Origin of the sequence: Rhodococcus sp. NPDC006774 (assembly GCF_040636045.1) — a bacterium.
Taxonomy (GTDB): domain Bacteria; phylum Actinomycetota; class Actinomycetes; order Mycobacteriales; family Mycobacteriaceae; genus Rhodococcoides.
Window position 1 is genome coordinate 170,920 of sequence record NZ_JBEYIW010000004.1, and the last position, 112,577, is coordinate 283,496.

Below are 112,577 nucleotides of genomic sequence, written 5' to 3' on the forward strand. Positions count from 1 at the left end.
TTCGGCGTGAAACTAATCCAATCACAGTTGTGAAACAAAAATCGGTGCCAGGCTTTCTGTCAAACTCTCGATGAAACTTTCAAGTCGTCAATTAGTCCTCCAACTTTAACGAGCAGCACCACACACAATGGATACAAACTCAAAGCTGTTGCGGCAACGACGTAGATCTGCAGTTCTTTAAAACGGACAGCGTCACCTCCATCCACCGTAAAAAAGCCTACAACTGCAATAAACCACGCCAGCGCTGCAACTAGCGCGAACGCCAGGGCGGATAGAAACAGAACTACACCGATCAGTCCCGCGATCATCTCGAATGAATCCACCAGGATGGCCAAGTTGCCCAACACGATCACCAGCGCCAGGATAAACACTGTCCATCGGGTCCAGCCAGTCCAGGTTTCGGGCTGAACTATGCTTGCGACGCCGATTGACCAAAGGCTGTCAAACCATTCGCTGACGCCTAAACTGTCATAGGCCGCCGATGACACCTCCGGCATTCGAGAAAGCGTTATCCAGAAAACAGCTATGTAGGCTTGCGCCAGCGCGAAGAGAGACAACAGAACGGAGAACTTGGCTCTGCTCACCCGCAGTACTGATTCAACCCAGTCCCAGCTTGCGAGACCGTGCCGATAAGCAGCCCGAGCAAAGTCCGCGTACGCGTAGACCGCGATCACGGTGAGTACCATTACGACAAAACCAACCGGAGCTCCGAGCGCAAGCAGCAGGCGGGCGAAGAGAGACTCGGGGTCGGGGACGAGCGGATCGACCTCCTGAGCAGACACATCTCGCAGACCCAGGCCGTAGGCCATCCACTCCCCTTGGTTGAGCGACACACTCCACGGCACCATCGACTGCGCCTATTGGAGACGATTTCGAGCTACCTCATTAGGTTCCAGCCCAAGCACGATCGACGGAAAGCAGTCTGCTTCAAGATTCGGGGCTGGTCAAGATTGTCAGTCAGATGAACGACCCCAGCTCGCGCTACTTCTGGTCGAGGCTGGTCGCTGGCTAACCACGAAAGGCACAGCAGGCTCTCTGTGTGGCCATAACTGGTTCGTGCGAGCAGGTGCGAGGACTAACACCGTCCACGAGCTGTAGCGCCGAGACACCGCAGCGATGGCTCACCTCAACGCGTGCCAGCGGTCGGGCGTGAACCAGGGGATATCGAGCTGATACTCGGCATCGAGCGCTTTGAGGAGCCCGCGCGCGTCGCTCCCCTCGAGGTAGCCGCTCTCGGGGAGCTCGACCTTGTTCCGAGGATTGGCGACGGCGTCCGCGAGAATCCCCTTCTCGAACCTCACCGCGACTGACTGATCACATTCCATGTACTTGCTGGTCCGCGGATCGTAGTCGACCTCGACCACGTCCAAACCGATGATCATCCGCGGAACCGTCGCGACCATCGAAAGCACAAGATCGCCCACGCGCATCCTGTCGTGGACCGTCCAGTAATCCCCGCTGTCGTACCCGGTGTACATATCCGCAAGAGCCTTGCCGTACGGCGTGCCGAAGCAGATGTGCAGCTTGTGTCGTGATGCAAGTTTCGGGAGTGGTCGCAGGAGTGAGGGCACCGGCATCGACAACTTTTCCATGATCCGAGTCTGCCAGGACGCCCGAGATTGAGTCTCGCTGCTGCGCGCAATCGGTTGAGCGCCAGTACCCTTGCGCACTCCGACGGCTCTGTCGCCAAGGAATGAACACGAGGCAGGCGGCTTGAGCCAGCTCCGGGACTCGCTCGCCTGATTCTCGAATCATCGCCGCCCCGCAGAGTCCTACTACGGTCGGGGCTAGTCCTAAGGCACGATCCGATCCAGCAGTCCGTAGATCACGGGTAGAGGCCGGGACTCATCCCGATGCTGACAAGATTTCAGCGGCATCCCGGCCCAGCCCTCGAACGGGACGAAGCTCATCTCGCCGCAGATGGGGCACTGCGCGATCGACATCGGCTCACCTCTGCAGAGGCCCGTTCCCGAGATGGCGATCCCCACCACGTCGCGGAACCACAGCCACGGCAGCTTTCGCATGACTTCCCACTCGGCTCGATGTGCGAATCGATACCCTGGGGTGAGATACCAACTGCGCCAGTCGGAGAGAGCGCTCCTCCACGTAACGGGATCAAGTGCTGGCGTACTACCCACCGCGATCCTCCAATCAGTGTTTGTGCCCGCTTTCGGATCTGGGTCGGAAGTCCGCCGCCGGGTCGGCCATCGCAAAGATTCCGCTCGTCGGAGCACTCTCTCGCGCGTGCCGCCACTGGTAAGCAAAAGGTGGACCCTCTCCTCGCTGGCGCGAGCGTAGAGAGTGAAGTGGGTCGACGAATCCGGGGTGTACAGGTGGTGGAATCCGATCGCGGACAGATACTCACTCCACTTTCGGATATCTGGATTCGTCATCGGCGGGCCATCTATCGAGCCTTCACCCGCCGGCAGGATGTTTGGTGTAGGTGCTAGCCGCCTCTCCCTCTCCGCTTCCGCACACTTCTCGAAGTATTCCCACCTTGGTATGCCTCCACCGAGCTCATCTGGGCTTTCCGAGGGCTGTAGGTCTGCGCGGACGAGCCTGTCCACCGCGTCGTAGCCATCTAGAAATGAGAAGTGTTCGCGGTCGTCCATAACTCACGCTCCAGCGTCTATGAATAGTTGCTTTCGTCTTTATATTACTCGGAACCGTATTATCATGGGCAGCAGAAGGCATTCTGGCATTCATTGAAAACGGAGCACTTTCGCACCACAATTTATCTACTTTCTGCTTTCGCTCAAATAAATCTGGTGATCGGCGTCCATGCCACGCCCCTGACGCACGCCAGGCGTATTTCCGGTTCTATCGAACGAAAAGGAGTGCATCGCGAGCACTTCGAGGCCGCCGACTGCGTACAGTCTTGAGCCATGCCGCTACCCCCGTCCGCTCGAGCGAGGCTCGCAGAGCCGCTGAACTCGCCCTGGCGACTGGGCCGCCGATTCCGGACTACGAACACGCTCCCGATCGCAGCCCGACCATGGCAGCAGTACGCGGACGACATTGCCTCCGAAATCGTTCACCTCGACGGGCTGTTACCACCCGGCGACGACTACGTCCAGATCCGCGATTGGGTGACCGAGTTCTGTTCGCGTAGACATCGCATCGTCTCGCTACTCCTCACACTCGAACCGTTCGACCGCTTCTCGGCGGCGAGAGCTGACGCAGTTGTTTCGCTTCTGGATCAGGCATCGCAGCGAGTCTCGACGGCGATAGCTTCGGATGCCGAGCTCGCAGCTCCCTCAACCGCATTGGCGAGATCTGCAAGCTGGTGGGCTCGAACAGTTTCGACCAAGGAGACCTCCACGTTGGCGCTAGCGTTCGGGCTCACCGAGACGCCCGTTGACAGCACTGGAGAGTTTCGGGCCGACTGGGTCTTCGAGCACTACGCCTATAGAACAGTTGACCTTTGGCAAGTGATCACACCACACCTGAGGTCGCTCGGGGTCGGCGGAGTCACCGATCCGCTGGCGGCAGTCACGATCATTGGTTTGATTCTCGACAGCGAGGATCCCCCGACGTCGTACATTGCCTGCGACATGTTCATTCGACGCTACGCTGCGTCTGATCCGTCGATTGCGAAAAGTGCACGAGCCCACCTCGATCGACACGAGTCCGCGATGAGCCGGGCACGCCGGAGCGCGAACGAAGCGATTGCTCGCGCGCACGAGGCGTCCGCGGACAACCACGCTGAAAGCAAAGCGCTCGCGCTCGCGGAGGCCTACAAGCGCATTACCGAGGGCCCACTCCGTCAATTCCTCTGGGTAATGCAGGTTTTGACTACTTCGGAGTGGGAGTCACCTCCCACGCTTACGCCACTGCGTCAACGGCTGATTGCGGGAGGAGGCGTGCTGGCGTCCTTCGCCGACGCGCTGATCCTGCCTGGTCTCCGGAATAGTGAGGCGCACGAGACGCTGGTCTGGGACGGCTACCGCGAACACTTCCTCACTGAGGACGGAGAGCTCCCACCCGCGCGAGTAGCGTACGCGCTCGCACTCTCGTATTCATTGGTCAACGGCTCTGAGGCTGGCCTCACCGCGGTTCGAAGCTTAGAAATTCGCGGTGTCGCCTCACGTCTCCCGTCCGATGCTGAGGCTGACCGCCTGCCGGCATGGCGTCGCGTACATGCATTCTTCGGCACGAATAATCTCCGACTCGTTGCGTCACAACTCAACACTCGCAACGCTGTTCTCACCGTGCGAGCACTGACAGAGACCGACATCAACCCGTGCTTCCAGGCTCTTGTCGCCACGCGCCGACTCCTCCCGAAGATCGAGTCGTTCACAGTGGCGGTCGTCGGCGAGCTAGAACCGAAAGTCGTCGTCTCCGCGGCTGCGATCGACTCAGCGATGCCTTCGTGGGAGCTCGCGGTCAGCTCATTCGGTCAGATCCCTCTCGCCACATTTCTGCCAATGAACTACGACGCACGTATCCGAACTGAATCCGACAGTCTCGCTACTCGCTCGGTCGCGTGGATCGCGGTGGATGACGTTCTCGGAACCTTCGACGAGACGCCACCGAACTGGGACAGTGCAACTCGAAGAATGCTCGATGCGCGACTCGCAGTCGTCGCCCTCGCGATGTCGAGAATCTCTGACAGGGTCGCTTCCCAGGGACCAAGGCTACGAAGTGTTGCCGAATCCATCAGCTCGCTCAGGCAATGGGTCGTCGACGAGAGTCCGGAGCGATACGAGTCGGCCGAACGACAGCCGTCGATGCTTCGGCTTCGCAAACAGTGGGCTTCTTGGGGACCGGTTCCAAGACTTCCGCTGGTAGCTCCGGTCGCCCACCCCGGCACCCCCGAACCGCTTATCGAGTTCAAGAGTCCACCGGCGACGCTCGACTACATCTCGATCTGATCTGAAGCCGTCGCCGTAACATCATCCGCTCTCCGCGCGCGAGCTCGGCGAACAGACACCGCCCGCTCGGTCTCGCCGTCGTGCCGACTGCGATGGCGGTTCGACTGCCCATCGAGAGACGATGCGACCACCTCGAAGCGCTGGAACTGCGAACCGGGCCAGCCTAATCGAGCTCACGTACTCAGTCTCAGGACCGATTGCCGAGACACGGCCAGGAGACCTCGGGACTTGCCAACGCTGCGACACCTCCACGGTTCTGGACTGGCGAGGAACCGAAAGAATCGACCTCGTGAATAACTGGCGCTGACTTCGACGAACCCAACAAGGCCGATCTGTCAAAACGGAGTCTCTACCCGAAACTGATTCGGTGACATCATCGAGTCGGTTCAATAGTTCGCCGAGGCTTACCCGCAGAGCGGTCACGGTTCCAGCACGCAAGACTCTCTCCGTGTTCTCACATGCCCGGGCGAGCTCAACTCGCACTGCCGGGTGTAAGACAGAGCCGCTATCGCCCTGCCAACGCAGGATCGAGCCGACGGCCTGGAAGTGTCGAAGGCCTGTCAACGGAGAGTCGATGTTACGAGCGAGCGGCACGTCGCGCTCAGCCAAGGCCATCATGGAAAATAGGCGGAGAACGAACTCACGCATTTCCTCGACATCCGCGCCCAAGCAGCACCAGATCGTAGAGCAAATTTCGCTCGTTATCCACTTCCCCGATTCCTGACACATACGAAAAAAGTAGCAAATGTAGCGAAATTTCGCTGTCGCTAATAGATATTAGCGACTATCGTAGCTAATACGTATCGAGAGCTTTTATCGAATCGACATTGGAGCGGAATGAAGGTTTCCAAGATCAAAGTTACACAGGAAGATATCGACGCTCTCATCGAAGAAGATCCTGAGCAGCAACGGGCTCGAAGTTTCGCCCAACCTGTAAAGCTGAACCCTGACCGAGAAGTCGGGCTGCTCGAGCTGATACACGGTCAATTGGAGCCCGCGCCCTGGAAAATCACCAAAGTTGAGCTGCTTCCGTCCGCGAGCCGGGTCAACGGTGCATTCCAGCGCGGCAACGTAGTCCTGATCTGGGATGAAGTATCGGAAGGCTTCTACTTTGGAGAATTGCTAGCCGCATATCCGTCACCGTTCGACGACTCGGAGTCTTCTACATGTGTAGTACTCGCTGACCATTTCGGCACTTTTCGGAGAACCTTCGACAATGAATGCATGGTGGCGGTGTGGTTGCCCTACCGCTCAGAGCAAACCAGAAGCGGAATCCGAATGCCACTGGACCACTTGCACTACTACGCGGTCGAGCCTTTCGATGCGCTTCAATACCTCTACGCCGTCATATTCCACATCTGGTGTGACGCCCCGTATCAGAAAATCCGAAGGTGGCTCTAGCGCAAAGCCACTTAACCCGAGCCCCCGACTGAGACCAGCCAAGACACTGGGCCAGACGTCGGGATCCACCCCTTGTTTCCGATGTGAGCGTTAGGGACGCAGACAGCATCGTGAGCGGAGCGGGCCTGACCCAGCAGAATCTGGACTATGGCCCCGGGGTGAAGCAGGAACGCTGAGCAAGCAGCTCGACGGGAGACACAGACATCGCCCGCGAAGCGCCTCTCCGGACCAGACATCCGAATCGAGAATGCTCAGCGAACTTGAATTCAGGACTGCACTGCCGACTGACGCGGGAAGTAGATCCTATGCACAGTCACGGTTTGGACGATATCGAGAGCATTTGTGCTACTCGCAGCCGAGCGAACAGACTGGCGATCGTCGAAGATACTCAAGTACGACTAATTCCGGCGGGCGAGCGGTTGCTGGCCTCTGCAGAACGACTTCGATACGATCAAGGTATGGCCACGTACAGCCAACGCGCAGTGAAGGACGCACTCGCCAGACTTGCGAATTGTGCGGAGAACCCTTTCATCGAGTGGACCCCGACTCCGCTCCCGTCCTATCGAGACGGAACTGAACGGTACGAGACTTCGGCACGCGGCGAAGCCGGGGTCGGTACTGACTCGCGTGCGGCAATCACTTGCATCAGATGCGGGCACCCCTACGCGGCTCCTATCCCGAGCGATACAAAGGCAACGTCTCAGGAGTAATCATGCAGCTCACATCGACGCAGAACTGACCGGCGTCAACTCACGCGGGACTTGAAGCTAGCGATGTACTCGTGTCGTTGGTGGTCTTCTTGCCCGGTAAAGCCCTTGAACTCCCCCAAACGGTAAGAAACACCGATCTTGGTCTGCTGGATGTCGACGACGAAGTCACGCGACAGATTGGCGATCCGCCGCTCGAGCGCAGGCGCGCCCGTGACTTCTGGCGCGAGGTCCAACAGCTTTGCCGCAGAAACGAATCCGTCGGCAGCACTGAGCTCTCGGTAGATCGCGTCATGGATGGTCTCCGGCGTATTTTCAGCAATCTCGCGTTTCGCACCTGTCTGCTCGAACGCAGCGATGATCGACTTTCCGATCGCAGTCGCGACCGGCGGAGGAAACGCGTTCCCGATCTGGCGGTACTGCGCAGTCTTGAGTCCCGCGAACTTCCACTCGCCGCCTTTCCAGCCCTGCAGCTTCGCCACCATCGGTATCGTGAGCTTGGGCGGGACCTCGGACGGGTGGGGCGCATTCTCGGCGGGTGGCTCGTTCGCAATTCCCATGCCGCTGACGCCGAGCTCCAACCATGCTCGCTTGGCTCGGGTCGGTCCTAAGTCCGCTCCCCCGTGCTTCTTGCTCCCGCCAACTAAGGTCGGCGCGATGTCGTTCGCGAGCCTCACCCAATCGTCGACATGCTTCCAACCCGCCTCGCCCATGAGACTCTTCAGCTCCGAGCCGACGGTCTTTCGGGTCGCAGTTGTCTTCGGCCAGTGGAAGTACTGGGAATCCTCAGGCCGGAGAGCGACCAGCACGAACCTCGGCCGCAGCTGCGCAACGCCGAAGTTCGAGGCTTGAAGCAACCGCCACTCTGCGACGTATCCAAACTCGGTCAGCCGATCAAGGATCCTCTGCCGGTACGCGGCGAACCGAGGAGCAGACAATCCACGGACGTTCTCCAGCATGAGTGCGCGCGGCTTCATCAGGCCGGCCGTCTCCACCGCCCAGGCGAACAGATCCCTCTCGTCGGAGGCACCGAGCTGCTTCCCTGCAGTCGAAAAAGGAGGGCAAGGCACACCCCCAGCGAGAAGGTCGACACCGTCGTAGTCTGTCGGCTTCCAGACTGCGGAGGACGCGACGTCCCCCTCCGCGACATCCCAGTCTCGGTTGCTTCGCAGCGTCTCGCAGGCGTGACGATCAAGCTCGACAGCAAGCTCGTGATCGAAGCCAGCCTTCTCGAGGCCGAGAGCTTGACCACCGGCGCCAGCACAGATCTCGACCACCCTGAAATCGGCCTTGCGCTTGGTCTTCTTCGCTGGCATCCGTTCATCCTTCCCTACGTCGATCCGAGTCCATAATACCGCCTGCGATCGAACGTATGTTTGATCAGACGGTGGCGTCCTTACCCGATTGAACTCTCGCAATCACGTTGCCGGACGTTGCCGGACGTCGCCTGGCACTTGACAAGCTGTCGACCGGCAGATCTACTTGTGCTCAATCTGGTGCCGAACGGTGCCGAGTTCAGAGATCGGAGCCACAGTGAGTACAGGTGAAGTCCGTCGGTCCTCAGGAGTTCTCGTCGCCGAGTTCATCGCCAAGCAAGGCGAGGGCGGCAAGTTCACGAAGCTCCAGATGAATGAAGCAGTTCCGAACTACTCACAGACGGACCGCCGGATGCGCGACCTTCGTCAACTCGGATGGGTGATCGACAACTACAAGGTGAATCCGACACTGAAACCAGATGAGTACCTGGTGCAGAAAATCGGGGTGAGGATCGACCTCGGCGAGAAGCCACTGAAGCCGCTCCGAAAGAGCGTCGGAGGAGCCAAGCGTCGTCGCATCCTTGAACGCGACGGCCAGATGTGCGTCGTCTGCGGAGTGCCGGCCGGTCAACCGTTCCCCGACGTACCGGAGCGTCGCGCAATCCTCACAATCGGACACATCATCCCCTTCGCACGGGGAGGCACTGACGACGAGAGCAATCTCCGCGCAGAATGTCAGCGGTGTGGTGACGAGTCCCGAGACAACACCGTTGATCCTCCAACACCGGAATTCGTTCTGACCCGTGCAAGAAACGTGGGCGGACGCAAGGAGAAGGAGCGCCTCGCGAAGTGGATGCTCGCCGGTCGAAAGAGTCCCGACGACACCGAACTGGTCTTTCTCGATTGGTGTCGTCTCCCGCACGCAGACCGGCTTCGCGTGATGCAGGAGTTCTCACTCCAGGTCCTCTCTACCGACGACAAGTAGAGCCAGGCGCCCGTCACCAGTTCTGACCACCCGAACGGAAGAAGTAACTTGACCACTCCAGACGCATTCGCCGAACCAGACGCCGAACTCGACGAAGTCGCGGAAGCGATTCTCGCTCTCGATCCCGACGGCTCCCGCTGGGCCGAGGTCGTCCGTCACACGTACGACATGATCTACAACGGAGCCGAGACCGGTCGCTTTCACTGGCTCCAGCTGATGAAGACCGAAAAAACCCACTTCGGGACGCTTTTCGAGATCAACGCACAACGCGAGTTCGAGTTCGACGGCGGCGACGCAACCGACTTCAGAATCGCGGGCCACGAGGTCGACGCGAAGTGGAGCCAGAAGGAGGGAGCCTGGATGCTCCCGCCGGAGGTATTCGGACGACTGGCTCTTGTCGCGACCGGCAACGACGAAGAGGCAGTCTTTTCTCTCGGACTGATTCGCGTAACGGCCGATTATCGGAGCGTGGGCGCGAATCGAGACCAGAAATCGAGCCTCAATGCTCTCGGGAGAAGGTCTGTGCGCTGGCTCTGGAAAAACGCGCCGATCCCGGCGAATATCCTTCTTCAGCTCGATCGGAAGGAAGTGGATGCGATCTTCGCGTCGAAGCACGGCACGCAGCGGACGAACCAGCTCTTCCGCCTCGCCGAAGGCCAGCTGGTCCATCGAGGAGCGGTGCGGACTGTCGCGATGCAGTTGGACGATCAGCGACGGGTCCGAGCGAACGGCGGTGCCCGCGGCGCACTCGCATCGGAGGGCTTCGTCATCCTCAACGGATTCTGGGTCGGACAACGTGCAATCGCCGCCGACCTCGGACTCCCGATACCCGGAGCCAAGGAATACGTCTCTGCGCGAGTCGTACCGAGCGAACGCGGTCAGGGGGCCAATATTCTCGGCGGATACTGGCGAAGGGCGGAGCCTGGTGAAGCGATCACTGTCTCAGCACCCGTTCTGACTAAGGACGATCTCTAAGCGACAGCGAATCTCCAGTTACGCGGCCCATTTCAGTCGAATAGACTTCGATCATGGCCGAATCTGCAGCGGAACCGACCTGGTTCACCGATGTGAACGGAGTCCGCCTCGGCGTACAACCGATCAAGAATGACCGGGGCACCTTCGTACGGCTTCTACTTCCGGATCGCCGTGAGGAAAAATTGCTCGACGCAGAAGATGCCGCCCGACTGATTGAGATGCTCCAGAGAGGAATCGCGTTCTCCGAAATCACCGGCGCGCATTCGTTTCGCGTAGACCCTGACGAAATCTGACGAGCGATCGGGAGCTGGGCGCCGGTTCAGCTCATCGCACCGAGTCGCCGCACCAGCTTCGCATCCGTCTGGAACACGCCCACTTCGGATGAGGGGATCAGATACACCGCTGCACTAGCACGACTTCACTCAGTTCTTGCTCGCCTCCCCACATTGCCCAATAGCTCATTCGCTATCTCCCTCAGCGGGATTCAGATCACGCGGAGTACTGCGCTCCAAACGCGAGTTCACGGTTTCGATCGTCATTTCTAAGATGACGCCGACTTCCTCGACATCGAGCAGAATACTCACCGACCCCCACGACAACACGATGTCGCGGCCCCAGGCGAACTCCACCACCTCGGGAAACTCATCCTCCCCCAGTAACTCCACTGCGGTACCCGGCCTTATCTCATCGCTGCCCGGTCCGAGAATGAGTCGCGCCATCAGCTTGCCTGCCTAGCCTGCGCCGCTGCCCATGCGTGCACCTCGGACCAGTCGTACCGGACATGCTTGCCGAGGCGGAGCCAAGGCGGACCGGACCTTTTACAACGCCAGCCCTCCAGTGTCGCCTTCGCAATTCTCAGATAGTCCGAGACCTCTTGCGTGGTCGCAAGACCAAATCTTCGTCCTTGAGAATGGGCAGCACAGCCCTCACAGAACGCCGTCCCGTTTTCAGAGGAATGCTCCGCTTGCAGTGAGGCCGTCGACGCCGCAATGCCGTTGTGAGACTGAGCGGACGTCGGTGAACCTGTTCCGTCGTTCCCCATCAGAAGGCACCGCCTCTTGATGTCCTCTGCGACTGCGCGAGAAGCCATTCCTGAATATCGGCTGCCCGATAACAGACACGTCGACCCATTTTGAAAGACAGCGGACCCTCGTCACGTGACCTCCAGTACCTCAGTGTCCCCTCAGCTATCCCAAGGCGATCCGCAACCTGCCCTGTCGTCAAGAATTCGTCCACGTTCTCGCACCCCTCTTTTAGCTTCTGGCGGGAGATATTCTCCCGCTTCAAGCTAGACACTTGCACAGCGAAACGTCCCGCGCAAGCTTGAGAAGCGAAAATAGTATGCTTCTGATGCTAGAGTCAGGCTATGGAGGACCCCCTACTGGCTGAGAACATCTTCGGTGAGCGTGTTCGCATGGCACGGCTCGAACGAGGGTGGTCTCAGACCGACCTGGCCAAAGCGATGAAGCCCCACGGAGTGCTGACAAACATGTCAGCGGTCGCGAAGCTAGAGAATAGAACCGTCAAACCGCCACGTGCGATTCGACTAGCTGAGGCAGTCGCCCTGTCTCAGGTTCTCGACATTCCGCTAGAAGCGATGGTCGAGGATCCGAGATTCTCAGTGGCAAATCACATCGACTCGCTGAACACCCGGTTTGAAGAGCTTGCGATCGCTGTCGAAGCCTTGACGAAAGAGATGTTGGAGAGCGCCGATACGGCCTCACACGCCGACGATCTGACGACCGGACAACGAGCAGTAGCTCGAATGACGGCAGCGATGCGAGACACTGCCCGCAAGGCGTCTTCGCTTTTCACCGAAGCAAGCAAAGAACTGAACGGCATTGCTGGGATAGCCGAAGATTGAACCGACAACGCAGAAACCGTCGAGCTGGAGTCGAGGACCGATGGCACCGTGCTGATGGATCCGAGTCAGCCAACTACGGGGTGGGCAAGCGTTGGCGCGCGAGGTACGTCGACGATCGCTCAAAAGAGCACACCCGCGCGTTCAGCCGTAAGACAGATGCGAAGCGTTGGCTCGATGAGGTCGTCACGACCCAAGTCACCGGAACCTATATCGACCCGGCGCTCGGTTCTGAGCTCTTCGAGACGGTTGCAGAGAAGTGGTTCTCGACCAAGGCGACCCGCAAGCCGAAGACGGTGACCGGGTATCGCTCACTCCTCGACACGCACGTCCTCCGTCGATGGAGCGGAGTCCGTCTCGCCGATATCAACCACGAAGATGTCCAGGACTGGGTCAATAGCCTCAGCGCTGCAGGCGCGGGCTTTCGCCACCGCGATCGTGCACTGTCGCCCTCGCGCGCGATCCAGGCGTACCAGATTCTGAACCAGGTGCTGAAGTACGCGATACGGTCGCGTCGGCTCGCGAGCAATCCGGCTGCCGACGTGGACCTGCCGAGGAAATCGGAGACGAGGAAGCGCTTCCTCACGCACCGCCAGGTCCATCAATTGGCCTCCAAGACAGAGCGATTCGAGACTCTCACACTGGTTCTCGCGTACTGCGGACTCCGGTTCGGTGAAGCTGCAGGCTTGGAGGTGGGCGACTTAGACCTGCCTGCTGCGCGAATCCGCATCCGTCAGTCCGCAACTGCGGTGACCGGGAGAGGGATCGTTGTGGGGACGACGAAGAATCACACTGCACGCTCAGTGCCGGTGCCGGCATTTCTCGTCGACATGCTCACCGGGCACATCGACGGCTCAGCGCCTGGCGACCTCGTCTTCCCGAGTCGGAAAGGTGGGCATCTCCCACTCGGTGAGTACCGGTGGGCGTTCGACAAAGGTGCCGCAGCGATCGGAATCGATGACCTGATCCCGCACGAACTCCGACACACCGCAGCATCGCTCGCGATCCAGTCCGGCGCAAATGTGAAAGTTGTCCAGAAGATGCTCGGCCACAAGTCCGCGACCCTCACTTTTGACCTGTACGGGCATCTCTACCCTGACGATCTCGACAGCGTCGCGAACGCGCTAGACGCAATCGGTCGACAGTTCCTCAGATCCACTACAGACAGGCCGAGGTGAATCAGCCACCAAACAGACCAGAAGCAGCTATGTATCGATCAGTCGAAGGGTTCAGTCTCCAAACGGCTTCCGCCGTCACCGGTCTTTTCGCTCCGCAATTGGAACGGCTTCACGCTGACCTGGATCGAGCCGAAGGAACTTCCCCAGCGCGGTTAGTAAATCGCCGTTCAGCACTGCTGGGCCTGCCTCCACGGCCTCAATGATGCCCTTGACCTGTTCCGGAGACAGTTCTCCGAGCGTGTGCTGCAGCGCATCGAGGCTGTCCCGGTCCACGATGTTGGCATTGGATACAAGCTTCATCTGCTCGTCGCTGAACGCACGAGCCGCGAGCGCAGCGAGGTAGCGCGCCTGCGCTTCCGCGCTGCTCATATCTGCGCGATACACGCGCTCGGCGGCCGCCAACTCTCGCTCAGAGTCCGCCACCGACGCCTGAACCACGATGGACTCGCTCGCCGCTGCTTTTTCTGCTCTCCGTGCCGCCTTCTTTGCGCGTCGCGCCTCGACTCTGGGCCGACCCTTCTCCTCCCACAACCGCTTGGCGTGGGGCGCTGCCATTTCGACTAGCAGCCTCATCATGTCCGCGATCAGCTCGGCCTGCGCTGCCCGCTTACGCGCTTCCTCTTCGCGCTCACGGGCTAGCTGCTGCGAGAACTCCTCGTCATGCACATAGCCCTCGGCGTGCACGTAGATCGTCTCGTGCACGTACACCGTCTCCTGGACCACTTCCGGTTCTGGCTGTTTAGACTGCTCACCGCCACCCCCGAGCTTGTCGGTGCGCTCTCCCTCGCCGGTCGTCCGGGCTCGCTTGCTCGTTCCTTCTCTGTGATCGGCGGCCTGTGTTGTCGGAGCGTGCTTCGGTGTGCCGGGCCTGCCGTTCTCCTCGTTGTCCACGCTCGGTCTTGCTTGTCCCGTTGCCCGGTTCCTCCCCCCGATCGGGCTTGTCAGCCTTCTGGTCCGGAATGAATCTGGCATTACCCTTGAGTTTGCCGTCACTGTCGAAGAGGTTCGGATGAAGCCCGCCCTCTTTCTTCTTGCCGGGAGTCAGATCATCGTCGTCCCAGTCCAAAAAGCCAGGAAGTCTAGGCACGCGAGACCTCAGGCGTGAAGGCATGCAGTGTTGTCAGCGCCGCGATCAACACGTAGTGAGTCATGGTCACGACCCTACTAGCGGTGACCGACCCACTTTCGAAAATGGTCTACACCCGCGGCTAGCCGGGCGGCTCGAATTCTCACGGTGCTCCACCGCCGAAGATTACTTTTGGCTGATAGAGCGGCACAGTGGCAGCACGCGGCGAGGGGACAGCAACCTCGCATCAAGACCGCGAACACGACGGCTGCGCACAAGCAGGCGGTAAGATTCGACTATGGAAGATCGACGTCGCGAGAGCGTAGTTGAACTCGGCTCGCTCACTGGATCTACTGAAAAGTACTTTCACTCAGTCAATCCCGACTCGGACCTGATTGTCACCGAGGCCGGCATACGCCGCTGGAAGGTTACCGCGTACGTCGATCAGAACGCGAAGGGCTGGGACGCGAGGCTCGCTCGCGGCGAGGTCCGAGTCCCTTCACGACCGGCCGTTTTCCGCCCACTCGCGATCGAGCTCCCCCACGGATTGACCTCGGAGAGTCTTCTCGACGATCTTCGCGGCGACCACTAGCCTGGCGGGGCGTTACGCGGAGCAGGCGGGATTCGACCCGACCCCATACTGGCGGATCACGGCACGGCCTGGCTCGGTGACCGCAAAGTCCCTCAGCAGGAGTCGAATTACCAACTCCGTGATCCAGCTCTGAGCCGAGTCGGTTAGATCAACCCGCGCCGCGATGTTGCTGTCCGGTTCCATGCCAGGTTTGACGCGAGTAGTAGCAGATCGGTTCCACTCACTGCTGCGCGGCGGAGCAGATGCCGGGTCTGACCAGCGATACGAAACTGATGTTCCTCTATGAGGACTTAACCAAGCATCTCAGTTACTCTCGCCGTCTCCGATTCGTTCGGGAGAGGCTTCTTATTCGTCCACTTCCAGCGACCAGCTCGGACCGCGGCGTAAGTGGTGGCCTGCCGGTCGGTAAGCGGTCGCAGCGCGGATTTTCCTACTAGCTTCGTAGGGACCCAGTCGATTCCGTCAGACACAGCAATCATCGCGGGTGAAACCCCCTCCCACCCACACCGACGTGCCGCATCTTCGACAGCCCCTTCCGTGGTCGCCGCGAAGGAGGGCAGCGAGTCAGCAACAGAAAAGTGGCCGGAAGTCTCCCAAACTGCGTACAACGCTCACTCCCTGTGGCTATGCGATCGAAGTCTCGGCGACATCGCAGACAAATCGATGTGTTCAAACTATGGCCCTACCGTCTCGCACCGAGCATAGACACCTTCTGCACGCACGCGGATCACACCAAGCTGATCTCCCCACTCAAGATCGACAGTGTCGCCGCCGCGCTTGATAGAGCCGCGTCAACGTTCGTCAGACCCACTGCGGACTATCTGCGGACCACTTCTGATGCGACTGGTCCAAGCGAGAGATTCCAAGCCGCTGACCTGGACCTGAACAGTGCCCCCAGTCGGACTCGAACCGACACTGTGCGGATTTTAAGTCCGCTGCCTCTGCCAATTGGGCTATAGGGGCCACCGCTGGAGTCGCGCTCCGGTGGTGACGATCATATCGGTCTGCTACTGGGCCGGGATGACCGGCGGGACGAACTCGAAGGTCATGCCGAGGAGCCACACGAGCAGCAGCACCACCGGGAAGTGAAAGATGAACTGCAGGAACGTGAATCCGATCAGATCTCGCGCTCGCAGACCCAGAACCGCCAGCAGGGGCAGCATGAAGAACGGGTTGATCAGGTTCGGCAGAGCCTCGGCCACGTTGTAGATCTGGACGGTCCAGCCGAGGTTCATCTGCACGTCGGTCGCCGACTGCATCACGTACGGCGCTTCGACGAGCCACTTGCCACCACCGGAGGGAACGAAGAGTCCGAGTACGACGGTGTAGATCGCGATGACCACCGCGAAGCCTCCACCGGATCCGATCTCGGTGAAGAAGGTCGCCAGATGCTCGGAGATCGTGATACCTCCCCGGCCCTCCGCTTCGGTGAGCATGGCCGCCATCGCGGCGTAGAGCGGAAACTGCACCAAGATCCCTGCAGTGGCGGGGACCGCCTTGCTGACCGAATCGAGGAACCGCCGCGGGGTGCCGTGCAGCACGAGACCGAGCATCAGGAACACCAAGAGATAGCCGTTGAGACTGCTGACCACCGACAGCACCGGCAGCGTCAAGAGCTGGGAGACAAGCCATCCCAGCGTCATCGCGCCCACGAAGAGGGGAAGAATTCGGCTGTACTCGAGCCACTCCCCTGGTCGACTGCGCGGAGCAGGCTCGGTCACGGTGTCGTCCAGGTTGACGTTCATGTCCTCGGCCGTTTTGATCGCCGCGCCCTTGGGTGCCGAGAAGTGCGCGATGGCCACGGTGAGGACGATGATGATCACGCACATCAGCAACGACTGCCACGTGAAGATGGTGGTTCCGAAGTCGAGTACACCCGTCACCGAAAGCAGCGTCGCCGGAAGTGAACTGGCCGTCGCCTGCAGCTGAGCAGCCGAAGACGACATTCCGAGTGCCCACACGGCTCCGAGTCCCATGAATGCTGCCGCCCCGAGTGCTCGGTAGTCCGTCCGCAGATCGTCACGTCGCGCGATGGCTCGGGCCAGTAGACCGGCGAACACCAGGCTCAGTCCCCAGTTCAGGAAGGACACCGAGCAGGACAGCAGCGCCACGAAACTGACTGCGCTACTGGAACTCTTGGGCACCTGCGCCAATCGGGTGATCAATCTGGCGACCGGTGGAGATGTGGCCACGACGTAGCCGGTGAGAACGACCATCGCCATCTGCAGCGTGAAGGCGGTCAGGTCCCAGAAGCCGTTACCGAACGCGTCGACCACATTCTGCGGAGACGAACCGTTGGCGAAGGCAGCGACAGCAACGACCACCACACCGACGAGCGCGAAGATGTAGGCGTCGGGAAACCACTTCTCGGTTCCCCTGGCGAGCATCTGCGCGACGCGCGCCAAACCTTTCTCGGCCGGCGCCTGGTCGGCCGGTATCTGCTCGGCGGGTGACGTCATCGGTGGTCCTCACCTCGAAGGGAGCCGTGACGTGGGCCACAGCGCCTGTAAGGCTTCACCGAATCACGCAGCGATGCAACCTACATCGCCGCAGGCCGCATCTGCAGAAATGCAGATCAAATCTTGATCGACATCGCGATTCCGTCGAGAATGTCGTGCTCACTGACCGTCAACGAGCTGACGGCACCGCGTCGCTCGAACTCCTCGGCCAATACGCTGCAGACAATTGCACCGCCGCCGATCACATCGACCCGACCGGGATGCATGGGCCCCAACGCGCTTCGCTGCGTGTGGGTCATCCCGATCAGTCGCTCGCACACCTCGAAGAGCTGATCGAACGGCACTCGCGAGAGATGCACCGCGTCGGCGTCGTACTCGGGTAGTTCCTTGGCGATGGCCGCGATGGTCGTCATCGTGCCGGCCACCCCCACCCAGCTCGACGCGTCGCCGATCGACACTTCCTCGAATGCCTCCGCCAACTTCTCGCGGGCGTACTCACGCGCACCGTTGATCTCGTCGACGGTGGGCGGGTCGCTGTGCAAGAAGCGCTCGGTCAGCCGCACACACCCGATGTTGGCGGAGAACGCAGACTTCACGCCCTTCGCATCGCCGAGCACCAGTTCGGTGGAGCCGCCGCCCAGATCGACAACGACGAAAGGCCCTGCGGCAGCGTCGAGTTCACCGACTGCGCCGGCGAAGGACAACCGAGCCTCTTCGTCTCCGGTGATCACCTCGGCCTCGGCCCCGGGGATGACTTTGCCGAGTACCTCGCGCACCATCGAGAAGAAGTCCTCCCGATTGGACGCGTCACGAGTAGCCGACGTCGCGACCATCCGCACCGCGGTGGCCCCGGTCTTGCGAATGATTTCCGCGTACTCCACCAATGCCACCCGGGTGCGCTCGATCGCCTCGGGCACGAATGCGCCAGTCGCGTCGACGCCCTGCCCGAGCCTCACCACTCGCATCTCGCGCGCGACGTCCGCCAGGGACTTACCGTTGTTGTCGGCGACGAGCAGGCGGATCGAGTTGGTGCCGCAATCGATTGCTGCAACCCTGGTCATGATTTCTCCGCACGTAGTTCTTCGATGGTCGGCCAATCGGCCGGAATAGCCTTGCCGCGCAACGAGTTCTCGGCTGCCAACGCAACCGACTCGTCACCCAGCGGGTTGACGCCGGGGCCCTTGGCCAACGAATGCGCGATGAGCACGTGCAGGCACTTGACACGATCGGGCATGCCGCCGCCCGTGAAATCCGTTCCGAGAGATTCGATCTCGTCACGCTCGGCCAGATACGACCGATGGGCGCGCAGGTATGCCGCGGCCAACTCGGGATCGGTACCGAGACGTTCGGTCATCTCCCGCATCACGCCGGCCGATTCCTGCCGACTGGCCTCGGCCGTCAGCCGCGGATCCGTCAGATAGAACAGGGTGGGAAAAGGCGTGCCGTCGGGCAGCTTCGGGGCGGTTTTGACCACACCCGGCCTGCCGTCCGGAGATCGATATGCGATCGCGAGTACACCACGCGGTTCACGTCCGAGCTGCGATGCGACCGCATCGAGATCTTCCTGCGAGACTGCCGAGGAATTCACCCGACCGGTCCTCCTTCTGGTTCTGGCACCGGCGGCGCGGCCGGTGCGGGTTCTGGCTGTACGAGAGGCATCGGTGCGGACGTCGGCTCCGCGGGCTCGTCCGATCCCTGCGGCTGGACCGCGGTGTTCCACAACTCGGTGTACCACGGTCCCGTCGGGGTCTTGTCCACTGCGAGGTCCTCGGAGCTCGGCGAGTAGTCGCCGGGCAACTGCACCTGATACGGCGTCTCCCCCGGCATGACGAACCGCAGACGTTCGCGAGCGTCGGCCGCAATGCGGGACGGCTCGTCGAGTTGAGACTTCTGAACCTGCAGGCGGCTCACGTCGTTCTCCAACGCTTGCCGCTCGGCCAGCACGGATTCGAGCTCACTGCGTTGCGAGAAGTACGTGCGCAGCGGCACCGCCAGCGTCAACGCCAGCGCACACACCACAACACCGAGAATGACAGCTCGCCCGGTGGACAGCCCGAAGAACGTCCGCTCGGGCATCTTTGGCCGTCGAACACCGACGCGCCGGGGAGCAGCCTTGCCGCCGACCACCGCGTCGCGCACCTGCTCGGAGGTTTCCGGCGGGGTGGCCTGCCGACCGGAGGCGTTCTCGTCGCGAGAGACGCCCCCGGCCTTGGACCGACCCGAAGAGGAGGCCCGGCCGCGGGGTCGGGGATCACGTCCACCTGGACTGGTCCCTGACCTGCCGCGCCGTGCCATCATTCACTCTCCACTTCGTGCCATACGTGCCTGTTCGCTATCCCTCGTAATTGAACCGGGGGAAAGACAACTCGCCGGCGTAACGCGCCGCATCACCCAGAGCTTCTTCGATACGAAGCAACTGGTTGTACTTGGCAACGCGCTCGCTTCGAGCCGGAGCACCGGTCTTGATCTGGCCGCTGCCGACGGCAACTGCCAGGTCAGCGATGGTGGTGTCCTCGGTCTCGCCGGACCGGTGGCTCATCATCGTCTTGTAGCCGTTGCGGTGCGCCAGATCCACGGCATCGAGGGTCTCGGTGAGCGTGCCGATCTGATTGACCTTGACCAGCAGCGCGTTGGCCGCACCCTTGACGATGCCGTCTTCGAGACGCTCGGGGTTGGTGACGAAGAGATCGTCGCCGACGATCTGCACCTTGTCGCCGATGGCCTCGGTGAGCGCAACCCAGCCGTCCCAGTCGTTCTCGTCGAGCGGATCCTCGATGGAGACCAGCGGGTAGGCGTCGACGAGCTCGCCGTAGAACGCCGACATCTGCTCGGCGGACTTGGTCTCACGCTCGAAGGCGTAGCCGGTGCCTGCGGTGTAGAACTCGGTGGCCGCCACGTCGAGAGCGAGGGCGACGTCCTGACCCGGCTTGAGACCGGTCTTGCCGATGGCCTCGAGGATGAGGTCGAGAGCAGCCTTGGTGCCTGCGAGGTCGGGAGCGAAGCCGCCCTCGTCGCCGAGGCCGGTGCCCAGGCCCTTGGCCTTGAGCACGGACTTGAGTGCGTGGTAGACCTCCGCACCCCAGCGCAGCGATTCCTTGAAGGTGGGTGCGCCGATGGGGGCGATCATGAATTCCTGCACGTCGACGCCACTGTCTGCGTGCGCGCCACCGTTGATGATGTTCATCATCGGAACGGGGAGGATGTGCGCGTTGGGGCCGCCGAGGTAGCGGAAGAGTTCGAGTCCGGTGGACTCGGCAGCGGACTTCGCGACCGCGAGCGAGACACCGAGCAGTGCGTTCGCGCCGAGGCGAGACTTGTCGGGCGTTCCGTCCAGATCCAGCAGGGCCTGGTCGACGGTGCGCTGCTCGATGGCGTCCAGACCGATGACGGCCGGCGCGATCTCGTCCAGCACGGCATTGACGGCCTTCTCGACACCCTTGCCGCCGTAGCGGTCTCCGCCGTCACGAAGCTCGACAGCTTCGTGCTCACCGGTGGATGCACCGGAGGGAACGGCGGCGCGACTCAGCGTCCCGTCGTCCAATGCGACCTCGACCTCGATCGTGGGGTTGCCACGAGAATCGAGGATTTCGCGCGCTCCGACCTGCTCAATGATGGCCACGAATGCTTCTCCTATAAACGGGTACCGACGGACTGTGCCGGGTGCAAGACTAGCCGCTCCCCTGCACTGCCCGCGATGCATGGAGGTCCTACGGCCTGGTGCCCACCGAGTACGCGGCCGCACGATCGCGCACATCCCGCAGGTACTGACCCGACAGGTTGTAGGCCATCAACGCCGTCTCCCAGCCCTGCGCGGTCCGCAGATCACCGCCGCGCGCACACAGGTATCGCGCCGCGGTCAGCGCCGCGTCGTCGATGTTGTCGGGATCGGCGACGCCATCGCCGTTGGCGTCGACGCCCCATTTCTTCCACGTCTCGGGAATGAACTGCATGGGGCCCATGGCCCGATCGAACTCGGTGTCACCGTCCATGACGCCGCCGTCGGTGTCCGGAATCTCGGCGACGCCCGGTCCGCCGTCGAGGGGGATTCCGCGAATCGGCGGTGCGACGAGACCGTCGGGCTGAACCGACGAACCCTGGTACGTGCCGTGTCGACTCTCGATATAGCCGATGCCGGCGAGGGTCGTCCACGCGATTCCGCAATCGGCATCCGTCTCGGTCATGATCGCCGCTGCGTGCCCGTACGACGCCAACGCGGTCACCGAGATGCCGAGCGCGTCGGTTTGCGGTTCGGCCCAGGCGAGCAACAGATCGGCCGTCCGCCCGGGCGCGTTGAAGTCGATGGCCGGCACTTCGGTGCCGGGCCCGGGCGGGATGCCTTCGGGAATCTCGCGCTCGGGCTCGCCGGTACCGCACGCGGTCAACGCGAGAAGGACCGACGCTGTGGCGAGCACGCAGATACGGGAGATCACCACTCCATCCTGCACACGCAAGGTAATAGAAAGCTAAAGACCGAGATAACCCCTGGTCAACGCGTATTCGGCCTGGATTGCAGGGTGTATGTTCTGGTCAGTCCTCACGCATGAGGGTCGCCTACCCTTTGCGAGGGAAGGCGTACCAATGTTCGACGCACCGCAGGAGCCTGATTCATGCCACTTCTCGCCGCCGCTGGTTCGGCGCCGTCGATCGCCACCCAGATGTTCGGCAGTGGCTTGATCGGCCTGCGCGAGGGGCTCGAGACCGGCATCGTCGTGATGATCCTCGTCGCGTTCCTCGTCAAGGCCGATCGCCGCGACGCGCTCAAGTGGGTCTGGCTCGGAGTCGGCCTTGCCGTCGCCATGGTGGCCGCCATCTTCTTCGTGATCCACTACGGCACGTCCACTGTCACCGGGCTGACCGCCGAAATCATCGCCGGAGCCGCATCGCTCGTTGCTGTAGTGATTGTGACGGCGATGGTGCTCTGGATGCGCACCGCCGCGAAGAACATCTCCGGCGAGTTGCGCGCGAACATGGAGAAGGCGCTGACCGTCGGCCCCGCGGCAGTACTGGCGCTGGCGTTCTTCGCCGTCGGCCGCGAAGGCGTCGAGACCGCGTTGCTCATGGTCGGCTACGCCGAGAACACCAACGGCAGCCTCTGGCCACTGCTCGGACTGCTGCTCGGCATCGTCGTCGCTGCCGTGCTGACGGTGTTCCTGTACTTCGGTGCCGTCCGCATCAACTTCGCGGTGTTCTTCAAGTACACCGGCATCTTCCTCATCGTGGTCGCCGCCGGAATCCTCGCCTACGGCATCCGCGCACTGCAGATCGGCGGCATCCTGCCCGGCGGCGGTGCCGTCGCCTTCGACATCACCGCACACTTCGACGCCTCGAGCTGGTACGGCACCGTGCTCGCAGGCATCTTCAACTTCCGGCCCGAACCCACTGTGTTCCAAGCGATCGCGTGGGTGCTCTACATCGTGGTCGTCCTCTACCTCTTCCTCCGCCCGGTTCGCGTTCCCGCGACTCCCGAGCCTGCTCTGCAATCCTCCTGAAAGGCACCACCACCATGCGCCGTACCACCTACGCTCTGGCCGCCGTTGCGGTTCTGCCGATGGCTCTGGCCGGATGCACCGAGAAGTCCTCCACCGAAGCCGCGTCGGGCGACATCACCGTCACCGCGACCGACTCCTCCTGCGACGTCGGCGCTTCCGAGGGCACCACCGGAAACTCGACGTTCCAGATCACCAACAACGGCACCAAGGTCACCGAGTTCTACGTCTACGGCGAGGGTGACCGCGTCATGGGTGAGGTGGAGAACATCGGACCCGGCCTCACGCGTCAGCTCATCGTCGCCCTGCCCGACCCCGGCACGTACCAAACCGCCTGCAAGGCAGGCATGGTGGGCGACGGCATCCGCGCCGACTACGTCGTCACCGGCGACTCGGTGCGCACCACGGACGAGGACGGACTCCTCGCCGAGGCCGCAGCCGGCTACAAGCGTTACGTCGTCAGCCAGATCGACGCACTGCAGGACACCACGACGTCGTTCGTCACCGCCGTCAAGAGCGGAGACGTCGTGGCGGCCAAGGCTCAATTCCCCATTGCGCGTAGCTACTACGAGCGCATCGAGCCCGTCGCCGAGAGCTTCCCGGACGACCTCGATCCGCGGATCGACCTGCGCGAGCCCGACGTGGAGCCCGGAGCCGAATGGACCGGCTTCCACCGCATCGAGAAGGACCTGTGGACACAGGGTCTTCAGCCCGACACGAACGCGATGGCCGATCAGCTCGAGGCCGACATCACCGAACTCGCCGACAAGATCAAGGCCGACGACTTCACCATCGACCCGATCCAGGTGGCAGGCGGCGCACAGGGACTGCTCGACGAGGTCGCCAAGACCAAGATCAGCGGCGAAGAAGACTTCTTCTCGCACACCGACCTGTGGGACTTCCAGGCCAACGTCGACGGCTCGCAGGCCGCCATCGCCGCCGTCCGACCCATCCTCGACGAGCGCAACGCCGAACTGGGCACCGCCATCGACGCGCGCTTCGAAGAACTGGACGCAGAACTCGCCAAGTATCGCAGCGGCGACGGCTTCGTCTTCTACGACACCGTGACCGAACCTCAGCGCCAGGAACTTTCGAACAAGATCGATGCATTGTCCGCCGAAGTGAGCCAGGTGCAGGGTGTCGTTGCAGGACAATAAGACCGGGCAGTTCTCCCGACGGCGCCTCTTCGGTGCCGTCGGGACCGGTGCTGCGCTCGTCGGAGTCGGGGCAATCGCGGGACATGCGACGGCCTCCGGTGCCGAGGTGCCCACCTCGGATGTCGTCGAATTCCGCGGCGACCATCAGGCCGGAATCGTCACGCCGGCGCAGGATCGTATGCACTTTGTCGCCTTCGACGTCACCACCGACTCTCGCGACGAATTCGTTGCGCTGCTGAAGAAGTGGACCCTGATGGCCGAACGCCTCACCAAGGGTGAGGAGACGTTCGACGGCGGGGCGGTCGACGGCGGTCAGTACAACCCGCCCACCGACACGGGCGAAGCGCTCGGTCTGACGGCGTCGTCGCTGACGTTGACCATCGGTTTCGGGCCGAGCCTGTTCGATCGCTTCGACCTGGCATCGAAAAGGCCTGCGTCACTTGCCGATCTACAGCACTTCCCTGCCGACAACCTCGATCCCGCACGCTCCGGCGGAGACCTGTGCATCCAGGCCTGCGCCGACGACCCACAGGTTGCCGTCCACGCGATCCGCAACCTCGCCCGTGTCGGCTTCGGCACCGTGTCGGTCAAGTGGTCGCAACTCGGTTTCGGTCGAACCTCGTCCACCTCGACCACCCAGGCAACGCCGCGAAACCTGTTCGGCTTCAAGGACGGAACGGCGAACCTCAAGGCCGAGGACCCGTCGTTGCTGGACGACAACGTGTGGGTCTCTGCTGACGACGATCAGGAATGGATGGCAGGCGGCTCCTACCTCGTGGCCCGTCGAATCCGCATGCTCATCGAATCCTGGGACCGCACGACTTTGAAAGAACAGGAGCGAGTGATCGGGCGCAGCAAGGGAACCGGCGCGCCACTCGGCCAGAAGGACGAATTCGACGCACTCGACTTCGAATCTCAAGGCCCCGAGGGCACCTTCATCGACAAGACCGCGCACGTGCGCCTGGCGTCGAAGGAGAACCTCGGTGGCGTCCAGATCCTGCGTCGGGGATACAACTTCACCGACGGATCCGACGGCTTCGGCCACCTCGACGCCGGACTGTTCTTCATCGCTTACTGCCGCGACCCACTGACCCAATTCGTGCCGATGCAACTGGCGCTCTCCCGCAAGGACGCGTTGAACGAATACATCCAACACGTGGGATCGGCGGTCTTCGCCTGCCCACCCGGCGTCGAGGAATCCGAATACTGGGGTTCGACGCTGTTCGAGTAGGCCGGTCCCCGCGGGCCAACCCCGTCCGCGTCCGCCCCACCCGTCCGCGTCCGCCCCACCCGTCCGCGTCGGCCCCACCCGTCCGCGTCGGCCCCACCCGTCCGCGTCGGCCCCACCCGTCCGCGTCGGCCCCACCCGTCCGCGGCCGCCCCACCCCGTCCGCGTCAATGGACCCTTGCATACGTCTGACCGCTGCGATGGTTCATTGACGCAGCTGCAGAGTTTGCGTGAATGGCGCACTGCATACGTCTGAGCGGTGCAATGGTCCATTGACGCGTTCGGGTGGAGCAGGACTAGCCCCGCAGACCCCAGTGCTCGATCCAGTCGAGTGCGGACATCTCCCCCGGCGCGATGCCGGCGTTGCGTGCCGACGCCTCGGCGTTGCGGATCAGGGACGCGAAATCCAATACCCGACGCCTCAGCAGGTCCTCGGCACTGTCTCCACCGTGCGAGTGATCGACCCCGATGTGTACGACGCGTAGGCCGTCGGGAATCAACTCGTCGGGCAGGCCTGCTTTGGTGGCCCGTCCGATCACTTTCTGCGTCAGTGCGAGTGACGGCTGAGACAGGGCGATTCCGTCGACACAGGATCCGCGTGCCTTCTCTGCTGCCTTCTTCTCTTCCCAGGCTCGCTCTTGTTCGGCGATGTCGATGGGGCCGTTGCCCGTTCGACCGAGGTGCGGGCTGCGGTGGGTGAGCTTGGCGACGAGTCCTGCGGCGACGTCGTCGACATCGAACGCGTTCTCGGCTGCGTCCTCAGCGATTCTGGAATGGAAGAGCACCTGCAGCAACAGGTCTCCGAGTTCTTCGCGCAGATCCACCAGGTTGCCCGCGGCGATGGCGTCGAGTAGCTCGTACGTTTCTTCGAGGAGGTAACCGCGCAACGACTCGTGGGTCTGCTGCGCTTCCCATCCGCCGAGGGTGCGCAGCCGATCCATCAGCCGGACTGCCGCGATGAGGTCGTCACCGGGAAGCTTCTCCGCGGCGATGACCCGCTCTCCGTGGGCGATCCGTTCCTGGACGTCGGGGTTGGCGGGGTCGGTGCTCACCAGCACTGCGTCGACGGCGTCGGGCGCAGCGGTTCCCGAGAACAGCCACCGCACTCGCACCGGCACTTCTTCGGTGAATTGCACTGCACCGCCGAGAAATTCCACAGCATCCACCGGAACCTGTGTGGGTCGAACAGGGTCGAGCAGAACTACCGTCACCGCTACACCCCCACTGTTTGCTCCAACAACACCGACCGAGATGGCTTCCCGTCCAAGGATAGGATGAGATCGGCGATGAACTGCACCAATTCGACGTCGCGCACGCGCGCCGCCCCCACACCGCCGCCTTCGACACGCGGCAGCGGCAACTGCACCACTCCGGTGGTGGCCCGGTACGCAGCGCTCGGGTAGAGCCGCTTGAGGCGGATCTGCTTGGAATCGGGTAGGTCCATCGGAGCCAGCTTCACCTGTGTTCCGGCAACATTGACGTCCGTCAGGCCGTATTCCTTGGCGATCAGACGCAGCTTGGCGATGGAGACCAGTCGACCGACCTCCTCGGGCAGCGGGCCGTACCGGTCGACGAGTTCTTCGATGACCGCGTCGATGCCCTCGGAATCGGCTGCGGCAGCGAGCTTTCGATAGCCCTCGAGGCGCAACCGATCGCTGGTGACGTAGTCGGGTGGGATGTTGGCGTCGACGGGGAGGTCGATGCGCACTTCCTTGGGGGCCTCGTCGGTGGTGATGGGCTTTCCGTCGGCGGCCGCGCGGTACGCCTCGACCGCTTCACCGACGAGCCGCACGTACAGGTCGAATCCGACGCCTGCGACGTGGCCGGACTGCTCCGCGCCCAGAACGTTTCCGGCACCACGGATTTCGAGGTCCTTCATCGCCACGGCCATACCGGCACCGAGGTCGGAGTTCTGCGAGATGGTCGCCAGCCGGTCGTAGGCGGTCTCGGTGAGCGGCTTCTCCGGCGGGTACAGGAAGTAGGCGTAGCCACGTTCACGGCTGCGGCCGACGCGACCGCGGAGCTGGTGCAGCTGGGACAGGCCGAGCGAATCGGACCGCTCGACGATCAGCGTGTTGGCGTTGGAGATGTCGAGGCCGGTCTCGATGATGGTGGTACACACCAGCACGTCGGTCTCGCGCTGCCAGAATCCCTGCACAGTGCGCTCGAGTGTCTCCTCGTTCATCTGCCCGTGTGCCGTCGCCACCCTGGCCTCGGGCACCAGATCGCGAATCTTCTTGGCAGCCTTGTCGATCGAGCTGACTCGGTTGTGCACGAAGAACACCTGGCCGTCGCGCAGTAGTTCACGCCGGACGGCCGCGGCGACCTGCTTGTCGTTGTACGCACCCACGTAGGTGAGCACCGGGTGCCGCTCCTCGGGCGGTGTGAGGATGGTCGACATCTCACGGATTCCGGCGAGGCTCATCTCGAGCGTTCGCGGAATCGGAGTCGCCGACATCGTCAGGACGTCGACGTGGGTGCGGAGCGACTTGATGTGCTCCTTGTGCTCGACGCCGAAGCGCTGCTCCTCGTCGACGATGACCAACCCGAGGTCCTTCCAGGCGACACCGGTCTGCAGCAACCGGTGCGTACCGACGACGATGTCGACCGTCCCGTCGGCCAGCCCGGCCATGACCTCCTTGGACTCGGAGCCATGAGTGAAGCGGGAGAGCCCCTTGACGGTCACCGGGAACGACGTCATCCGCGCGGTGAAGGTCTGCAGATGCTGTTGCGCCAGAAGCGTTGTCGGCACCAGCACGGCGACCTGCTTGCCGTCCTGCACCGCCTTGAACGCGGCGCGAACCGCGATCTCGGTCTTGCCGTAGCCGACGTCACCGAGAATGACGCGGTCCATCGGAACCGCCTTCTCCATGTCGGCCTTGACGTCGGTGATGGCCGTCATCTGGTCGACCGTCTCGGTGAAGCCGAACGCATCTTCCATTTCGAGCTGCCACGGGGTGTCGGGCCCGAAGGCGTGACCGGGAGCGGCCTGGCGAGCGGCGTACAGCTGCACCAGCTCGCCGGCGATCTCGCGAACTGCCTTGCGCGCCTTGCGTTTGGTGTTGGCCCAGTCGGATCCGCCGAGCTTGCTCAGAGACGGCAGCTCACCACCGACGTAACGCGAGAGCTGATCGAGCGAGTCCATCGGGACGAAGAGCCGGTCTCCGGGATGGCCCCTCTTGCTGGGTGCGTACTCGACGACGAGATATTCGCGTCTGGCGCCGCCGATGGTGCGCTCGACCATCTCGACGAATCGACCGATGCCGTGCTGATCGTGGACGACGCTGTCGCCGGCGACGAGGGCGAGCGGATCGACCTGGTTGCGACGCTTCGCCGGGAGCTTGCGTCCCTCGCCCGCTGCGGCCACGCGGTTGCCGGTCAGATCGCTCTCGGTGACGACCACAAGTTTCGCGTCGGGAAACACAAGACCGTCGTGCAACGATCCGCACAGGACGTTCACGACGTCGGCGACCGGGACCGCACCGGAGTCGAGATGTGCCGCAGGCACTTCGGCCTCGGCGAGGCGTTCGATGATGCGGGTGGCAGTACCTGCGCCCGCGACGGAGATGACCGCACGACCACCGGTGGCGATATGGGCTCGCAGGGTGGCGAACAGCGCCGTCAGTGCTTCCTCGGACCCACGGACCTCCGGGACCGAATCGACAGCGAGTTCGACTTCTTCGCCGTTGCCGGAGGCGAGCGGGCTGATGGTCCACCACGGACGGCCGTGAACCTGCGCGGACTCGCGAACCTGTCGAAGCGAACGGTAGGCCGAGGCACCGAGATCCAGTGACGCACCTTCGAGACTGGAGGTGTCGAGGGTGGAGGTATCGAGGGGCGCAGCTCCGCCGATCGATGCTGCCGTCCAGGATGCTTCGAGGAACTCCTGGCCCGTGCGCACCAGATCTGTTGCGCGCGTGCGGATCCGCTCGGGGTCGCAGAGCAATACGTGCGTTCCTGCGGGGAGAGTATCGGCGAGCAACTGCAATTCGCCCGGCTGCAGCAGCGGCAGCAACGCCTCCATGCCCTCCACCGGGACACCGGCGGACAGCTTGTCGAGCATCTCGACCAACGCGGTGTCGCCGGCATTGTCGGCTGCGAGAACAGCGGCGCGGTCGCGAACTTCCTGCGTGAGAAGCAGTTCGCGGCACGGCGGCGCGATGACGAGATCGACCTCGTGATCGGGCAGCGAACGCTGATCGGAGACCGCGAACGCGCGGAGCTCGGTGATCTCGTCGCCCCAGAATTCCACACGCACCGGGTGATCCGCCGTCGGCGAGAAGAGGTCGAGGATGCCGCCGCGGACGGCGAACTCACCGCGCTTGCCGACCATGTCCACGCGCAGGTAGCCGAACTCGACGAGTCGGTGGATCAGGCCGTCGAAGTCGATGTCCAGACCGACCTTGAGGGTCACGGGTTCGATCTCGCCGAGACCGGGTGCCATCGGCTGCACCAGCGAGCGGACGGTGGTGACGATGACGCGCAGAGGATCGCCGTAATCGGTGTCGCCGGGACGAGCCAGCCGGCGGAGTACGTCCAGTCGCTTGCCGACGGTGTCTGCGCTCGGTGAGAGTCGCTCGTGCGGAAGCGTCTCCCACGACGGGAACATCACCACTCCGCCGCCGAGAATCTGGCGGAGTTCGTCGGTGAGATCGTCCGCTTCACGCCCGGTGGCGGTGACGATCAACAGCTGAGTGTGCTGGGCGATCGCGGCGGCGACGAACGGGCGAACCGAGTGCGGCCCGATCAGCGTGTGCTCGGCGGTTCCGATCGCATCGGCGACGGCCACCATGGACGAATCCGTCAGCGCAACGCTGGCCAGACCCGAGAGTTGCAGCGCCGCGTCGGGAACGATCGGGGCCGGCCCGGATGGAGAAACGGCGGGCAGGGAATCGGAAGACAACAGCAATGCTCCTACAAGCGTGTCGAGACGACGGCTGCTTACGCACAGTCCTCTGCGAGTCTATGGGAGCACACCGACAGCCCGGCGGGCGGGAGACGGCGGGCTCGTCGACGGCAAGGCCCCGGCTCTATCCCGACGCCTCACATGCCGTCAACGGCGAGTATCCGGACCGACTGCGCGACGACATCGCAGACTTCGTGATGCGGTACCGGTAGTTACGGTCCGAAGCGGATGACTCGACGCGCCGCGAACTCGCGGAAGTAGTCGAGCTTGTTGGCGGGAACCAACGCCGGCAGCAGGTAGTACCAGAGGCGCTCCATGCGCGAGGGCAGTTCCTCGGTGGTGGAGGTGGCAACCGCGACCATGTGCACGCCGGTGAGGATCTCGAGCACGAGCGATCCGATGGTGCGCGAATCCGAGTTGGGGTCGATGTCGCCCTGCGCGATCGCCTTGGCGGCGAGCCTGTCGAACGACTCGCTCCACCCGGCCATGACATTGCCCTCGGTGCCGCGGTAGTCGCCGATCTGATGGCTCAGCCGGAGCATGGCCGAGACCATGGGGTCGCTGACCGAGAGGTCGACGACGATGTAGGAGATGCCGATCGCAGCTTCGAGCGCCGGGATGCGGCCGTCGTTGAACTGCTGGCATGCAGTGGTCAGCCGAGTGTTGCCCTCGTCGATGACCGCACGTGCGAGTTCTTCCTTGGAACCGAAATGGAAGTACAGAGCGCCCTTGGTGACCTGGGACTGGGAAATGATTTCGCTGAGGCTCGCGTTCGCGTACCCGAGGCGCAGAAACACATTCGCTGCGCCAGCAAGCACGGTGTCGCGAGTGATCTCAGCGCGGGCCTGCCTGACCATGGGATCCGCCTTCGCAATAAGAACTGCTACTGCGCAAATTACGCCCGAACGGTACCACTGAGTGCCTTTACGTCTGGTGCCAACATGCATCGGTCCGATTGAGAACCCCGCCGTGAGTGACGTAGCTCTCATGGCCGACAAAGGGGACGATACCCCTCCTTTCCCAGGCAAGAGTCGAAACCGAGTCTCATTCCTCGGTCAATCGAGGGTCGGCCTCCAGATTCGTCAGTCCGTTCCAGCACAGGTTGACCACATGCGCGGCAACCACTTCTTTCGACGGTGTTCGCACGTCGAGCCACCATTGCGCCGTCATCGACACCATTCCGACCAGAGCCTGGGCGTACATCGGGGCGAACTCGGGATCGAGTCCTCGACGCGAGAAGTCGCCGGCCAGCATGTGCCCGACACGACCGATGGCCTCGTTGAGCAACGACGAGTACTTGCCGTCCTCGGCAGCCGCAGGGGAATCGCGCACGAGAATGCGGAATCCGTCGGTTCGGTCCTCGATGTAGGTCAGCAGGGCAAGTGCGACGCGTTCGACGCGAATCCGCGAGCGATTGAGGTCGAGTGATTTGGTGATCATGCCGAGCAGTGTCGACATCTCGCGGTCGACGATGACGGCGTAGAGACCTTCCTTACCGCCGAAGTGCTCGTATACGACCGGCTTGGACACATTCGCGCGGCCGGCGATCTCCTCGACCGACGAGGCCTCGTACCCGCGTTCGGCGAACAGCGTGCGGCCCACCTCGATCAACTGCTCACGCCGTTGTGTCCCGGTCATTCGGACCCGAGGTGAGCGTTCCTGCTCGGAGGCTGCGCCTGTCATGGAAAACCGCTCCCGTTACCGACCCTGCATTTCCCGACGCCGGAATCGACGCCTCCCCCACACTAGCGATGTCCGATCCATCCGTTTGTCTCACCAATCTGCATCGCGGTTCGACTCACCACCACCTCGCGTGCGAGGATCGTTGCGCTCAGTGGGAGCGCAGCGGCAAACGAATGAGTCGTTCGATTCGTCGGCCACTGGTGAAACCGCTGGCCGTTTATCCGCCGTGGTGTAATGGCAGCACCTCTGATTTTGGTTCAGATAGTTCAGGTTCGAGTCCTGGCGGCGGAGCGAGCAACATCATTCGTGCATACCGTCTTCGTGTCACCGCCTGAGGAGCTCAATGCCTGTGCAGACCGCCGTGGTCGTTCTTGCTGCGGGTGCAGGTACCCGAATGCGGTCGAAGACTCCGAAAGTTCTGCATCCCCTCGCCGGACGCACCATGCTCGCGCACGCCCTCCACGCGGCCGCCGACCTGGGTCCCGACCACTTGGTGACCGTCGTCGGACACGATCGCGAACGAGTGACCGAGGCCGTCCAGGACCTCGCAGCCACGTTCGGTCGCACGATTCACACCGCCGTCCAGGATCGCCAGCTCGGCACCGGACACGCGGTCCAGTGCGGCCTTGCTGCCCTGCCCGACGATTTCGAGGGCACGATCCTCGTCACCGCAGCCGACGTTCCCCTGCTCGACGGCCACACGCTCAAGGCTCTGCTCGACGAGCATCTGAGCGCCCCCCGGCCCGCGGCGGCCACGGTTCTGACCTTTCTTCCCGACGATGCCAACGGCTACGGCCGTATCGTCCGCACCGACGACGGCGAGGTGGCCGAGATCGTCGAGCACGCCGACGCCACCCCCGCTCAAGTACTGATCGGCGAGGTCAACTCCGGCGTCTACGCCTTCGATGCCGTGGCGTTGCGCACCGCCCTCGGCAAGCTCAGCACCGCCAACGCTCAGCACGAGCTGTATCTGACCGATGTCGTCAAGATCAGCAAGGCCGACGGCAAAGCGGTCTACGGAACCCAGCTCGCCGATCCCGATCTGGTGGTGGGCGTCAACGACCGCGTCCAGCTGGCGCACGTCACCTCCGTGTTGAACCGTCACATCGTCGAACGACACATGCGCGCTGGAGTCACCGTCGTGGATCCGTCGACCACCTGGATCGACATCGACGTCACCCTCGGCGCGGACGTCCGCCTCGAACCCGGCGTCCAACTCCACGGCAAGACCCACATCGCCGACGATGCGATCGTCGGACCGGACTCGACGCTGCGTGACGTCGAGATCGGCGAGCGCGCGTCGGTCGTACGGACCCACGCCGAGCAGGCCGTGATCGGACCGGATGCCACCGTCGGACCGTTCACCTACCTGCGTCCAGGCACGGTGCTGGGCGAAGGCGGCAAACTCGGTGCCTACGTCGAGACGAAGAACGCGACGATCGGGCGCCACACCAAGGTCCCGCACCTCACCTATGTCGGCGATGCCACGATCGGCGACCACAGCAACATCGGTTGCTCCAACGTCTTCGCCAACTACGACGGCGTCAACAAGAGCCGCACGGAAATCGGATCCCACGTACGGACCGGTTCCGACTCGACGTTCGTCGCTCCCGTACATGTGGGCGACGGCGCTTACACCGGTGCAGGAACAGTGGTTCGGGACGATGTTCCTCCCGGCGCGCTGGCCGTCTCCGGTGGCAAGCAACGCAATATCGAAGGCTGGGTCATGGACAACAGGCCCGGAACCGAAGCTGCGAAAGCAGCGGCGCTCGCAGATCGTGATCGGCAAGAACAAAAGGACGGCGAACAGCAGTGACCACCCCTAATTGGATCGACAACCAGAAGAACCTGATGTTGTTTTCTGGTCGAGCACATCCGGAGTTGGCCGAGCAGGTCGCCAAGGAACTCGGGATCGACGTCACCCCGCAGACCGCGCGTGACTTCGCCAACGGCGAGATCTTCGTTCGCTTCGAGGAGTCGGTCCGCGGATCGGACGCCTTCGTGCTGCAGTCGCATCCGTTCCCGCTCAACACGTGGCTGATGGAACAGCTCATCATGATCGACGCGCTCAAGCGCGGATCGGCCAAGCGCATCACCGCGATCCTGCCGTTCTACCCCTACGCCCGTCAGGACAAGAAGCACCGGGGACGCGAGCCGATCTCCGCTCGCCTGGTCGCGGATCTGCTCAAGACCGCCGGTGCCGACCGCATCATCACCGTCGACCTGCACACCGATCAGATCCAGGGCTTCTTCGACGGCCCCGTCGATCACATGCATGCACACAGCCAGCTCGCCGATCACATCCGGGCGACCTACAGCCTCGAGCACATCACCGTGGTCTCCCCCGACTCCGGCCGCGTGCGCGTCGCCGAGAAGTGGGCCGACTCGTTCGACGGCGCGCCGCTGGCGTTCATCCACAAGACGCGTGACCCGTTGGTGCCCAACCAGGTCAAGTCCAATCGCGTCGTCGGTGACGTCGAAGGCCGCACCTGCATCCTCATCGACGACATGATCGACACCGGCGGCACCATCGCCGGAGCTGTGAAGGTGCTCAAGGAGGCCGGAGCCGGTGACGTCGTCATCGCCGCCACCCACGGCGTTCTGTCCAACCCGGCCGCCGAGCGTCTCGCGAACTGCGGTGCCAAGGAAGTCGTCGTCACCAACACCCTGCCGATCAGCGACGAGAAGCGCTTCGCGACGCTGACCGAGCTCTCGATCGCGCCGCTGCTGGCTCGCACCATTCGCGAGGTCTTCGAAAACGGCTCCGTCACAAGCTTGTTCAACGGCAGCGCGTAGCATTTTCGGGTCGTTCCACAGGCTCCACTCCCGACCTTCAGGTCTGTTTCATCCCGCCCCGCCCACCTACCGTCCGCGCCGCATGAACTACGTCACGTCCGTGACCGGAACATGCAGCTCGCGAGACGGGGGTGTGCGGGGCGGGTTTTGTTGTCACCTAAGATGACTCGTCGTGATCGACGCAGACTCTCCCCACGGCCCGGCTGGAACTACTACGGTCAGAATTGCCCGATGGACGCCGGGCGGGTGCGTCTGGTGCGGCAGTACCGACAGCGTCGAGGAATTCCGAAACGAGCCGCGCTGCGGCCTGTGCCGCGAGAAGGAAGCCGTCATCGACGAGGCCAAGCACTTCATCGGGATGTACGGCCTGCGGCCCTTGGGCGGCACGCTGGCGTCCGAGGACGAGGAGGAGCGCGAGTACCGCGTCACCGCTCGGGATGCGCGTGAGGTGCTCAACCGTATTCGGCTCGAGAAGCTGCCCGATCCGGCCGCCGTCCGCAAAGCGTTGCGTCCCAGGGCCGCTGCTGCGGGCAATGCACCGGCCTCGCCGACGTCCGGAGCACCGGCGAAGGCACCGACGAAGAAGTCGCAGGCCGGTGTCACCGGGATCGATGCGATCGAACTGCAGTCCCGTGTGCAGAAGCTGCTCGGCCAGCTCACCTCCGTCGATGAGCAGATCAGCGCTCTCGACGGCGTGCAAGGCCTGCCTGCCCGTGCGCGCATGAAGGATCTCGAACGGCAGCGGACAACCGTGCTGTCCACTCTGGCCGCGCTCGAGAAGGCTCGTCGCCGCACCAACTGATCCACGTAGTCTGATCGAGTGCTACGCAAGCGTTCGATCTCACGGCAGGTGCTCGATGTCACCTACGCCGTCGTCTTCGTTCTGCTCCTGCTGCCGTCCACTCTGAGCGGTTCCTACGGTTCTCCCGGTGTGGGCGTCCTGGCCGGATTCGGCGTCGCACTGGCAGTTCGTCGCCGGTCACCACGGCTGTCGTTGGCTCTCGCCTGGGTAGTGGCCGTCGTACAGATGGTGGGCGGGGTACTCCCCCTCGCGGCAGACACCGCGATCTTCGCGATTCTGTACTGCTCGGCCGCGTACGGCGACAGCGTCGTGCGACGCGTCGGGCTCGCGTCGGCCGTCGGCGGCGGAGTGATCGCGGCGCTGTATCTGGCGTACGTGGACGGCAATCCGTTCGGCCCGGCGACGGAAGAGGGCTACCAGGAACCTCGAATCGCGCAGTTCGCGCTCCTCCTCGCCGGCCTGTGGGCCATGCTCGGGTTGTCCTGGGCTCTGGGCCGGCTCGCCTACGCCAGGCGTACCGCCATCGAATCCGCACACGCGCGCGAGCTTGCCGAGGTACATCAGGCCCGCGCCGAACACGAAGTGGCAATCGAGCAGGAGCGCAACAGAATTGCCCGCGACATGCACGACATCGTGGCGCATTCGCTCGCCGTCGTGATCGCGCAGGCCGACGGTGCGCGGTATGTGCGCGCCGTCGATCCCGCTGCCGTCGACACTGCACTGACGACCATCTCCGACACCGCGCGCGAGGCACTGTCCGACGTTCGAGTGTTGCTCGGACAGCTTCGGCACAGTCAGGGCGATCTACCGAACCCGACACCCGACGATCTCGAGCGCCTGTTCGACCAAGTGCGTGCGACCGGACTCACCATCGACTCCTCGATCGACACCACGTCGGTGTCGTTGGGAGCCGGTGCGCACCTGGCGCTCTACCGGATCGCGCAGGAATCGCTGACCAATGCCCTACGTCACGGCGACCCCGACAAGCCGGTGACGGTCACCATCGAATCCGACTCCGCCGGCACAGAACTGGCGGTGCGCAACAGTGTGTCCTCGGTGCGGTCGGCGTCGGAATCGGGCGGCCACGGAATCGCCGGCATGAAGGAACGCGCCAGCCTCGCCGGTGGCATGTGCACCGCGTCCGGCGACGGCTCGTCGTGGACCGTGACTGCCTGGCTTCCCGCGGCCGGCTCGTCGACGAAGGGAATCAACTGATGACCGATCGAATCAAGGTGGCTCTGGTCGACGATCAGCAGCTGTTCAGGGCCGGCATTCGCATGCTCATCTCCTCGCAGCCAGATCTGGAGTTCGTCGGTGAGGCGGGCAACGGGAAAGAAGCCGTCGAGCTCGCCGCGTCGGCGCGGCCCGACGTGATGCTCATGGACGTCAGGATGCCGGTGCTCGACGGTATCGCCGCCACCGAGCAGATCGTGGCCGCGTCCGATACTCCACCGCGCATTCTGGTGCTCACGACGTTCGATCTCGACGAGAGTGCGGCGCGAGCGATTCGGTCGGGGGCAAGTGGATTCGTGCTCAAGGACGCGGACCCGGAATTTCTGCTCGCGGCGATACGCACGGTGCATGCGGGCAATTCGGTGATCGCCGCGTCGGCGACGACGGGGCTGCTGGCGCACTTCACCCCCACACCGGTGGTGCCGAAGGTCCCTGCCGAGTTCGCCACCCTCACCGCACGGGAGAAGGAACTCTTCCGACTCACCGCGCGCGGGCTGAGCAACTCCGAGATCGCCGCGATGGAGTTCTTGAGCGAGGCGACGGTGAAAACACACATCAGTCGCATCTTCGCCAAGCTTCGATTGCGTGATCGAGTGCAATTGGTGGTCTACGCCTTCGAGCACGGACTCACTGGAGACTGACGCCGAAGTCATCCTGCAGATGTAGTGGTCGACTACTCGAGCCTGATTACTCGCGACCGTTCGATTCATAGCGTTGTGGGCATGACAACAACGCTCCCCCCGGTCGCCCGGGCATTCCAGGTAAGCAAGTATTTCGGTGACTCGTCCAATCCGGTGAGCGCCCTCGACAACGTGTCCCTCGACATTCACGGTGGCCAGTTCACCGCCATCATGGGACCGTCCGGTTCCGGCAAGTCGACCCTGATGCATGTGATGGCAGGACTGGACAACGCCAGCTCCGGACATCTGATGCTGGCCGGTGCCGACATCACCGCGGCCAACGACGACGCACTGACCACGCTGCGCCGCACGCAGGTCGGCTTCATCTTCCAGTCGTTCAATCTCGTTCCCACCCTCGATGTTCGGGGCAACATACTGCTGCCGTTCGAGCTCGACGGCCGCGTGCCCACCGCCGAGGAGGCGGCATGGATCGAGCAGCTCATCGACACTCTGGGCTTGCAGGCAAGGGTGAGCCACCGCCCGCATCAGCTCTCGGGTGGGCAGCAGCAACGCGTCGCGATCGCCCGCGCGCTCGGTACGCGACCACATCTCATCTTTGCCGACGAACCCACCGGAAATCTCGATTCCCGCACCGGCCGTGAGGTTCTCGGCCTCCTGGCCGCAGCGGTACGCGAGTACGGCCAGTCGATCGTGATGGTCACCCACGACCCCATCGCAGCAAGTTACGCCGATCGCATCGTCTTCCTCGCCGACGGGCGCATCGTCAACGAACTCGGGCGTTCGAGTGCAGAACAGATCTCGAGCTACATGCTGGGAATGGAGAGCGTCCGATGAGTGGGTTGACGTCGGCTCAGGCGTCGAAAGAGCACGGTGCCAGTCTTCTGGTGACGTCGCTGGCGTCGTTCTTCGGTGTGGTGTTGATTCAGGCGACGGCGTTCCTGGTCGACATCTTCGGCGGCGGGGAAGGCGGCGCAGCCATCACCGCGCTGTACAGCGTGGCGCTGGTGTTCATCGGTCTTGCTCTGTATGTCGCGGCGGTGGTCACGTCGAACACGTTCGCGACGATCGTCGCGGGCCGCACCCGGACCATCGCCCTCCTTCGACTGTTGGGTGCCCGGGCGCGTGACCTGCGTCGATCGGTGGCGAAGGAAGGCTTCGTCGTCGGATTGTTCGGTGGTGCAGTCGGTTTGGTTCTCGGTGTCGGTGCCAGTCATCTCGCGCGTGCCGTTGCGGTCTCGGCGGGTCAGTTGCCCGATGTGGCATACACGTCCGTCCAGCCGTTGGTGATCCTTCCGGTAGTGATCGTGGTGCTGACGACCACGCTCGCGTCCTACGTCGGGTCTCGAAAAGTGCTGGACGTGACTCCTGTTCAGGCAACCGGCGGTGCCGTGGACACGGGAGTGGAGACGCCCCGATCGCGGCGGGTGCGCACAGCGCTGTCGATCGTGCTGATCGCAGGCGGAGTGGCGCTGCTCGGACTCGGGATCCTGATCGGGATGGTGAACCCGACCGGCGTTCTGGTCGCATTTCTCGGCGGTGTCGCATCGTTCACCGGCATCATGGTCGGTGCCTACCGAATTCTTCCCGCGACGCTGAGGCTGGTCGGGAAACTGTTCGGCCGTGGACCTGCGGCGAGATTGGCCTCGGCCAACGCAGTTCGCTATCCGGATCGCAGCACCCGCACCGCGGTGGGACTGCTCATCGGGGTGACTCTGGTGACCACGTTCGCCGTCGCGATGTTCAGCTACCGGGCGATGCTCGTCAACGAGTACGACGAAGCGTCCGTCGACCAGGTCCTCACCGTGACAGTGGGAATCATGACCGGGCTGATCGGGTTCTCGGCCGTCATCGCGGCGGTCGGGATGGTGAACAACCTGCTGCTGAGCATTCTGCAGCGCACCCGAGAGATCGGTCTGTTGCGTGCACTCGGATTCACCCGCACGCAGATTCGGGCGATGATCGTCTCGGAGAGCAGTCAGATGGTGATCGCCTCGATGGGCTTCGGTCTGATTCTCGGCATCGGATACGGCTGGGCCGCAGCACAATCGCTGCTCGGCTCACTGGATTCACGCGGACTCACTGCTCCCACTCTGCCGTGGGCCGTGATCGCCGGAACCGTGCTGTGCGGTGGCCTCCTCGCGCTCGGGGCCTCACTGACTCCGGCACGACGTGCGAATCAAATTTCGCCGGTGGTCGCATTGGCGGATGCCTGAACCCGATGTCGCCAATGCTGGGCGATGACGGCCGGGCAGGGTTGCACACTACCGACGCCGATCGACGGGATCCCGTCGATCGGCGTCCGTAGCGTGCACCGCTGCCCACTCTGCCGGGCACTGCCTGTGGATAACGTCATCGAGTTATCCACAATTGCGAGATTGCCACTGTTGCACGGGCTCCCCAGCCGCAACGGTGTACCAATGGGGGTCTACACGGTGCAGCAGTTGATGGCGCAAGGGCTCAGCACGAGCGGCATTTCGAGACGATCGCAGTCGGGAGAGCTCGTGCGCCTGCTGCCGAAGGTCTACGCAACGGAGAAACCGGACTACTTCGGACTGTGCACCGGTGTGACTCTGTGGAAACCGGACGCCGTGTTGAGCCACGAAAGTGCGGCCTGGTTGTGGGGACTGATCGAGTACGAACCGCGTCTGGTCGACGTCACGGTGGCCCCGAACGTCCAGTCGAGGTCGGTGCCGTGGGTTCGAATTCATCGCCGACGCCTCGTCGAGGTCCAGCTCCACCGAGGCCTGCGAGTGGTGTCTCTGGAGCAGACATTCGTCGACGTCGCGACCTCGCTGTCGACGCCCGATCTCGAGAAGTTCTTCGACCGCGCCATCGACCATCATCTGCCGTGGCGACGGGTCGCCGCACTGTGCGACACGGCACAGCGAATGCACGGGATGGCTGCCGTCCGGAAGCAGCTTCGAACGTGCTGCCCGAGAACACGATCCGAGCCGGAGCGCGTGGTAGCGCGGGCGTTGACCGCTCGCAACTTCACGATGGAGATCAATGCGCGTGTGGGGAAGTTCTACGGTGACCTGGTCGATTATCGAGCACGAGTCATCGTCGAAATCGATGGCCGAGAGTTCCATACGGATTCCGCAACGTTCAACAACGATCGTCGACGGCAGAACGAGTTGGTACTCGATGGATGGTTGGTGCTGCGATATTCGGCGGCCACGGCGCTTGCCGACCTCGATCGCGTCGTGGACGAAATCATCACCGTGGTGCGGCGTCGCCGGAAGTCGATCGCAGCAACGGACCGTCGACTCCCGTGAAACAGTGGCCGGCACCGGGCCGGATTGCACACTACCGACACCGATCGACGGGATTCCGTCGATCGGTGTCCGTAGCGTGTACTGGTGCCCACTCCGGTGGTCGCGTCAGCGGATGCCTAGCTCTTGCGAGCGAGAATGAGCGCGAAGCGGGATTCGGCGTCGGACCACAGATGGTCGACGTCGAATCCTGCTGCAGCGAGTTCTGCGGTGATGCCCTCGGGCCGGAATTTCGCCGAGATCTCGGTGCGTAGGTCCTCACCTGCCTCGAAGTGCACGTGCAGATCGAGATCGGCGAGATACACCTCCTGCGGCGACGTGGCCCGCAGTCGCATCTCGATCCACTCCTGCTCGGCATTCCACAGCGCTACGTGCTCGAAGGCGTCGGGATCGAAGTTGCCGCCCAGGCGAGAGTTGATCACCGACAACACGTTTCGATTGAACTTCGCGGTCACTCCAGCGGCGTCGTCGTACGCCGGAACGAGAACCTTCGGATCGATGACCAGACCTACACCGAGCAACAGATACTCGCCGGGATCCAGGGCATCGGCGATGGCTCCGAGAAACTCCCGGCGTTCCTCGGGGATCAGGTTGCCGAGCGTTCCGCCCAGAAATGCGATCGTGCGGCGATCGCCGCCCGGCAGGTTGTGCAGAGTATCGGTGAAATCGCTGACGATGCCGTGCACCTCGAGCGCCGGGAACTCCTGCGCGATCTGCTCGATGGCACCCTCGAGCGCCGAGATGGATACATCCTGTGGCACATACGTTTTCAGTGATCCGTGCTTGACTCCGGCGGAGAGCAGCAACTTCGTCTTCTCCGAGGAGCCGGAACCGAGCTCGATCAACATCGTGGATTCGGTTGCCTCGGCGACATCCAGAGCATGCTCTTCGAGGAGGGTGCGCTCGGTGCGCGTCGGGTAGTACTCCGGCAGCACCGTGATCTGCTCGAAGAGCTCGCTGCCCAGAGCGTCGTAGAAGTACTTGGGCGAGAGCCACTTCGGATCGGCAGTGAGACCGTCCCGCACGTCCTTGCGCAACTCGTCGAGCAATGCTGTGTCGGCCAGATGTACATCCACCGTGCTCATGACGCTCCTTTACGATTCCAGGCTGGAAATGGTGAGATCGGCTGTGGTGGCGACGACCATGCGTCGGTCGTCGACGAAAATCCAGTCGGGTCGATCGTCGAGGGGTTCGGAGGCGATCGTCACCGAATCCTCGGTCCGCAGAACCGACAACGAATGATGCACCGCCGTGGCGTACATGCTCTCGCCGTCCGACAGCAGAAAATTCAGGCGAGCCTTGGGCGACGTCGCGAGGACCCTGCGGACCAGCACGCGCAGGGCCGACTCGGGATCGTGGGTGCGCAGCAGGTTCCGCAGCACGACCCACAGGGCGGCGGCATCGGTGGGCGCGGGCAACGCGAGCGCGTCGATGGGCGGTACCTCCGACCACAGGTCGGCCATCGACTGCGGCCAGCCGAACACCACACCGTTGTGGCTGAAAGCCCAGTGGCCGTCGGTGAACGGGGCGCAGGCGCTGCGCTCGACCGGCATACCCACGGTCGCCGATCGCACCGCCGCGATCACCGACGTCGAATCGATCTGCGGCAGAACATCGTCCACTGCCGGGTCGGTCCAGATCGGCATCGGGTTGCGGTAGCTGTGCAACCCTGCTTCGCCGTCCCACCACGCGACACCGAACCCGTCCGCGTTGACGGTACCGCCGCCGCGCATGTCGTTCGGTGCGAAGGATTGGGTGCGCAGTGAGTGATCACCCTGTGTCAGCAGCGATCCGACAGAGGTTGCAGCGCCCAGATACCCGAGATGACGGCACATTCAGCTGGGCTCGACGTCGCGGGCCAACCTGAATCCGCTGAAGATCTGGCGGCGGATCGGATGGTCCCAGTTGCGGAACGTGCCTCGACACGCCACCTCGTCGGTGCCGAACGAGCCGCCGCGCAACACCTTGTAGTCGCCGCGGAGAAACACCTCGGAGTACTCGGCGTACGGGAACGCCTCGAACCCTGGGTACGGCTCGAAATCCGAGGAGGTCCACTCCCACACGTCACCGATCAGGTGATGCACACCAGCCGAGGAGGCACCGTCGGGATACGCCCCGACGTCTGCCGGTTCCAGATGCCGCTGGTTCAGATTGGCATGTGCGGCAGTGGGTTCGGCGTCGCCCCACGGGTACGCGTTGCTGGTTCGAGTGTCGGCGTCGAAACGCGCGGCTTTCTCCCACTCCGCCTCCGTCGGCAGACGCTTGCCTGCCCAGCGCGCGTAGGCGTCGGCCTCGAACCAGCTGACGTGCACCACGGGCTGATGCGGGCGCACCGGCTTTCGCACGCCGAAGTTGCGACGCCACCACGTGCCATCGGAGTCGACCTCCCAGAACTGCGGCGCGGTCAGATCGGCATCGACGCGATGCAGCCACCCCTTCTCGGTCCACAGTTCACGGCGTTCGTAACCACCGTCGGCAATGAAGTCCACGAACTGCGCGTTGGTGATCGGGGCTCGGTCGATGGCGAAGGTCGGCACGTGCACGGCATGAGCCGGTCGCTCGTTGTCCAGTGCCCACGGGTCGAGCGAGGTCCCCATCGAGAACGTGCCACCGGCGATGACGGCCTCACCCGACACCGGCACCACCGAGGCCGGTGGAGCAGGAGCCGTCAGAACCGCAGGTCCCGAACGCAATTGATGGGTCGCGAGCATGGTCTCGTCGTGCTGCTGCTCGTGCTGGGCGATCATGCCGAACGCAAAACCGTGCTTCTCGACCGGCCTACCCTCGAACGTGCTGCGGTCCAGCACATCCCAGGCCTTGTCGCGGACGGTCTGCACGTAGACGCGCGCCTCGTCCGGCGTGAGCAGCGGAAGCGACGTGCGTGAGGAACGCGAGTGCTTGAACGCGTCGTACAGTTCGTCGATGTCGGGGCGCACCGGATCTCGACCACCGACATCGCGTACGAGCCAGAGTTCTTCCTGGCTACCGATGTGGGCGAGGTCCCAGACCAGCGGACTCATCAACGGCGAGTGCTGCGCCATCAGTTCGGTCTCGTCGACGCAATCGGTCAGCGATGCACTACGGGCTCGGCTGCGAGTGAGGACCGTTTCGATCCTGCTCCTGAGTTGTTCGGCGCTCACACCGATTCCTTTCGACTGTGACTTGTCGGCGACAGGGCGTCGAACTCGTCGGGCGGCAGCCCGGCTCGGCACCGCCGAGATGCTGCCCACAGCTGTTCGGTGAACTCCCCGCCGAACTCCGCTGCGAGGTCGAGCAATTCGGTTGCGGCCGTGCGTAGGTCGCCATCTGTCAGCCCGACGCGGGCCGCGTCGAGCCACCGTCCGGCCGTCCCGCCGCCGATCTCGGTGGCGCGGGCGACCAGTTCGGGTGTGGACAGCAGTGCCTCGAATGCCGCCGCCGGTACCACCCATTGGCCGTCCGGCTGCGCGTCGAGATAGCGAATCTCGAGGTGCCCGCAGGCGCGCACCTGAGGGAACAGGGTGGTCAGGTGATAATCGAGATCCCCGTGCGTGGGGGCGCGCCCCACAACGCCCGGATCGTCCAACCACTGTGCGAACGTCGTACCCGCAGGCGCTTCCCAGTTCTGGTCGACGCCCTGGATGCAGAGCAGCGGAACGTCGAGTGCCCAGCGTGCGTAGTCGGCAATCGGGTCTCCGGTGTTGGGAACCGCAGTCCTACTCGAATCGGTTCTGCTGGAATCGAGTTCGAGCCAGGTCCGCATCCGCTGGGATGCCCATCGCCCCGCGGGTGCACCCGCGAGTTCGGGAGAGCGTGCGAACGCAGCCACGAAGGCGGGACCGATGACGTGGAGCATGTGCCAGCGCGCGGCGACCTCGGCGCGATCACGGCCGGCATCGACGCTCACCTGAGCCGCAGCGGTGTTGCACATCATCAACTTCCCGAAGGGGCCGATGGTGGTGAACCGATTCTCCATCGCGCAGTACCGCGGTAGAACGAGAAGGCGTTCGGGTGCGCGAGAGGTATCGGCCGGAACAGATGCGATGTCGATGCCTGCATCACCGAGAATGTCCCGCAACAGCCGCGCATCGGCATCGAGCATCGGTGCGAGTTGAGAAACGGATGTATAAGGCGAACTGGACAATTCGACCTGACCGCCGGGTTCGACGGTGACGATGCTTCCGCCCGGCAACGACAGGGCGGGTGACTCGGGATCGATACTGCGCGGGGAATGATCACCGAGCGCAGCGGCCAGAGCCGAGAGGGTCGGACGCGTTCCGTCGTCGAGGGCGGTGAGCCACTCGAGTTCGGCACCGACGAGAGCCGGTGGCCCCAGCTTGAAACACACCTTCGACACATATGCCTCTGCTGCCGGGCGCGAGCTCAGCCCGAGAGACTTCTCGTTGGACGACACTCATTCCTTCTTTCCGCACTCAACACGTTCTCCGCTACCGAACGTACCCAGCTGCGGGGATCGAAAACGTCGCGATCCCTCGTCTCGTCGAGGCTACCGATTGTGGAACTCTGGTGCCCGAGAGTTCGCTACCGAAAGGACGACCGATGCTCGATCACGACCGCATTCGACGCGACACCCCGAGTGCGTCGGGCCGGGTGTTTCTCGACAGCGCCGGATCCTCGTTACCTCCGACCGTCGTCCTCGATACCGCGATCGCGCACCTGCGCCGGGAAGCAGAAATCGGTGGCTACCAGGCTGCGGCCGAACGCCGGAACGACCTCGACGCAGTCAAGACCTCGATCGGAACCTTGATCGGAGCCCCGGCGTCGAGCATCGCATTGAGCGATTCGGCAACGCGGGCCTGGACCGACTTCTTCTACTCGGTACCGCTGTCCCCCGGCGACCGGATCCTGCTGTGCGAGGCCGAATACGCCAGCAACGCGATCTCCGCCCTCCACCGCGCCGACGTCACCGGTGCAACGGTGGAGATCGTCCCGAGTGACGAATCGGGACGCATCGACGTGCACGCACTGGAATCGATGCTCGACGACCGAGTGAAACTGATCTCGGTGGTACACGCCCCCACCAACGGCGGTCTGATCAATCCCGCCCGTGCCGTCGCCGATCTCGCGCACCGCCACGGTGCACTGGTCCTGCTCGACGCCTGCCAGTCCATCGGGCAGATGCGCGTCGACGTCGAGGAGTTGGGAGTCGATGCACTCTCGGCCACCGGCCGCAAATGGCTACGCGGCCCCCGCGGAACCGGCTTCCTCTACCTGCGACCGGGATTGGCGTCGACGCTGCATCCCCCTGCCCTCGACTTGCACAGCGCCCAATGGGTCGACCGGCAGACGTATCGAATGGCCGACGACGCCACGCGATTCGAGTTCTGGGAGTGCGACGTCGCGGCCAGGCTCGCGCTCGGAGCGGCCGTGGACTATCTCCTCGAACTCGGTATCGACCAGGTGGAAGAGGCCATTGTCGAACGTGCCGAATACCTTCGGTCCGGGCTCCGGACGATCCCCGGGGTGACCGTGCACGACCTGGGCGACCGCAAGAACGGCATCGTCTCGTTCACAGTGGACGGCGAAGAGCCCGAGGCTGTCCGTGACCGGCTCTGGGGCCGGGAAGTGACGGTGCGAATCAGCTACCGCAGCTCGACGCAACTGGACATGACGAGCCGGGGACTCGACGCCGTCGTTCGTGCATCTCCCCACTATTTCGTCACGTTCGCGGAACTGGACACGATGCTCGCTGCGCTCGCAGGTGAGTGACACTTCGTAGCAGAGTCGGCAGGAGTGGAGCCGGCGGAACGACCCGTTGAACCGTTGCTCACATAGGCAGCAACCCCGATCGCCGAGACCACGAGTCCACCGACTCCGAGCCAGGTGATCGCGTCGCCGAACATCACGAATGCCCACAACATCGTCGTCGGCGGTGTCAGGTAGAGCAGCACGCTTGCGCGAGTGGGGCCGTTGCGACGCACCACGAACAGGTACGCGCCGTACGCCCCGAAGGTCGAGAGCACGACCGTCCAGGCGACAGCCGCGAGGAAGCCCGTCGTCATCGGCGGTGCGACATCGCCGGCCAGCGCGCTCCACGTCATGAATCCGACTGCACTGATGGAACATTGGATCGCCATCGCGAGGGGGATCGGCTCTGTGGGGTCCAGTAGCCGTTGACCGATCGTGCCCACCGACAGTGCCAGCATGCCCGCAGCCGGTAGTAGATAGACGGGCCAGGCGAGGTCGGCACCGGACATGTCCCCCACCACCACCAGCGATACCCCGACGATCCCGACGACCAGTCCCAGGGTCTGTCGTCCTCCGACGCGTTCGCCGAAGACCCTGCTCGACGCCATCGCGACCACCAGCGGCTGCAGTGCGGCGATCAACGCGGCGACACCGGGTGGCACGCCCATCCCGATGCCGGTGATGGTGGCTCCGAGGTAGAGGAACTGACAGAACAGGCCGAGGACTGCGTGGATTCGGATGGCGTGCCAGGTGGGGGTCAGTCCTCGATACCGGCACCACGCGATCAGCAGCGCAACGGCGGCGAGGTAGCGCCAGGCCAGAAGGGTGTGGGCCGAAGCCTCGGCGGTTCCGAGCTCGGCTCCGATGAAGCCCGAACTCCACAGCACCACCAGTGCCGTACCTGCGATGGCGTCGACGCGTGATCTCATGAACCGATGTAAACATACAGGTCTGTATACTTGCAGTGCACCTGTCGCTCACCAGCGCTTTCGAAAGGCAACCATGCTCGACAAGCCACTCACCCCCGCCGGAGAACGCATCCTGACCGTCGCCAGCGAACTGTTCTACGCTCGCGGCATCCGCGCCGTCGGAGTCGACCTCATCGCGGAGGAGGCCGGCACCACGAAGAAGACCCTGTACGACCGATTCGGCTCCAAGGACGGCCTGGTGCAGCGATATCTCACCCGCCGGTACGGACTGTGGTGCGACCACGTGACGCAGTACGTCGAATCCCTCGACCCCGGCGACGCACGCATCCTCGGGGTGTACGACGCCCTGGACGTCTGGATGCGCGACAACCACCGCGGCTGCGGATTCGTCAACGCCTTCGCGGAGTTCGGCGGCACCGACAGCCCGGTGCTCGCGATCATCGAGTCCGAGAAGAACTGGACGCGATCGTTGTTCGCGCGACTGGCCGGCGAAGCCGGATACCCCGACGCCGAACAGCTGGGAACCCGACTGTCGGTGTTGCACGAGGGCGCGGTGGTGATGGGGACGGCGGGAGCTCGCGACGACGCGATAGTGGTCGCGCGGGGCATCGCGTCCGACCTGCTCGCTGCACTCGCAGGTGCACGCACGTTCGCAGCAGGGGTCGAGCTTCCACGCACCTGACGTGGTCGTGTATTGTTTCCCAGGTTGTCTCGGCGAGGGTAGATCCGGAAATCTTCGGATCCACCGTTATCGACGCGGCTCGGCCCCGTTGGCCGCGCTCGTTCGTGTCCGCCCCGACGAGCTTGACCGCCCGACGAAGTACGCCGCAAGAACCACATTTATCAGGAGCACCTAGCACCATGGCATCGAAGGTAAACAATCTCACCGCGCTGGTCCGCACCGAATTCGGCAAGGGCGCTGCTCGCCGCACCCGTCGCGACGGCCTCGTTCCCGCCGTCCTGTACGGACACGCCACCGACCCCCAGCACCTCGCGCTGGACGCACGCGCGTTCGCAGCGGTGCTGCGTAACGACGGCACCAACGCCGTGCTGACCCTCGACATCGACGGCAAGTCCCAGCTGGCTCTGACCAAGTCGATCGTCGTGCACCCGATCCGTCGCAGCATCGAGCACGCCGACCTCCTCGTCCTGAAGAAGGGCGAGCGCGTCACCGTCGAGGTCAACATCATCGTCGAGGGCGACGCCGCACCGGGAACCCTCGTCACCACCGACTCGACCGCGGTCGAGATCGAGGCCGACGCACTGGAGATCCCGGAGAACTTCGTCGTCTCCGTCGAAGAGGCTCAGATCGGTACCCAGATCACCGCAGCCGACCTGGACCTTCCGTCCGGCGTCACGCTGGTCTCCGACGGCGAGACGCTGCTCGTCAACGTCGTCGAGGCTCCGTCCGAGGAAGACCTCGAGGCCGACGGCGAAGGCACCGAGCCCATCTCCGAAGAGGGCGAGGCCGAGACTCAGGAAGAAGCCGAGTCCAAGGACGAGGAAAGCTCCGACGAGAGCTGATACTCACCCCCGCACGTCGAACGGCGCGCCACTTCCCACGGGAGGTGGCGCGCCGTTCGCCTTCGAATAGCCGATGAGAGAATGACGCACGTGAGCACCGAACCTGCACCCCTCGACGGGCCCGCACTGATCGTCGGCCTAGGAAACCCCGGTCCGCAGTACGAAAAGACCCGTCACAACGTGGGATTCATGGTGGCCGACGCCCTGGCCGGACGCATCGGCGGGTCGTTCTCCTCGCACAAGAAGTCCAACTCCGACATCGTGCAGGCCCGTCTCGGCAGTCGCTCGGTGATCATCGCCAAGCCGCGTACCTTCATGAATCTCTCGGGCCAGCCGGTGGCTGCGTTGGCGCGTTTCTTCTCGATCGAGCCGGCGAACATCGTGGTGGTGCACGACGAGCTGGACATCGACTTCGGTGCTCTGCGACTCAAACTCGGCGGCGGCGAAGGCGGCCACAACGGCCTCCGCTCGATCTCGCAGCACCTGAGCACCAAGGACTACCTGCGGGTGCGCGTCGGCGTCGGGCGGCCACCGGGGCGAATGGATCCGGCGTCGTTCGTGCTCAAGCCGTTCTCCGCACCCGAGCGCAAGGACCTCGGCGTCGTCGTCGAGGAAGCCGCCGATGCCGCGGAGCTCCTGCTCTCGGCCGGCCTCGAAGCCGCCCAGAACAGGGTGCACCCGCGCTGATCGGGAGCGAACCTCACACCCCTGTTGTGAGGCGCGCGCCGCCTCTCGCGTCCGAGCGTGCGCGCGCACCCCGCAGAAAGGGTGTGAGGTCTGCAGCCCGTTTCAGTTCAGCAGCGACGCCGAATTCGCCCGACGCAGTTTGCCGCTCGACGTCTTCGGAATACTGCCCGGCCCCAGCACCGCAACGGTTCGGGGCCGTACACCCACCTCCGAGTGCACCGCGTGGATCACTTCGCGTTCGATGCGCTTGACCTCGTCAGGGTTGTCGATGTCGTTGGTTTCCACCGCCACCGCGAAACTTTCGCGCTTGTCACCGGCATCGAGCCGAATGGCGACGGCATTGCCCGGCCGCACACCCGCAACGGTGCCCGCGGCCCGTTCGATGTCGGTGGGATAGATGTTGCGACCACCCATGATGATGACGTCCTTGATACGTCCGCAGACGACCACCAGTTCGTCCTCGGTGATGTAGCCGACGTCACCGGTATCGAGCCAGCCGTCCTCGTCGAGCGTCGACACCGGACCCTCGACGGTGATGTATCCGGGCGTGACGGCCTTGCCTCGCACCTCGATGATGCCGACGCCGCGCGCGGTGAGCACCTGCCCCTCCTTGTCGACGACGCGTCCCTCCAACCCGGGAACGAACTTGCCGAGCGTTGCGAGGGAACGGGTGTTGCCACGGGTGGACGGGACCGCGCGACCGAGGGTCTCGAGCAGGTCCGCGTCGACCACGTCGATCACCTGCCCCTGGGCGGGATCCGGAATCGACACTGCGAGAGTCGTTTCCGCCATTCCGTAGACCGGAGCCAGAGCCAGCGGGTTCAGCTTGTACCGGGCCCCGGCCTCGGCGAGCGCGGTCATGGTGTCCGGATCGACCGGCTCGGCTCCGTTCCAGGCGTAGCGCAGAGTCGACAGATCGAGATCCAGATCGTCCTCGGCCTGACTCAACCGCCGCGCCAGCAGCGAGTACGCGAAGTTGGGTGCTGCGGTGACGGTTCCGCGGTACTTGTGAATCAGCTTGGCCCACAGCAGCGGCGAGCGCAGGAAGTCCAGTGGCGTGATGCTGACGACCTCGGCACCGACCTGCATCGGCACCGACAGAAAGCCCACCATCCCCATGTCGTGGAACAGTGGCAACCAGCTGACCATCACATCGGAATCGACATCGAATTCGATGCGATCGATCATGGCGTAGGCATTGACGTAGAAGTTCTCGTGCGTGATCCGCACGGCCTTCGGCGAACCGGTCGAGCCGGACGTGAGTTGCTGCAGCGCGATATCGGACTCGGCAGTCGGCACCGGATCGATGTCGCGACCGGTCTTCATGTCCTCGATCTTCAGCACGGTGATGCCGCGCTCCTCGAGCACCGGTGCGGCGATGTCGAACGGAGCCCCGAGAATCACGGCCTTGGCCTCGATCATCCGCACGACGGTCTCGGTGTCCTCACCCCAGACGGCGAGGTCGGTCCGCGGAGTGGGCTGGTGCAGCATCGTCACCGATCCCCCGCGCATCCACGTCGCCTGGCACGCGGGCGCGATGTCGACCGGCTGACCGGCCAGGATCCCGATCGCGTCCCCGTGTTCGACGCCTGCGTCGGCCAGGGCCCCGGCCATGCGCCGCGCCTGCTCGTGGATCTCACCCCAGGACTGCCGAAGCGCCTCGTCGGGCTCGCCGGTGACCAGACCGTGCTTGCTGGTGCTCGCGGTCTCGAACATCTCTTCGGTGAACTTGCTCAACGCGCATCTCCTCGTGAGGGATCTCCCGGCCCACCGTTCACAGTAGGCACTCCCGCCCCGACCGAGGGGAACAACGGGCCGCGTATCCTTTAATTTTGCCCCGGCCACTCTTTCGGTGCCGCCCTTGCTACGAGAATGAGGTCTTCGTGAGTACCCCGTCCAGCACCCCCGACGTCGACGCAACGCTCGAAGGGTCCGGACCGGCAGCGCTCGACGAGTCCGGGACCACCCGAGGTCAGGCCAAAGAGCTCGAAACCGAGGTCGCGAGGCGTCGAACATTCGCGGTGATCTCGCACCCCGACGCCGGTAAGTCGACGCTCACCGAGGCCCTCGCCCTGCATGCACGTGTCATCTCCGAGGCCGGTGCCATCCACGGCAAAGCCGGCCGTCGCTCCACCGTGTCCGACTGGATGGAGATGGAGAAGGCCCGCGGTATCTCGGTGAGTTCGACTGCGCTGCAGTTCAATTACCAGACCTCCCCCGACGCCGAGATCACCAACGTCATCAACCTCGTCGACACCCCCGGCCACGCCGACTTCTCCGAGGACACCTATCGCGTGTTGACCGCCGTCGACGCGGCAGTGATGTTGATCGACGCCGCCAAAGGCCTCGAGCCGCAGACCCTCAAGCTGTTCCAGGTGTGCCGCCAGTTCGGCATCCCGGTCATCACCGTCATCAACAAGTGGGACCGCCCGGGCCAGTCACCGCTCGAGCTCCTCGACGAGATCGAGTCGCGGATCGGCCTCACGCCGACGCCTCTCTACTGGCCCGTCGGGATCGCCGGTGACTTCCGCGGCCTGCTCGACGTACAGGACGGCAGCTACATCCGTTTCACCCGCACCGCCGGTGGTGCGACCATCGCGCCCGAGGAATTCATGACGGCCGAGGCCGCGGCCGAACGTGAGGGCGTCGACTGGGACACCGCTGTCGAGGAGAGCGATCTGCTGATCTCGAGCGGTCAGCAGCACGATCAGGAGATGTTCCTGGCCGGTCAGACGTCGCCGGTGATCTTCGGCTCCGCGATGCTCAACTTCGGCGTCCGGCAGATTCTCGACACGCTCGTGGCCCTCGCGCCGTCACCCGGCCCGCGTGACGACGTCTCCGGCGGCGTACGCGAGGTCACCGATCCGTTCAGCGCCGTCGTGTTCAAGGTGCAGGCGGGCATGGACACCGCGCACCGCGACCGGCTGGCATTCATGCGCGTCGTCTCCGGAGTGTTCGAGCGCGGCATGGTCGTCACCCACTCGCAGACCAAGAAGCCGTTCACCACCAAGTACGCGTTGACGGTGTTCGGTCGCGACCGTACGACCGTCGAGAACGCCTACCCGGGAGACATCGTCGGCCTCGTCAACGCGACCGCACTGGCCCCCGGTCACACGCTCTACACCGACAAGAAAGTCGAGTTCCCGCCCATCCCGTCGTTCGCACCCGAGCACTTCTCGGCACTGCGCGTCGACAGCGCCGACAAGTACAAGAAGTTCCGCCGGGCCGTCGAGCAACTCGACTCCGAGGGCGTCGTTCAGGTGCTGCGCAACGACATTCGCGGCGACGCGTCCCCCGTGCTCGCCGCCGTCGGACCCATGCAGTTCGAGGTCGTCACCGCACGGATGAAGACCGAGTTCGGCGTCGATGCTCGCATGGAACCACTCGGATACTCCCTCGCTCGACGCACCGACGCGGCCTCGGCCGTCGAGTTGGGTCGCCAACGCGGTGTCGAGGTCTTCACCCGCACCGACGGCGCGCTGCTCGCGCTGGTGAGCGACAAGTGGCGTCTGCAGTACATCCAGAAGGAAATGCCCGAACTGACCCTCGAACCACTCGTCGCCGCCGGTGATCAGTAGCTTGCACTCGCTCGTTGCGGGCTCGTGCTGATCGACCTGCTCGACGCGGAATTCTCCGTTCTCGGGCACCCGATTCTGTGGCGTGAGGTGGTCGGCAACGGTTTCGGCCTGCTCTCGGCGATCGGTGGGATGCGACGCGTCGTGTGGGCGTGGCCGGTGGGCATCATCGGAAATGCGTTGCTGTTCACCGTCTTTCTCGGCGGCGTGTTCCATACTCCGCAGGCGCTCGATCTGTACGGCCAGGCCGGGCGACAGCTGATGTTCATCGCCGTGAGCGTCTACGGGTTGATGCGCTGGCTGCGCGATTCGAAGCGTTCGGGGGCCGCGGTCGTGCCGAGGTGGGGCACGGCGCGGGAGCGGACGGCGATGATCGTCGTCGCGATCGTCGGCACGGTGGTGTTCGCGCAACTGTTCGGCTACCTCGGCTCGTTCGGCAAGTGGGCCGACGCGTGGATCTTCACCGGATCCATGCTGGCGACCTTCGGAATGGCGCGTGGCCTCACCGAGTTCTGGCTGATCTGGATTGCGGTGGACATCGTGGGCGTACCACTGCTGATCGTCGCCGGGTTCTATCCGTCCGCGGTTCTCTACCTCGTGTATGCCGCGTTCGTGGCCTGGGGATTCGCCGTGTGGTTCAGGATCCAGAACAAGAGCTTCGGTCAAAAAATGGCGTCGTAAACAATCGTGATGCTACTCTCAGCGTGTCCGAACAAACTTCGAGTACGTTTTGCGTGCTCGACGCCGACCAGACCGTCCTGATCGATACCCGATCGTGACATCTCGGCGCGGAATCACCTGGGAATCACGATGAAGTGGAAAACGACATGACTAAGGGATCGAACTACCCATTGGCCGGGATCAAGGTCGGTGGCGCTCCCGCGCATCGTTTGGCGACGCCGCCGAAGTCCGACTCCGCTTCACCCGCCGGTGTCCGCACCGATTCTTCGGCGGCAGCGCCCGCCGAGAAGGCAGTCGAGACTGCTACCACCGAGAAGTCGGAGGCAGTGGTCACGTCCACCGAGAAGGCGTCCGCAACAACGCCTGCACCAGCAACGTCGTCCGCCACGGATTCAACGACCCCCCACGCGGATCGACGTCGTCCAGAGAAGCCCGCCACGGAATCGAACGAGGTTGAAGTGACTACAAGCGATCAGATCTCAGAACACGGCCTGCCCACCAACGGCCGCTCCACGTCTCACGGCTCCACCGCCGGCTCCTCGCCGTCGCTCGGCCGCGGCCAGGGACCCGACCGTCGCACCGCCATGGGTGTCGCTTCGGTACGCATCGCAGGACGCTTGACCCAGAACGAGCTCGGCAGCCGCACCGGCGACATCCGCACCCCCGACACCTCCGTGGGCCCTGACGAGCTGCTCCAGCTCCTCGGCGAGTACCTCGTCTCGGGTGGCCTGCAGAACCCCGAGATCCACGTGCGCTCCAACGGCCAGACCATCGTGCTGGACCTGCAGAACCCCGCCAAGGGCTACCGCTGACCCCTATCGGTCACAACAGCTGCTGGAATGCCTCTGGTCGCACCATCTCGAGTACCAGAGGCTTCCATTGCGGCGCTCGGTCCTTGTCGACCAACACTGCGCGAACGCCCTCGGCGAAGTCCGGTTCGGTGATGATCCACGTCGCCATCCGCAACTCCCGATCGAGACATTCACGCAACGTACTGTCCGCTCCCCGTGTGATCAGCGCGTCGGTGGCCATCAGGGATGTCGGCGACAGCGTCGCCAACTGAGTCTTCGTCGTCCGCGACCAGGGGGTGTCGCACACCAGCGCGTCGATGATGTCGACGAGTGAGTTCCTCTCGAACACTGCTGCCACCGCCTCCGCGTCGAACGACAGCTCGGTCGTCGCCGGCGCAGTGGTGTATCGATCCAACACCTCGTCGATGGCAATGCCGCCGAGGATGTCGGCTTTCAGACCGTCCACCGCGTCACTCGGGCAGAAATGCGTCGCCAATCCCAGTGCAAGCGCGTCGGATCCGGTGATTCGAGTTCCCGTCAGCGCCAGGTACCGTCCGACATGGCCCGGCAGGCGCGAGAGAAAGTAGCTCGATCCCACGTCCGGCACAAAACCGATCGCCGTCTCCGGCATGGCCAACACGGCGTTCTCGGTGACGATGCGGATGCTGCCGTGAATCGAGATACCCAGGCCACCGCCGAAGGCCGCAGCTTCGATGACAGCGATGTAGGGCTTGGGGTAATTGGCGATCAGCTCGTCGAGGTCGTACTCCGCCGCGAAGTACGCCGGCCCGGCCTCGTGGTCACCGTCGACGACGGCCTGCCGAATCGCCTTGATGTCGCCGCCCGCGCAGAAGGCCCGAGGTGAACTGCTCGTCACCAGAACGGAAGTGACCGCGTCGTCGTCGCGCCACGCATCGAGTGCGGCGCGGATGCCCTCGATCATCGCACCGTTCAACGAGTTCAGAGCCTCCGGCCGGTTCAGGACGATATGCCCTACGGCACCGACGATCTCGGCTTCGACAACGGCCACTGTTGACTCCTTCACACGCGGATCGTTCGACGCGTAAGAGTAGCGCTATTCGCGAGACTCGACCGACCGCGGACGCGCGTCACCGGGAATGTCGGCGGACAGGCAGGGCCGCTCTTCCGCAGTGAACCAACCGCGATAGAGAAAGAGCTGTCCGAGCACCGGGCTCTTCACCTCGATCTCGATGCGATGCCGCTCCTCGGCCGCGTCCCACCACTCCCGACCGATCGTTACTGCCGACGCCACCTTGGGCAACTTCGGCGCAAGTGGGCCGAGCAGGAATCGCGGCACCTCGCTCTCGAGCACCAGGCCACCGTCGGCATCGACCTCACACCTGGTGTGCACCACCATGTCCGAGGAGAAACCCAGGTAGTCGAGGGCATACGTGTTGGACTCGGCGGAAGACACCATCACCGAATTCATCCCCTGCGGGCGGCCCGCGAAAGCGAAGCGACGCACGAAAGACAGTGTCTCGCGGCCCAGTTCGTCGACATACGCATAGTTGGCAATGGTGAACGGCACGTCCTTGCCGACACCGGCGGGAAAGAGACCGCGCTTGCGTCCGGCCCACAGCAGCGGCGGCGGCACGAGTCGAGAATGCGTCATCTCCTCCATCACGCCCACCCCGAACTGAGCGAGATCGTCCGAGGACTGCAATCCGAAGCGCCACTGAACCTTGGGATGCAGACGGGCAAAATCCGAACCGAGTACTTCCGCGACCACCGATGCCATGTCTCCAGTATGCGCATCGGGCACGTGAGCGAAACGTCGTAGTGGGCGACGAGCCAGGAGTGGAGCCTGCGGAACGACCCATTTCTCAGAGTGGAGCCTGCGGAACGACCTATCACTCAGCCACTCACATGCCGCAGGCTCTACTCCAGCTCGGCGGCCAGTTCCATCCATCGTTCCTCGGCGACATCCTTGTCGGCGAGGACCTGCTTGAGCTCGGTGTCGAGGGCGACGAGCTTGCCCTGCTCGGTGGACGCGTCGACCAGTTCGGCGTGCAACTCGACCTCACGCTTGGAGAGCCGAAGGACGAGCTTCTCGAGCTTGCTGAGTTCCTTGCGGGCCGCGCGCTCGGAGGCCGCATCACGGGTGGCCTTGCGCGGTGCCCCGCCGGTGGTCAGTGAGTCCGGGGTCGCGTCGGCGGCGAGAATGGCCCGCCTGCGCAGGTACTCCTCGATGCCGCCGGGAAGGTTGGTGAGCTTGCCATCGCCGAACAATGCCCACGTCGAATCACAGATGCGCTCGATCAGGTACCGATCGTGACTGATGACGACAAGGGTGCCCGCCCAGCCGTCGAGGATGTCCTCGAGCTGCTGCAGGGTGTCGATGTCCAGATCGTTGGTCGGCTCGTCGAGCAGCAGCACGTTCGGCTCGGCCATCAACACGCGAGTGAGCTGGAGCCGACGGCGCTCGCCACCGGAGAGATCTCCGACGGGGGTGCGCTGACGCGCCGGGGTGAAGCCGAGCCGCTCCGCGAGCTGGCCGGCGGAGATCTCTCTGTCGCCCAGGGTGATCCGCTCGGCCACTTCCTTGACCGCGTCGAGAACACGCAGCTTCTTGGGCAGGTCGTCCAATTCCTGCTTCAGCCAACCGATCTTGACGGTCTGGCCCTGGATGCGCTTACCTGCGGCAGGCTGCAGTTCACCGGCGAGCGTGCGGAGCATCGTCGTCTTACCCGAACCGTTGACGCCGACGAGACCGACGCGCTCACCGGGAGCCAGACGCCAGGTGAAGTCCTTCACCAATTCGCGGCCGTCGGGGGTCTCGAGGCGCGCGTCCTCTAGCTCGATGACGACCTTGCCGAGACGGCGCTGGGCGAACGAGGACAACGCGACGGAGTCACGTGGGGCGGGAACGTCGGCGATCAGCGCCTCGGCCGCCTCGATGCGGTACTTGGGCTTGGACGTGCGGGCCGGGGCACCGCGGCGCAGCCACGCCAACTCCTTGCGCGCGAGGTTACGTCGACGCTCCTCGGACGCATCCGCCTGGCGGGACCGCTCGGCACGCGCGAACACCCAGTCGTTGTAGCCACCCTCGTAGGCCTCGACGCCACCGCCGACCACTTCCCACGTGCGATTGGCGACGGTGTCGAGGAACCAGCGATCGTGGGTGACGACCACCAGCGCACTGCGACGGCTGACCAGGTGCGCAGCCAACCACTGCACACCCTCGACGTCGAGGTGGTTGGTCGGCTCGTCGAGCACCAGCAGGTCGAGATCCTGAACCAGGGCCGCTGCCAACGCCACTCGTCGACGCTCACCGCCCGAGAGGTTGTCGATCGGCGCGTCGAGTCCCGAACTTCCCGCAGGCCCGAGATCGGCAATACCGATGCCCGTCAGGATGTTTCGCACCCGAGAGTCGCCCGCCCACTCGTGCTCGGCCATTCCGAGTGGGTCGAGGACAACCTGGCCGACCGTCGAACCGGGAGGCAACACGCCGCGCTGCGTCACGACGGCCATCCGCAGACCGTTGACGCGGCTGACGCGTCCCGAATCGGGCGGCTCGATGCCGGCGAGCACCTCGAGCGTCGTGGTCTTACCGCCGCCGTTGAGGCCGACCATGCCGATCCGTTCGCCCTCCTGCACACCGAGGGAGACGCCGTCGAGCAGCGGCTTGACACCGAAGGACTTGCTGACGTTTTCGAGATTGACGAGATTGACCATCAGGAAAAACCAATCGATTCACTAGTGACAACACGAGCACCGGGAACCGGCCCACTCGCAACACGGACGGTGCGGCACACACCGGCACCGGACAATTCAGCGCTCACCGACACCGCCGCGTCGGCGTCGGCGCACAGGAACGCGCAGGTGGGGCCCGAGCCGGACACGATGCCCGCCAAAGCCCCGGCGGTGACTCCCGCACGCAGCGTGCGACGCAACTGCGGCATCAGCGACACCGCAGCGGCCTGCAGATCGTTGCCGAGCAGCGGCGCGAGCGCACGCGCATCGCCGGACGCCAGCGCATGCATCAGATCCTCGGTGCCGCCGAGGCGAGGCGGATCACCCTTGGCACGCAGTTCGTCGAGTTCGTTGTAGACGGCGGGCGTCTGCAGACCGCCCTTCGCCAACGCCAACACCCAGTGAAAACTGTTGCGCGAGAGCACCGGAAGCAGCTTCTCCCCGCGACCGGTTCCGACCGCGGTTCCGCCGTGCAACGAGAACGGCACGTCGCTGCCGAGTTGGGCCGCCACCTCGTCGAGCTCGTCACGCGAGAGATCGAGATGCCACATCGCGTTCAGTGCCACCAGAGTCGCGGCGGCATCGGCACTTCCGCCCGCCATGCCACCGGCCACCGGAATTCCCTTGTCGATGGTGATCTCCACCGACGGCTCTCGCCCCACCCGATGCCCCAGCAACTCGGCGGCCTTCCACACCAGATTTCGCGAATCGGTGGGAACCACCCTCGCGTCGTCGCCGCGCACCCTAACCGAGAGCGTCTTGGCCGGAACCACCGACAGTTCGTCCGAGAGCGAGAGCGCCTGGAACACCGTCGTCAGCTCGTGGAAGCCGTCGGGACGCAGGTCACCGACCGACAGATGCAGATTCACCTTCGACGGGGCCCGAACGACGACGGGTGTGGGAACGACAGACAGCACGAGTAACCACAGTAGTGGAGAAACAGCGGCCGAGTTCACCACCAGGGCGGGGATGATCGGCCAATGCGGACTGTAGTTGTCCGCATTGCATGGCATCGTGACGTCATGAAGGAAACATCGGCTCGGTTGTTGCGACTGTTGTCTCTGTTGCAAACGCGTCGTGACTGGGCGGGCGCGGAACTGGCCGAGCGGCTCGACGTCACTCCTCGCACGCTGCGGCGCGATGTGGACAAGCTGCGCGACATCGGTTACCCGGTCAATGCGACGCCGGGAGTCGGAGGCGGCTACCAACTCGGTCCCGGTGCCGAGATGCCCCCACTACTGCTCGACGACGACGAAGCGCTGGCGGTGGCGTTCGGGTTGCAGTCCGCGGCGGGTGGCTCGGTGGCGGGTATCGGGGAGGCGTCGTTGCGGGCGTTGACGAAGCTGCGGCAGGTGATGCCCTCACGCCTCCAGCATCGGCTCGACGCGTTGCGCATCGACGTGGTGGAACAGACGCCGCGTTCGGCGGTGGATGCGTCGGTGCTGTCCACGGTGGCGGCGGTATGCCACGCACACGAGCGGTTGCGGTTCGACTACCGCAAGCACGACGGTTCCGAGTCCAGGCGCGAGGTGGAGCCGTACAGCCTGGTACGGGCGGGGGCGCGCTGGTATCTGCTGGGTTGGGATGTGCTGCGGGAGGATTGGCGGTCGTATCGGGTGGATCGCCTGATTCCGAAGATTCCGACGGGTCCGCGGTTCACACCCCGGCAGCTGCCGCCGGGCGGTGCGGCGGCGTTCGTCTCGAAGGGAATCGATAGTGCGTTCGCCCGAGTTCAGGCCCGGATCGCGTTGCACGCGCCACTCGAGACGATCGCTCCGATGATCGACGAGCAATGGGGCACACTCGAATCCATCGACGAGCGCACCTGCGCGGTGGTGTTGGCCGGAGATTCACTGCCGTCGATCGCGCGGTGGCTGGCGGCGTTCGACACCGATTTCACGGTGCTCGATCCGCCGGAACTGCGCGAGGAATGCCGCGTCGTGGCCGAGCGGCACGCGAGGCTGAACGAGCGATACCTAGCGGCGGTTCACCCTCCGGTAACCGGTACGTGAGTCAATGGGCAGATGACGACACCACTCGGTTTCGACCCGAAGTTCCTGGCCGACATCGACGTTCCGTTGCCCGACCGCGCTGACGTGGTGGTACTGCCGTACACCCACTTCTCGGTGTCCATCGACCCTGCCCGACGCCTCGCCGCGGTCACCGGCGTCAACATCGACGGCGCGAGCCTGAAGGACGTCGACCGGGGAGACAATTGGCGACTCGACGATCGGCTACCGGCTGCGCAGCAGGCCGGCAACGAGTTGTACAAGAACAACGATCTCGATCGCGGGCATCTGGTTCGCCGTCGAGATCCGGTGTGGGGTGAGCGTGCGGTGGCCGAGCGCGCCAACGAGGACACGTTCCACTACACCGTGTGTGCCCCGCAGACGGCCACGCTGAACCAGTCGAAGACACTGTGGCTGGGGCTCGAGGACTACGTCCTGGGAAACGCCGAGCAGTACGGCCGGAAGCTCTCGGTCTTCAGCGGCTGCATCTTCGCCGAAAACGATCCGATCTACCGAGGCGTCGCCATTCCACGGCAGTTCTTCAAGATCGCGGCGTGGTCGCAGGATTCGACTCCTGCATGCACCGGATACGTGCTCGATCAGTCGCCGTCTCTCGACCCGATTCTCGACAAACCGCTGCGGCTCGAGACCGATCCCCCGCCGCTCGGCCCGTACCGGACCTACCAGGTTCCGGTGGCCGACATCGCGTCGATGACCGGTCTCGAGCTGGATGTCCTGATCGAGGCCGATCGCTACGCACCGGTGGCCGCAGCCCGTGCCGAAGCGTCGAGGTGGACCGAGCTGACGCGACTGTCGGACATCCACCTGTAGAGAGGGCCTCAGGCTTCGGTGGCGGCCAAGCGGACGAACGCTGCGGCGTCGATGGTTTCGCCTCGCGCTATGGGGTCGATTCCGGCCTCACGCAACCGGCGTTCGGCTGCCACCGGTGAGCCTGCCCAACCGGCGAGAGCTGCCCGTAGAGTCTTGCGTCGCTGCGCGAATGCGGCGTCGATCACCGCGAACACGGCCTTGCGATGCGCGGTGTCGGTGGGCCACGGCGGCTCGGCGTACCGATCGATGCGCACCAGTCCCGATTCGACCTTGGGCACCGGCCAGAACACCGAACGACCCACTGCGCCTGCCCTTTTGACGTCACCGAAGAATCGGGCCTTGACGCTGGGGATGCCGTAGATCTTGCTTCCCGGCACCGCGGCGAGTCGATCGGCCACCTCGGCCTGGACCATGACCACGGCGACGCGCAGACTCGGCAGTTCCGAAAACAGATGGATCAGCACAGGAACCGCGACGTTGTAGGGCAGGTTCGCCACCAAGGCGGTCGGCTCCCCGGCGATGTCCGCGGCACGAATGCGAAGGGCGTCGGCCTCGATCACCGTCAGGCGCTCGGCCAGAGTGGGGGCCCGGTCGGCCACCGTGGTCGGCAGACGGGTCGCGAGCTTGGGGTCGATCTCGACGGCGATGACGGCCTCGGCGACATCGAGCAGCGCGAGTGTCAGCGATCCGAGGCCGGGGCCGACCTCGAGGACCGTGTCCTGCGGGCCCACGCCCGCGGAGGCGACGATGCGTCGAACGGTATTGGCGTCGTGCACGAAGTTCTGTCCGAGCTGCTTGGTGGGACGCACATCGAGCTCGGCGGCGAGGGAACGCACCTCGGCGGGGCCGAGCAGAGCCGCAGCTCCCCTCACATGTTCTGACACGGCGGAAACTCTACGTGGGCAGGAGTGGAGCCTGCGGAAGGACCCAGAAACGCAGGAGTGGAGCCCGCGGAACGACCCGGGACAGTCAGCGATAACCCAAGCGCGAGGTGCATGCGGGCCATGCGCCCCAGCCCTGGGACTTCTGCGTCACCGACGCGATGGCGATCTGCTCTTCGCGGGTGGCGAGGTCGGCGCGCGGGGCGTATTTGAGGCCGCCCTGACGTTCCCAGGTGTTCTGGTCGAACTGCACGCCACCGTAGAAGCCGTTACCGGTGTTGATGGCCCAGTTGCCGGTCGCTTCGCACTGCGCGAGCGCGTCCCAGATCGCACCGTTCTCCACCGGCGGCACCTCGGTGCCCGGCTTGGCTCCGACGCGAACGGTCTTCGGCTGCGCGGGTACCTGAACCGTCTCGTCGACCTTCTCGCGACCGACCTCGACGCCGTTCACCATGTTGATCTTCCAGGTGATGTCGGAGACACCAGGCGCACCCGGGTTCTCGACGACGGTACGGCTCATGTTCATCGTCGGATCTTCGATGCGCTGCTCGGGGGCATCGGTATCGGTGGTCTCGGTCTTGGTGACCGTGCGGTCACGGGTGACGACGATCTCGGCGCCGTCGGTGACGGTGGCGTCGGGATCGGGGCTGACGGTGTCGGCTTCCTCGAGCGGCGCTCCGGCTGCTTCGAGAAATTCACGCACGGTCGGTGCGGCCAGGGTGACCGGCGCGGCGGGGGCTCCGCCGTCGACCAGCGAGACCTGTTTGGGCAGCGCCACGTCCAACTCGGTGCCGTCGAGCGGCAGCCGCTCCGAGCGCGAGGCGGACACGTGCACGTCCTCGGCCAGGCCGGTCTGCTGCAGTGCTTCCTCGACGGTCAACGCGGTGGTCCAGATGTCCTCGGGCTTGCCGTCGACGTTCAGCGTGATCTCGCGGGCGCGGCGCAGGACCACGGTGTCGCCGTCGCTCAGACCGGAATCGGGAGCGGGAACCACCAGATCCTTGTCCGACGGGGCATAGCCGGCGTCGACGAGGGCGCTGTTGACGTCGGTTTTCATCGTGCTCAGCGAAATCATGTCGCCGTCGACGTCGATGGTCACGGTCTTGTGACGGCTCACGGCCATCACACCGCCGGCGACGAGCGTCATCAACAGGGCCGCGATGACCAGGTAGAGAGTGGTCGAACGGGCGGAGTTGAGGCGTCTGATAGTCGACAAGTTTCGTATTCCTGGCGGTTGCGAGCGTGACTTCGGCGTGGAAACGCCCGAGTTCGGTCACGGTACGGTAACGAATTAGTACCCACACCGCAACTTCAGCAGCTAGAGGCCGTACACCCTCTCGGCATTTGCCGTGGCGTGCGCAGCGAGCTCTGCCGGATCCTGGCCACGAATCTCGGCCAACGCCCGGGCCGTGTACGGCAGGCAGTACGACTCGTTGGGGGCACCACGGAACGGATGCGGAGTGAGAAAGGGTGCGTCGGTCTCCACCAACACCAGCTCGTTCGGTACCAGCACAGCGGCCTCCCGAAGCGCGTGCGCGTTCTTGAAACTGACCGTCCCCGAGAAGCTGAGAACGTAGCCGGCGTCGACGCACGCTTTCGCGGTCTGGGGACCGCCGGAGAAGCAGTGGAAGATCACCGTCTCGGGAGCGCCCTCCGCCGTCAGAGCGGCCAGCAAGTCCTCGTCGGCCTCGCGGTTGTGGATCATCAACGGCTTGCCCAGCCGCTTCGCCAGGTCGATGTGCCAGCGAAATCCCTCGTGCTGCTCGGCCACCGTCGCGCACCCGTCGAGCTTGCCGGGCCAGTAGTAGTCCAGCCCGGTCTCCCCCACGGCGACCACACGAGGGTCGGACGCCAACCGCTCGATCTCGGCCTTGGCTGCGTCGTCGAGCACGTTCGCGCGGGTGGGATGGATCGCGACCGCGGCCCAGACCCGCGGATCCCAGGACGCCGCGTCGACGGCGAAGCGCGCGGCCTCGAGATCGTCGGCGATCGTGACCACGCGCGTGACACCGACGGACTCGGCCTTGTCCACGATGGCGGCCACACTCGCCGCGTCGGTCGCCCCACACGCATCGAGGTGGGTGTGGGCGTCGACGAGGGTGCCGACGGGCTCGGGCAACGGTGGTGCGGGACGGTCTCTACTCACGATCGTTAGAGTAGGCGCACCATGACTGCGCCAGCTGATGCCTCTCGGCCACCCTTCTACGTCACCACGGCGATCGCCTACCCCAACGGCGCTCCCCACATCGGACACGCCTACGAGTACATCGCCACCGACACCATCGCGCGCTTCAAGCGCCTCGACGGCTACGACGTGCGATTCCTGACGGGAACCGACGAGCACGGCCTGAAGATGCAGCAGACCGCGCAGACCGAGGGCGTGGACGTGCGCGAGCTCGCGGCGCGCAACTCCGACGCATTCCAGACTGCGCAGGACCTGCTGAAGATCTCCTACGGACGCTTCATCCGCACCACCGACGCCGATCACCACGCCGCCAGCCAGGAGCTGTGGAAGCGGATGGAAGCGAACGGCGACATCTATCTCGACTCCTACTCCGGCTGGTACTCGGTGCGAGACGAGGCGTTCTACACCGAGGCCGAGACCACCCTCGGCGAGGACGGCTCGCGCGTCGCGACGGAGACGAACACTCCGGTCGAGTGGACCGAGGAGTCGTCGTACTTCTTCAAGCTGTCGCAGTACCAGGACAAACTGCTCGCGCTGTACGACGCGTCGCCGGACTTCATCGCACCGAACACGCGCCGCAACGAGATCGTGAACTTCGTCAAGGGCGGCCTGCGCGACCTGTCGATCTCCCGAACCACATTCGACTGGGGTGTGCCGGTGCCCGGCGATCCCGCGCACGTGATGTACGTGTGGGTCGACGCACTCACCAACTACCTCACCGGTGCCGGCTATCCCGACGTCGAGTCGGAGTCGTACCGGAAGTTCTGGCCGGCCGATCTGCACATCATCGGCAAGGACATCACCCGCTTCCACACCGTCTACTGGCCTGCGTTCCTGATGTCCGCGGGCATCGAGCTTCCCAAGCGGGTGTTCGTGCACGGGTTCCTGAACGTCAAGGGCGAGAAGATGTCCAAGTCTCTCGGCAACGTTCTCGACCCGAAGTCGTTGGTGGAGAACTACGGTCTCGATCCGGTGCGCTTCTTCTTCCTGCGTGAGGTCTCGTTCGGTCAGGACGGCAGCTACAGCCACGAGGCCATCGTCGCTCGCGTCAACGCCGACCTGTCCAACGAACTCGGCAACCTCGCGCAGCGTTCGCTGACGATGGTCGCCAAGAACCTCGACGGAGCGCTCCCGACCCCGGGAGAATTCACTGCCGAGGACGAGGCGATGCTGGCTCGCGCGGATGCACTCCTCGACATCTGCCGACGCGAATTCGACGTGCAGGCAATCCATTCCGCGCTCGAGGCGATCTGGTCGGTGCTCGGTGAGACCAACCGCTACTTCTCGCTGCAGCAACCGTGGGTACTGCGCAAGACCGACCCCGATCGTATGGCCACCGTGCTGTACGTGACGATCGAGGTGCTGCGCATCGTGAGCATCCTGACCCAGCCCGTCATGCCCGATTCCGCGTCGCGCATCCTCGACCTGCTCGGTGCGTCGAATCGCGAATTCACCGACATCGCAACACGTTCGGTGCCCGGTACTGCACTGCCGACCCCGACGCCGGTGTTCCCCAAGTACGAGTAGAGCACTCCGCCGCTCTCACAAGGTCTTCTCCAGCTCCTCCAACGTGTTCTCCAGATGCGTCAGCATGCGCTGCAGGTGCGGCACACTGCGTCGGCATCCGATGAGCCCGAAGTTCAGCGAATCGCCGTTGCTGGCGACGGTGATGTTGAGCGCCTGCCCGTCGGCCACGATCGATGCCGGGTAGATGCCGTCGAGTTTCGCACCGTTCCAGTACAGATCTTCCTTGGATCCGGGCACGTTGGAGATGATGACGTTGAACGGCGGCGGGGTGTAGTCGACGAATCCCGGCACCGGGCCGAACAGCAACGGGGCCATGGTGATTGCGCCGACGGTGAGCGCTTCGAGAGTGTTGAGTTCGCTCATCATCTGCTTGCCCTTGACGGTCGAATCCTTGATTCGCTCCAGCCGCAGGATCGGATCGGATTCGTCGGTGCCCAGATTGCACAGGATGACCGTCACCGAGTTACCGGCCTCCCTGTCGTCGCCCTCCTTGCGGAGCGAGACCGGCACCATCGCGATCAGCGGTTCCTCGGGCAACGCGTTCTGATCGATGAGGTACGCCCGCAGCGCCCCGGCGCACATCGCGAGCACCATGTCGTTGAGCGTCGCATCCAGTGCCGTACCGACCGTGCGGATGCGCTCGATCGACCAACTCTCGGCGGCGAAGCGGCGCGCCCCGCCGATGGGCACGTTGAACATGGTGCGCGGCGCTCGCAACGGCAGCTGCGCTCCTTCTTTCTTCAACGCGCGCAACCCGATTCGCGCCGACGCGGGTGCGAAGTCGACCAGGTCCCCGACGATCTTGCGTCCCATCGACAGCCCGGTGCCCAGCTGAGCAAGCCGTCCTGGCTGCTCGACGGCGGCCTGCTTCTTGCGTCGGCCGAACAGCGACGGGTCCCACGTTGCGACGCCGTTTCGATCGTCGGGATCGGTGGTGAGCGTGCGCTGCATCAGCTTCAGTGCGCTGACGCCGTCGACCAGTGAGTGATGCACCTTGGTGTACAACGCAATTCGGCCGTCGGCCAGTCCCTCGATGATGTGCAGCTCCCACATCGGACGGTAGCGATCGAGCGGTGCACTGTGATTGAGCGACAAAAATTGGAACAGCTCGCGAATGCGACCGGGAGCAGGCAGCACCGTGCGCCGAACGTGGTACTCGAAGTCCACATCCGGGTCGAAGGCCCAGGCCAGATTGCCCATGATCTGCACCGGACGCGACGGCCGCTTGCGGAAGAGTTCGTGCACCTCCCCGGTGGTGAACTTGCGGTGCACTTCCTCGGCGAAGTCGTGCGGATCACCGGGCGGTACGAACAACTCCAGACCGCCCACGTGCATCGGGTGTTCCCGTGACTCGGCGATCAGAAACATCGATTCCGTGATGGGCATGAGTGCCATGAGCTGTCCCTTTTCCATTCGTTTTCGGTCACGGTACTGCACCGAATGTGACTCAGAACACGACCTTACGTCCGGTCACGAAAAGGTACCCGCTATTGTCCGTTACCAGGGGTTCCAAATAGAGCGGGGTTCCGACGCACGGCGCACACGCGCCGCGCACCGACGACGGGGATGGAGGCGACGGCTATGAATCCGGCGCTCACCGTAGTGAAATCGACCGACCCGGCAGCCACCGCACGCCGACGCGACATCCGCGGCGCGAGCCTGCAGTCGCAGATTCTGTCCAAGTACCTGCAGTTCACAGTGCGTCCGTTCCTGACGGTCTGGGCTCAGGCACCGTCGCTTCCATGGCCGATGGGGTTGGTCGACTACGCCGGACTGCTCGTCCCCCAGATCAGCGGCACCACCCGCAGCCGCGTCATGCTGGCCGAATGCGAGGCCGAATGGATTCGCGCCGAGGGCACCGGCACCGATCGCGTGGTCCTCTACATGCACGGCGGCGCATTCGTCTGCTGCGGTCTGCGCACCCACCGCCGGATGACCTCGCGCGTGTCGAAGAGCGTCGACGGCTCGGTGCTGTCGGTGAACTACCGGATGATGCCGCGAAACCCGATCAGCCATGCCGTCGAGGACGGCGTCGACGCGTACCGCTTCCTGCTCGATTCCGGCTACCGACCGGAGCAGATCGTCCTGGGCGGCGACTCGGCAGGCGGATACCTCGCGTTCATGGTCACACTGGCGCTGCGCACCGTCGGTTTGCCCGCCCCCGCAGGGATCTTCACCATGTCTCCGCTCACCGATATGGACCCTTCCGGCAAGCTCGATCACGAGAACGCATCGAAGTGTTCGGTCTTTCCGGCCGACGCAGTTCCGGCGCTGACCGCACTGGCCGATCGCGTCGACGCGCGCATCGTCGTCGACGGCCGACGGGGCCCGCGAGTCTCGCCCGTCGACGGTGATCTCACCGGCATGCCGCCGGTGCTGATTCAGGTCGGTTCCACCGAAATGGTCTATGCCGACGCAGAACTCATGGCCGAGCGCCTCGCTGTCGCCGGAGTCGAGTGCGAACTCCAGGTGTACGAGGATCAGGTGCACGTGTTCCAGGCAGCCGATTTCGTTCCCGAGGCCCGTCGTGCGCTCAGAGCGATCGGCGAGTTCGCGCGGAACGTCAGCCCCAGCAGAGAAAGCTGAGATACCTTCTCCCCATGGCAGTCACAGCGAACAAGTCAGTCGACATCGACGCAGATGCATCGGCAATCCTCGAAGTTCTCGCCGACGTCGAGGGCCTGCCCTCGTGGTCCCCGGTCCACAAGAAGTGCGAGGTGGTCGATCGTTTCGACGACGGCAAGCCGCACCACGTCAAGATGCACGTCTCGATCATCGGCGTCAACGACGAGCAGCTCGTCGAATACACCTGGTCCGAGAACGAGGTGTCGTGGACTCTCGTCGAGAGCACTCAGCAGAAGGCCCAGGACGGCCGATACACGTTGACGCCCAAGGGAAACAGCACCCACGTCGAGTTCGAGCTGACGGTCGACCCGAAGATCCCGCTACCCGGCTTCCTCGTGAAGAAGGGAACCAAGACGATCATCGAAGCGGCCACCGAGGGCCTGCGACAGCAAGTGGTGGGCTGACCCGCTACTGCTCTTTTCGAGCGGCGAGAACGGCCTCGTAGACCTCACGCTTGGAGACGCCGTCGACGGCAACCTGAGCGCAGGCGTCCTTCAACCGCATGCCCGACGCCACCAACGTCTCGACGTCGGCAACGAGGTCCTCCGGTTCCTCGGCGACGGCGACGGCACCTTCGAGCACAACGGTGATCTCGCCGCGCACTCCGTCTCGCGACCATTCGAGCAGCTCGCCGAGGCCGCCGCGTCGGACCTCCTCGTAGGTCTTGGTGAGCTCTCGGCACACCGCCGCCCGCCGGTCGGGACCGAGTACGTGAACAGCGTCCTCGAGGCAGGCGACGAGACGATGCGGTGCCTCGAAGAAGACGATGGCGCGGGGTTCGGCGAGCACCGACCGGAAATAGGTACGACGCTGGCCCTGCTTGCGTGGCGCGAACCCGTCGAAGCAGAACCGTTCGACGGGCAGGCCGGACAACGCGAGCGCGGTCGTCACCGCCGACGGACCGGGCAGACACGTCACCGGCAGATCGGCCTCGACGCATGCCGCCACGAGGCGATATCCGGGATCGCTCACCGACGGCATCCCGGCGTCGGTGACCAACAGCACCGTCCTGCCCTCGGCCACGGCCTCGACGAGAGCCGGAAGGCGGGCCGTCTCGACCTGATCGTAGAAACTGACGACCCTGCCCGTGATCGCCACGCCGAGGGCCGAGGCGAGTTGTTTGGTGCGCCGGGTGTCCTCGGCAGCGACGATCTCGGCACTGCCGAGGGCATCACGCAGGCGCTGCGAGGCATCACCGACGTCGCCCATCGGGGTGGCGGCAAGGATGAGCATGCCTCCAGTGTCCCGCATGCGATACAGCGGCGTGTCGGGCACTGCCGATCAACGCCTACGATCGGTACGTGACCTTGACGACCTCTGAGCGCTCCGGCGACCGGTCGATGGTCAGTCCCGGGCCCACCGTTGCCGCGCGCGACTGGTTCCACGACACCGATGCCCGACGCGGTTGGATCGTCACCGTCGTCATCACCGTCATCTGCGCGATCACTCGGTTCACGATGTTGCGTTACCCCACCGACGCGGGCACCCCGGTCTTCGACGAGAAGCACTACGCGCCGCAGGGGTATCAGGTACTGACCGGCGGCGGTCTCGAGGACAACCCGGCGTACGGCCTCGTGGTGCATCCGCCGGTCGGCAAACAGTTGATCGCCGTCGGGGAAGCGTTGTTCGGCTACAACGGGTGGGGTTGGCGTTTCTCGTCGGCCGTGGCCGGAACCCTGTTGGTACTGCTGGTCATTCGGATCGTGCGACGGCTCGCCCGATCGACTCTCGTCGGTGCGATCGCAGGGATTCTGCTGACCGTCGACGGCGTGACGTTCGTCAGCAGCCGAATAGGCATGCTGGACATCTTTCTCGCTCTCTTCGTCACTGCTGCACTGGGCTGCTTGGTCGTCGACCGCGACGACATGCGACGGCGTCTGTCGAGGGTGCGGGCCGAAGGTCGAATCGATGCCAGTGTGCTGGGGCCGCGAATGGGCGTGCGTTGGTGGAGATTCGGGGCCGGCGTCATGCTGGGTCTCGCCTGCGGCACCAAATGGTCGGGGCTGTACTTCATCGCGTTCTTCGGATTGCTCAGTGTGGCATTCGATGTGGCGGCGCGGCGGTCCTACGGCGTCGCACGCCCGTGGCGCGGAACAGCGTTGCGCGACATCGGGCCTGCGCTGTACGCGCTGGTGATCGTTCCGATCGCGGTGTATCTGATGACCTGGTGGGCGTGGTTCACCTCCGAGACCGGCGTGTATCGACACGAGGTCGGCAGCGGCGTCGGCGCAGGCGGTCCGTTCTCGTTCGTGCCCGACGCGCTGCGGTCCCTGTGGTTCTACAGCAGCAGCGTGCTGCAATTCCATGAGGGCCTGACCAATTCGGCAGGCAACCGCCACCCCTGGGAATCGAAGCCGTGGACCTGGCCGATGGGCCTGCGCCCGATGCTGTACTACTTCGCCGACGGCGAGAGTGTGTCCGGGTGCTCGGCGTCCTCGTGCGTGAAGGCGATCATGCTGATCGGCACGCCCGCGATGTGGTGGCTGGCCCTGCCGATGCTGGCCTGGGTGATCTGGTCGGTGTTCGTCCGACGCGACTGGCGTTACGCAACAGTGCTCGTCGCGTACTCCGCAGCGCTACTGCCCTGGTTCACCACACTCGACCGACAGATGTACTACTTCTACGCAGTGGCGCTCGCGCCGTTCATGGTGATGGGCTTCGCATTGGTGCTGGGCGACATCATCGGCAAAGCCACCGCATCGGCCGAACGGCGAGGTACCGGACTACTACTGGTGTCCTTGTACCTCGCCGTGGTGATAGCCAACTTCGTCTGGCTGTGGCCGATTCTGACCGCTATGCCGATCACGCCGCAGATGTGGCAGCAACAGTTGTGGCTGCCGAGCTGGCGCTGAGCGATTACGACAGCGGGAGTGGAGCCTGCGGAACGACCTAAGCAAGCAGCGCGGTCTTGCCCTTGGTGAGTCCGTCGATGCTGATGCGTCCGGCACCGAATGCGGCGAGCAGCAGCGCGCCGACGCCGAGAGCGACGACCAGCTCGTATCCGTTCTCCGTGGCGAAGACGCCGTTCTCGAAGTGGACGAAGACGGCAGCACCGAGCATGTTCAAGAACAACAACAGGCCGGCGATGGGAGTGAAGATACCCAGTACGAGCGCACCGCCGCCGACGAGTTCGACGAACGTGGCGAAGTAGGCGGACGCTGTGGGCAGCGGGATGTTCATCATCTCGAAGCTCGCGGCGGTGCCGTCGAGTCCGTAGGTGTTGAGCTTCTGCCAGCCGTGGGCGATGAAAACGGTACCCAGGCCGATTCGAGCTACGAGGGCAACGGCGTCGCGGACGACGGTGGAATTCATGACACATCCTTCTGACAGGGCTATACGGGCAGCCCAACCCTGACAGAAGCAAGTTGAAGCGTCAACTCAGCTGCCGCTCGCACCTTTGAGGGCAGATTCGAGGAACGAACGCGCCTGGTCGTCGTCCAGGCCGATGGAACGGACCGTCCTGACGAACTCCGTCGCCGCCCGAGCCGCGATGTCGCGTGACGGATCGCCGCCCGACGCGACGAACGAACCGGATCGGCCCCTCGTCTCGATGATCCCTTGTTGCTCGAGTTCGCGGTAGGTCTTCGCCACCGTGTTCGGCGCGATCTTGAGTTCCTCGGCCAGACCCCTGACCGTCGGAATCTTGGTACCGGCAATGAGATCGCCGGATCTCACCAGGCCCAGAATCTGCATTCGCAGTTGCTCGAACACCGGGGTGGTGTTCGACGAATCGATGTGTACGCGCACGGTCGATGCCCTATCCGAGCGCGTCGACTGCGTCGACGATCGACGTCGGACCGGACGTCAACATCAGCGTCTTGCCCACTGCTGCATCGGTTTCCAGCAACCGAGCGATCACGGCGGCCACGTCGGCGCGAGTGACCTCGCCCGAGTCCAGCGGCGGCTCGGTCAGGGACACCGAGTCGGTGGGATCGTCATCCGTCAGCTTGCCCGGTCGCAGAATTGTCCAGTCCAGACCGCTTCGAGCCGAAACATCCTCTTCCGCAGCGGTTTTGGCCTTGATGTAGGCCTTCCAACCGGCGTCCAAGTCCTCGGCGACCGGCTCTCCGGCACCGAACGAGCTGATCAGGACATAGCGGCGAACACCGGCTTTCTCGGCGGCATCGGCCAGCAGCACGGCACCTGCACGATCGACCGTGTCCTTTCGCTCGGGGCCACTGTTGGGCCCTGCACCTGCCGCGAACACGACCGCGTCGGCACCTGCCAGCACTGCGGCCACCTCCTCGACCGAAGCCGATTCGAGATCGATCACCTGCGGCAGCGCGCCCAGCGCGGTGACGGCATCGACGTGGTCGCTGTTACGAATCAGCGACACCGCACGATCTCCGTGCGCTGTGAGCACCTGAGTCAGATGTTGGGCGATCTGGCCGTGGCCACCTGCGATGACAATGCGCTTGTCGGTCATATCGACTACTCCGTTCCTGGCGTGAATCTGTCGGGGTGGCTACCCGCGTGGCAGGATTACAAACATGACCCGTTCGGCAACCGTCTACCACAATCCGCGGTGCAACACCTCTCGCACAGCACTGAAGATGATCGAGGAAGCCGGGGTGGTGCCGCGGGTGATCCGATACCTGGAGACGCCACCCACCGAGGACGAACTCCGCACGCTTCTCGCCGACGCCGGCCTCGAACCGCGTCAGGCCATTCGAACTCGCGAGAGCATCTACAAGGAACTGGGACTCGCAGGCGCGGACGCCGACACACTGATCGCGGCGATGGCCCAGCATCCGATTCTCATCGAGCGCCCGATCGTGGTGACCGACAAGGGCACTGTGCTCGCTCGCCCCGCCGACAAGGTGCAGACGGTCCTCTAGAGCGCTACAACCTCTCGCGCGACACCGGGCACGACATGCATCGGGGACCGCCTCGCCCCGAGCCCAGTTCCGATCCGGAGATCCGCAGCACCTCGATGCCCGACGCCTCGAGCCGTGCATTCGTTTCGACGTTGCGCTCGTAGGCCACGACGACTCCCGGCGCAATGGCCAGCGTGTTGTTTCCGTCGTCCCATTGTTCGCGCTCGGCGGTGACGTGGTCGAGTCCGGTATCGATCAACCGCAGCTTGCCGATGCCCATCGCATCGGCGGCCGCCTCGAGAAACGGGTCGGCCCCGCGAATACTGACGCCTGCGTCCTCGCGGTGAATAGTGAAGGCGGACAACGTGTCCTGAATCGCCGGATACATCACCACCGCGTCGGTGTCCACCATGGTGCACACCGTGTCCAGGTGCATCGACGCGCGCTCCTGCGCGATCGGCACCACCAGCACGCTGTGCGCCAGGTTGTCCTCGAACAGGCTGCGCGCCAACGCTTCTGCACCGGCGGGCGTGGTACGCTCCCCCACTCCTACGGCCACCACACCCGGGGCGAGCAGCAACACGTCCCCACCCTCGACCGGAGCCGTCCGCGACTCGTAGGCGCGCCGCACGCCCCGGAACATCGGATGGAATGCGTAGATCAGATCGGTCAGCGATGTCTCCCGTACTCGGGCAGGCAGAGCCAGCGAGGTGATCGCCACTCGATCGTCTATCCAGAACGACGAGTCACGGGTGAACAACAGGTTCGGCAGCGGATCGATGACGAAGTCCCCACCGTGATGCATTCGCCGAACCAGCGATGCCCCGATCGGTTGCGGCTCCCCCGTCTCCGCCTCGAGCAATTCGTCGAATGTCATGCCTGCCATCAGGATCTGCGCCAACTCGGCCGCGGGCACACCCCGCAGATGTTGGGCCAGGTCCTCGGCGAGCGACCGGCCGAGCCGTCGGGCATCGACGGCGGCGGAGATACCCTGCATTCGCGCTGCGCCGCTGACCGTCATGGCCTCGGTGAGGAGATCGCCGAGGAGCAGTACCGTAACCCCACGACCACGCAGGAGATCGGCGAACGCGTCGTGCTCGTCCTGTGCCCGATCGACCCACGGCAGACCGTCGAACAGCAGCTGGTCGTTGTTTCGCGGCGTGAGGCGTCGAAGCTCGTCTCCCGGCCGGTGCAGCATGACGGTGCGCAGCACCCCTACCTCGGAGTTGGCACCCAACGGGCCCGCAGCCGCATCGACACTCATGAACGAACGGTAAACCCATTCGTGTGCCACCGCTGGGATCAGGACCTGAAGTATTGTCGAGGTCGTGCCGATGCCCGAGTGGAACGTCCGCGAATTGACCCCCGGCCAGCTGTCCGAGCGCAGCGGAGTTGCGGTCTCGGCGCTGCACTTCTACGAGAAACAGGGACTGATCAGCAGCCGCCGAACCTCGGGTAACCAGCGCAGATTCCATCGCGAAACTCTGCGACGGGTCGCCTTCATCCGGATCTCGCAGAAGGTCGGGATCCCACTGGCGAACATCCGGCAGGCGTTGAGCGAACTACCGGACGAGCGGACGCCGACGCGCGAGGACTGGGCCAGGCTCTCGACGCAGTGGCATCGCGAACTCGACTCTCGGATAGAGCAATTGACTCGGCTTCGGGACAACTTGACCGGGTGCATCGGCTGCGGTTGTCTGTCGTTGGCCGGCTGTGCGCTGGCCAATCCGCACGACGAGCTGTCCTACTCGGGGCCGGGTGCGCGCACGTTGGACGTCGATTTCGACAAACCCTCGACTCGACGCGGCTCGAGCAGTTTGGAGAACTGATCGTTTGCCTTCTGCAGTACGAACTCGTAGGGCGGGGCGAACTTTCTCGCGACCCAGTATCCGAATCTGATGTCGTTGGAGGAGTAGACGAGGTACTTGCGCTTGGCTATTCCGGCGAGAATGGCATCGGCGACAACCGACGGTTCCACGGCACGCTTCTCGAAACGGTGTTGCAACTTCTGCACGCGCGGATCATCACGATCGACGCCGGCGATCTGCAGTGTCTGCACCAGTCCGGTCTTGACGCCACCGGGCACCACCAGGCTGACGCCGATTCCGTGACGCTTGAGGTCGTACTTGAGCACCTCGGACACTCCGCGCAGGCCGTACTTGCTGGCGCTGTAGGCAGCGTGCCACGGCAGGGGAATCAATCCGGCGGCCGACGAGACGTTGACCAGATGGCCACCGCGTCCGGCCTCGATCATCGGCGGCAGGAACTTCTCGATGATGTGAATCGGCCCCATCAGGTTGACGTCGACCATCGACTTCCAGTGCCGGTGCTCGAGATTCTCGACGGTTCCCCACGCCGAGATACCGGCGACGTTCATCACGACGTCCAGGCTGCCGAACTCGGCGTGAATGTCGTCCGCGAAAGCGGTGACGGCCTCGAAATCGGATACGTCGAAGGGCAACGAGTGACTGACGGTACCGCCCGCGCGACCGACCAGGTCCACCGTCTCGGCCAAACCGGTGCCGTTGATATCGGTGAGGAAGAGCTCGGCTCCCACTCCCGCAGCAGCGATGGCCGTTGCTCGGCCGATTCCGCTACCTGCTCCAGTGATCAACGTCTTCTTGCCGCGCAGATCGTATGTAGCCATCGAAGCTTGTATCCCCCAGCGGTTGCCACGTGTCAGTTCGATTTCGACCCTACGCGGTGACGACCGGGAGGGTCGTCACAATCTTTGCGACATCTCGTCTCGGTAGTCGGCGATGGTGCGCTCGATGCGCGCAGCATCGTCGTCGGCTCCATGTTTGCGTGCGTCGTCCGCGCGCTGCTGCAGGGTGCCGATCGCCTTCCGGAGCTCGTTGTCCGACATCCGCGGTTGCTGCACAGTGTGTTCCATGTCACACAGTGTGCCCGGCAAACTCGGGTGCGGCAAGCACACCGAGATCACGACATCCTCAGACGCTGACGGATCCCGACGTGATGTTCTCGCGCACGAAACTGGACAGACTCCGCGCCGCAAATTCACGGAAGTAAGCGAGTTTGTCGGTGGGCACCAGCGAGGGTAGGACCGTGTTCCAGACCCTCTCCATGCGTGAGGGGGCATCCTCGAGGCGCGACTGCGCCTCGGACACCATCAGGACTCCGGCGAGCATCTCGCACACCAGCAATGCTGCATTGCCCGCGTCCAGATGGTCTGCGACGTCACCGTGCTCGATGGCCCGCTCGAAGAGATGCTCGAAGATGTTTCCCCAGGTGCCGAACACACTGCCGCGGGCGGTGTCGGATCCGTCGATCTCCATCTGCAACCGGTACATGACGCGAACCAAGGGGTCCGATGCCGCCAGTTCGAGTACCGAATACGAGATTCCGATGACGGACTCGAGGGCCGGGCTGCGACTGTCGACCAAGCCGGCGCATGCAGTGGACACGCGCTCGTGACCCTCGTCGACGATCGCACGGGCCAGTTCTTCCTTGGACGCGAAATGGAAGTACAGCGCACCCTTGGTCACACCGGACTGCGCTGACACCTGACTCAGCGTGGCATTTGCGTGCCCCACCTCGAGAAAGAGATCTGCTGCAGCGCGCAGTGCGGCCGCTCGTGTGGCTTCTGCCCTGAGTTGTCTCACCATGTTGGAACACCCCTGCTCTGTCGACCTTGCCATGACATCGACGCTCTGTACGCGCTGGCCATCCGTCGGCCGATCGAGGTGAACATCGAATTCACTTCGCCATATCGGACTGTCAGCGCTCGCCTATAGTAACCGGTTCGGTGGCGACTTTGTGATTCGAAAGTGACAATTGCATGAAGAAGGGCTCGATTACAAAACGATTGAAATGAAAAGTTCCACTTCTCCAGTATTCGTAACGACTTCGACTTCCTCTTTGTAGGCGCGAAATATCGATCCGGACATAACGCACTCGTCGACCTGAGCCCACACGTCCTCGATCGGATCCGCCAGAGCGCCGCTGGGCACGAACACTGCGAACACGCCGGTCGGTACCGAGACGAACACATCCCCGACGGCGACGTCACCGGGCGAGTCCACCGAGACCGCGACCACCGCATTGACCGTGCCGTGCGGATCCGGGACGTACACCGTGCTCACCTGGGTTGCGTCGATATGCTTCTCGCGCACCCGGTCTCGCAGAAAACGCATCCATTCGCTGCCGCTCGATTCCGCGCCGGGCTCCACGCGCGGAGCCACCAACCCACTGAACAGCTCTGCGCTGCGTGCCGTGACGCGGAAGGTCATCACGAACCGCCGGGCGCTGTGATCGCCAGATAGAGGTCGACCTTGTACGCGTGCGGATAGCACTCGTAATCGCCGGTGAACGATCGCACGATATCGCCCTGCTCTTCGGCATGATCGATCTGAGTCCACAATCGGGTGAGAACCTCGGGGAAATAGCCCACCGCAGAAAAACGCGCATATTTCGCCGCGGGCACTTTCGCAACCAGATGTCCGCGCGCAACTTGACCGAGCGAAGTACACAGATAACCGACTACCTGCGTATTGTACGAGCCGATACCGGGGGCGAAGTCGGTGTAAATGGAAGCGAGCGGACCGGAGGTCTCCTGATTCAGAACCGCGGACCACGCTTGATCGAGTGCCGGGTCGTTGAGGCGTCCCAGCGCCCGTTTGGGGCTGCGAACGGGAAGACCCGCGACCCACGTTTCAGCGAGGTCGACGATCTCGAACGACATTCACACTCCGTAGAGAAGTTGCAGGGGCAGATCCTGTGTTCGGAACCGGCCCGTTCACAATATCGCCCGTCAATCTACCGGCGCGACTGGTGGGTGGACCGTCAATCGGTCAACCATACTTCGCACCCGTTTCGATCCCCGCAACAGCCGCCGCCGACGGTTCCTCCTCCCGAGATCACGAGGTGGCGTCGGAGCGCCTCCGACCGGCCTACCGCGTCGTACGTCCTACCGTGCACGTTCGATTTCAGCACAGAAAACTCGTCCCGTGCCTGCAGTTGTCGAATACCCGACACCCGAAAACCGGTACCGACCATCGATCCCGCGAACGACCCGTTTCCGTGACCCCGTATTCCCCGAGGGACGAACCGGAGAATTGTCGATGAATTTATTTTCCGCGCGCCGCGGCAGCATAACTCTCGTCGCGAATGCTTGACAGATCGCCTACAGGTGTAGCGCCGACTTCGGAATGCGAGACCGGGAGAATTCGAGATTCGCACGAGGACAGAATTCGTGTCAATGGCCAATGCGCCGTGTGCAGAATCAGGTCCGAAATGAGCAATCTGCGCAACCAACCATTGGCCAGCCCATGATGGGCCCACGTGCGATACGAGCTCTGGACGTAGTGCCGGTACTCGAGCGGTGGCGTCAGCAGCCGGCGTCCGGACACCATCACGCGCATCGGCTCGATCTGCGCGATCCGCAGACCTACCTTGTTCAGGCACAGCGACAGATCGATGTCCTCGTGCAGGTCGGTACGCAGGCTCGTACGACCGCGAACGGCTTCCCACGCAGATCGGCGGATCGCGAAATTGTTGCCCGATGCGGCAGAAACCCACTGCTCGGAAGGCCTGTTACGGACGGAACGGTCGACGAACGCCCGGTACGGTCGTGCCCACGGGGAGTCGTAGAGGTAGATCGGCCCGGTGACTGCGACGTAGTCGAGTCGGCGATCGAAGAAGTCGAGTACCGAGTCGACCCAGCCGGCCTCGACCCGGGTATCGGCGTCGATGCGGCCGATGATCGATCCGGAAGCGTGATCGAAACCGGTGTTGCGTGCATGTACGACGCCGCGCTCGGACTCCCGCAGCAGAACTACCTGCGGAAATCGCCGCGCGTATTCTGTGACGATGGCCGCGGTGTCGTCGGTCGAATTGTTGTCGACGACAATGATTTCGCGAATGCGTTCGCGCTGAACGAGCAATGCATCCAGGCATTCGCGCATATGAGCCGACTCGTCGAACGCAGGCACAACAATGGAAAGACTATTCACAACGCCAACCCCTGACACATTTTTGGCAATCGTGTAGCTCGATTTCCTCACACGGTGAACGCATTTGATTTCGAGCCGCTGACGTTGACGATGCTACATCATTACTTCAAGAAAAGAACCCGTCGAATTATTCGGACTTTATGGATCAGAATTCAGAATTCGGCGGAAGTATCAATCTTTGCATTGCCTCCCGATCGCGAAAATCGGCGTTGTCCCCGATCCATTGCTCCGCTGCGGGAAGGTCGTTCAACTCTCGGCGACGACGCGCCGGAGAGCCGACGTACACACCGTCCGGTTCACAATCTCGCGTCACCAGCGAGTTCGCCCCGATGATGCATCCGGCACCGATGTGTACGCCCGGCATCACGACGACGCCGGACCCGATCCACGCTCCCGGACCGATCACCACCGACTCTCCCCGCAATGCGCCTGCGCGGTGACCCGACGGCCCGGTCTCGTGAGTACTGGTGAGAATGCGAACGTGATCCGCGATGAAGACATGATCACCGATCACGATGTCGGCAACGGTGTCGAAGTAGCAGCCGAAGTTCACGAACACGCCGGTACCCAACCGAACCGATGCCTGTCCTTGAATCATCGAGCCGCCGTACATCAGGCACGGACCGGTTGTCCGCACCCCGGCGGGCCGCATGACCGATGCGCGCAGCACAGCAGGCAGGAACGGCACATTTGCCAACGAGACGAAGGTCGCCTGACGCATCTGAGCCAGGGCCCAGCGGACGTCCGACGGGCTACGCATCCAGTCGCGGACACGCGCGCTGGCCGTCACGCGGCGGCTCGCATCCGTTCGTCGGACTCGGCTCGATCGTCGACCGGCAATGCCCGGCACGGTACTGCTGCGAACAGTCGTGAGATCGGCCACCGCAGTGTGTGCATCAGCCAGTCCATGGCCACGATGCGACCGAGCTTGCGCGACGCGAGACCGTGCGCCTGGTACGAGCGGTAGCCCGCCAACGCATAGTGGACGTACTTCGCCGGCGATGTCGTCGCGCGCCGACCGGATACCGCGGCCTTCATCCACCCGTTCTGAGCAACAGGCAGACGCTCGGCGGCCAGGCACAGGCACAGGTCGATGTCTTCGTGCACGCAGGTTCGCTCACTGACCGCACCGCGAACCGCACGCCAGGCGGATGCGCGGATCGCGAAGTTGTTGCCCGATACCGCGAGGGCCGAGCGCACCGACGGCTCACGTCGTTCGGCGCGCGAGTGCATCCACGCCAGCGGTCGAGCCCAGGGAGATTCGTACAGAAACGTTCGGCCGCCGGTAGCAGCGACGGAGGAATGCTCGTCGAAGAAATCGACGATCGAGCGCGCCCACCCGGGTCGAACACGGGTATCGGCGTCGATTCGACCGATGATCGACGAGTCCACCAGGTCGAATCCGGTGTTGCGAGCATGGACCACGCCGCGATTGGGCTCGTGCACCAACACGACCTTGTTCGTCACCGCGCGAATGTTGTTCACCAGCTCGAGCGTGCCGTCGGTCGACCCGTTGTCCACGACGACGATGCTGTCGATAGCGTCGCCCTGATCGAGCAGCAGCGTCAAGCATTCGCCCAGATGGTCGACCTCATCGAGTACCGGAATTACCACACTGAGAGTGTTCATTTCGATCCCCTGACAAATTTCGACATTTCAATTCTGCACAGCAACGGCTTCGAACCTACGACATGTTCCGGTAATTGCCTAAAGATGTCCCCATTGCATATCCGCAGCTCACCGCCCTGAAAGATTCTGCAAGTCGGGTCGCGCCGCCCAAGCAATCGAATCGAAGGTTTCGCGCGGCAATTCTGCAATCGGGGTTTATCGAGTCGCATCTTCTGGAATCGAATCCCGAACCGACCACCTAGTTCGGTCGATACAAATGCATTCAGAATTCACTTCGCGGTCACACTCGTCTCGCCGTTGCCGGACAACGAAAAAACCGCCACTCGGGTGAGTGACGGTCTTCGTGTGGGTGGAGCTGAGGGGAATCGAACCCCTGACCTTCTCGATGCGAACGAGACGCGCTACCAACTGCGCCACAGCCCCTTTGCCGTCGTGCCGACCGGCTGGGTAACTCTAGCAAAGCCGTTTCCGGCGTTGCCTACGCGCCCTGGGCTCTGCGCATGTCCCGGTCCTCGTCACGACGAGCCTGGAACGGCTCCTCGTAGTGATCGAGATGCTCGAATTCGGGATCCTCGTCGTCGATCTCGAGTACCACCGCGCCGGGGCGACGCAGACGTTGCGGGACGAGCTCGAGCTCGTCGTCGGTTTCCGACTCCACGCCGAGACGGGATCGACCCATCCGGGTGAGCCGACGCCTGCGCACCTCTTCCTCGATCTGCACCTGACGACGCAGGTAGTACAGGTAACCGGCGAGGACGGCGACGGACAGTCCACACAGCCACCAGATCGTCGGGGAGACGATGAAGGCCAGGGCCGCGGTGGTGATCGCCGCGAACACGAGCCCGAGAACTGCGCGCTGCCGAAATGCGTAGCGCGCGGCCCGGGCAATCGCGTCGGCCTCGGGATCGAAGCCGCCGCGACCGCGTCGGCGAGGAACGAAATCGTCGTCGACGACACCGGGTTCGTGCGCGGGCGAACTTCCACGCGGTGCATCCGTGTCCGGTGCCTCGCGATCGAGGTCGCTGTCTGCTGCGTGAGTGTCCATCGGGTCCTCCGCGGTACCGGGTAGATCGGGTGAGTCTGGACGAACAGTCGCAATCGTGGGGCCGAAGATCTCGCGAGCCGGCGCGGAGACTCTCAGGTCGTCCTCCGGTCGCCAGTCGGGATCACTGCGGTGGCCGGTCGCGGGGCCGCGCTGCTTTCGCTTCGTGCCACCCCGATGCAGCACGCGTGTGGCGAGCGCAGCGTCCGTCGTCTGCATGATCTGCGGACGCTTGGTCATCAGCATGGGCAGAAGAACGAAGAGCCAGACGGCCACGAGACCGATCCAGATGATCGAGTTCGGCATCGGCGTTGTTCTCCTCCCTTTCGGCGACGGCGACAGTGAAAGACGTTCTCAGGCTATGCGGAAGACGAACGAGAACCATGCAGACGCGCCGACCCGAATTACACTCCTGTCACTTTGACAACACGAGTGCCCGTGCCGCAGCAGCGGAAATCAGGCCCACGCAGCCCGACCCGCGCGAACCAACCGATCGACGACGGTTCCCTGCACCTCACCCGAGGTGATCGCGACGAGCTTGTGATCGCGCCATTCACCGTCGACGTCCAGGTACTTGTAGAGCAGCCCTTCTTCGCGAAAACCGACGTTGCGCAGAACTGCCTGACTCGCAAGGTTCTCCGGTCGCACCGTCGCTTCGACGCGATGGAGTCCGACGGGACCGAAGCAGTGGTCGAGCCCGAGTGCCAGAGCCGCGGTCGCCACACCCTTGCCGTTGACCTCTTTGGACACCCAGTACCCGATCCACGCCGATCGGAGTGCTCCCCGCACGATGTTGCCGGTGGTGATCTGACCACAGAATTCGCCGTCGACCTCGATCACCAACGGCAGCATGTGTCCCTTGCGGGCCTCGGACTTGAGCCCCGAGCACAGGCTCGGCCACGAGGAGATGTGATGGCGTGAGTTCCAGCTGCCTTCCCCGCTGGGTTCCCACGGTTCGAGGTGGGCGCGATCCGCTGTGCGGATCCGACTCCAGGCGGCCGCGTCGCGCATCCGTACCGGCCGCACGGTGACGGTTCCGCCGGCCACTCTCACTGGACCCAATTTCGCCGGCCAACCTGGGTGGCTCGACCACGTTCGCGGCATCCGTCGATGTTATGCGCTACGCGCAGTGGCGTGGTCAAGCGCCCTCCGCGGCACTCGAACATGCCACTGGTGTCAGCCTCGTTGCGCGAGGAACGAGACCTTCACTTCTTCGCCGGTTCGGATTTCGGTGACCTCGGGATCGATGACGACCAGGCAGTTCGCCTCGGCGAGTGTCGCGAGCAGATGCGAGGACGATCCGGGTGCGCCGCCGAGCGCCTGAACCAGATATTCGCCTGTTCCCTCGTCGCGCATGAGCTGGCCGCGAAGGAATCCCTTGCGGTCCTCGATCGAGGTGATCGGCGCGACGGTTCGTGCGGTGACGGTCCGCCGCATCGGCTGCCGTCGGCCCAGAGCGATACGAATCAGCGGACGCACCATGACCTCGAACACCACGAGCGCGCTGACGGGGTTGGCCGGCAACAGAAAGGTGGGTACTTCGTCGCGTCCGAGTTGACCGAAGCCCTGGACGGATCCGGGGTGCATGGCAACTCGCTCCACTTCCATGTCACCGAGTTCGCCGAGCGCCTCACGCACACCGTCAGATGCGCCGCCGCCCACTGCTCCGGCAATGACCACGATCTCGGATCGAATGAGCTGACCCTCGACCACCTCGCGCAGTCGCTTGGGATCGGTGCTGACGATCCCGACGCGGTTGACGTCGGCTCCGGCGTCGCGCGCTGCGGCGGCCAGTGCATAGGAGTTGACGTCGTACACCTGACCGGGCCCCGGGGTCCGATCGGTGTCGACCAATTCGCCGCCCACGGAGATCACCGACAGCCGCGGCCGCGGATGCACCAGCACCTTGTCGCGCCCGACGGCTGCGAGCAGTCCGACCTGAGCTGCGCCGATGATCGTGCCTGCGCGAACCGCCACGTCACCGGGCTGCACGTCGTCGCCGATCTTTCGGACGTAGTCGCCCGAGCGCACCGGACGGAACACCTTGACGCGGGCGCGACCGCTGTCCGTTCGATCCAGCGGCAACACCGCGTCGGCCAGCGTGGGCAGCGGCGCGCCGGTGTCGACTCGCACTGCCTGACGCGGTTGCAGCCGGATGGGTTGACGCGACCCGGCGGACACCTCGCCGACGACGGGAAGCGTCAGATCGATGCGTTCGTCGTCCTCGTTGCGCAGGTCGGTGCCCGCGGCCGCCACATCGACGCTCCGTACCGCGTAGCCGTCGATCGCTGCCTGGTCGAAACCGGGAAGGGGACGCTCGGTGACCACTTCCTCTGCACACAGCAGGCCCTGTGCTTCCGAGATGGCGACCCGAACAGGCCGTGGAGCCACCGCCGCGGCGGTCACCCTGGTCTGCTGATCTTCGACCGAGCGCATCTGGCCCTTCCTCTATGGCATCGACCCGCGATGCTATTCGTACGTGGTCAGTTCCGGTGCCCAGCTGTCGCTCAAGCGTTCGTTCAGCCATTCGCGCAGCGCTGGGCCGTAGTCGTCACGTTGTAGAGCAAAGTCAACCGCAGCGCGCAGGTATCCCCCGGGATTTCCGAGGTCGTGTCTCGATCCGCGGTGCACCACCACGTGCACGGGATGGCCTTCTTCGATGAGCAACGCAATGGCGTCGGTGAGCTGAAGCTCACCGCCCGCACCGGGCTTGATCCGTCGCAGAGCGTCGAATATCGCGCGGTCGAGCAGGTAGCGGCCCGCCGCAGCCAGGTTGGACGGGGCGTCCTCCTGCTTGGGCTTTTCGACCATACCGGTGACCTTGAGGACGTTCGGGTTGACCGCGTCGGGCACGATCTCGACGGAGAAGACGCCGTAGGAGGAGACCTTGTCGTCGGGGACCTCGATGGCGCACAGCACCGAGCCACCGCGCTTGGCGCGCACGCGGGCCATGACGTCGAGCACACCGCGGGGCATCACCAGATCGTCGGGAAGCAGAACGGCAACGGAATCCTCGTCGTCGTCGAGGACTTCCTCGGCGCAGGCGACGGCATGCCCGAGTCCGAGCGGCTCGTGCTGAATGACCGACTGGACGTCGAGCAGACCGGGGGCAACCCGGACCTTCTCGAGCATCTCCAGCTTGCCGCTGGCTTCGAGCTTGTTCTCGAGGACGAGGTCCTCGACGAAGTGGGCGACGACGCCGTCCTTGCCCGGGGACGTGACGATCACGAGTCGCTGCGCGCCGGAATCTGCGGCTTCGCCTGCGACGAGCTCGATACCGGGAGTGTCGACCACCGGAAGCAGTTCTTTCGGAACGGTTTTCGTGGCCGGCAGGAACCGGGTACCCATGCCCGCTGCGGGAACGATGGCCGTGCGGAAGTGCACGGGCGTGGCGGCGGTCGTCGCTGTAACGGCTTCTGTCATGGTGCTCACCCTATCCATGGTTTCTGGTGATCTGCTCGCCGTGTGCTGCGTTTTACCCCCGAGTGCATATCGTTGAACGACGGCACAGGAAGGGAGGACGAATCGTTGTGAGCGTTCCCGAATTCACGGAGAACACGTCCAAGGATCGATGGCGAAAGCATGTTCTCGCCGAACGCCGACTGCTCGACGGTGCGCAACGCGCAATGGAATCCTCTGCACTCTGTCACGTCCTCGGCGAATTGGCGGCCGAACACCCGGTCGTGGCGGCATACGTTCCCGTCGGCCGGGAGCCCGGTTCCATCGAGATGCTCGACGCGATGGCCGCGGCCGGGTCGACCGTGCTGCTTCCGAGTGCCCACGAGCCCGGGCCGTTGCGCTGGGCTCGGTACGACGGACGCGAATCGTTGGTGACGGCCCCGTTCGGGTTGTTGGAACCATCGGGACCGACGCTCGATCCCGACGCGGTGTCGGCGTGCACTCTGGTGCTGATCCCGGCGCTGGCCGTGGACCGGAGCGGAACCAGGTTGGGCCGAGGCGCGGGCTTCTACGACCGCACCCTCGACCTGTGCAGACCCGACGCCGTGCTGGTCGCGGTGGTGCGTGAGAGCGAAGTGGTCGATCGTCTACCTGCCGAGCCGCACGACAGACGGGTGACGCACGTGCTCACCGCGGGCGGCGGGCTCGTACGCTTGGGTACGGAATAACGCTAGGATTCGATTCGTTGGCACTCCTGACTGTAGAGTGCTAATGCTCTCCCCAGTTTCGACAGTTTCGACGAACAGACAAGACACCGGCGGTGTTCGGCCTCGGCCAGCAGAGTGGCGAATTTCCTCGGTGACCAGCGCGGAGGAAACACGATGCCCACTTACTCATACGCATGCACCGAGTGCGACAACCGCTTCGACATCGTTCAGTCCTTCACCGACGACACACTGACGGTGTGCCCCGCGTGCTCGGGCAAGCTTCGCAAGCTGTTCAACTCCGTCGGCATCGTCTTCAAGGGCAGTGGCTTCTACCGCACCGACAGCCGGGGTGGCTCGGGTACCGCCAGCGAAGGCGCGAGCGAGAAGAAGTCCGACGCTGCGGCCGCGAAATCGGACAGCAAGACCGACTCGAAGCCCGCCGAGAAGAAATCCTCGGATTCGTCGTCGTCGAGCAGCACCTCGTCGTCGTCCACCACTAAAGCTGCTGCCAGCCAGTAGCTTTCAGCTTCATCCACAGGCCGGGCCGTTATCCACAGCCCGGCCTTTTCGGTGCCCGAACCGGCACGGCCACCGATAGCGTTTTCGCCATGGCTGCCGGCAAGAATCGACTCGACTCGACGCTGCTCGATCGCATCACCCTGCGTCCGGCGTGGGTCGAATCCACCACATTCAGACGGATCGCCGCCGGTGTGCTGGTCGCGGTCGCACTGGTGCTGTTCCTCGACGACGCTGCCGGCGACGACCGAGTCCGGGTGATCACCGCCGGACGCGACCTGACACCGGGCACCGTGCTGACGCCGGCCGACGTCGTGGCAGCCGAGTGGGACCGGACGAACGTCCCCGAGGGCGCACTCACCGAATCCGAAGCCGTCGAGGGCCAGACACTCACCGGACCCGTTCGAGCGGGCGAATTGCTCACCGACGTACGGCTACTCGGATCTCGGACCGCCACGACGGCTCTGGGGACCGAGGCACGCGTCGTACCGGTGCATCTCGCCGACGCCGCGGTGACCGACCTGCTGCGGGAAGGCGACCGCGTCGACGTGTTGACGGTCGAGTCCCAGGAGGACCCGAACGCGGTGCCCGCAGCGCGGGTGCTGGCGTCGGGAGCGATGGTCGTGCTCGTGTCCGCCGACGCCGGTGGCAATCGGCAGCGCGACCGCGTCGTACTACTGGCTCTACCGACGAACGACGCGACGACAGTGGCAGCCGCCTCGTTGGTCAGCGCGCTCACGGTCACGCTGCACTAACGTTTCTCGAGACAGAACAAACCGAACGTTGGGAGAAGGGCTCATGCTGAAGGGCTTCAAGGACTTTCTACTGCGCGGCAATGTCGTGGACCTCGCAGTTGCCGTGGTCGTCGGCGCGGCATTCACGGCGATCGTCACCGCATTCACGACGAACGTCATCAATCCCCTCGTCGCTGCCCTCGGTGGCAGCAACGAATATGGATTCGGGTTTCAGATCACGTCGTCGCCGGAATCGTTCGTCAACGTCGGCGCAGTCATCACCGCGATCATCAATTTCGTCATCATCGCGGCGGTCGTCTACTTCGTACTCATTCTCCCGGTGAACACCGCGAAGAAGCGCTTCGTGAGCCAGCCGGAGAAGGAACTGAGCGACGTCGACGTGCTGGTACAGATTCGCGACATCCTCGCAGGGGGAACCGCGGCCGGACAGAAGCTTTCGACCGCAGCCGACACCACGGGCGGTAGCGGCGAGGCAATGGACGCAGCCCCGGATCTCGGTAAGCATTCCAAGGACTGACACCGGCCGGCCTTCGACGAATGAATGCGCCATTCACACTGTCTGACAGCGTGAATGGCGCATTCATTCGTTACGGGGTGCCGAATTTCGGCTCTGGCATCAGCCGATGCTGAACGGCTGTCCCCACAGGGTGGTGGACGCCGTGACGGCATCGTTCTCGATGGTGACCTTCACGTACGAACGGGCCTCTGCGTAACCGGCACATCCAGCGACGCTCAGGGTCTCGTCGGCGTAGGTGTAGCCGCCGCCGTTGCCGTCGAACGAGAAGTCGTTCGATACCTCGGTCGCGACAGTGACGCCGTCGATCTCGGCGGACTTCTCGTCGGCCACGAGCTTGACGTCGTTGAACTGGCCGGGGGCGAGATTCAGCTCGACGCCTGCACCGATGTCGTAGGTGTTCGGCTGAGTCCTCTCGATGGTGAGGTCGAGCGTTCCGGGCTCGAGGCCGATCGTATTTCCTTGACCGAAGGACGCGTTTCCGTCGGTGCCGATCGCGGCGCTGAAATCCACCTGGCAGCCGACCAGGAAGCCCGGCTCGATGGATCCGCCACTGGCATTGGACGTCTCGACGGTGTAGTTACCGGTGACCCACACGTTGCGCTGGGTGGGCGTCGCACCCATCGACGGCGAGATCAGCGCGCTCTGGCCGAATCCCTTGACGGTGACGGTGGTTCCGTCGATCAGCGTCTTGCTGATCTCGTTGTCCTGCAGTGGAACGAAGGTGTCGGCGTTGGCCGCTCCGGCGGACAGGAACCCGATGGCGACGGCGCCGACGGCTCCGGCTGCAGCGATCTGGAATCCACGCCGCATGGTGGTGGTGTTCTGCATAGCTACCCCTTTTGGGAAAGTGAAACGCGCTCTAGGCGAGGGTGAGTGAAGTGGTGGGATGTTCAGCCGAGGCTGAACGGCTGGCCGTAGAGCGTGCCCTTGTAGCGGTAGTTGCCGGTGAGTTCGAGTGTGGTGTACGAGCGAGCCTGCGCGTAGCCGCCGCAGTTCTCGACGGAGATCCCGACGTCCTGGTACTGAATTGCGGTGAACGGGCCCTTGACGTCCTTGCTGCCGAGCTCGACCTGCGCCACTTCCTTGTCCTTGATGGGGACGTTGACTCCGACGCCGCCCTCGAACTTGTTGGTGGTCTCGCCTTCTCCGCCGATCTTGAACGGGATGGGGAACAGCGTGATGATGTTGGTGTTGCCGCCTTCGATGCCGAAGCCCGCGTTCATGTCCAGGCTCAGATCGTCCATGTCGAGCTGGCAACCGACGAGGTAGCCGGTCTTCAGGGTTCCGGTCACGCCCTCGGGAACGTCGGCGGTAGCGGTGCCGGTGACCCAGCCGTTTCGGTTGAGAGGATTGTTCGCGATCGCGGGCGAGATGACAGCCGATTCGTCGACGTGCGAGATCTTGTACGGCCCCGCAACCTTCTCACCGTTCGGCAATGGAACGAACGTATCGGCGTTGGCTGCGCCGACCGAGAGCATTCCGATGGCAACGGCCGACGCCGCGCTCACTGCTGCGATTCGACTTACCTTGCGCAGCACGGAGTGACGAATATTGTTCATGATTCCCCTCATATGACCGGCCGATGCCCCGTCCGACGGCCGGACCGATCGGGAGACATCTTTTCTCGCAGAAGAATACTGTACAAATCGGCACGAAGCATCCACAACGGACGCAATACCGATGCATGTTTCGGCAGCTCACAGATACATTCCCTGCTTGCGCTACCCAAACAGCGCCTGTGCTCGCAACCTGGCGTCCGTATTCGGAGCGATCGCTCGAATTGTGCTGACACAAAGCAAGGAAAAAGACACCCGAAATGCACAATGCATGCAACAAAACGAATCGAGTATCGACGTCGGCATAATCCGACGATCTTTTCCACACGCCATTCATTCGACCGACACGACGATGCCCTGCAATCCGTGGATTGCAGGGCATCGTCGACTATTTTCCTCGAACTAGAACTTCAACAGCGGAAACTCGTCGAGCGTGACGGCGGTGCCATCCGCTTCACACGCCGAGGCAACGGCATTCGAATTGTCGACGAATTTCTGGCCGGATTCACTGTCCGGCTCGGACAGCTCGAGCGAATCGCTGGGCAGATCGGCCACCAGGGTCGTCAGAGCATTCTTGACCTCGCCTGTCGCCTGCTCCGACTGAGTGGTGAATTCACTCAGCGACGCGGCCTTGTCCGCGGTCCACTTCTCGACACCGGCTTGATCGGTGGGAACGGCTTCGACTGTGGCGACAAAGGCATTGTGCGACGTCGCAAAGGCCGTGCAGGTATCGGCATTCTCCCCCGATGCTGCATCCGAGGATTCGCTACTGCAGCCGGCCAGAAGTAGAAATGCCGCGCAGGCTGCGGCGGAGAGAGCTTTCGTTTTCATTGTCGGTCCCCCGGACCCCTTCTCGCAGGCAGTACCGAAGCACTGTCCTGCGGTGTCGATTCGTTCGGTTCTGCTGGTACACAGCAATCAGGCCCGCCCGGGATACCCGGGCGGGCCCAATCGATTTCGGCTAGGTCAGCCGAAGGTGCTGCTGTTGATCAACCGATCGAGATCAGTTGAAGGTCCACGGGGTGCCGTACGTGACAGCAACATCACCGGTGGAGCTGGTGACGGAGACGTACGGACGGACGCGGACGTTACCGAGGATGCCGGTAGCGGTGCCGTGAGCGTTGGCGATCTGGATGGTGCCGGAGGGGCCTTCGGCGTCACCTTCGGTGCCCTGGACGTTGCCCGAGGCAGCGGTCGCGTCGACGATGCCGGGTCCGGGAGCGATCTCGGCCTCGAAGCCGACCGACGGGAGCAGGTCGCTGGTGGAGCCGGAGATGCTTGCGCCACCCTCGTTGTCGACCTCAGCGCCGAGGCTGAAGTTCGGGGTGGTGTAGCCGAAGGTGATCGATCCACCGAGGCTCATCGGGTAGCCGACCTGGTAGCCGATGGCGACGGTGCCCTCGAAGTCGTCGGCGTCGGGACCGGTGACGGTCCAGCCTGCGACACCGTTGGCGAACCACTCACGGGTGAGCGGGTTGCCGTCGAGCGGCGAGACGCTGTTGATGAAGGTATCGGACAGCGAGACGGTGATGACGTTGCCGTTGGCATCGACGACCGTGTTGGTGCTGTCCACTGCAGCGGACGCGGTTCCGGTACCGAGTACCAGACCGACGACCGACGCGCCGGCGACAACCGCAGCGCTCATGGACTTGAGTCCCCGGCTACGCCGCGACTTCTGGATCTCCGTCATTTATTCCTCATCATGTTCAGTCCCAGCACGCTGTCGCACAGGGAAGCTTGTGGCTTTCACCCTCGAACTGGATCGCCTGCATCAGTGCAGACGGGCCCGAGCCGGATGCGACCGTTTCGGCCTCATCCTGTTGTTCAGTTCCGAGATGAAGGGCGCGGTACCGGTTGGTCCCACGCCCTCCCTTGGAAGCTGAGGGGAACATTAGAGGAGATGCCGGATCGTGACAATCCCTACGTTTGCGACCGGAATGTTGCCGCGGCGTGATGTGTTTCCGCCGCGTGAACAAGTTTCACATCGATGTTAGCGATAACCCGCGTCACAGCATCTCCCGCGAGGGTCGAACCGTTACAGATGCCGCACACGCGTACACCGCCCTTGATGTGGGACAACTCCGCGCCGGGCATGCCCCGATCGACCGGTTCGCCCGTTCTGCACGACGCTCGACTCGGCCCCTTTCCGGCGTCGCGGGTGGGTCTACTGCCGAGTAGCTCGCTAACGGCAGGTAAACGAGTAACTAATAGACCTGTCATTCCGGCCCGGTAAATGTGTCGTGGATCACATCAGAAGTAATGAGGTGGTCGCTGTTGCTTCAACCATTCGTCCGAGGACGGGCCGCTTGATTCGGTGCCTGCACCGTCTCCTCGCTCGTCTCCGGTCGTCTCCGGCAGAACCTCGCCGAAGATGCGAGCGAGCCGGGCCCGTTCTGCTCGGGCCCGGCTCGCATCGTCTTCGGCCGATCGATCGTCGTTCGGCGTCTTGCTCATCGGTATCGCTATGCGTCCAATCCGGACAGCTCCGCGATGACCTGACTCGCCAGTGGCGTCAGCGTCGCCATCCCGTCGCGAATCGCAGCCCGCGACGAGGCCAGATTCACCACCAGGGTGCTTCCGGACACCCCGACCAGCCCACGGGACAGACCTGCGTCCAGCGAACCGGCCGCGAGTCCCGACGATCGCAGAGCCTCGCTGATACCCGGAATCTCGCGGTCGAGCACCTCCGCGGTGACGTCCGGGGTGACGTCGCGCGGCGAGACGCCGGTGCCACCGATGGAGACCACCAGATCGACACCGCCGATCACCGCAGTGTTGAGTGCGTTCCGCACGTCCACTTCGTCCGCCGTCACGGCGACGACGCCATCGACGAGAAAACCTGCCTCGGTCAGCAGTTCCGTGACGAGCGGGCCCTTCGAGTCCTTCTCGGTACTGTGCGCTGTTCGGTCGTCCACGATGACGACCAACGCGCGCCCTGCCAGTGGTGCGTCGAGTTCCATACCGCTCACCGTAGTAGTAAGGCCTCCACCCGGCTCACGCTGTGCATAAATCGTTGCAACCGTCCCGTGCCTGCCCGCTTCCCGCAACATCAGCGACCGCCCGGGAACGACGGGACCTGGAACGGCAGTTGCTGTTCCTGCTGTTGCGTCTGAGTCTGCTGCTGGGCCGCAGCAGGCTCGGCGGTACCGAGCGTCACAGTCGCCGTCTTCTCGCTGCCGCCGTCGGTGTAGGTGACGGTGACGGAATCACCCGGAGCGTGCGAGCGCACTGCTGCGATCAACGCGTCGCCGCTCGAGACGATGCGGTCGTCGAGCTTGGTGATCACCGCGCCCTTGGGGATGCCTGCCGATGCCGCCGGGCCTCCCTCGGTGACCTCGACGACGGTTGCGCCGTTGGCGTCGTCCTGCGACGGCACCTGCACCCCGATCATGGCCTGGGTGGCCTTGCCGGTGGTCGTCAGCTCGTCGGCGATGCGTTTCGCCTGATCCACCGGGATGGCGAACCCGAGCCCGATCGATCCGCTCTGGGCTCCGGATCCCTCGCTGCCGCCGAGGGTGGCGATCGCGGTGTTGATTCCGATCAGCTGTCCGTCGGTGTTGACGAGCGCACCTCCGGAGTTGCCCGGGTTGATCGCAGCGTCGGTCTGGATGGCGTCGATCACCGAGTTCTGATTGCCGGACTCACCCGACGTGGAGACCGGCCGGTTGAGCGAGGACACGATGCCGGTGGTGACGGTGCCCGCCAGGCCGAGCGGGGAGCCGATCGCGACAACCTGCTGACCCACTTCGAGGTTCGACGACGATCCGAGTTCGATCGGCGTGAGGTTCGTCTTGCCCTCGGCCTTGATGACGGCCATGTCCGAGACCGAGTCGGCACCGACGATCGTCGCGTCGGCGACCGAGCCGTCGGCGAATGCGACGGTGAGTTTGCCGTTGGCACCCGCGCCCGTCGCGACGTGATTGTTGGTGAGGATCAAGCCGTCGCTGCTGAGAATGACGCCCGAGCCCTCACCTTCCTCCTGCAAACCCTTCACCTGAATCTGCACGACGCTCGGCAGCACCTTGTTCGCCACCGCCTGAACCGAGCCGTCGGGGAAGTTGGCGGCAGGCTGAGCAGCGGTGACCGTGGAGTTCAACGAGTTGGTGACTCCCCCACCGTTGCCGTTGGCGTTGTTGGTGGCGATGGCACCGACTGCGCCGCCGATTCCGCCACCGACCAGAACGAGTGCGATGGCACCGGCCACCAGCGCCGAACGACCCGGGCGGGTCTTGACCGCACCCGGAGCAGAGTTCGATTGCGGCGCAACGTGTTGCGGCTGGGCGTGGGTGTGCTGGGCGGTCTGCGGGTCGCCCTGCTGACCGTACGACCCGTAGCCGGGCTGATACGGCCCCTGCCCGTAGCCGGCGTACTGCTGCGGGTACCCCTGCTGCGGCGGCTGCGCCCCTGCGTTGTGGGGTGGAGTCTGCTGGGACGGGAACTGCTGCGTCGGGTGCTGGTGAGTGGAATCCTGCTGAGGCGGATGCTGCTGGGCCGAGTAGTTCTGTTCGTCGCCGCGCGAAGCCCGGTCCGACGGATGCTGCTCGCCGCCGGCACCCTGTCCGGTCTGTTCGGATTCGTTACGGTCGTCGCTCATCGTTGCTGCTTCCTTCAGTAGAGACCTCGTCGTAGAGGTCCGCCCGCCTTCTTGCTACTCACTGTGCAGGGCGGTACTGAGAGAGCGCTGAGATCCGGCTATCAGTTTGCCGAGAGTGTCCCGGGATCGGGAGCACCTTCGCCGGGCAACACGATTCGTATCAGCGCGCCGCCCCGCTCGGACACCTCGACCCCGATGGTCCCGCCGTGCTTGACGACCACCTGTCGCACGATGGCAAGTCCCAGACCGGATCCGGGCATCGAACGCGACGCCGTCGAGCGATAGAAGCGCTCGAACACCAGCTCGCGATCCTCCTCGGGAATACCGGGCCCAGCGTCGTCCACCGTCAGCTCCAGCAGACCATCGCCGATCTGCCGCATCGCGATTCGAACCTCACCACCGCTCGGACTCCATTTGGCCGCGTTGTCGAGCACATTCAGCACGGCCCGCGATAGTCCCGCTTGATCGCCGTAGACGAACCACGGCATCAGCGTCGCATCGAAGTCGATTTCGTTGCGACGGCGGCGTGCTCGCTCGAGACTGCGTTCGACTGCGTCGGCCAGGTCGACTCGCTCGAACACCGTCTCCGGTGCATCCTCTCGCGCGAGATCGACCAAATCGCCCACCAGCGTGGACAATTCCTGGATCTGCGCCACCACGTCGGTCCGCAGCTCGGCCATGTCCTCGTCCGGGATGGACGGCGCTCCGGGGCGTCCCGCCGCGATCAGCAACTCCATGTTGGTCCGCAGCGAGGTCAACGGGGTCCGAAGTTCGTGGCCCGCATCGGCGACCAATCTGCTCTGCCTGCCACGAGATTCGGCCAGTGCGCGGAGCATGGTGTTGAAACTCTCGGTCAGACGTGCCAATTCGTCGTCGCCGGTCACCGGGATCGGCGTCAGGTCATCGGTGCGTGCCACCCGTTCCGCTGCTGCCGTCAGTCGGGCGATCGGGCGTAAACCGGTGCGTCCCACGGCCATACCTGCTCCGGCCGCCAGTAGCACTCCGCAGGCACCGACGATCAACAGCACCCACGCCAGACGGTCGAGCACTTCCCCGGTCGGCAGCAGTCTCTGTGCGACGACTAGGGTGCTGCCGTCCTCGGTGCGCAGTGCGAGCACCCGCTGATCGTCGAGCGTGCGCAGCGACGATTCCTGTTCCCCTCTCACGACAGCGAGTTCGGCATCGCCGATCGGCACCTTGGGCCCGGGAGGGTTGTAGCTGGACATGTCCGGATAGATCAGCGCCACGCTCACATCGGTGCTGTACAGCGTGGCTCCGGCCACGAAGCGTGGGTCATAGGACACCAGACTGGACTCGGCCAAAGCCGAGGCACGAGAACGCAATTGAGTGTCCACATCGCCGTACAGTGCTCGCGAGACCACCGTGTACGCGGCAATGGCCATGACCGCCACCGCAATTGCGACCACGGAGGCCGCGAGCAACGTCACCCGCCACCGCAGCGACACCGACCGGGTCAGGGGCATCGGTGGTCGCATCGCCGTCGGCGAGGAGCCGACACCGTCGGCCGACTTGCGCCCGAACGACGCGACCATCACGGGGGCGTCTCGCGCAGGACGTACCCCACACCGCGAACGGTGTGGATCAGCCGCGACTCCCCCTCCGCCTCGGTCTTGCGCCGCAGGTACCCGACGTACACCTCGAGCGCGTTGCCCGACGTCGGGAAGTCGTAACCCCAGACCTCCTCGAGGATGCGACTTCTGGTGAGCACTCGGCGCGGATTGGTCATCAGCATCTCGAGCAACGAGAATTCGGTCCGGGTGAGGCTGATCGAGCGTTCGGCGCGCGAGACCTCACGGGTGACCGGGTCCAACGACAGGTCCGCGAACGTCATGGTCTCCGAGTCGATGCCCGCTTCCATCGCGGTACGACGAAGCAACGCGCGCAAGCGAGCCAGCAGCTCCTCGAGCGCGAACGGCTTGGGCAGATAATCGTCGGCACCGGCATCGAGGCCGGCGACGCGCTCGGACACCGAGTCCCGTGCCGTCAACACCAGAATCGGTAGGTCGTCACCGACGCTGCGCAATCGACGACACACTTCGAGGCCGTCGAGGCGAGGCATCATCACGTCGAGAACCAGCGCGTCGGGACGTGCCGCAGCCACCTGCTCGAGCGCGTCGAGCCCGTCGACCGCCAGGTCCACGGTGTACCCGTTGAACGTCAGCGACCTGCGCAGCGACTCGCGCACCGCTCGATCGTCGTCGACCACCAATATCCGCATCCGTACAGTTTGTCCTGGTCGACTGAGATATGTCTGAGAGGGGTACCTACTCCACCTGCGCCGGGCTAATGCGTCGGCAGATTGCGGGCCAGCGGCAGATTCCATTTCCGCCACAGCGCGAGCAGACGCAACCCCGTCGCGAGCACTGTTCCGACCACCAGACCCACGTTCTCCGGCAGCGTCAGAGAATCGGCCAACACGACGGCCGTCGCACCGAGCAACGCGGGGAGGGCATACAGGTCCCGGTGCAGCAGTAGGGGCACTTCGTTGACCAGCACGTCCCGAATAACACCGCCGGCCACCGCCGTCGTCGTTCCGATCAGAGCTCCCGCCAACGCGCTACCACCGGAAGCCAGAGCGATCGTCGCACCGGTCGAGGCGAACAGTCCCATCCCGAACGCGTCGAGCACCAGCACTCCGCGTCGCACCTTGCCCATCTGTCGGTGCGCAACGAACACGACCAGCGAGGCGAGAAAGCCGACGGTGAGGTTCGGCCACGTGTCAAGAGACGTCGGCGGATGGATGCCGAGCAGCAGATCACGAATGATGCCGCCGCCGATGCCCGTCGTGATTCCGACGACGCACACCCCGAACAGATCCAATCGGCGGTGCACTCCGACCAAGGCGCCCGAGGCCGCGAAGACCGCGATACCGATGAGTCCGAGCACGTCGAGAAGCATCGGAACAGCATGTCACGGGGCTGACAGGGGTTTGACAGCAACATCCGACCGCTGCCACAGCATCGGCGAGCAACCTCGAGACATCACCGATCACGACACCGAGGAGCACATCATGCGCAGTGGATTCAAGAAGTCGATCGCAGCCGTCGCAGCTGCCGCCGCACTCACGCTGGGCGGTGGAGCCGTCGCCAACGCGTCGACCACCGACAACCTGATCAAGATCCCGGACGTGTACGACATGACAGCGACCGCTGCCGAACAGACCCTGGAGGATCTGGGATTCACGACCGTCAACATCAAGGGATCCGACACCGACGGAACCGCAATCGGAACCAATTACCAGAAGGGCGTCGAGGTCGACAAGAACGCCGCAATTCTCGTGATCACCGGGACCGTTCGCTAGCTCGGCCCCACGGCCCCGTCGTCGTCGACGGCGGCTGGGCTGTCGGCGTTGTCGTCACAGGCGATAGTCTCGGTGCGCAGCAGAATTTCGCAGAACCGAGGTGAACGAACAAGTGCCGATCATCGACAATGCCGTCTACGTCGACGGGAAACGTACTGCCAATCCCGAAAGCCTCGATATCACCTTCGAGGTCATGCGTGAGCGGCACGGAATGGCGTGGATCGGGCTGTACCGACCTGAGGTCGCCGAAATCATGGCTGTGGCAGACGAGTTCGGTCTGCACCGCCTCGCCGTCGAGGATGCCATCGCAGCCCACCAGCGGCCGAAACTGGAACGGTATTCCGAGCAGTTGTTCGTCGTTCTCCGACCCGCTCGATACGTCGACGAGACCGAAAAGGTCGAATTCGGCGAGCTGCACATCTTTCTCGGTCCGGATTTCGTCGTCACCATCCGCCATGCCGAATCACCCGACCTGGCGATGGTGCGAAAGCGCCTAGAAGGATCTCCCGAACTGATCGAACTCGGTCCCGAGGCGATTCTCTACGGCATCCTCGATCAAGTGGTCGACGAGTACGTCCCGGTGGTGACCGGACTGCAGAACGACATCGACGAGATCGAGGATCAGCTGTTCACCGGCGATCCGTCGGTCTCGCGTCGTATCTATTCACTTCTGCGTGAAGTGTCCGAATTCGACCGTGCTGCAAAGCCACTCGTCGAGATGATCGAATCACTCAAGCGAGGGTCGGACAAGTACAACGTCGACGTGGAATTGCAGCGATACCTGCGCGACGTGCACGATCACGCGATCCGCGTCTCCGACCGCATCGAGTCCTTCCGGGCCAACCTGCAGAATGCGTTGACCGTGCACTCGACCATCGTCGCGCAGCAGCAGAACGAGGAAATGCGCAACATGACCGAGGCCAGCCTCGAGCAGAACGAACAGGTCAAGCGCATCTCGTCATGGGGTGCAATTCTTTTCGCACCCTCCCTGATCGCCGCCATCTACGGCATGAACTTCGACGACATGCCGGAACTGAAGTGGCAACTGGGCTATCCGATGGCACTGATCGCCATGTTGATCTGCTCGACTGCACTGTTCGTGGTGTTCAAGCGCCAGAAATGGTTGTAGTGCGCTCCGCGCAGTGACTAGGACGAACCGAACCTCGGACCGATCGGGATGTCGCGGGTGAAGGTCAACCTGTCGAACTCGTTGCCGTATTCGTCGATGGCGCCGATCGTCATTCTGCTGGCGGTGATGCCCGGAATGCCCGGCACCACATCGACTCTGACGAACGAGTAGTTCAAAAATCGCACCCTCGACCAGGTGATGGACTCGGCCGACTTGGTGCCGTCCGGTGCCCAGACGTAGCTGTTGGGAACTGCCGTGTCGGGCAACTCGTTGCCGCGGTAGCTCACGCCTTCGCCGTCCTGGAACGTGTATCGCGGACGACCACCACCGCCGACGGTGTAATACACGGTGCCGTCGCTCTTTCCGCTGACCGTGGCGTTGTCACCGGCGACCCGCGTCGCGCGATTGCCACGGATCGGATCGGTGCGCTCGAAGACGTGATTGTGGGCCTGGAGCACCACATCCACCTCGTAACGGTCGAACAGCGCAACCCAGGCGTCGCGCACGCCCCCGTCGCTCGCGTGGGTGGACGTCGTCGAGTACGCGCAGTGGTGGAAGAAGCAGACGATGAAGTCGATGTTCGGATCGGCACGGTACCTCGCCAATGTCTGCTCCACCCAAGTGTTCTGGGCTCCACCGCTGTACCCGGTATTGGCCTTGATCTCGTAGCTCACGTCGTTCGCGTCGAGCGACAGAACGGCCGTGTTGCCGTACACGAACGAATACGCCGACGGGCAGCCCTTCGGCCCGTTGCTCGGCTGATCGAGACGCGCCGCGTGGCCGCCGTATCCGTTGGGGCTGTACAGCGCTTCCATGTCGTGGTTGCCGGTGGCGAACAACCACGGCGCGGTCGATGCGCTGGCTTCGATCGCCTGAAAATAGCCGTCCCAGACGTACGGGTTGAACTTGTCGAATCCCTTCGGCGGCGTCTGGCCGTGCTTGGCGAACTGCGGCGGCAGACCGCCACCGGACGGGTCGGCGTACGCGATATCACCGGCGAGGATGTGGAAGTCCGGGTGCGAGGCCTCGATCTGCCGATTGATGTTGCGCGCATGCTTGACCGACGGTTCGTTGTCCGCCTTGTAGTACTGGTCGTCGTAGTCGCCGGCGACCAGACCTGCTGGCTGCGAGGGGGTTTCGTCGACACCCTGATCGCCCATCATCGTGAACCGAAACGGTGCGATGCGGCCGGACGGTAGCGCCGGAGACGCGCTGCGGATATCGCTCACGAAGCCGTCGGCGGTGCGCCAGCGGTAGTAGTGCGGCAACTTCGGCGTCAGATTGTCGACGGGCACATGCACGTAGTACTGCTCCGCCGACAGAATCCCGCCGTCGGTCTGCGGTACCTGACTGATCAGATTGCGTACCTCGGCCGACGTCGTCGCACCGAGGGCGGGCGTGGGGCCGTGGTCGAGAAAGACGCCGGTCAGCCCGGGGTTCCGAGAGAGCTGAGCCGAGAACCGCAGCTGCGTCGCCGGATCGTTTCCGAACCCCATATGCCTACCGGCCACCGCCAGCGGAGCGTCCTGCGCATAGGCGGTGCGCGCGAACACCGAATTCCCGACGCCTACCGCGGCTGCCGTCGCGGCGGCTCCCACCAGAAAGTTTCGACGACTGACCGGGTGCCGCCGCAGAAACGAACGATGCCAATCATGCTGCTCGGCCATGGTCATGTTCTCGGCGAGCGTGCCCGGGATTCCGGTCGCGACGGTCTCGCCTGCGGGATTGAGCGTCATCAGTCGATCGTGGCGGTGACGCCCGCTCTATCCGTTAACCAAGCGAAGCAGTTGAGTGAACAGCACGAGAACACCGATGCACAACGGGACGAACGCGGACAATCCCGCCGGCCGTCGCCACGACTCCGTTCGACGTGGTCCGTTGAGACTTACACTTTCGAAATTTTCGATTTACACTGAAGTATGACCATCCTTGCCGAGCAGACCGTAATGCCACCGACCGGAGCAGACGCTGTGGCCACGCTCCGCGAGCTGGTCGAGTTGCTCGAGACGAGCCAGAATGTCGTTCTGGCGGACGATGAGAATGGCACGCGTCATGCCCTCCCGGACAGCGTCCGCGACGTTCTTCGCAAATCCTTGGCCGCCATGATCGATCATCAGGCGGTGACTATCGCTGCCAGCAGTACTGTCCTCACGACTCAGGACGCCGCTGAACTTTTGGGAATCTCCCGCCCCACGCTCGTTCACCTACTCGAGACCGAAAAAATTCCGTACACCAAGCCCAATCGACACCGCCGCATCCTCCTCGAAGACGTTCTCACCTATCAGCGGATGCTGGCAGAGACACGACGCAGAGGGCTCGATGCAATGGTCGCCGAGGCAGCCGAGGACGACTCGTACAGATCAGTCAACGGCTTTACTGCCACCCGCTGATCGGGCGGACCGATATGTCGTTCCGAGTCGTATTGGACGCGTGTGTTCTGCTGCCGTACCAGTTGTGTGACCTCTTCCTCCGCCTGGCTGAGAGTGATATGTACGAGCCTCTGTGGTCCGACGACATTCTGAATGAGGTCGAACGCAACCTCGTCGCCAAGTTCGCCAAGACTCCGGCCCAGGCGAGCCGACGCGTCGGCCAGATGCGTGAGAACTTTCCTGTTTCCGCGGTAGACGGTTACCGCGATCTGATACCGACGATGACGAACCACCCCAAAGATCGCCATGTGTTGGCAGCAGCCGTGCGGGGAGGAGCTGCGCTGATCGTCACCGCGAATCTCACAGACTTCCGCCCGGATGCTCTGCGCCGCTACGACATCGAAGCCATTCACCCCGACGACTTTCTCCAGGATCAACTCGATCTCGATCCCGCCCGCACTCTGCGCTGTCTCGTCGAGCAACGGGATGCCTACACTCGACCGACATTCTCCGTCAACGAGTTCTACAGCTCCTTGGCCAAGACGGTCCCGATGTTCGCCGCCGAGGCTGCGCGGGCAGAAGCTGCGCACATCGACCCTGACGCACCACTTCCGCTGGAAATAGTGTCGGGCGAAGACGCCATGCTGGCGTTCTTCCCTGACGGCAATCCGACCCCCGCAACTCCACTCGGCGCAGCGTTTCTGTGGTGGCAGGCCCTGCTCAACATCGACGACTACATGGCAGTCCTCGAAAGCCTCAGCTCGAATCCACAAGATTGGGGGGACTACCGAGCAATCGCCGACACGCTTCAAGGGTGGTCGATCATGCAGTACGTCGAAACATGCACAGACGCGCCTGATTCCATTGCCTACATCAAATTCATGCCCGATTCCGGCCACCCAATGCGCGCGTTCGGGGCCGTGCCGCTCACCCGGGTACAGGTCCTGACCGTCGAGAAGTGCCCGGATGGGTACTGGCGTGTGTGGGGACTGTCTGAAAACTACTTTCCCTCAGCTGCAAGGGTTCTGTACGGCACCGAAGAATGATGTCCGTCAGCAACGCGAAAACAGACCGCCCGGGGTGTAGGGGAACGGGACCGAATGCACGGAAGTGCGATGTTCGGACGGGATTCCGGCAATGAGGCCCGATAGTGTGCAATCTAGCCCACCAGCCGGAACCTAGACTCCCCCACCGAATGCGAGTCCCAGTAGATATGTCGCCCCGGCCGCGCCGTAGCCGATGGCCAGCTGTCGCAGAGCACGTTTGACCGGCGGTCCACCGCTGAGCAGTCCCACCACCAGTCCGGTGCAGATCAGGGCGATTCCGACGAGGACTGCCGCAACGATGAGCGCAACGAAGCCTTCGAGGCCGAAGAGATAGGGCAACACCGGGATGACAGCGCCGGAGGCGAAGAAGCAGAAGCTGGCACCGGCCGCGCCCAGTCCGGTTCCGATGGACTCGTGCTCGTCCACGTCGGGTGCCATCTCGTCGTCGGTGGGCAACAGCCGCAACACTTCCGACGCTTTGGCGTCGGCCTCCTCGTGTGTCATTCCCCGGGCCCGGTACACCAGCGCCAGTTCGTTGGCGTCGACGTCCAGGTGCTGGACGGCATCGCTTGCCGCGCTGTCCGGGGACGACGCCTCGAGCAACTCGCGTTGCGAACGGACCGAGACGTATTCGCCCGCACCCATGGACAGCGCGCCGGCGAGCAGGCCCGCGAGTCCGGTGACCAGGACGATCTGATTGGACACTCCGGAGCCGCTGATGCCGAGTACGAGCGCCAGGTTGCTCACCAGTCCGTCGTTGGCACCGAACACCGCGGCCCGGAACGTTCCTGACAGCCGATTGCGACCGCGAGCTGCCAGCGCCCTGATGACCTCGGCGTGGATCTGTTCATCGGCCGTCATCGCTTCGGTGGCATCGTCGTCGGTGGCGTACGGCGAGCGGGTCTCGGCTCGTTGGGCCAACGCGAGTACGAACACCGAACCGAAGCGACGTGCCAACACCCCGAGGATGCGGGTGCGGATGTCACCCTTGAGCGGCATCCCGACGCGGTCACCCAGCAGATTTCGCCAATGCTGCTCGTGTCGGCCCTCCGCATCGGCGAGGGCGAGCAGAATCTCGCGCTCCTCGCCGCTGCGTCGGCCCGCCAGATCGCGATAGACGGCGGCCTCGGCTCGCTCGTCGGCGAGGTACTGCCGCCACCGCTTCACATCTCGCGCACTGGGCCCATCGTTCATGAAGTGAAGATAGACCCGTCGGCGGTCAGCTCGGGTCGTACACCCCGGTCTGCACTGCTTTGACCAATCTCCGTGGCACTCGGAACTCGCGACCCTGGAAACGCACGGTCACCAGATCTGGAGCAACGGCTTTCCATTGCGCACGACGGCTCCGAGTGTTGGAGCGCGACATCTTTCTCTTCGGAACAGCCATGGTTCAGGAATCCTTTCGGCTTCGGCGGCCGTATCGCTTCTCGAACTTCTCGACGCGTCCCTGGGTGTCCATCACGCGGGCGGCTCCGGTCCAGAAGGGGTGCGATTCGGACGAGACGTCGACGACGACCAGTGGGTAGGTGTTGCCGTCGTCCCATTCGGTCTCGCGCGCGGATGTGACGGTGGATCTGGTGAGGAACTTGTTGCCGGTACTCGAGTCCTGGAACACGACCGGGTGGTAGTCGGGGTGGATGCCTGGTTTCATTCTTGTGCCTCTCGTGCTTGTTCTGCGTACGGGGATTCGCTGCTCTCGCAGGGGTCTTCGTGCCACTGGCCGAACGGGTCGGTCCAGGTGGACCACAGAGCGGGGTCGGTCATCTCGTCGTCGGATACCAACGCCCACTGCAGTGTTCGGTCGATCTCGGTGGGGTCGGCCTCGTGGACGAGGATCACCAGAGAGGTGTCTCGATCACCGAACTGCTCGTCCCATCGCAGTGCCGCCATCGCACGTCGGGTGGTATCGATACGCTCCTGTTGCACGGGAGTCATTGCGGCAAGCCACTTTCCGGCGCTGGCAACACGAAGGCCGCCGCCGGCCGATTCGATCCACAGCGCTTCGTCGGGCTGCGTGGCGACCCACGCCCGCCCCCGCGCGGTGACGACTCCGTCGAGCAGCACGTCGATCGCCTCGTGCAACCGCTCGGGATGGAACGGCCGGGTTGCGGTGAATTCGACCAGCGTGACTCCGCAGTCAACGCTCAACGGCGGCTGGCCTCGCAGCAACGGCGAGTGTGCGTCGGTGATCGCACCGCGTCGCGCATCGGTCGGCACGGACGCGAGAAGCGCTGGGGCGTCGACCAGCGCATCCTGGGAGACCCAGACGACGGGAGCGTTCGGCGCCAGACGCGCCAGCACCGCCGCGAGCCTTGCCCGCTCCCACGCGTCGACGTCGGGACCGGCGGTGACGACGAGCGCGTCCGCGTAATCGACCTGCCCGACCACCAATTGCGCGACGGTTCGATCGTCGTCACCACTGGCGACGATGCCGCGGTCGGCCATGGCGTCGTCGCCGGTGGCGTCGGCCAACCAGGTTGCGGCATCGAGGCAGTCGATCACTGCCTCGATGCGGACGTCACGAGAGGCCGGGCCGTCGATCTGCCCGACGATGCCGGCCACGACGACGTTCTCGACGGCCCAGCACAACGCCTCGGGTTCGAGGGCGGGGTCCATGGCGAGCACGATGCGATCGACGTTGCTGCGGGCGGACAGCGCACGTAGCAGCGGCAGCAGGTCTTCGCGGAGCGTGCAGGAGACACAGCCGTGCGCCAGTTCCAGGATGGTCTCGCGGGGATTCTCGCCCAGCACACAGAGCGTGCGACGCACGACTCCTTCGGCGACGCGACTCAGATCGTGGCGAACCGCGACGGTCCCCGGCGCGAGCAGAGATGTCACGACCGCATCCATGGCTCCGGTCCAGCCGGAGACGAGGACCATCGGGGTTCGATCGTCCGGTGAGTAGTTCACGGGCACCCTTCTTTTCGACAACGATTGTCATTACTTGTGGTTGCACGCTACATTCGTGGACACGCTTTGTCGAAAACGATTGTCATAACGGCAAGAAAAGGAGTGATCGTGTCAGCGCACTGCCAAGTCACCGGCCGCACCCCCGGATTCGGAAAATCGGTCTCGCACTCCCACGTGCGCACCAGCCGAAGATGGGATCCCAACATCCAGCGCAAGACGTACTACGCACCGAGCCTCGGCCGCCGCGTCACTCTCACGCTCTCGGCCAAGGGCATCAAGACCATCGACCGCGACGGCATCGACGCCGTGGTGGCCAAGATCCGCGCACGTGGGGAGAAGATCTGATGGGCAAGAGCACCGACGTACGTCCGATCGTCAAACTGAAGTCGACGGCCGGCACCGGATACACCTACGTCACCCGCAAGAACCGCCGCAACGATCCCGACCGACTGGTGATGAAGAAGTACGACCCGGTCGTGCGCAAGCACGTCGATTTCCGAGAGGAGCGATAACCGTGGCGAAGAAATCGAAGATCGCGAAGAACGAGCAGCGCAAGATCGTCGTCGCCCGGTGGTCGTCGCGTCGAGCAGAGCTCAAAGAGACAATCCGTAGGCCCTCGAGCAGCGATTCCGAGCGCGCACAGGCCCAAGCAGCACTGCAGCGTCTGCCACGCGATTCGAGTCCGGTACGATTGCGCAATCGTGACGCTGCGGATGGACGTCCGCGCGGTTACCTACGGAAATTCGGGCTGTCCCGCGTGAAAATGCGCGAGATGGCACACCGTGGGGAGCTGCCAGGCGTCCACAAGTCGAGCTGGTAAGGGAAAAGGTAGAGATGGCAGTCAAGAGAGCACCGTCGAAGAAGGTCCGCGCAGAGGCGGGTCGTCGACCGAAGAAGAACCCGTTGAACGCCGCCAAGGTGACCACGGTGGACTACAAGGACATCAACCTCCTTCGTCAGTTCATCTCGGACCGCGGCAAGATCCGCAGCCGTCGGGTCACCGGGCTCACCCCGCAGCAGCAGCGCCAGGTCGCTGTCGCAGTGAAGAACGCTCGTGAAATGGCATTGCTGCCGTTCACCAGCCGCTGATCCAGACTTTTCGTTCAGAGAGGCCACGTAGCCATCGGCTACGTGGCCTCTCTGTCGTTCCCGATCCAGAGATGAGCAGTCCGTAGATGTCCGGCGTCCTCGAGGGCTTCACCGTCATCTTCGTCGTCATCGCTCTGGGTTACCTGCTCGCCCATCTGAAGGTGCTCGGCGATCATGGCCAGTTCGTACTGAGCAGGCTCGTGTTCTTCGTCGCGACGCCTGCCTTGCTGTTCGTCACGTTGGCCAACTCGGATCTGTCGGTCATCCTCTCGCCCACGCTGGCCGTGGCCGGTGCCACCGCCTTGCTCGTCGGTGCCATCTATTTCGTCATCGCCAAGCTCGCGCTGAAACGAACCGTGCCCGACGCGACCATCGGCGCACTCGCGAGTTCGTACGTCAATGCCGCCAATCTGGGCATCCCGATCGCCGTGTTCGTACTCGGCGACGCGAACTTCGTCGCTCCTCTACTGCTGTTCCAGATCATGATCTACACCCCGATCGCGGTGACCATCCTCGACGTGTCGACCGAGATCGAGAAGGTCTCTCTCTTCAAGACCGTCACCACGCCGTTCCGCAATCCGATCGTGGTGGCCGGAGCGGCAGGGCTCGTTCTCTCGATCACGGGCTTCGAGCTGCCCGAGGCGTTGATGCAGCCGTTCCAGCTGGTCGGAAATGCGTCGGTCCCCGGCGCATTGCTCGCCTTCGGCCTGTCCCTCTACGGTGCCCGGGTACTGCAGAAAGGCATCAGTCCGCGTCGCGACGTAGCCCTGGCAACGGTGTTCAAGATGGCGCTTCAGCCGGTGCTCGGCTACCTGATGGCTCGGTTCGTCTTCGGTCTGGACGGGCACGATCTGTTCGCCATCGTCGTGATCTCGGCGCTGCCGACGGCGCAGAACGTGTTCGTTTTCGCCAGCCGTTACCAGCGCGGGGTGGTACTCGCCCGAGACACCGCCTTCGTGACCACACTCGTCTCGATCCCCGTCATAGCGCTCGTGACGGTCTTCCTCGCATGAGCCGAACACAAAGGTTCTCCTCAGCTCCCAGCGCTACGTTGGATTCATGAGGTTTCTCGCTGCAGGTGTCATGTTGTGCCTGCTGCTGGTCGGCTGCAGCACCGCCTCCGGTGGCGACGAGGACACAACCCCGACAGTCGGTTCCACCACCCCTGTGGGGCTCGCCCAGCAACCCAGCGCCCCTCCGGTTCCGCACGAGGTGCCCGTCGGCGACGTCGGCACGATGTTCGAGCCGACCGCCGATCTACTCCGCGCCACCACCACTCCGTTCGAGTCGTGGAGCCAGATCTCCCCCAACACCATCGCGGTCCACTTCGTCACCGGCACTCCCGAGTGCTACGGAGCCGACGCGTCGGTCACCGAGACCGACACCACGGTCACCATCGAACTGCGTACCGGAACCCGGCCCGACGCCGCTGACAAGTCCTGCATCATGGTTGCCGTCTACGCCACCATGCAGATGACTCTCGCTTCACCACTGGGGAGCCGCACCATCCTGAATGCGGCCTGACCCCGGCACCGGTAGTGTCCGGGCAGTGAGCGATCATCTGCCCGACCGAGATCGAAGCCAGGTTCGCGCCGCCGACGCGGACAGGAGCCTCGTCGCGCAGTTGCTGAGCGACGCCTTCGCGAACGGCCAACTCACCGTCGATGAATACGACGAGCGCACCGCTGCGGTGTACCGGGCGAAGACCTACGGCGAACTCGACCTGTTGACCGGCGACCTGGTGCTGTCCCCTCCCCCTGCACATGCACCGTCCGGTGGCCCCACGAACGACCGCGTGATCGCGATCATGAGTGGTGCCGTGCGCAAAGGCGAATGGACCCCCGCCACGCGCATCGACGCGTTCGCATTCTGGGGTGGCATCGAACTCGACCTACGCCGCGCAACGTTCACCACCGAGGAAACCACCATCAACTGCGTCGCCATCATGGGCGGCATCGAGGTCACCGTGCCGCCCGGTGTGAGCGTCGAAGTCCGCGGCATGGGCATCATGGGCGGATTCGAGCACGTCAGCGCGACGCACCCCGGCGCGCCCCGCGTGATCATCACCGGTTTTGCCTTCTGGGGCGGAGTATCGGTGGAGATCAAACCCGCCGACAAGTGATTCAGGATCGCCGACGCTTCAAGTAGTCGGTCACCACCGCGGCACCGAGTCCGTCGAGATCGGGCGCGATGACGCGTCCGCCCACGCGTTCGGCCATCTTGTCGACAACCCGCGCGAGGCCCGGATCGTCGCCGAGCCGGAAGATCGTCACCTGCGCACCGAGTTTCGCGACGGTATCGAGCTCGCGCACCGTCAGCCCCAACGTCTTCGACGACGGCGGGTAGTCGAAATACGCGTGACCGTCCGGTTCCAGATGGGCCGTCGGCTCACCGTCGGTCACGATCAACACCACCGGCTGCGCATTGGGATGACGCCGCAGATGCCGCACCGCAAGCATCAGCGCGTGATGCAGGTTGGTGCCCTGATCGTAGGCACCGTCCAAGCCGGCCAGCTCGGACGCCGTCAATGTCTGCGCGTGCCTGCCGAATCCGATGAGTTGCAGGTCGTCCCCGCGAAAGCGGGTGCTCACCAGGTGATTGAGAGCCAGCGCTGTGCGCTTCATGGGCACCCACCGGCCGTCCATCACCATCGAGAACGACGTGTCGACAAGCAGGGCCACGGCAGCCTGCGTTCGCGTCTCGGTCTCGCTGATCTCCACATCGGTCACCTGCAGCTGCACCGGGAAGCCCGATCCTGTTGCTGCTGAGCGCAGTACCGCATTGTTGACCGTGCGGGTCACGTCCCACGGCTCGGTGTCACCGAACTCCCACGCTCGCGACGCTCCGGTGGGCTCCCCCATCGCACCTGCCTTGCGAGTGTCTCGCTCGCCGCCGCGTCGGGACAGCTTTCCCGCGACGTCCTTCAGTGCCGACTGCCCCAGCTGCCGCATCGCCTTCGGCGACAGTCGCCATTGACCGTCGGCACCCTTGTCCATGAAACCCTGCTGCTGCAGCGCCTTTTCGAGCTCGGCGAGCATCCTGGCGTCGGCCGCGGCCTCGGGCCCGAGTTGCTTCAGCAACGCGTCGGCGTCGATGTCGTCCAGCGCAGCTCCGTTGTACTGCTGTGAGAGTTGGTTTCCCAGGTTCTCCAGGTCGGCGATGTCCTGGAGCGCACCGGTGCCGTCGCCGAGTCCCATACCGTTCTCGCCGCGGAAGTTCTGCGAGCCGTCCCAGTCCTCGCCGGGCCGGGCCTGCTGGAGATTCTGATCGAGCTGATCCAGCTGACTCAGCAGGTTCGAATCGCCGAAGGCCTGCTGCGCCAACGCATCGAGCTCTGCCCGCTGTTCGGGACTCAGCGAATTGCGAAGCCGTTGCGCCGCTGCCGCTCGCTGTGCAAGCGAATCCAACAGCTCGTCGACATTCTTCGGGTTCTCCGGGAAGTGCTGACCGTGCTTGTCCATGAACTGCTCGAACTGCTCGTCGGTGTCCTCACCCTTGTTGTGGGCGTCGAGCAATTCGTTGAGGTCCTTCAGCATCTCGCTGATCGCCTGACGGTCCTCGTCGGTGGCACCTTCGAGGGCCTGCTTCATGCCCGCAAAACGCTGATCGAGCATTTCGCGTCCGAGCAGGTCCTTGATCTTCTCGTAGTTCTCGCGTGCCTCCGACGAACGCCAGTCGTAGTCCGAAAGCTCCTGCACCGCTTGCGCCGTGGACGGTGAGAGATCGCCGATCTGCATCTCCTGGAACCGCGCATCGTCGTCGAGGGCACGCGCCAACGCCTTGCGCTCCTCGAGCACGGCCTTGTCCAGCAGCTCACGCACTTCCTGCAACGTGCCGTCGAGGTTGTTCTTCTTCAACAGGTCTCGTCGACGCTTGGCGGCCTGCGCGGCCAGGTCGTCGAGCCCACGCATGTTCTTCGTCCCGCGCCGCAGCATCTCCTGCAATGCCCGACGCGGCGACGCGCCCTCGAGCACGTCCTCACCGATAGCGTCGAGCGCCTCACGCAGATCAACCGGTGGCGCAAGAGGATCCGGCCCGTCGTGATAGCGCCCGTACCTGGAACGACGCATCAGCTGTACACCGTCTGGCCGTCGTCGTCGGGGTCCTTCGAGATCCGACGCGCCAGGTAGAGACCCTCGAGCGCAAGTTCGACGGCGGCCGCTTTCTCGCCGTCCGAGGTGGCGTTCAGACGCTCGTGGATGTCGCCGATGACCTCGACGTCGGGCAGCTCGTCGAGCAACGCCTTGGCGGTGATGCGATCGCCGGTGACGATCGGCTCACCCGTCTCGATTGCCGTCACCAGAGCTGCGAGGTTGATGCCGCCGAGGTGAGCTCGAACGGTATCGGCAGTCGCCCGGCGCAACATGTGCTCGAGCACCTCGATTTCGCGTCCCTCCTCACCCGACTCGAATTCGACCTTGCCGCGCAGCACCTCGATGATGGTGCCGAGATCCACCGGCCGGGCCACGGGCTCGGCCTCACCGAGTATCGCGGCCCGGTGAACGGCTGCGGCAGCGATGGTTTCGGCTGCTGCGATCGCAAATCGAGCGGAAACACCGGAGCGCTGATCGACCGACGGCGACTCGCGAAGCAGTCGGGTGAATCGGGCCAGCACCTCGAGCAGATAGGTGGGGACGGTTGCCTGCAGCTCCGCCTCCTGATCGATGACGGCCACCTCGGCGTCGAGTTCGAGGGGGTAGTGCGTCCTGATCTCCGCGCCGAAACGGTCCTTGAGCGGGGTGATGATGCGCCCGCGATTGGTGTAGTCCTCGGGGTTCGCGCTCGCCACGAGCATGACGTCGAGCGGTAGCCGCAGCGTGTAACCGCGGACCTGGATGTCACGCTCCTCCATGACGTTGAGCAGCGAGACCTGGATGCGCTCGGCGAGGTCGGGGAGCTCGTTGATCGCCACGATGCCGCGGTGGCTGCGCGGGACGAGTCCGAAGTGAATGGTCTCCGGGTCGCCGAGGCTGCGACCCTCGGCGACCTTGACGGGGTCGACGTCGCCGACGAGATCCGCAACCGACGTATCCGGGGTCGCGAGCTTCTCGGCATACCGCTCGGTGCGATGTCGCCACTCGACGGGCAGGTCGTCGCCGAGTTCCTGGGCTTTGCGGATGCTGGCCGGGGTGATCGGCTCGTACGGGTGCTCGCCCAGTTCGGCTCCGGCGATCACCGGCACCCACTCGTCGAGCAACAGATTCAGGGTGCGCAGCAGTCGCGTCTTGCCCTGCCCGCGCTCGCCGAGCAGCACCACGTCGTGACCGGCCAGAATCGCGCGCTCGAACTGCGGCAACACCGTCGAGCCGAATCCGACGATCCCCGGCCACGGATCCGTGCCGTCGCGCAATGCCGTCAGAAGATTTTCCCGCAACTCTTCCTTGATCGACCGCTGCCGATGTCCGGATGCCTTGAGTTCGCCGAGAGTCGAAATGCCAGGTTTGGTAGAGGTCACTTCTCCACGCTACGAGCGTTTGGCCGATGCTGCCATCGAGAGGGAAAGAGCGCTGCCGCCGAGTTCGCACCTATGCCACTCGAAATGGACAAATCACCCGCGTAAGTGCGACCTCGCTACACCGGGGCACCCGCGGCGCGGAGCTTTGCCCGCACGCGTGCCACCACCTCGTGCGGTCGCAGCCGCATCTGCTCGGAATTGACGCGGACGATCTGCCACTCGGCACGATCGAGATCCTCGAACCGCTCGATGTCACGGGTCCGCTGACGCTCGTCGAGCCAGTGGTGAACGCCTTCGTATTCCACCCCCACCCGCCAACGACGCCACCCCATGTCGATGCGTGCCACGAATCTGTTCGAACTGTCACGAATTTCGATTTGAGTCTCGGGCTTCGGGAGCCCCGCCTCGACCAGAGCCAATCTGGTGCGCGTCTCTTGTGGCGACTCTGCACCGCAGTCGACGACATCGAGCGCACCGAACAGGCTCCGGATGCCTCGGGTGCCCGGTCGCTGCAGCGCATACGCGCGTATGGCTTCCTCGTCGACGCAGGTTGCGGCGAGTAGTGAGTCGAGAAAGACCACCGACAGCGGCGACGGCACCCAGCGACCGATATCGAATCCGGTGCGCACGGGTGTGGACACCGCGAATCCCTGAGCGATCATGACGTCGTCGGTATCGAACGCGTCGTGGTGGATTCGGAGCCCGGGCAACTGGTGCGATCTCCCGGTCGCCAACACACTCGGAGGAGTACTCGGGTCGATCCACTTCGCGCCGTGGACTGCCGCCGCGGAGACCCCTGCAATCACGGCACCATCGCCGACGCAGATCGATGCGGCGATAGCCATTGTTCGCGCATCGACAATGGTCCCGTCGCAGACATACGTGTCGCGACAGACCCTGACGTAGTTGCGGCTCAGCTCGTACCTGCTGAGAGCGCCCGAGCGTATCGCCTGCGAACCCCGAAACGGCCCGATCTGCATCCCCATGGCTTCAACCTTGGCAGGGTCGCCACCAGGGAAAGGGCCTGCTCAGCGATCTGTGGATAACTTTTTGCCTATCCACAGATCGCCGAGTTCGCAGTTATGCGGCCATAAATGGGGTATGGGCCTGCATAACTGCGACTTCGGCGTCATTCATCAGTGAGCGAAGTGCCGCGATCCCGTGAGGTACAGCGTCACTCCCGCGTCCTGAGCCGCGGCGATCACCTCGTTGTCGCGTACCGAACCACCGGGCTGCACAACGGCTTTGACGCCTGCACTCATGAGAACCTGCAGACCGTCGGGGAACGGGAAGAACGCATCCGAGGACGCGACCGAGCCGACGACGCGATCCCCGGCTCGCTGCACGGCGAGGTGGGCGGCGTCGACGCGGTTGACCTGGCCCATTCCGACGCCGACGGACGCACCGTCGTGGGCGAGCAGAATCGCGTTGGACTTCACGGCTCGGCCTGCGCGCCAAGCGAATTCGAGATCCTTGAAGGTCTGCTCGTCGGCGGGTTCGCCGGCTGCGAGGGTCCAGTTGGCCGGGTTGTCTCCGTCCGCGTCGAGC

General features: G+C 63.9%; 117 protein-coding genes and 3 tRNA genes (1 of these 120 running past the window's edge). 50 read left to right on the plus strand and 70 right to left on the minus strand.

The features are described from left to right. Positions 1-59 precede the first annotated feature (59 nt). The 3 genes from ABZ677_RS08090 to ABZ677_RS08100 form a co-directional block, all read right to left on the minus strand. The gene (locus ABZ677_RS08090) at positions 60-809 is read right to left on the minus strand and encodes a hypothetical protein (RefSeq protein ID WP_358368196.1); all 750 of its coding nucleotides are present in this window, start codon (positions 807-809) and stop codon (positions 60-62) included. Positions 810-1,121: 312 nt separating this feature from the next. After that, positions 1,122-1,583: a hypothetical protein gene (locus ABZ677_RS08095; RefSeq protein ID WP_358368199.1), complete on the minus strand. Its 462-nt coding sequence runs from the start codon at positions 1,581-1,583 to the stop codon at positions 1,122-1,124. 210 nt (positions 1,584-1,793) lie between these two features. Further along, positions 1,794-2,612, minus strand: coding sequence for a hypothetical protein (locus ABZ677_RS08100; protein ID WP_358368201.1), 819 nt, complete (start codon positions 2,610-2,612; stop codon positions 1,794-1,796). A gap of 273 nt (positions 2,613-2,885) precedes the next feature. Between ABZ677_RS08100 and ABZ677_RS08105 the strand changes: the two genes are divergently transcribed. Then, positions 2,886-4,874, plus strand: a complete 1,989-nt coding sequence (locus tag ABZ677_RS08105) for a hypothetical protein (protein WP_358368204.1) — start codon at positions 2,886-2,888, stop codon at positions 4,872-4,874. Positions 4,875-5,711: 837 nt separating this feature from the next. Continuing rightward, positions 5,712-6,275, plus strand: a complete 564-nt coding sequence (locus ABZ677_RS08110; protein ID WP_358368207.1) for a hypothetical protein — start codon at positions 5,712-5,714, stop codon at positions 6,273-6,275. Between the two features lie 745 nt (positions 6,276-7,020). On the opposite strand, the gene dcm is transcribed toward ABZ677_RS08110, so the two are convergent. Next, a complete protein-coding gene (gene dcm, locus ABZ677_RS08115; protein WP_358368210.1) occupies positions 7,021-8,298 on the minus strand; it encodes a DNA (cytosine-5-)-methyltransferase in 1,278 nt (425 codons plus the stop codon). 217 nt (positions 8,299-8,515) lie between these two features. Between dcm and ABZ677_RS08120 the strand changes: the two genes are divergently transcribed. From ABZ677_RS08120 to ABZ677_RS08130, 3 genes are read left to right on the plus strand one after another with little or no spacing between them, the layout of a single operon-like run. Next, positions 8,516-9,223, plus strand: a complete 708-nt coding sequence (locus ABZ677_RS08120; RefSeq protein WP_358368213.1) for an HNH endonuclease signature motif containing protein — start codon at positions 8,516-8,518, stop codon at positions 9,221-9,223. Between the two features lie 48 nt (positions 9,224-9,271). Then, positions 9,272-10,198, plus strand: coding sequence for a NaeI family type II restriction endonuclease (locus ABZ677_RS08125; RefSeq protein ID WP_358368215.1), 927 nt, complete (start codon positions 9,272-9,274; stop codon positions 10,196-10,198). 53 nt (positions 10,199-10,251) lie between these two features. Continuing rightward, positions 10,252-10,491: a hypothetical protein gene (locus ABZ677_RS08130; RefSeq protein WP_358368218.1), complete on the plus strand. Its 240-nt coding sequence runs from the start codon at positions 10,252-10,254 to the stop codon at positions 10,489-10,491. A gap of 165 nt (positions 10,492-10,656) precedes the next feature. On the opposite strand, the gene ABZ677_RS08135 is transcribed toward ABZ677_RS08130, so the two are convergent. The 3 genes from ABZ677_RS08135 to ABZ677_RS08145 are packed head-to-tail and all read right to left on the minus strand — an operon-like array spanning position 10,657 to position 11,500. Continuing rightward, the gene (locus ABZ677_RS08135; RefSeq protein WP_358368221.1) at positions 10,657-10,917 is read right to left on the minus strand and encodes a hypothetical protein; all 261 of its coding nucleotides are present in this window, start codon (positions 10,915-10,917) and stop codon (positions 10,657-10,659) included. Next, positions 10,917-11,288 carry a helix-turn-helix domain-containing protein gene (locus ABZ677_RS08140; protein ID WP_358368224.1) on the minus strand — a complete coding sequence of 124 codons (372 nt, stop codon included), beginning with the start codon at positions 11,286-11,288 and terminating at the stop codon, positions 10,917-10,919. The genes ABZ677_RS08135 and ABZ677_RS08140 overlap by 1 nt, the downstream gene beginning before the upstream one ends. Continuing rightward, positions 11,240-11,500, minus strand: coding sequence for a helix-turn-helix domain-containing protein (locus ABZ677_RS08145; protein WP_358368227.1), 261 nt, complete (start codon positions 11,498-11,500; stop codon positions 11,240-11,242). The genes ABZ677_RS08140 and ABZ677_RS08145 overlap by 49 nt, the downstream gene beginning before the upstream one ends. 64 nt (positions 11,501-11,564) lie before the next feature. On the opposite strand from ABZ677_RS08145, the gene ABZ677_RS08150 reads away from it, so the two are divergent. Continuing rightward, entirely contained in the window at positions 11,565-12,062 is a 498-nt protein-coding gene (locus ABZ677_RS08150; protein ID WP_358368230.1) for a helix-turn-helix domain-containing protein, read from the plus strand. Positions 12,063-12,142: 80 nt separating this feature from the next. Continuing rightward, on the plus strand, positions 12,143-13,237 hold the full coding sequence (locus tag ABZ677_RS08155) for a tyrosine-type recombinase/integrase (protein WP_358368233.1): 1,095 nt from the start codon (positions 12,143-12,145) through the stop codon (positions 13,235-13,237). 75 nt (positions 13,238-13,312) lie between these two features. Here the strand turns inward: ABZ677_RS08155 and ABZ677_RS08160 are convergent, their stop codons facing one another. From ABZ677_RS08160 to ABZ677_RS08195, 8 genes are all read right to left on the minus strand, one after another. Then, complete coding sequence (locus ABZ677_RS08160) at positions 13,313-14,128, minus strand: hypothetical protein (protein WP_358368236.1); 816 nt, start codon at positions 14,126-14,128, stop codon at positions 13,313-13,315. Positions 14,129-15,784: 1,656 nt separating this feature from the next. After that, positions 15,785-15,858: transfer RNA gene (locus ABZ677_RS08165), tRNA-Leu, on the minus strand. Between the two features lie 44 nt (positions 15,859-15,902). Next, positions 15,903-17,354 (minus strand): TIGR00366 family protein, encoded by a 1,452-nt coding sequence (locus tag ABZ677_RS08170; protein WP_358368239.1) that lies wholly within the window; start codon positions 17,352-17,354, stop codon positions 15,903-15,905. Between the two features lie 116 nt (positions 17,355-17,470). Beyond that, complete coding sequence (locus ABZ677_RS08175; RefSeq protein WP_037192071.1) at positions 17,471-18,415, minus strand: Ppx/GppA phosphatase family protein; 945 nt, start codon at positions 18,413-18,415, stop codon at positions 17,471-17,473. Next, complete coding sequence (locus ABZ677_RS08180) at positions 18,412-18,942, minus strand: DUF501 domain-containing protein (protein WP_358368241.1); 531 nt, start codon at positions 18,940-18,942, stop codon at positions 18,412-18,414. The genes ABZ677_RS08175 and ABZ677_RS08180 overlap by 4 nt, the downstream gene beginning before the upstream one ends. After that, on the minus strand, positions 18,939-19,652 hold the full coding sequence (locus tag ABZ677_RS08185; protein WP_230596311.1) for a cell division protein FtsL: 714 nt from the start codon (positions 19,650-19,652) through the stop codon (positions 18,939-18,941). Before ABZ677_RS08185 ends, ABZ677_RS08180 begins: the two co-directional genes overlap by 4 nt. A 34-nt stretch (positions 19,653-19,686) precedes the next feature. After that, positions 19,687-20,973 (minus strand): phosphopyruvate hydratase, encoded by a 1,287-nt coding sequence (gene eno / locus ABZ677_RS08190; RefSeq protein ID WP_037192069.1) that lies wholly within the window; start codon positions 20,971-20,973, stop codon positions 19,687-19,689. 88 nt (positions 20,974-21,061) lie between these two features. Continuing rightward, the gene (locus ABZ677_RS08195) at positions 21,062-21,784 is read right to left on the minus strand and encodes a lytic murein transglycosylase (protein ID WP_094649927.1); all 723 of its coding nucleotides are present in this window, start codon (positions 21,782-21,784) and stop codon (positions 21,062-21,064) included. 177 nt (positions 21,785-21,961) lie between these two features. Here ABZ677_RS08195 and efeU point away from each other — a divergent pair, with 177 nt between their 5' ends. The 3 genes from efeU to efeB are packed head-to-tail and all read left to right on the plus strand — an operon-like array spanning position 21,962 to position 25,228. Then, positions 21,962-22,843, plus strand: coding sequence for an iron uptake transporter permease EfeU (gene efeU / locus ABZ677_RS08200; RefSeq protein ID WP_037192064.1), 882 nt, complete (start codon positions 21,962-21,964; stop codon positions 22,841-22,843). Positions 22,844-22,857: 14 nt separating this feature from the next. Further along, complete coding sequence (gene efeO, locus ABZ677_RS08205) at positions 22,858-23,997, plus strand: iron uptake system protein EfeO (RefSeq protein WP_358368247.1); 1,140 nt, start codon at positions 22,858-22,860, stop codon at positions 23,995-23,997. Then, positions 23,978-25,228, plus strand: a complete 1,251-nt coding sequence (gene efeB / locus ABZ677_RS08210; RefSeq protein WP_358368250.1) for an iron uptake transporter deferrochelatase/peroxidase subunit — start codon at positions 23,978-23,980, stop codon at positions 25,226-25,228. The genes efeO and efeB overlap by 20 nt, the downstream gene beginning before the upstream one ends. A 293-nt stretch (positions 25,229-25,521) precedes the next feature. On the opposite strand, the gene ABZ677_RS08215 is transcribed toward efeB, so the two are convergent. Together ABZ677_RS08215 and mfd are read right to left on the minus strand one after the other, a co-directional pair. Continuing rightward, complete coding sequence (locus tag ABZ677_RS08215; RefSeq protein WP_358368252.1) at positions 25,522-26,436, minus strand: MazG family protein; 915 nt, start codon at positions 26,434-26,436, stop codon at positions 25,522-25,524. 2 nt (positions 26,437-26,438) lie between these two features. After that, the gene (mfd, locus tag ABZ677_RS08220) at positions 26,439-30,017 is read right to left on the minus strand and encodes a transcription-repair coupling factor (RefSeq protein ID WP_358368585.1); all 3,579 of its coding nucleotides are present in this window, start codon (positions 30,015-30,017) and stop codon (positions 26,439-26,441) included. A 173-nt stretch (positions 30,018-30,190) separates the two neighbouring features. Between mfd and ABZ677_RS08225 the strand changes: the two genes are divergently transcribed. After that, positions 30,191-30,343 (plus strand): hypothetical protein, encoded by a 153-nt coding sequence (locus ABZ677_RS08225; protein WP_358368255.1) that lies wholly within the window; start codon positions 30,191-30,193, stop codon positions 30,341-30,343. On the opposite strand, the gene ABZ677_RS08230 is transcribed toward ABZ677_RS08225, so the two are convergent. Then, complete coding sequence (locus tag ABZ677_RS08230) at positions 30,344-30,988, minus strand: ScbR family autoregulator-binding transcription factor (RefSeq protein ID WP_037192051.1); 645 nt, start codon at positions 30,986-30,988, stop codon at positions 30,344-30,346. It abuts the gene before it with no gap. A 187-nt stretch (positions 30,989-31,175) separates the two neighbouring features. After that, positions 31,176-31,814: a TetR/AcrR family transcriptional regulator gene (locus tag ABZ677_RS08235; protein WP_082323716.1), complete on the minus strand. Its 639-nt coding sequence runs from the start codon at positions 31,812-31,814 to the stop codon at positions 31,176-31,178. 220 nt (positions 31,815-32,034) lie between these two features. Between ABZ677_RS08235 and ABZ677_RS08240 the strand changes: the two genes are divergently transcribed. From ABZ677_RS08240 to ABZ677_RS08280, 9 genes are all read left to right on the plus strand, one after another. Next, a tRNA-Gln gene (locus ABZ677_RS08240) sits at positions 32,035-32,105 on the plus strand. Positions 32,106-32,157: 52 nt separating this feature from the next. Continuing rightward, the gene (gene glmU, locus ABZ677_RS08245; protein ID WP_037192046.1) at positions 32,158-33,630 is read left to right on the plus strand and encodes a bifunctional UDP-N-acetylglucosamine diphosphorylase/glucosamine-1-phosphate N-acetyltransferase GlmU; all 1,473 of its coding nucleotides are present in this window, start codon (positions 32,158-32,160) and stop codon (positions 33,628-33,630) included. Next, positions 33,627-34,610, plus strand: a complete 984-nt coding sequence (locus ABZ677_RS08250; RefSeq protein ID WP_032395699.1) for a ribose-phosphate diphosphokinase — start codon at positions 33,627-33,629, stop codon at positions 34,608-34,610. The genes glmU and ABZ677_RS08250 overlap by 4 nt, the downstream gene beginning before the upstream one ends. Before the next feature lie 172 nt (positions 34,611-34,782). Next, the gene (locus tag ABZ677_RS08255) at positions 34,783-35,412 is read left to right on the plus strand and encodes a hypothetical protein (RefSeq protein WP_230596310.1); all 630 of its coding nucleotides are present in this window, start codon (positions 34,783-34,785) and stop codon (positions 35,410-35,412) included. A gap of 18 nt (positions 35,413-35,430) precedes the next feature. After that, on the plus strand, positions 35,431-36,627 hold the full coding sequence (locus ABZ677_RS08260) for a sensor histidine kinase (protein ID WP_037192045.1): 1,197 nt from the start codon (positions 35,431-35,433) through the stop codon (positions 36,625-36,627). Beyond that, positions 36,627-37,286, plus strand: a complete 660-nt coding sequence (locus ABZ677_RS08265) for a response regulator transcription factor (RefSeq protein ID WP_037192043.1) — start codon at positions 36,627-36,629, stop codon at positions 37,284-37,286. Before ABZ677_RS08260 ends, ABZ677_RS08265 begins: the two co-directional genes overlap by 1 nt. 81 nt (positions 37,287-37,367) lie before the next feature. Beyond that, positions 37,368-38,120, plus strand: coding sequence for an ABC transporter ATP-binding protein (locus tag ABZ677_RS08270; RefSeq protein ID WP_037192041.1), 753 nt, complete (start codon positions 37,368-37,370; stop codon positions 38,118-38,120). Next, positions 38,117-39,499, plus strand: a complete 1,383-nt coding sequence (locus ABZ677_RS08275; RefSeq protein ID WP_037192038.1) for an ABC transporter permease — start codon at positions 38,117-38,119, stop codon at positions 39,497-39,499. Before ABZ677_RS08270 ends, ABZ677_RS08275 begins: the two co-directional genes overlap by 4 nt. A gap of 204 nt (positions 39,500-39,703) precedes the next feature. Next, positions 39,704-40,561, plus strand: a complete 858-nt coding sequence (locus ABZ677_RS08280; protein ID WP_358368262.1) for a DUF559 domain-containing protein — start codon at positions 39,704-39,706, stop codon at positions 40,559-40,561. Positions 40,562-40,677: 116 nt separating this feature from the next. On the opposite strand, the gene egtD is transcribed toward ABZ677_RS08280, so the two are convergent. Genes egtD through egtA form a run of 4 tightly spaced genes read right to left on the minus strand, consistent with a single transcriptional unit; the run spans position 40,678 to position 44,951 of the window. Beyond that, positions 40,678-41,643, minus strand: coding sequence for an L-histidine N(alpha)-methyltransferase (gene egtD, locus ABZ677_RS08285; protein WP_358368264.1), 966 nt, complete (start codon positions 41,641-41,643; stop codon positions 40,678-40,680). A 9-nt stretch (positions 41,644-41,652) separates the two neighbouring features. Further along, positions 41,653-42,393, minus strand: coding sequence for an ergothioneine biosynthesis protein EgtC (gene egtC, locus ABZ677_RS08290; protein ID WP_358368267.1), 741 nt, complete (start codon positions 42,391-42,393; stop codon positions 41,653-41,655). After that, complete coding sequence (gene egtB, locus ABZ677_RS08295; protein ID WP_358368270.1) at positions 42,394-43,698, minus strand: ergothioneine biosynthesis protein EgtB; 1,305 nt, start codon at positions 43,696-43,698, stop codon at positions 42,394-42,396. Next, entirely contained in the window at positions 43,695-44,951 is a 1,257-nt protein-coding gene (gene egtA, locus ABZ677_RS08300; protein ID WP_358368273.1) for an ergothioneine biosynthesis glutamate--cysteine ligase EgtA, read from the minus strand. Before egtA ends, egtB begins: the two co-directional genes overlap by 4 nt. Before the next feature lie 146 nt (positions 44,952-45,097). On the opposite strand from egtA, the gene ABZ677_RS08305 reads away from it, so the two are divergent. Beyond that, on the plus strand, positions 45,098-46,267 hold the full coding sequence (locus tag ABZ677_RS08305) for an aminotransferase class V-fold PLP-dependent enzyme (RefSeq protein ID WP_358368276.1): 1,170 nt from the start codon (positions 45,098-45,100) through the stop codon (positions 46,265-46,267). On the opposite strand, the gene ABZ677_RS08310 is transcribed toward ABZ677_RS08305, so the two are convergent. Then, a complete protein-coding gene (locus tag ABZ677_RS08310) occupies positions 46,210-47,175 on the minus strand; it encodes a DMT family transporter (RefSeq protein WP_358368280.1) in 966 nt (321 codons plus the stop codon). The two genes, ABZ677_RS08305 and ABZ677_RS08310, sit on opposite strands and share 58 nt — an antisense overlap. Before the next feature lie 73 nt (positions 47,176-47,248). Between ABZ677_RS08310 and ABZ677_RS08315 the strand changes: the two genes are divergently transcribed. The 3 genes from ABZ677_RS08315 (at position 47,249) to pth (ending at position 49,386) form a co-directional block, all read left to right on the plus strand. After that, the gene (locus ABZ677_RS08315; protein WP_358368283.1) at positions 47,249-47,857 is read left to right on the plus strand and encodes a helix-turn-helix domain-containing protein; all 609 of its coding nucleotides are present in this window, start codon (positions 47,249-47,251) and stop codon (positions 47,855-47,857) included. A gap of 179 nt (positions 47,858-48,036) precedes the next feature. Further along, entirely contained in the window at positions 48,037-48,699 is a 663-nt protein-coding gene (locus ABZ677_RS08320) for a 50S ribosomal protein L25/general stress protein Ctc (RefSeq protein ID WP_037192026.1), read from the plus strand. A gap of 81 nt (positions 48,700-48,780) precedes the next feature. Further along, complete coding sequence (gene pth, locus ABZ677_RS08325; protein ID WP_094739726.1) at positions 48,781-49,386, plus strand: aminoacyl-tRNA hydrolase; 606 nt, start codon at positions 48,781-48,783, stop codon at positions 49,384-49,386. A 102-nt stretch (positions 49,387-49,488) separates the two neighbouring features. Here the strand turns inward: pth and ABZ677_RS08330 are convergent, their stop codons facing one another. After that, positions 49,489-51,123 (minus strand): fatty acyl-AMP ligase, encoded by a 1,635-nt coding sequence (locus tag ABZ677_RS08330; protein WP_094633135.1) that lies wholly within the window; start codon positions 51,121-51,123, stop codon positions 49,489-49,491. 146 nt (positions 51,124-51,269) lie between these two features. On the opposite strand from ABZ677_RS08330, the gene ABZ677_RS08335 reads away from it, so the two are divergent. The 3 genes from ABZ677_RS08335 to ABZ677_RS08345 all read left to right on the plus strand — a co-directional run bounded on the left by ABZ677_RS08335 (position 51,270) and on the right by ABZ677_RS08345 (position 54,454). Then, entirely contained in the window at positions 51,270-52,964 is a 1,695-nt protein-coding gene (locus tag ABZ677_RS08335; protein WP_037192020.1) for a peptide chain release factor 3, read from the plus strand. Between the two features lie 24 nt (positions 52,965-52,988). Beyond that, positions 52,989-53,642, plus strand: coding sequence for a nicotinamide riboside transporter PnuC (gene pnuC / locus ABZ677_RS08340; protein WP_037192018.1), 654 nt, complete (start codon positions 52,989-52,991; stop codon positions 53,640-53,642). Between the two features lie 146 nt (positions 53,643-53,788). Beyond that, on the plus strand, positions 53,789-54,454 hold the full coding sequence (locus ABZ677_RS08345; protein ID WP_094633227.1) for a hypothetical protein: 666 nt from the start codon (positions 53,789-53,791) through the stop codon (positions 54,452-54,454). Positions 54,455-54,464: 10 nt separating this feature from the next. Here the strand turns inward: ABZ677_RS08345 and ABZ677_RS08350 are convergent, their stop codons facing one another. From ABZ677_RS08350 to ABZ677_RS08365, 4 genes are all read right to left on the minus strand, one after another. Next, entirely contained in the window at positions 54,465-55,463 is a 999-nt protein-coding gene (locus ABZ677_RS08350; RefSeq protein ID WP_094739727.1) for an enoyl-CoA hydratase/isomerase family protein, read from the minus strand. 45 nt (positions 55,464-55,508) lie between these two features. Beyond that, positions 55,509-56,192 carry a DUF4166 domain-containing protein gene (locus ABZ677_RS08355; protein WP_037192014.1) on the minus strand — a complete coding sequence of 228 codons (684 nt, stop codon included), beginning with the start codon at positions 56,190-56,192 and terminating at the stop codon, positions 55,509-55,511. A gap of 140 nt (positions 56,193-56,332) precedes the next feature. Beyond that, entirely contained in the window at positions 56,333-58,129 is a 1,797-nt protein-coding gene (locus ABZ677_RS08360) for an ABC-F family ATP-binding cassette domain-containing protein (RefSeq protein WP_037192012.1), read from the minus strand. After that, positions 58,129-59,064 carry a 4-(cytidine 5'-diphospho)-2-C-methyl-D-erythritol kinase gene (locus ABZ677_RS08365; protein WP_094633226.1) on the minus strand — a complete coding sequence of 312 codons (936 nt, stop codon included), beginning with the start codon at positions 59,062-59,064 and terminating at the stop codon, positions 58,129-58,131. The genes ABZ677_RS08360 and ABZ677_RS08365 overlap by 1 nt, the downstream gene beginning before the upstream one ends. 105 nt (positions 59,065-59,169) lie before the next feature. On the opposite strand from ABZ677_RS08365, the gene ABZ677_RS08370 reads away from it, so the two are divergent. Next, a complete protein-coding gene (locus ABZ677_RS08370; protein ID WP_094739729.1) occupies positions 59,170-60,159 on the plus strand; it encodes a YafY family protein in 990 nt (329 codons plus the stop codon). A 12-nt stretch (positions 60,160-60,171) separates the two neighbouring features. Next, positions 60,172-60,987, plus strand: coding sequence for a DNA/RNA non-specific endonuclease (locus ABZ677_RS08375; RefSeq protein ID WP_358368293.1), 816 nt, complete (start codon positions 60,172-60,174; stop codon positions 60,985-60,987). A gap of 8 nt (positions 60,988-60,995) precedes the next feature. Here ABZ677_RS08375 and rsmA read toward each other — a convergent pair whose 3' ends face one another. The 3 genes from rsmA to ABZ677_RS08390 all read right to left on the minus strand — a co-directional run bounded on the left by rsmA (position 60,996) and on the right by ABZ677_RS08390 (position 64,014). After that, positions 60,996-61,871 (minus strand): 16S rRNA (adenine(1518)-N(6)/adenine(1519)-N(6))-dimethyltransferase RsmA, encoded by an 876-nt coding sequence (gene rsmA, locus ABZ677_RS08380; RefSeq protein WP_358368296.1) that lies wholly within the window; start codon positions 61,869-61,871, stop codon positions 60,996-60,998. An 85-nt stretch (positions 61,872-61,956) separates the two neighbouring features. Beyond that, positions 61,957-63,084, minus strand: a complete 1,128-nt coding sequence (locus ABZ677_RS08385; RefSeq protein ID WP_094633130.1) for a resuscitation-promoting factor — start codon at positions 63,082-63,084, stop codon at positions 61,957-61,959. Positions 63,085-63,186: 102 nt separating this feature from the next. Further along, positions 63,187-64,014: a TatD family hydrolase gene (locus ABZ677_RS08390; RefSeq protein ID WP_358368298.1), complete on the minus strand. Its 828-nt coding sequence runs from the start codon at positions 64,012-64,014 to the stop codon at positions 63,187-63,189. Positions 64,015-64,035: 21 nt separating this feature from the next. On the opposite strand from ABZ677_RS08390, the gene metG reads away from it, so the two are divergent. Then, positions 64,036-65,580 (plus strand): methionine--tRNA ligase, encoded by a 1,545-nt coding sequence (gene metG / locus ABZ677_RS08395; protein WP_358368301.1) that lies wholly within the window; start codon positions 64,036-64,038, stop codon positions 65,578-65,580. Between the two features lie 15 nt (positions 65,581-65,595). Here metG and ABZ677_RS08400 read toward each other — a convergent pair whose 3' ends face one another. Next, the gene (locus ABZ677_RS08400; RefSeq protein WP_037192253.1) at positions 65,596-66,975 is read right to left on the minus strand and encodes a wax ester/triacylglycerol synthase family O-acyltransferase; all 1,380 of its coding nucleotides are present in this window, start codon (positions 66,973-66,975) and stop codon (positions 65,596-65,598) included. A gap of 186 nt (positions 66,976-67,161) precedes the next feature. On the opposite strand from ABZ677_RS08400, the gene ABZ677_RS08405 reads away from it, so the two are divergent. Both ABZ677_RS08405 and ABZ677_RS08410 read left to right on the plus strand, forming a co-directional pair. Then, complete coding sequence (locus tag ABZ677_RS08405; RefSeq protein WP_230596309.1) at positions 67,162-68,166, plus strand: alpha/beta hydrolase; 1,005 nt, start codon at positions 67,162-67,164, stop codon at positions 68,164-68,166. A gap of 14 nt (positions 68,167-68,180) precedes the next feature. Then, complete coding sequence (locus ABZ677_RS08410) at positions 68,181-68,609, plus strand: SRPBCC family protein (protein WP_037191993.1); 429 nt, start codon at positions 68,181-68,183, stop codon at positions 68,607-68,609. A gap of 4 nt (positions 68,610-68,613) precedes the next feature. On the opposite strand, the gene rsmI is transcribed toward ABZ677_RS08410, so the two are convergent. Beyond that, positions 68,614-69,438: a 16S rRNA (cytidine(1402)-2'-O)-methyltransferase gene (rsmI, locus tag ABZ677_RS08415; RefSeq protein WP_252341882.1), complete on the minus strand. Its 825-nt coding sequence runs from the start codon at positions 69,436-69,438 to the stop codon at positions 68,614-68,616. Positions 69,439-69,545: 107 nt separating this feature from the next. Here rsmI and ABZ677_RS08420 point away from each other — a divergent pair, with 107 nt between their 5' ends. Continuing rightward, positions 69,546-71,057 carry a phospholipid carrier-dependent glycosyltransferase gene (locus tag ABZ677_RS08420; RefSeq protein ID WP_094633224.1) on the plus strand — a complete coding sequence of 504 codons (1,512 nt, stop codon included), beginning with the start codon at positions 69,546-69,548 and terminating at the stop codon, positions 71,055-71,057. Positions 71,058-71,094: 37 nt separating this feature from the next. Here ABZ677_RS08420 and ABZ677_RS08425 read toward each other — a convergent pair whose 3' ends face one another. From ABZ677_RS08425 to ABZ677_RS08435, 3 genes are all read right to left on the minus strand, one after another. Further along, positions 71,095-71,517, minus strand: coding sequence for a DoxX family protein (locus ABZ677_RS08425; protein WP_358368306.1), 423 nt, complete (start codon positions 71,515-71,517; stop codon positions 71,095-71,097). A gap of 66 nt (positions 71,518-71,583) precedes the next feature. Further along, positions 71,584-71,952: a GntR family transcriptional regulator gene (locus ABZ677_RS08430; protein WP_037191990.1), complete on the minus strand. Its 369-nt coding sequence runs from the start codon at positions 71,950-71,952 to the stop codon at positions 71,584-71,586. A gap of 10 nt (positions 71,953-71,962) precedes the next feature. Further along, on the minus strand, positions 71,963-72,631 hold the full coding sequence (locus tag ABZ677_RS08435) for an SDR family oxidoreductase (protein WP_094739735.1): 669 nt from the start codon (positions 72,629-72,631) through the stop codon (positions 71,963-71,965). Positions 72,632-72,695: 64 nt separating this feature from the next. On the opposite strand from ABZ677_RS08435, the gene arsC reads away from it, so the two are divergent. Continuing rightward, a complete protein-coding gene (gene arsC, locus ABZ677_RS08440; protein WP_037191985.1) occupies positions 72,696-73,043 on the plus strand; it encodes an arsenate reductase (glutaredoxin) in 348 nt (115 codons plus the stop codon). A gap of 4 nt (positions 73,044-73,047) precedes the next feature. On the opposite strand, the gene ABZ677_RS08445 is transcribed toward arsC, so the two are convergent. Further along, positions 73,048-74,286 carry an arginine deiminase gene (locus ABZ677_RS08445; protein WP_358368310.1) on the minus strand — a complete coding sequence of 413 codons (1,239 nt, stop codon included), beginning with the start codon at positions 74,284-74,286 and terminating at the stop codon, positions 73,048-73,050. 64 nt (positions 74,287-74,350) lie between these two features. On the opposite strand from ABZ677_RS08445, the gene soxR reads away from it, so the two are divergent. Beyond that, positions 74,351-74,851, plus strand: coding sequence for a redox-sensitive transcriptional activator SoxR (gene soxR, locus ABZ677_RS08450; protein WP_358368313.1), 501 nt, complete (start codon positions 74,351-74,353; stop codon positions 74,849-74,851). On the opposite strand, the gene ABZ677_RS08455 is transcribed toward soxR, so the two are convergent. The 13 genes from ABZ677_RS08455 to ABZ677_RS08515 all read right to left on the minus strand — a co-directional run bounded on the left by ABZ677_RS08455 (position 74,767) and on the right by ABZ677_RS08515 (position 85,088). Beyond that, positions 74,767-75,669 (minus strand): SDR family oxidoreductase, encoded by a 903-nt coding sequence (locus ABZ677_RS08455; RefSeq protein WP_358368315.1) that lies wholly within the window; start codon positions 75,667-75,669, stop codon positions 74,767-74,769. The genes soxR and ABZ677_RS08455 overlap by 85 nt on opposite strands. A gap of 75 nt (positions 75,670-75,744) precedes the next feature. Then, positions 75,745-75,915 carry a hypothetical protein gene (locus tag ABZ677_RS08460; protein WP_170945719.1) on the minus strand — a complete coding sequence of 57 codons (171 nt, stop codon included), beginning with the start codon at positions 75,913-75,915 and terminating at the stop codon, positions 75,745-75,747. Positions 75,916-75,973: 58 nt separating this feature from the next. Continuing rightward, on the minus strand, positions 75,974-76,681 hold the full coding sequence (locus ABZ677_RS08465; RefSeq protein ID WP_358368318.1) for a ScbR family autoregulator-binding transcription factor: 708 nt from the start codon (positions 76,679-76,681) through the stop codon (positions 75,974-75,976). Between the two features lie 156 nt (positions 76,682-76,837). Next, positions 76,838-77,272 (minus strand): effector binding domain-containing protein, encoded by a 435-nt coding sequence (locus tag ABZ677_RS08470; protein ID WP_358368321.1) that lies wholly within the window; start codon positions 77,270-77,272, stop codon positions 76,838-76,840. Further along, positions 77,272-77,724, minus strand: a complete 453-nt coding sequence (locus tag ABZ677_RS08475; RefSeq protein ID WP_358368324.1) for a GyrI-like domain-containing protein — start codon at positions 77,722-77,724, stop codon at positions 77,272-77,274. The genes ABZ677_RS08470 and ABZ677_RS08475 overlap by 1 nt, the downstream gene beginning before the upstream one ends. A gap of 385 nt (positions 77,725-78,109) precedes the next feature. Then, on the minus strand, positions 78,110-78,973 hold the full coding sequence (locus ABZ677_RS08480; protein WP_358368327.1) for a glycosyltransferase family A protein: 864 nt from the start codon (positions 78,971-78,973) through the stop codon (positions 78,110-78,112). Positions 78,974-79,139: 166 nt separating this feature from the next. After that, a complete protein-coding gene (locus ABZ677_RS08485) occupies positions 79,140-79,784 on the minus strand; it encodes an acetyltransferase (protein WP_358368330.1) in 645 nt (214 codons plus the stop codon). Beyond that, positions 79,781-80,623, minus strand: a complete 843-nt coding sequence (locus ABZ677_RS08490; protein WP_052047768.1) for a glycosyltransferase family 2 protein — start codon at positions 80,621-80,623, stop codon at positions 79,781-79,783. Before ABZ677_RS08490 ends, ABZ677_RS08485 begins: the two co-directional genes overlap by 4 nt. A 350-nt stretch (positions 80,624-80,973) precedes the next feature. Next, positions 80,974-81,046: transfer RNA gene (locus ABZ677_RS08495), tRNA-Ala, on the minus strand. Positions 81,047-81,101: 55 nt separating this feature from the next. Further along, complete coding sequence (glpR, locus tag ABZ677_RS08500; protein WP_037191973.1) at positions 81,102-81,971, minus strand: gephyrin-like molybdotransferase receptor GlpR; 870 nt, start codon at positions 81,969-81,971, stop codon at positions 81,102-81,104. A 150-nt stretch (positions 81,972-82,121) separates the two neighbouring features. Beyond that, entirely contained in the window at positions 82,122-82,769 is a 648-nt protein-coding gene (locus tag ABZ677_RS08505) for a GNAT family protein (RefSeq protein ID WP_037191969.1), read from the minus strand. A 72-nt stretch (positions 82,770-82,841) separates the two neighbouring features. Continuing rightward, the gene (gene glp, locus ABZ677_RS08510; RefSeq protein ID WP_032395737.1) at positions 82,842-84,101 is read right to left on the minus strand and encodes a gephyrin-like molybdotransferase Glp; all 1,260 of its coding nucleotides are present in this window, start codon (positions 84,099-84,101) and stop codon (positions 82,842-82,844) included. Positions 84,102-84,134: 33 nt separating this feature from the next. After that, positions 84,135-85,088: a UTP--glucose-1-phosphate uridylyltransferase gene (locus ABZ677_RS08515; RefSeq protein WP_037192236.1), complete on the minus strand. Its 954-nt coding sequence runs from the start codon at positions 85,086-85,088 to the stop codon at positions 84,135-84,137. 107 nt (positions 85,089-85,195) lie between these two features. Here ABZ677_RS08515 and ABZ677_RS08520 point away from each other — a divergent pair, with 107 nt between their 5' ends. The 4 genes from ABZ677_RS08520 to mscL all read left to right on the plus strand — a co-directional run bounded on the left by ABZ677_RS08520 (position 85,196) and on the right by mscL (position 87,559). Then, positions 85,196-85,792, plus strand: coding sequence for a 5-formyltetrahydrofolate cyclo-ligase (locus tag ABZ677_RS08520; protein ID WP_037191967.1), 597 nt, complete (start codon positions 85,196-85,198; stop codon positions 85,790-85,792). A gap of 153 nt (positions 85,793-85,945) precedes the next feature. Beyond that, complete coding sequence (locus tag ABZ677_RS08525) at positions 85,946-86,290, plus strand: FmdB family zinc ribbon protein (RefSeq protein ID WP_037192233.1); 345 nt, start codon at positions 85,946-85,948, stop codon at positions 86,288-86,290. An 89-nt stretch (positions 86,291-86,379) separates the two neighbouring features. Then, positions 86,380-87,042: an SAF domain-containing protein gene (locus ABZ677_RS08530; protein WP_358368336.1), complete on the plus strand. Its 663-nt coding sequence runs from the start codon at positions 86,380-86,382 to the stop codon at positions 87,040-87,042. A 43-nt stretch (positions 87,043-87,085) separates the two neighbouring features. Further along, the gene (mscL, locus tag ABZ677_RS08535; protein WP_037191966.1) at positions 87,086-87,559 is read left to right on the plus strand and encodes a large conductance mechanosensitive channel protein MscL; all 474 of its coding nucleotides are present in this window, start codon (positions 87,086-87,088) and stop codon (positions 87,557-87,559) included. A 99-nt stretch (positions 87,560-87,658) separates the two neighbouring features. Here the strand turns inward: mscL and ABZ677_RS08540 are convergent, their stop codons facing one another. The 10 genes from ABZ677_RS08540 to ABZ677_RS08585 form a co-directional block, all read right to left on the minus strand. After that, positions 87,659-88,387, minus strand: a complete 729-nt coding sequence (locus ABZ677_RS08540; protein WP_358368339.1) for an MspA family porin — start codon at positions 88,385-88,387, stop codon at positions 87,659-87,661. 62 nt (positions 88,388-88,449) lie between these two features. Further along, positions 88,450-89,118, minus strand: coding sequence for an MspA family porin (locus ABZ677_RS08545; RefSeq protein ID WP_037192231.1), 669 nt, complete (start codon positions 89,116-89,118; stop codon positions 88,450-88,452). Positions 89,119-89,517: 399 nt separating this feature from the next. Further along, positions 89,518-89,946 carry a hypothetical protein gene (locus tag ABZ677_RS08550; RefSeq protein ID WP_037192229.1) on the minus strand — a complete coding sequence of 143 codons (429 nt, stop codon included), beginning with the start codon at positions 89,944-89,946 and terminating at the stop codon, positions 89,518-89,520. Positions 89,947-90,118: 172 nt separating this feature from the next. Further along, positions 90,119-90,805 carry an MspA family porin gene (locus tag ABZ677_RS08555; RefSeq protein ID WP_358368343.1) on the minus strand — a complete coding sequence of 229 codons (687 nt, stop codon included), beginning with the start codon at positions 90,803-90,805 and terminating at the stop codon, positions 90,119-90,121. 560 nt (positions 90,806-91,365) lie between these two features. After that, on the minus strand, positions 91,366-91,569 hold the full coding sequence (locus ABZ677_RS08560) for a hypothetical protein (RefSeq protein WP_358368346.1): 204 nt from the start codon (positions 91,567-91,569) through the stop codon (positions 91,366-91,368). An 8-nt stretch (positions 91,570-91,577) separates the two neighbouring features. Next, entirely contained in the window at positions 91,578-92,075 is a 498-nt protein-coding gene (locus ABZ677_RS08565) for a MogA/MoaB family molybdenum cofactor biosynthesis protein (protein ID WP_037191958.1), read from the minus strand. Between the two features lie 89 nt (positions 92,076-92,164). Next, complete coding sequence (locus tag ABZ677_RS08570; protein ID WP_358368349.1) at positions 92,165-93,709, minus strand: trypsin-like peptidase domain-containing protein; 1,545 nt, start codon at positions 93,707-93,709, stop codon at positions 92,165-92,167. A gap of 101 nt (positions 93,710-93,810) precedes the next feature. Further along, positions 93,811-95,262 carry a HAMP domain-containing sensor histidine kinase gene (locus tag ABZ677_RS08575; protein WP_094633116.1) on the minus strand — a complete coding sequence of 484 codons (1,452 nt, stop codon included), beginning with the start codon at positions 95,260-95,262 and terminating at the stop codon, positions 93,811-93,813. Further along, entirely contained in the window at positions 95,262-95,948 is a 687-nt protein-coding gene (locus tag ABZ677_RS08580) for a response regulator transcription factor (RefSeq protein ID WP_032395747.1), read from the minus strand. The genes ABZ677_RS08575 and ABZ677_RS08580 overlap by 1 nt, the downstream gene beginning before the upstream one ends. Before the next feature lie 65 nt (positions 95,949-96,013). Next, on the minus strand, positions 96,014-96,628 hold the full coding sequence (locus tag ABZ677_RS08585; RefSeq protein ID WP_037191954.1) for a trimeric intracellular cation channel family protein: 615 nt from the start codon (positions 96,626-96,628) through the stop codon (positions 96,014-96,016). A gap of 31 nt (positions 96,629-96,659) precedes the next feature. On the opposite strand from ABZ677_RS08585, the gene ABZ677_RS08590 reads away from it, so the two are divergent. Further along, complete coding sequence (locus tag ABZ677_RS08590; protein WP_170945720.1) at positions 96,660-97,031, plus strand: PASTA domain-containing protein; 372 nt, start codon at positions 96,660-96,662, stop codon at positions 97,029-97,031. Positions 97,032-97,143: 112 nt separating this feature from the next. After that, positions 97,144-98,160 (plus strand): magnesium and cobalt transport protein CorA, encoded by a 1,017-nt coding sequence (locus ABZ677_RS08595; protein WP_037192223.1) that lies wholly within the window; start codon positions 97,144-97,146, stop codon positions 98,158-98,160. Positions 98,161-98,177: 17 nt separating this feature from the next. On the opposite strand, the gene ABZ677_RS08600 is transcribed toward ABZ677_RS08595, so the two are convergent. Beyond that, on the minus strand, positions 98,178-99,896 hold the full coding sequence (locus ABZ677_RS08600; RefSeq protein ID WP_358368355.1) for a metallophosphoesterase: 1,719 nt from the start codon (positions 99,894-99,896) through the stop codon (positions 98,178-98,180). Positions 99,897-100,079: 183 nt separating this feature from the next. Here ABZ677_RS08600 and ABZ677_RS08605 point away from each other — a divergent pair, with 183 nt between their 5' ends. Further along, complete coding sequence (locus tag ABZ677_RS08605; protein ID WP_358368358.1) at positions 100,080-100,550, plus strand: helix-turn-helix domain-containing protein; 471 nt, start codon at positions 100,080-100,082, stop codon at positions 100,548-100,550. A 14-nt stretch (positions 100,551-100,564) separates the two neighbouring features. Further along, complete coding sequence (locus ABZ677_RS08610) at positions 100,565-101,575, plus strand: PIN domain-containing protein (protein ID WP_358368361.1); 1,011 nt, start codon at positions 100,565-100,567, stop codon at positions 101,573-101,575. Positions 101,576-101,707: 132 nt separating this feature from the next. Here ABZ677_RS08610 and ABZ677_RS08615 read toward each other — a convergent pair whose 3' ends face one another. Genes ABZ677_RS08615 through ABZ677_RS08630 form a run of 4 tightly spaced genes read right to left on the minus strand, consistent with a single transcriptional unit; the run spans position 101,708 to position 104,455 of the window. Beyond that, a complete protein-coding gene (locus tag ABZ677_RS08615; protein ID WP_037191946.1) occupies positions 101,708-102,769 on the minus strand; it encodes a VIT1/CCC1 transporter family protein in 1,062 nt (353 codons plus the stop codon). Between the two features lie 25 nt (positions 102,770-102,794). Next, complete coding sequence (gene rpmF / locus ABZ677_RS08620) at positions 102,795-102,962, minus strand: 50S ribosomal protein L32 (protein WP_032388658.1); 168 nt, start codon at positions 102,960-102,962, stop codon at positions 102,795-102,797. Positions 102,963-102,965: 3 nt separating this feature from the next. Further along, on the minus strand, positions 102,966-103,226 hold the full coding sequence (locus ABZ677_RS08625; protein ID WP_037191944.1) for a type B 50S ribosomal protein L31: 261 nt from the start codon (positions 103,224-103,226) through the stop codon (positions 102,966-102,968). After that, positions 103,223-104,455 (minus strand): GTP-binding protein, encoded by a 1,233-nt coding sequence (locus ABZ677_RS08630; protein ID WP_358368589.1) that lies wholly within the window; start codon positions 104,453-104,455, stop codon positions 103,223-103,225. Before ABZ677_RS08630 ends, ABZ677_RS08625 begins: the two co-directional genes overlap by 4 nt. Before the next feature lie 138 nt (positions 104,456-104,593). Between ABZ677_RS08630 and rpmB the strand changes: the two genes are divergently transcribed. From rpmB to ABZ677_RS08665, 7 genes are all read left to right on the plus strand, one after another. Next, positions 104,594-104,830 carry a 50S ribosomal protein L28 gene (gene rpmB, locus ABZ677_RS08635; RefSeq protein WP_032404320.1) on the plus strand — a complete coding sequence of 79 codons (237 nt, stop codon included), beginning with the start codon at positions 104,594-104,596 and terminating at the stop codon, positions 104,828-104,830. After that, positions 104,827-104,997 (plus strand): 50S ribosomal protein L33, encoded by a 171-nt coding sequence (gene rpmG, locus ABZ677_RS08640; protein WP_170944568.1) that lies wholly within the window; start codon positions 104,827-104,829, stop codon positions 104,995-104,997. The genes rpmB and rpmG overlap by 4 nt, the downstream gene beginning before the upstream one ends. A 2-nt stretch (positions 104,998-104,999) precedes the next feature. Then, positions 105,000-105,305 carry a 30S ribosomal protein S14 gene (gene rpsN / locus ABZ677_RS08645; protein ID WP_037191942.1) on the plus strand — a complete coding sequence of 102 codons (306 nt, stop codon included), beginning with the start codon at positions 105,000-105,002 and terminating at the stop codon, positions 105,303-105,305. Positions 105,306-105,319: 14 nt separating this feature from the next. Beyond that, positions 105,320-105,574, plus strand: a complete 255-nt coding sequence (rpsR, locus tag ABZ677_RS08650) for a 30S ribosomal protein S18 (RefSeq protein WP_008719028.1) — start codon at positions 105,320-105,322, stop codon at positions 105,572-105,574. An 86-nt stretch (positions 105,575-105,660) separates the two neighbouring features. Further along, positions 105,661-106,587 carry an AEC family transporter gene (locus ABZ677_RS08655; protein WP_037191940.1) on the plus strand — a complete coding sequence of 309 codons (927 nt, stop codon included), beginning with the start codon at positions 105,661-105,663 and terminating at the stop codon, positions 106,585-106,587. A gap of 46 nt (positions 106,588-106,633) precedes the next feature. Next, complete coding sequence (locus tag ABZ677_RS08660) at positions 106,634-107,098, plus strand: hypothetical protein (RefSeq protein WP_037191938.1); 465 nt, start codon at positions 106,634-106,636, stop codon at positions 107,096-107,098. Between the two features lie 25 nt (positions 107,099-107,123). Further along, positions 107,124-107,696 carry a DUF1707 domain-containing protein gene (locus ABZ677_RS08665; protein ID WP_358368371.1) on the plus strand — a complete coding sequence of 191 codons (573 nt, stop codon included), beginning with the start codon at positions 107,124-107,126 and terminating at the stop codon, positions 107,694-107,696. A gap of 1 nt (position 107,697) precedes the next feature. On the opposite strand, the gene ABZ677_RS08670 is transcribed toward ABZ677_RS08665, so the two are convergent. The 4 genes from ABZ677_RS08670 to purH all read right to left on the minus strand — a co-directional run. Further along, the gene (locus tag ABZ677_RS08670; protein ID WP_037191934.1) at positions 107,698-109,644 is read right to left on the minus strand and encodes a VWA domain-containing protein; all 1,947 of its coding nucleotides are present in this window, start codon (positions 109,642-109,644) and stop codon (positions 107,698-107,700) included. Next, positions 109,644-111,029, minus strand: coding sequence for an ATP-binding protein (locus ABZ677_RS08675; RefSeq protein ID WP_037191931.1), 1,386 nt, complete (start codon positions 111,027-111,029; stop codon positions 109,644-109,646). The genes ABZ677_RS08670 and ABZ677_RS08675 overlap by 1 nt, the downstream gene beginning before the upstream one ends. A 116-nt stretch (positions 111,030-111,145) precedes the next feature. Further along, a complete protein-coding gene (locus ABZ677_RS08680; RefSeq protein ID WP_358368376.1) occupies positions 111,146-111,874 on the minus strand; it encodes a hypothetical protein in 729 nt (242 codons plus the stop codon). A 291-nt stretch (positions 111,875-112,165) separates the two neighbouring features. After that, positions 112,166-112,577, minus strand: partial view of a bifunctional phosphoribosylaminoimidazolecarboxamide formyltransferase/IMP cyclohydrolase gene (gene purH, locus ABZ677_RS08685; RefSeq protein WP_358368378.1) — the 3' portion only. 1,145 nt of this gene lie beyond the right edge of the window; only the last 412 of its 1,557 coding nucleotides appear in the window; its start codon lies off the right edge, out of view; it ends in the stop codon at positions 112,166-112,168.

What these genes read in the sequence shown, in the direction of transcription:
- glpR (WP_037191973.1), bottom strand. Translation starts at nt 81,971, where the DNA reads ATGCCGAACTCGATCATCTGGATCGGTCTCGTGGCCGTCTGGCTCTTC.
- egtC (WP_358368267.1), bottom strand. Translation starts at nt 42,393, where the DNA reads ATGTGCCGTCATCTCGGGTATCTGGGCGCTGCAACCTCTGTCGGATCG.
- ABZ677_RS08455 (WP_358368315.1), bottom strand. Translation starts at nt 75,669, where the DNA reads ATGGCTACATACGATCTGCGCGGCAAGAAGACGTTGATCACTGGAGCA.
- ABZ677_RS08615 (WP_037191946.1), bottom strand. Translation starts at nt 102,769, where the DNA reads ATGAACGATGGGCCCAGTGCGCGAGATGTGAAGCGGTGGCGGCAGTAC.
- ABZ677_RS08575 (WP_094633116.1), bottom strand. Translation starts at nt 95,262, where the DNA reads ATGGTCGCGTCGTTCGGGCGCAAGTCGGCCGACGGTGTCGGCTCCTCG.
- ABZ677_RS08345 (WP_094633227.1), top strand. Translation starts at nt 53,789, where the DNA reads ATGACTAAGGGATCGAACTACCCATTGGCCGGGATCAAGGTCGGTGGC.
- ABZ677_RS08140 (WP_358368224.1), bottom strand. Translation starts at nt 11,288, where the DNA reads ATGGCTTCTCGCGCAGTCGCAGAGGACATCAAGAGGCGGTGCCTTCTG.
- ABZ677_RS08580 (WP_032395747.1), bottom strand. Translation starts at nt 95,948, where the DNA reads ATGCGGATATTGGTGGTCGACGACGATCGAGCGGTGCGCGAGTCGCTG.
- ABZ677_RS08545 (WP_037192231.1), bottom strand. Translation starts at nt 89,118, where the DNA reads ATGAACAATATTCGTCACTCCGTGCTGCGCAAGGTAAGTCGAATCGCA.
- ABZ677_RS08570 (WP_358368349.1), bottom strand. Translation starts at nt 93,709, where the DNA reads ATGAGCGACGACCGTAACGAATCCGAACAGACCGGACAGGGTGCCGGC.
- ABZ677_RS08515 (WP_037192236.1), bottom strand. Translation starts at nt 85,088, where the DNA reads ATGACAGAAGCCGTTACAGCGACGACCGCCGCCACGCCCGTGCACTTC.
- ABZ677_RS08610 (WP_358368361.1), top strand. Translation starts at nt 100,565, where the DNA reads ATGTCGTTCCGAGTCGTATTGGACGCGTGTGTTCTGCTGCCGTACCAG.
- rpsR (WP_008719028.1), top strand. Translation starts at nt 105,320, where the DNA reads ATGGCAGTCAAGAGAGCACCGTCGAAGAAGGTCCGCGCAGAGGCGGGT.
- ABZ677_RS08560 (WP_358368346.1), bottom strand. Translation starts at nt 91,569, where the DNA reads ATGAGCAAGACGCCGAACGACGATCGATCGGCCGAAGACGATGCGAGC.
- ABZ677_RS08265 (WP_037192043.1), top strand. Translation starts at nt 36,627, where the DNA reads ATGACCGATCGAATCAAGGTGGCTCTGGTCGACGATCAGCAGCTGTTC.
- ABZ677_RS08230 (WP_037192051.1), bottom strand. Translation starts at nt 30,988, where the DNA reads ATGGTCAGGCAGGCCCGCGCTGAGATCACTCGCGACACCGTGCTTGCT.
- arsC (WP_037191985.1), top strand. Translation starts at nt 72,696, where the DNA reads ATGACCCGTTCGGCAACCGTCTACCACAATCCGCGGTGCAACACCTCT.
- ABZ677_RS08425 (WP_358368306.1), bottom strand. Translation starts at nt 71,517, where the DNA reads ATGAATTCCACCGTCGTCCGCGACGCCGTTGCCCTCGTAGCTCGAATC.
- ABZ677_RS08630 (WP_358368589.1), bottom strand. Translation starts at nt 104,455, where the DNA reads ATGGTCCTCGTCTCCGGCTGGACCGGAGCCATGGATGCGGTCGTGACA.
- efeU (WP_037192064.1), top strand. Translation starts at nt 21,962, where the DNA reads ATGCCACTTCTCGCCGCCGCTGGTTCGGCGCCGTCGATCGCCACCCAG.
- ABZ677_RS08105 (WP_358368204.1), top strand. Translation starts at nt 2,886, where the DNA reads ATGCCGCTACCCCCGTCCGCTCGAGCGAGGCTCGCAGAGCCGCTGAAC.
- pth (WP_094739726.1), top strand. Translation starts at nt 48,781, where the DNA reads ATGACGCACGTGAGCACCGAACCTGCACCCCTCGACGGGCCCGCACTG.
- ABZ677_RS08470 (WP_358368321.1), bottom strand. Translation starts at nt 77,272, where the DNA reads ATGACCTTCCGCGTCACGGCACGCAGCGCAGAGCTGTTCAGTGGGTTG.
- ABZ677_RS08275 (WP_037192038.1), top strand. Translation starts at nt 38,117, where the DNA reads ATGAGTGGGTTGACGTCGGCTCAGGCGTCGAAAGAGCACGGTGCCAGT.
- ABZ677_RS08170 (WP_358368239.1), bottom strand. Translation starts at nt 17,354, where the DNA reads ATGACGTCACCCGCCGAGCAGATACCGGCCGACCAGGCGCCGGCCGAG.
- glp (WP_032395737.1), bottom strand. Translation starts at nt 84,101, where the DNA reads ATGCGCTCGGTCGAAGATCAGCAGACCAGGGTGACCGCCGCGGCGGTG.
- glmU (WP_037192046.1), top strand. Translation starts at nt 32,158, where the DNA reads ATGCCTGTGCAGACCGCCGTGGTCGTTCTTGCTGCGGGTGCAGGTACC.
- ABZ677_RS08355 (WP_037192014.1), bottom strand. Translation starts at nt 56,192, where the DNA reads ATGGCATCGGTGGTCGCGGAAGTACTCGGTTCGGATTTTGCCCGTCTG.
- mfd (WP_358368585.1), bottom strand. Translation starts at nt 30,017, where the DNA reads ATGGTGGCCGTCGCCGATGCGATCGGAACCGCCGAGCACACGCTGATC.
- ABZ677_RS08530 (WP_358368336.1), top strand. Translation starts at nt 86,380, where the DNA reads ATGGCTGCCGGCAAGAATCGACTCGACTCGACGCTGCTCGATCGCATC.
- ABZ677_RS08585 (WP_037191954.1), bottom strand. Translation starts at nt 96,628, where the DNA reads ATGCTTCTCGACGTGCTCGGACTCATCGGTATCGCGGTCTTCGCGGCC.
- ABZ677_RS08305 (WP_358368276.1), top strand. Translation starts at nt 45,098, where the DNA reads ATGCTCGATCACGACCGCATTCGACGCGACACCCCGAGTGCGTCGGGC.
- ABZ677_RS08320 (WP_037192026.1), top strand. Translation starts at nt 48,037, where the DNA reads ATGGCATCGAAGGTAAACAATCTCACCGCGCTGGTCCGCACCGAATTC.
- ABZ677_RS08090 (WP_358368196.1), bottom strand. Translation starts at nt 809, where the DNA reads ATGGCCTACGGCCTGGGTCTGCGAGATGTGTCTGCTCAGGAGGTCGAT.
- ABZ677_RS08625 (WP_037191944.1), bottom strand. Translation starts at nt 103,226, where the DNA reads ATGAAACCAGGCATCCACCCCGACTACCACCCGGTCGTGTTCCAGGAC.
- ABZ677_RS08445 (WP_358368310.1), bottom strand. Translation starts at nt 74,286, where the DNA reads ATGAGTGTCGATGCGGCTGCGGGCCCGTTGGGTGCCAACTCCGAGGTA.
- ABZ677_RS08460 (WP_170945719.1), bottom strand. Translation starts at nt 75,915, where the DNA reads ATGGAACACACTGTGCAGCAACCGCGGATGTCGGACAACGAGCTCCGG.
- ABZ677_RS08525 (WP_037192233.1), top strand. Translation starts at nt 85,946, where the DNA reads ATGCCCACTTACTCATACGCATGCACCGAGTGCGACAACCGCTTCGAC.
- ABZ677_RS08555 (WP_358368343.1), bottom strand. Translation starts at nt 90,805, where the DNA reads ATGACGGAGATCCAGAAGTCGCGGCGTAGCCGGGGACTCAAGTCCATG.
- ABZ677_RS08130 (WP_358368218.1), top strand. Translation starts at nt 10,252, where the DNA reads ATGGCCGAATCTGCAGCGGAACCGACCTGGTTCACCGATGTGAACGGA.
- ABZ677_RS08315 (WP_358368283.1), top strand. Translation starts at nt 47,249, where the DNA reads ATGCTCGACAAGCCACTCACCCCCGCCGGAGAACGCATCCTGACCGTC.
- rsmI (WP_252341882.1), bottom strand. Translation starts at nt 69,438, where the DNA reads ATGCTCATCCTTGCCGCCACCCCGATGGGCGACGTCGGTGATGCCTCG.
- ABZ677_RS08490 (WP_052047768.1), bottom strand. Translation starts at nt 80,623, where the DNA reads ATGAACACTCTCAGTGTGGTAATTCCGGTACTCGATGAGGTCGACCAT.
- rpmF (WP_032388658.1), bottom strand. Translation starts at nt 102,962, where the DNA reads ATGGCTGTTCCGAAGAGAAAGATGTCGCGCTCCAACACTCGGAGCCGT.
- ABZ677_RS08280 (WP_358368262.1), top strand. Translation starts at nt 39,704, where the DNA reads ATGGGGGTCTACACGGTGCAGCAGTTGATGGCGCAAGGGCTCAGCACG.
- ABZ677_RS08540 (WP_358368339.1), bottom strand. Translation starts at nt 88,387, where the DNA reads ATGCAGAACACCACCACCATGCGGCGTGGATTCCAGATCGCTGCAGCC.
- ABZ677_RS08550 (WP_037192229.1), bottom strand. Translation starts at nt 89,946, where the DNA reads ATGAAAACGAAAGCTCTCTCCGCCGCAGCCTGCGCGGCATTTCTACTT.
- ABZ677_RS08660 (WP_037191938.1), top strand. Translation starts at nt 106,634, where the DNA reads ATGAGGTTTCTCGCTGCAGGTGTCATGTTGTGCCTGCTGCTGGTCGGC.
- metG (WP_358368301.1), top strand. Translation starts at nt 64,036, where the DNA reads ATGACTGCGCCAGCTGATGCCTCTCGGCCACCCTTCTACGTCACCACG.
- ABZ677_RS08375 (WP_358368293.1), top strand. Translation starts at nt 60,172, where the DNA reads ATGACGACACCACTCGGTTTCGACCCGAAGTTCCTGGCCGACATCGAC.
- ABZ677_RS08135 (WP_358368221.1), bottom strand. Translation starts at nt 10,917, where the DNA reads ATGGCGCGACTCATTCTCGGACCGGGCAGCGATGAGATAAGGCCGGGT.
- ABZ677_RS08100 (WP_358368201.1), bottom strand. Translation starts at nt 2,612, where the DNA reads ATGGACGACCGCGAACACTTCTCATTTCTAGATGGCTACGACGCGGTG.
- ABZ677_RS08310 (WP_358368280.1), bottom strand. Translation starts at nt 47,175, where the DNA reads ATGAGATCACGCGTCGACGCCATCGCAGGTACGGCACTGGTGGTGCTG.
- ABZ677_RS08405 (WP_230596309.1), top strand. Translation starts at nt 67,162, where the DNA reads ATGAATCCGGCGCTCACCGTAGTGAAATCGACCGACCCGGCAGCCACC.
- ABZ677_RS08270 (WP_037192041.1), top strand. Translation starts at nt 37,368, where the DNA reads ATGACAACAACGCTCCCCCCGGTCGCCCGGGCATTCCAGGTAAGCAAG.
- ABZ677_RS08605 (WP_358368358.1), top strand. Translation starts at nt 100,080, where the DNA reads ATGACCATCCTTGCCGAGCAGACCGTAATGCCACCGACCGGAGCAGAC.
- ABZ677_RS08475 (WP_358368324.1), bottom strand. Translation starts at nt 77,724, where the DNA reads ATGTCGTTCGAGATCGTCGACCTCGCTGAAACGTGGGTCGCGGGTCTT.
- ABZ677_RS08655 (WP_037191940.1), top strand. Translation starts at nt 105,661, where the DNA reads ATGTCCGGCGTCCTCGAGGGCTTCACCGTCATCTTCGTCGTCATCGCT.
- ABZ677_RS08185 (WP_230596311.1), bottom strand. Translation starts at nt 19,652, where the DNA reads ATGATGGCACGGCGCGGCAGGTCAGGGACCAGTCCAGGTGGACGTGAT.
- ABZ677_RS08680 (WP_358368376.1), bottom strand. Translation starts at nt 111,874, where the DNA reads ATGGCTATCGCCGCATCGATCTGCGTCGGCGATGGTGCCGTGATTGCA.
- ABZ677_RS08465 (WP_358368318.1), bottom strand. Translation starts at nt 76,681, where the DNA reads ATGGCAAGGTCGACAGAGCAGGGGTGTTCCAACATGGTGAGACAACTC.
- ABZ677_RS08400 (WP_037192253.1), bottom strand. Translation starts at nt 66,975, where the DNA reads ATGGCACTCATGCCCATCACGGAATCGATGTTTCTGATCGCCGAGTCA.
- ABZ677_RS08420 (WP_094633224.1), top strand. Translation starts at nt 69,546, where the DNA reads ATGGTCAGTCCCGGGCCCACCGTTGCCGCGCGCGACTGGTTCCACGAC.
- ABZ677_RS08600 (WP_358368355.1), bottom strand. Translation starts at nt 99,896, where the DNA reads ATGACGCTCAATCCCGCAGGCGAGACCGTCGCGACCGGAATCCCGGGC.
- ABZ677_RS08410 (WP_037191993.1), top strand. Translation starts at nt 68,181, where the DNA reads ATGGCAGTCACAGCGAACAAGTCAGTCGACATCGACGCAGATGCATCG.
- dcm (WP_358368210.1), bottom strand. Translation starts at nt 8,298, where the DNA reads ATGCCAGCGAAGAAGACCAAGCGCAAGGCCGATTTCAGGGTGGTCGAG.
- ABZ677_RS08110 (WP_358368207.1), top strand. Translation starts at nt 5,712, where the DNA reads ATGAAGGTTTCCAAGATCAAAGTTACACAGGAAGATATCGACGCTCTC.
- ABZ677_RS08235 (WP_082323716.1), bottom strand. Translation starts at nt 31,814, where the DNA reads ATGACAGGCGCAGCCTCCGAGCAGGAACGCTCACCTCGGGTCCGAATG.
- ABZ677_RS08505 (WP_037191969.1), bottom strand. Translation starts at nt 82,769, where the DNA reads ATGCCGCGAACGTGGTCGAGCCACCCAGGTTGGCCGGCGAAATTGGGT.
- ABZ677_RS08435 (WP_094739735.1), bottom strand. Translation starts at nt 72,631, where the DNA reads ATGACCGACAAGCGCATTGTCATCGCAGGTGGCCACGGCCAGATCGCC.
- ABZ677_RS08360 (WP_037192012.1), bottom strand. Translation starts at nt 58,129, where the DNA reads ATGGTCAATCTCGTCAATCTCGAAAACGTCAGCAAGTCCTTCGGTGTC.
- mscL (WP_037191966.1), top strand. Translation starts at nt 87,086, where the DNA reads ATGCTGAAGGGCTTCAAGGACTTTCTACTGCGCGGCAATGTCGTGGAC.
- ABZ677_RS08565 (WP_037191958.1), bottom strand. Translation starts at nt 92,075, where the DNA reads ATGGAACTCGACGCACCACTGGCAGGGCGCGCGTTGGTCGTCATCGTG.
- ABZ677_RS08670 (WP_037191934.1), bottom strand. Translation starts at nt 109,644, where the DNA reads ATGCGTCGTTCCAGGTACGGGCGCTATCACGACGGGCCGGATCCTCTT.
- egtD (WP_358368264.1), bottom strand. Translation starts at nt 41,643, where the DNA reads ATGAGCACGGTGGATGTACATCTGGCCGACACAGCATTGCTCGACGAG.
- ABZ677_RS08225 (WP_358368255.1), top strand. Translation starts at nt 30,191, where the DNA reads ATGGGAGCACACCGACAGCCCGGCGGGCGGGAGACGGCGGGCTCGTCG.
- ABZ677_RS08150 (WP_358368230.1), top strand. Translation starts at nt 11,565, where the DNA reads ATGGAGGACCCCCTACTGGCTGAGAACATCTTCGGTGAGCGTGTTCGC.
- ABZ677_RS08175 (WP_037192071.1), bottom strand. Translation starts at nt 18,415, where the DNA reads ATGACCAGGGTTGCAGCAATCGATTGCGGCACCAACTCGATCCGCCTG.
- ABZ677_RS08370 (WP_094739729.1), top strand. Translation starts at nt 59,170, where the DNA reads ATGAAGGAAACATCGGCTCGGTTGTTGCGACTGTTGTCTCTGTTGCAA.
- efeO (WP_358368247.1), top strand. Translation starts at nt 22,858, where the DNA reads ATGCGCCGTACCACCTACGCTCTGGCCGCCGTTGCGGTTCTGCCGATG.